This window comes from Paenibacillus sp. V4I9 (assembly GCF_030817295.1).
Classification (GTDB): domain Bacteria; phylum Bacillota; class Bacilli; order Paenibacillales; family NBRC-103111; genus Paenibacillus_E.
This window is the reverse complement of sequence record NZ_JAUSZE010000001.1, coordinates 1,151,658-1,267,000: the sequence shown is the minus strand read 5'-3', so window position 1 is coordinate 1,267,000 and position 115,343 is coordinate 1,151,658. Positions and strand designations below refer to the sequence as shown.

At 45.2% G+C, this 115,343-nt stretch carries 95 protein-coding genes, 3 tRNA genes and 2 rRNA genes (2 of these 100 cut by a window edge); 41 read left to right on the top strand and 59 right to left on the bottom strand.

Features of this window, described 5'->3' with window-relative positions:
- From QFZ81_RS06150 to QFZ81_RS06105, 10 genes are all read left to right on the top strand, one after another.
- On the top strand, window positions 1-2,907 hold the 3' portion of the coding sequence (locus tag QFZ81_RS06150; RefSeq protein WP_307601944.1) for a DEAD/DEAH box helicase. It extends 1,467 nt beyond the left edge of the window; the window shows 2,907 of its 4,374 coding nt (coding positions 1,468-4,374); the start codon falls outside the window, past its left edge; it ends in the stop codon at window positions 2,905-2,907.
- Between the two features lie 163 nt (window positions 2,908-3,070).
- Entirely contained in the window at window positions 3,071-5,368 is a 2,298-nt protein-coding gene (locus QFZ81_RS06145) for a helix-turn-helix domain-containing protein (protein WP_307601941.1), read from the top strand.
- A 187-nt stretch (window positions 5,369-5,555) separates the two neighbouring features.
- Window positions 5,556-8,201: an exo-rhamnogalacturonan lyase family protein gene (locus tag QFZ81_RS06140; protein ID WP_307601940.1), complete on the top strand. Its 2,646-nt coding sequence runs from the start codon at window positions 5,556-5,558 to the stop codon at window positions 8,199-8,201.
- A 60-nt stretch (window positions 8,202-8,261) separates the two neighbouring features.
- A complete protein-coding gene (locus QFZ81_RS06135) occupies window positions 8,262-9,308 on the top strand; it encodes a glycoside hydrolase family 88/105 protein (RefSeq protein WP_307606836.1) in 1,047 nt (348 codons plus the stop codon).
- 215 nt (window positions 9,309-9,523) lie between these two features.
- Window positions 9,524-10,489, top strand: coding sequence for an ABC transporter permease (locus tag QFZ81_RS06130; RefSeq protein WP_307446815.1), 966 nt, complete (start codon window positions 9,524-9,526; stop codon window positions 10,487-10,489).
- A 19-nt stretch (window positions 10,490-10,508) separates the two neighbouring features.
- Window positions 10,509-11,390, top strand: coding sequence for a carbohydrate ABC transporter permease (locus tag QFZ81_RS06125; RefSeq protein WP_307446818.1), 882 nt, complete (start codon window positions 10,509-10,511; stop codon window positions 11,388-11,390).
- A gap of 131 nt (window positions 11,391-11,521) precedes the next feature.
- Window positions 11,522-13,078: an extracellular solute-binding protein gene (locus tag QFZ81_RS06120; RefSeq protein WP_307446821.1), complete on the top strand. Its 1,557-nt coding sequence runs from the start codon at window positions 11,522-11,524 to the stop codon at window positions 13,076-13,078.
- Between the two features lie 114 nt (window positions 13,079-13,192).
- Entirely contained in the window at window positions 13,193-14,392 is a 1,200-nt protein-coding gene (locus tag QFZ81_RS06115) for an oligogalacturonate lyase family protein (RefSeq protein WP_307601938.1), read from the top strand.
- A complete protein-coding gene (locus tag QFZ81_RS06110; protein WP_307601937.1) occupies window positions 14,389-15,975 on the top strand; it encodes a sulfatase family protein in 1,587 nt (528 codons plus the stop codon). Before QFZ81_RS06115 ends, QFZ81_RS06110 begins: the two co-directional genes overlap by 4 nt.
- 33 nt (window positions 15,976-16,008) lie before the next feature.
- Window positions 16,009-16,710 (top strand): DUF1961 family protein, encoded by a 702-nt coding sequence (locus QFZ81_RS06105; protein ID WP_307601935.1) that lies wholly within the window; start codon window positions 16,009-16,011, stop codon window positions 16,708-16,710.
- A gap of 78 nt (window positions 16,711-16,788) precedes the next feature.
- Here QFZ81_RS06105 and QFZ81_RS06100 read toward each other — a convergent pair whose 3' ends face one another.
- From QFZ81_RS06100 to QFZ81_RS06085, 4 genes are all read right to left on the bottom strand, one after another.
- The gene (locus QFZ81_RS06100; RefSeq protein WP_307446832.1) at window positions 16,789-18,897 is read right to left on the bottom strand and encodes a molybdopterin oxidoreductase family protein; all 2,109 of its coding nucleotides are present in this window, start codon (window positions 18,895-18,897) and stop codon (window positions 16,789-16,791) included.
- Between the two features lie 77 nt (window positions 18,898-18,974).
- The gene (nirD, locus tag QFZ81_RS06095) at window positions 18,975-19,325 is read right to left on the bottom strand and encodes a nitrite reductase small subunit NirD (protein WP_307446835.1); all 351 of its coding nucleotides are present in this window, start codon (window positions 19,323-19,325) and stop codon (window positions 18,975-18,977) included.
- Between the two features lie 32 nt (window positions 19,326-19,357).
- Window positions 19,358-21,775, bottom strand: coding sequence for a nitrite reductase large subunit NirB (gene nirB / locus QFZ81_RS06090; protein WP_307446838.1), 2,418 nt, complete (start codon window positions 21,773-21,775; stop codon window positions 19,358-19,360).
- Window positions 21,776-22,040: 265 nt separating this feature from the next.
- Window positions 22,041-23,282 (bottom strand): nitrate/nitrite transporter, encoded by a 1,242-nt coding sequence (locus QFZ81_RS06085; protein WP_307446841.1) that lies wholly within the window; start codon window positions 23,280-23,282, stop codon window positions 22,041-22,043.
- Window positions 23,283-23,737: 455 nt separating this feature from the next.
- Between QFZ81_RS06085 and QFZ81_RS06080 the strand changes: the two genes are divergently transcribed.
- Both QFZ81_RS06080 and QFZ81_RS06075 read left to right on the top strand, forming a co-directional pair.
- Window positions 23,738-24,388: an ANTAR domain-containing response regulator gene (locus QFZ81_RS06080; protein WP_307446844.1), complete on the top strand. Its 651-nt coding sequence runs from the start codon at window positions 23,738-23,740 to the stop codon at window positions 24,386-24,388.
- On the top strand, window positions 24,385-25,416 hold the full coding sequence (locus QFZ81_RS06075; protein WP_307601933.1) for an anthranilate phosphoribosyltransferase: 1,032 nt from the start codon (window positions 24,385-24,387) through the stop codon (window positions 25,414-25,416). The genes QFZ81_RS06080 and QFZ81_RS06075 overlap by 4 nt, the downstream gene beginning before the upstream one ends.
- A 37-nt stretch (window positions 25,417-25,453) precedes the next feature.
- Here the strand turns inward: QFZ81_RS06075 and QFZ81_RS06070 are convergent, their stop codons facing one another.
- The 4 genes from QFZ81_RS06070 to QFZ81_RS06055 all read right to left on the bottom strand — a co-directional run bounded on the left by QFZ81_RS06070 (window position 25,454) and on the right by QFZ81_RS06055 (window position 28,787).
- Complete coding sequence (locus tag QFZ81_RS06070) at window positions 25,454-25,708, bottom strand: nitroreductase family protein (protein WP_307601931.1); 255 nt, start codon at window positions 25,706-25,708, stop codon at window positions 25,454-25,456.
- 634 nt (window positions 25,709-26,342) lie between these two features.
- Window positions 26,343-27,281, bottom strand: a complete 939-nt coding sequence (locus tag QFZ81_RS06065) for a glycosyltransferase family protein (RefSeq protein WP_307446850.1) — start codon at window positions 27,279-27,281, stop codon at window positions 26,343-26,345.
- 213 nt (window positions 27,282-27,494) lie between these two features.
- Window positions 27,495-28,328, bottom strand: a complete 834-nt coding sequence (locus QFZ81_RS06060; RefSeq protein ID WP_373463644.1) for a peptidoglycan-binding protein — start codon at window positions 28,326-28,328, stop codon at window positions 27,495-27,497.
- A gap of 279 nt (window positions 28,329-28,607) precedes the next feature.
- On the bottom strand, window positions 28,608-28,787 hold the full coding sequence (locus tag QFZ81_RS06055; RefSeq protein ID WP_307601929.1) for a hypothetical protein: 180 nt from the start codon (window positions 28,785-28,787) through the stop codon (window positions 28,608-28,610).
- Window positions 28,788-28,915: 128 nt separating this feature from the next.
- On the opposite strand from QFZ81_RS06055, the gene QFZ81_RS06050 reads away from it, so the two are divergent.
- Both QFZ81_RS06050 and QFZ81_RS06045 read left to right on the top strand, forming a co-directional pair.
- Window positions 28,916-29,551 (top strand): IclR family transcriptional regulator, encoded by a 636-nt coding sequence (locus tag QFZ81_RS06050; RefSeq protein ID WP_307601928.1) that lies wholly within the window; start codon window positions 28,916-28,918, stop codon window positions 29,549-29,551.
- A 150-nt stretch (window positions 29,552-29,701) separates the two neighbouring features.
- Window positions 29,702-30,691, top strand: a complete 990-nt coding sequence (locus QFZ81_RS06045) for a ketoacyl-ACP synthase III (RefSeq protein WP_307601926.1) — start codon at window positions 29,702-29,704, stop codon at window positions 30,689-30,691.
- On the opposite strand, the gene QFZ81_RS06040 is transcribed toward QFZ81_RS06045, so the two are convergent.
- The 6 genes from QFZ81_RS06040 to QFZ81_RS06015 all read right to left on the bottom strand — a co-directional run bounded on the left by QFZ81_RS06040 (window position 30,671) and on the right by QFZ81_RS06015 (window position 34,321).
- Entirely contained in the window at window positions 30,671-30,955 is a 285-nt protein-coding gene (locus QFZ81_RS06040) for a hypothetical protein (RefSeq protein WP_307601924.1), read from the bottom strand. The genes QFZ81_RS06045 and QFZ81_RS06040 overlap by 21 nt on opposite strands.
- Window positions 30,955-31,302, bottom strand: a complete 348-nt coding sequence (locus QFZ81_RS06035) for an alpha-helical endospore appendage domain-containing protein (protein WP_307446866.1) — start codon at window positions 31,300-31,302, stop codon at window positions 30,955-30,957. The genes QFZ81_RS06040 and QFZ81_RS06035 overlap by 1 nt, the downstream gene beginning before the upstream one ends.
- A gap of 11 nt (window positions 31,303-31,313) precedes the next feature.
- Window positions 31,314-31,604 (bottom strand): nucleoside-diphosphate sugar epimerase, encoded by a 291-nt coding sequence (locus QFZ81_RS06030; protein WP_307601922.1) that lies wholly within the window; start codon window positions 31,602-31,604, stop codon window positions 31,314-31,316.
- Window positions 31,605-31,689: 85 nt separating this feature from the next.
- Window positions 31,690-32,418: a glycosyltransferase family 2 protein gene (locus QFZ81_RS06025; protein ID WP_307601920.1), complete on the bottom strand. Its 729-nt coding sequence runs from the start codon at window positions 32,416-32,418 to the stop codon at window positions 31,690-31,692.
- A gap of 6 nt (window positions 32,419-32,424) precedes the next feature.
- Window positions 32,425-33,522 carry a glycosyltransferase family 2 protein gene (locus tag QFZ81_RS06020; protein ID WP_307446877.1) on the bottom strand — a complete coding sequence of 366 codons (1,098 nt, stop codon included), beginning with the start codon at window positions 33,520-33,522 and terminating at the stop codon, window positions 32,425-32,427.
- Window positions 33,523-33,526: 4 nt separating this feature from the next.
- Window positions 33,527-34,321: a glycosyltransferase family 2 protein gene (locus QFZ81_RS06015; protein WP_307446880.1), complete on the bottom strand. Its 795-nt coding sequence runs from the start codon at window positions 34,319-34,321 to the stop codon at window positions 33,527-33,529.
- 848 nt (window positions 34,322-35,169) lie between these two features.
- Between QFZ81_RS06015 and QFZ81_RS06010 the strand changes: the two genes are divergently transcribed.
- The 9 genes from QFZ81_RS06010 to cysC all read left to right on the top strand — a co-directional run bounded on the left by QFZ81_RS06010 (window position 35,170) and on the right by cysC (window position 42,883).
- Window positions 35,170-36,156, top strand: coding sequence for a polysaccharide biosynthesis protein (locus QFZ81_RS06010; protein WP_307446883.1), 987 nt, complete (start codon window positions 35,170-35,172; stop codon window positions 36,154-36,156).
- Complete coding sequence (locus QFZ81_RS06005) at window positions 36,153-37,019, top strand: dTDP-4-dehydrorhamnose reductase family protein (protein ID WP_307601918.1); 867 nt, start codon at window positions 36,153-36,155, stop codon at window positions 37,017-37,019. Before QFZ81_RS06010 ends, QFZ81_RS06005 begins: the two co-directional genes overlap by 4 nt.
- 128 nt (window positions 37,020-37,147) lie before the next feature.
- Window positions 37,148-38,011, top strand: a complete 864-nt coding sequence (locus QFZ81_RS06000) for an NAD-dependent epimerase/dehydratase family protein (protein WP_373463643.1) — start codon at window positions 37,148-37,150, stop codon at window positions 38,009-38,011.
- A 24-nt stretch (window positions 38,012-38,035) separates the two neighbouring features.
- Window positions 38,036-38,761, top strand: a complete 726-nt coding sequence (locus tag QFZ81_RS05995; RefSeq protein WP_307601916.1) for a glycosyltransferase — start codon at window positions 38,036-38,038, stop codon at window positions 38,759-38,761.
- Window positions 38,762-38,787: 26 nt separating this feature from the next.
- Window positions 38,788-39,366 (top strand): hypothetical protein, encoded by a 579-nt coding sequence (locus tag QFZ81_RS05990; protein ID WP_307446894.1) that lies wholly within the window; start codon window positions 38,788-38,790, stop codon window positions 39,364-39,366.
- A gap of 411 nt (window positions 39,367-39,777) precedes the next feature.
- On the top strand, window positions 39,778-40,503 hold the full coding sequence (locus tag QFZ81_RS05985) for a glycosyltransferase (RefSeq protein ID WP_307446896.1): 726 nt from the start codon (window positions 39,778-39,780) through the stop codon (window positions 40,501-40,503).
- 2 nt (window positions 40,504-40,505) lie between these two features.
- Window positions 40,506-41,537 carry a glycosyltransferase family 4 protein gene (locus tag QFZ81_RS05980; RefSeq protein WP_307601914.1) on the top strand — a complete coding sequence of 344 codons (1,032 nt, stop codon included), beginning with the start codon at window positions 40,506-40,508 and terminating at the stop codon, window positions 41,535-41,537.
- Between the two features lie 317 nt (window positions 41,538-41,854).
- Window positions 41,855-42,262 (top strand): hypothetical protein, encoded by a 408-nt coding sequence (locus QFZ81_RS05975; RefSeq protein WP_307446903.1) that lies wholly within the window; start codon window positions 41,855-41,857, stop codon window positions 42,260-42,262.
- 87 nt (window positions 42,263-42,349) lie between these two features.
- Window positions 42,350-42,883, top strand: coding sequence for an adenylyl-sulfate kinase (cysC, locus tag QFZ81_RS05970; RefSeq protein WP_307446906.1), 534 nt, complete (start codon window positions 42,350-42,352; stop codon window positions 42,881-42,883).
- A gap of 63 nt (window positions 42,884-42,946) precedes the next feature.
- Here the strand turns inward: cysC and QFZ81_RS05965 are convergent, their stop codons facing one another.
- Entirely contained in the window at window positions 42,947-44,017 is a 1,071-nt protein-coding gene (locus tag QFZ81_RS05965; RefSeq protein WP_307446909.1) for a glycosyltransferase family 4 protein, read from the bottom strand.
- Window positions 44,018-44,206: 189 nt separating this feature from the next.
- Here QFZ81_RS05965 and QFZ81_RS05960 point away from each other — a divergent pair, with 189 nt between their 5' ends.
- Together QFZ81_RS05960 and QFZ81_RS05955 are read left to right on the top strand one after the other, a co-directional pair.
- Window positions 44,207-44,329 (top strand): hypothetical protein, encoded by a 123-nt coding sequence (locus tag QFZ81_RS05960; protein WP_307446912.1) that lies wholly within the window; start codon window positions 44,207-44,209, stop codon window positions 44,327-44,329.
- A gap of 405 nt (window positions 44,330-44,734) precedes the next feature.
- Window positions 44,735-45,430: a sulfotransferase family 2 domain-containing protein gene (locus QFZ81_RS05955; RefSeq protein ID WP_307446915.1), complete on the top strand. Its 696-nt coding sequence runs from the start codon at window positions 44,735-44,737 to the stop codon at window positions 45,428-45,430.
- Between the two features lie 258 nt (window positions 45,431-45,688).
- On the opposite strand, the gene QFZ81_RS05950 is transcribed toward QFZ81_RS05955, so the two are convergent.
- From QFZ81_RS05950 to QFZ81_RS05905, 10 genes are all read right to left on the bottom strand, one after another.
- Window positions 45,689-46,711 carry an SDR family NAD(P)-dependent oxidoreductase gene (locus tag QFZ81_RS05950; protein WP_307446917.1) on the bottom strand — a complete coding sequence of 341 codons (1,023 nt, stop codon included), beginning with the start codon at window positions 46,709-46,711 and terminating at the stop codon, window positions 45,689-45,691.
- On the bottom strand, window positions 46,701-47,795 hold the full coding sequence (wecB, locus tag QFZ81_RS05945; RefSeq protein ID WP_307446920.1) for a non-hydrolyzing UDP-N-acetylglucosamine 2-epimerase: 1,095 nt from the start codon (window positions 47,793-47,795) through the stop codon (window positions 46,701-46,703). The genes QFZ81_RS05950 and wecB overlap by 11 nt, the downstream gene beginning before the upstream one ends.
- Window positions 47,792-49,684, bottom strand: coding sequence for a glycosyltransferase family 4 protein (locus QFZ81_RS05940; protein ID WP_307601912.1), 1,893 nt, complete (start codon window positions 49,682-49,684; stop codon window positions 47,792-47,794). The genes wecB and QFZ81_RS05940 overlap by 4 nt, the downstream gene beginning before the upstream one ends.
- A 75-nt stretch (window positions 49,685-49,759) precedes the next feature.
- Window positions 49,760-50,062 carry a hypothetical protein gene (locus tag QFZ81_RS05935; protein ID WP_307601910.1) on the bottom strand — a complete coding sequence of 101 codons (303 nt, stop codon included), beginning with the start codon at window positions 50,060-50,062 and terminating at the stop codon, window positions 49,760-49,762.
- Window positions 50,025-51,245, bottom strand: a complete 1,221-nt coding sequence (locus QFZ81_RS05930; protein WP_307446927.1) for a CgeB family protein — start codon at window positions 51,243-51,245, stop codon at window positions 50,025-50,027. The genes QFZ81_RS05935 and QFZ81_RS05930 overlap by 38 nt, the downstream gene beginning before the upstream one ends.
- Before the next feature lie 15 nt (window positions 51,246-51,260).
- Window positions 51,261-52,355, bottom strand: a complete 1,095-nt coding sequence (locus QFZ81_RS05925; RefSeq protein ID WP_307601908.1) for a CgeB family protein — start codon at window positions 52,353-52,355, stop codon at window positions 51,261-51,263.
- Between the two features lie 7 nt (window positions 52,356-52,362).
- Window positions 52,363-53,229: a dTDP-4-dehydrorhamnose reductase gene (gene rfbD / locus QFZ81_RS05920; RefSeq protein WP_307446932.1), complete on the bottom strand. Its 867-nt coding sequence runs from the start codon at window positions 53,227-53,229 to the stop codon at window positions 52,363-52,365.
- Window positions 53,226-54,230 (bottom strand): dTDP-glucose 4,6-dehydratase, encoded by a 1,005-nt coding sequence (rfbB, locus tag QFZ81_RS05915; protein WP_307446935.1) that lies wholly within the window; start codon window positions 54,228-54,230, stop codon window positions 53,226-53,228. The genes rfbD and rfbB overlap by 4 nt, the downstream gene beginning before the upstream one ends.
- Window positions 54,230-54,949 carry a sugar phosphate nucleotidyltransferase gene (locus QFZ81_RS05910; protein WP_307446939.1) on the bottom strand — a complete coding sequence of 240 codons (720 nt, stop codon included), beginning with the start codon at window positions 54,947-54,949 and terminating at the stop codon, window positions 54,230-54,232. Before QFZ81_RS05910 ends, rfbB begins: the two co-directional genes overlap by 1 nt.
- 214 nt (window positions 54,950-55,163) lie before the next feature.
- The gene (locus QFZ81_RS05905; protein WP_307446943.1) at window positions 55,164-59,834 is read right to left on the bottom strand and encodes a WIAG-tail domain; all 4,671 of its coding nucleotides are present in this window, start codon (window positions 59,832-59,834) and stop codon (window positions 55,164-55,166) included.
- A 285-nt stretch (window positions 59,835-60,119) separates the two neighbouring features.
- On the opposite strand from QFZ81_RS05905, the gene QFZ81_RS05900 reads away from it, so the two are divergent.
- The gene (locus QFZ81_RS05900) at window positions 60,120-61,220 is read left to right on the top strand and encodes a YheC/YheD family endospore coat-associated protein (RefSeq protein WP_307446946.1); all 1,101 of its coding nucleotides are present in this window, start codon (window positions 60,120-60,122) and stop codon (window positions 61,218-61,220) included.
- 48 nt (window positions 61,221-61,268) lie between these two features.
- On the opposite strand, the gene nagZ is transcribed toward QFZ81_RS05900, so the two are convergent.
- Window positions 61,269-62,528 carry a beta-N-acetylhexosaminidase gene (gene nagZ / locus QFZ81_RS05895; RefSeq protein ID WP_307446948.1) on the bottom strand — a complete coding sequence of 420 codons (1,260 nt, stop codon included), beginning with the start codon at window positions 62,526-62,528 and terminating at the stop codon, window positions 61,269-61,271.
- A gap of 69 nt (window positions 62,529-62,597) precedes the next feature.
- Entirely contained in the window at window positions 62,598-62,894 is a 297-nt protein-coding gene (locus QFZ81_RS05890) for a transposase (protein WP_307446951.1), read from the bottom strand.
- Between the two features lie 588 nt (window positions 62,895-63,482).
- Here QFZ81_RS05890 and asd point away from each other — a divergent pair.
- Complete coding sequence (gene asd / locus QFZ81_RS05885) at window positions 63,483-64,271, top strand: archaetidylserine decarboxylase (protein WP_171647720.1); 789 nt, start codon at window positions 63,483-63,485, stop codon at window positions 64,269-64,271.
- 30 nt (window positions 64,272-64,301) lie between these two features.
- Window positions 64,302-65,561, top strand: a complete 1,260-nt coding sequence (locus QFZ81_RS05880; protein WP_307446956.1) for an MFS transporter — start codon at window positions 64,302-64,304, stop codon at window positions 65,559-65,561.
- 369 nt (window positions 65,562-65,930) lie between these two features.
- On the opposite strand, the gene QFZ81_RS05875 is transcribed toward QFZ81_RS05880, so the two are convergent.
- The 6 genes from QFZ81_RS05875 to QFZ81_RS05850 form a co-directional block, all read right to left on the bottom strand.
- Window positions 65,931-67,370, bottom strand: coding sequence for an NAD-dependent malic enzyme (locus QFZ81_RS05875; RefSeq protein WP_307446960.1), 1,440 nt, complete (start codon window positions 67,368-67,370; stop codon window positions 65,931-65,933).
- Between the two features lie 730 nt (window positions 67,371-68,100).
- Window positions 68,101-68,844, bottom strand: a complete 744-nt coding sequence (locus QFZ81_RS05870) for a glycosyltransferase family 2 protein (protein WP_307601906.1) — start codon at window positions 68,842-68,844, stop codon at window positions 68,101-68,103.
- A gap of 4 nt (window positions 68,845-68,848) precedes the next feature.
- Window positions 68,849-69,895 carry a glycosyltransferase family 2 protein gene (locus tag QFZ81_RS05865; RefSeq protein ID WP_307446967.1) on the bottom strand — a complete coding sequence of 349 codons (1,047 nt, stop codon included), beginning with the start codon at window positions 69,893-69,895 and terminating at the stop codon, window positions 68,849-68,851.
- 11 nt (window positions 69,896-69,906) lie between these two features.
- The gene (locus QFZ81_RS05860; protein ID WP_307446970.1) at window positions 69,907-70,704 is read right to left on the bottom strand and encodes a glycosyltransferase family 2 protein; all 798 of its coding nucleotides are present in this window, start codon (window positions 70,702-70,704) and stop codon (window positions 69,907-69,909) included.
- A gap of 149 nt (window positions 70,705-70,853) precedes the next feature.
- Window positions 70,854-71,759, bottom strand: coding sequence for an aminoglycoside phosphotransferase family protein (locus tag QFZ81_RS05855; protein WP_307446973.1), 906 nt, complete (start codon window positions 71,757-71,759; stop codon window positions 70,854-70,856).
- A gap of 15 nt (window positions 71,760-71,774) precedes the next feature.
- Entirely contained in the window at window positions 71,775-72,755 is a 981-nt protein-coding gene (locus QFZ81_RS05850) for a phosphotransferase (protein ID WP_307446975.1), read from the bottom strand.
- A gap of 227 nt (window positions 72,756-72,982) precedes the next feature.
- Between QFZ81_RS05850 and QFZ81_RS05845 the strand changes: the two genes are divergently transcribed.
- Together QFZ81_RS05845 and QFZ81_RS05840 are read left to right on the top strand one after the other, a co-directional pair.
- Window positions 72,983-73,573 carry a GNAT family N-acetyltransferase gene (locus QFZ81_RS05845; RefSeq protein ID WP_307601904.1) on the top strand — a complete coding sequence of 197 codons (591 nt, stop codon included), beginning with the start codon at window positions 72,983-72,985 and terminating at the stop codon, window positions 73,571-73,573.
- A gap of 115 nt (window positions 73,574-73,688) precedes the next feature.
- On the top strand, window positions 73,689-75,002 hold the full coding sequence (locus QFZ81_RS05840) for an aminotransferase class I/II-fold pyridoxal phosphate-dependent enzyme (RefSeq protein ID WP_307601903.1): 1,314 nt from the start codon (window positions 73,689-73,691) through the stop codon (window positions 75,000-75,002).
- A gap of 62 nt (window positions 75,003-75,064) precedes the next feature.
- Here QFZ81_RS05840 and QFZ81_RS05835 read toward each other — a convergent pair whose 3' ends face one another.
- Window positions 75,065-77,731, bottom strand: a complete 2,667-nt coding sequence (locus tag QFZ81_RS05835) for a hybrid sensor histidine kinase/response regulator (RefSeq protein ID WP_307601901.1) — start codon at window positions 77,729-77,731, stop codon at window positions 75,065-75,067.
- A 195-nt stretch (window positions 77,732-77,926) separates the two neighbouring features.
- Here QFZ81_RS05835 and speD point away from each other — a divergent pair, with 195 nt between their 5' ends.
- Entirely contained in the window at window positions 77,927-78,298 is a 372-nt protein-coding gene (gene speD, locus QFZ81_RS05830; RefSeq protein ID WP_307446989.1) for an adenosylmethionine decarboxylase, read from the top strand.
- A gap of 65 nt (window positions 78,299-78,363) precedes the next feature.
- Here speD and metK read toward each other — a convergent pair whose 3' ends face one another.
- The 9 genes from metK to QFZ81_RS05785 form a co-directional block, all read right to left on the bottom strand.
- Window positions 78,364-79,581, bottom strand: a complete 1,218-nt coding sequence (gene metK, locus QFZ81_RS05825) for a methionine adenosyltransferase (protein ID WP_307601899.1) — start codon at window positions 79,579-79,581, stop codon at window positions 78,364-78,366.
- 31 nt (window positions 79,582-79,612) lie between these two features.
- The gene (mtnK, locus tag QFZ81_RS05820; protein ID WP_307601897.1) at window positions 79,613-80,830 is read right to left on the bottom strand and encodes an S-methyl-5-thioribose kinase; all 1,218 of its coding nucleotides are present in this window, start codon (window positions 80,828-80,830) and stop codon (window positions 79,613-79,615) included.
- Between the two features lie 236 nt (window positions 80,831-81,066).
- Window positions 81,067-81,148 (bottom strand) — tRNA-Leu (locus QFZ81_RS05815).
- A gap of 16 nt (window positions 81,149-81,164) precedes the next feature.
- Window positions 81,165-81,236: transfer RNA gene (locus QFZ81_RS05810), tRNA-Gln, on the bottom strand.
- Between the two features lie 16 nt (window positions 81,237-81,252).
- Window positions 81,253-81,325 (bottom strand) — tRNA-His (locus tag QFZ81_RS05805).
- Between the two features lie 247 nt (window positions 81,326-81,572).
- A 23S ribosomal RNA gene (locus tag QFZ81_RS05800) occupies window positions 81,573-84,497 on the bottom strand.
- Window positions 84,498-84,737: 240 nt separating this feature from the next.
- Window positions 84,738-86,280, bottom strand: a 16S ribosomal RNA gene (locus QFZ81_RS05795).
- The 16S and 23S rRNA genes sit together here with 3 tRNA genes alongside, the layout of an rRNA operon.
- Window positions 86,281-86,570: 290 nt before the next feature.
- Window positions 86,571-86,849 carry a hypothetical protein gene (locus QFZ81_RS05790; RefSeq protein WP_307601895.1) on the bottom strand — a complete coding sequence of 93 codons (279 nt, stop codon included), beginning with the start codon at window positions 86,847-86,849 and terminating at the stop codon, window positions 86,571-86,573.
- A gap of 194 nt (window positions 86,850-87,043) precedes the next feature.
- Window positions 87,044-88,249, bottom strand: coding sequence for an S-layer homology domain-containing protein (locus QFZ81_RS05785; protein WP_307447003.1), 1,206 nt, complete (start codon window positions 88,247-88,249; stop codon window positions 87,044-87,046).
- A 215-nt stretch (window positions 88,250-88,464) separates the two neighbouring features.
- On the opposite strand from QFZ81_RS05785, the gene QFZ81_RS05780 reads away from it, so the two are divergent.
- From QFZ81_RS05780 to QFZ81_RS05765, 4 genes are all read left to right on the top strand, one after another.
- The gene (locus QFZ81_RS05780; protein WP_307601893.1) at window positions 88,465-90,120 is read left to right on the top strand and encodes an FAD-dependent oxidoreductase; all 1,656 of its coding nucleotides are present in this window, start codon (window positions 88,465-88,467) and stop codon (window positions 90,118-90,120) included.
- 159 nt (window positions 90,121-90,279) lie between these two features.
- Window positions 90,280-91,056, top strand: coding sequence for a DeoR/GlpR family DNA-binding transcription regulator (locus QFZ81_RS05775; protein ID WP_307447009.1), 777 nt, complete (start codon window positions 90,280-90,282; stop codon window positions 91,054-91,056).
- The gene (locus QFZ81_RS05770) at window positions 91,049-91,873 is read left to right on the top strand and encodes an HAD family hydrolase (protein WP_307601891.1); all 825 of its coding nucleotides are present in this window, start codon (window positions 91,049-91,051) and stop codon (window positions 91,871-91,873) included. The genes QFZ81_RS05775 and QFZ81_RS05770 overlap by 8 nt, the downstream gene beginning before the upstream one ends.
- Window positions 91,870-93,048 carry an MFS transporter gene (locus QFZ81_RS05765; protein ID WP_307447015.1) on the top strand — a complete coding sequence of 393 codons (1,179 nt, stop codon included), beginning with the start codon at window positions 91,870-91,872 and terminating at the stop codon, window positions 93,046-93,048. Before QFZ81_RS05770 ends, QFZ81_RS05765 begins: the two co-directional genes overlap by 4 nt.
- A gap of 45 nt (window positions 93,049-93,093) precedes the next feature.
- Here the strand turns inward: QFZ81_RS05765 and QFZ81_RS05760 are convergent, their stop codons facing one another.
- The 4 genes from QFZ81_RS05760 to QFZ81_RS05745 all read right to left on the bottom strand — a co-directional run bounded on the left by QFZ81_RS05760 (window position 93,094) and on the right by QFZ81_RS05745 (window position 96,738).
- On the bottom strand, window positions 93,094-93,639 hold the full coding sequence (locus QFZ81_RS05760) for a hypothetical protein (RefSeq protein WP_307601889.1): 546 nt from the start codon (window positions 93,637-93,639) through the stop codon (window positions 93,094-93,096).
- Window positions 93,640-93,685: 46 nt separating this feature from the next.
- Window positions 93,686-95,122, bottom strand: a complete 1,437-nt coding sequence (locus tag QFZ81_RS05755; protein ID WP_307601887.1) for a DEAD/DEAH box helicase — start codon at window positions 95,120-95,122, stop codon at window positions 93,686-93,688.
- A 110-nt stretch (window positions 95,123-95,232) separates the two neighbouring features.
- Window positions 95,233-95,754 (bottom strand): RNA polymerase sigma factor, encoded by a 522-nt coding sequence (locus QFZ81_RS05750; protein ID WP_307447024.1) that lies wholly within the window; start codon window positions 95,752-95,754, stop codon window positions 95,233-95,235.
- 150 nt (window positions 95,755-95,904) lie between these two features.
- Window positions 95,905-96,738 (bottom strand): alpha/beta hydrolase family protein, encoded by an 834-nt coding sequence (locus tag QFZ81_RS05745; protein ID WP_307447027.1) that lies wholly within the window; start codon window positions 96,736-96,738, stop codon window positions 95,905-95,907.
- 83 nt (window positions 96,739-96,821) lie between these two features.
- On the opposite strand from QFZ81_RS05745, the gene QFZ81_RS05740 reads away from it, so the two are divergent.
- Complete coding sequence (locus QFZ81_RS05740; RefSeq protein ID WP_029197400.1) at window positions 96,822-97,082, top strand: DUF2573 family protein; 261 nt, start codon at window positions 96,822-96,824, stop codon at window positions 97,080-97,082.
- Between the two features lie 60 nt (window positions 97,083-97,142).
- Here QFZ81_RS05740 and QFZ81_RS05735 read toward each other — a convergent pair whose 3' ends face one another.
- Both QFZ81_RS05735 and QFZ81_RS05730 read right to left on the bottom strand, forming a co-directional pair.
- Complete coding sequence (locus QFZ81_RS05735; protein ID WP_307601885.1) at window positions 97,143-97,919, bottom strand: SDR family NAD(P)-dependent oxidoreductase; 777 nt, start codon at window positions 97,917-97,919, stop codon at window positions 97,143-97,145.
- A 100-nt stretch (window positions 97,920-98,019) separates the two neighbouring features.
- Window positions 98,020-98,478 carry a chemotaxis protein CheX gene (locus QFZ81_RS05730; protein ID WP_307447034.1) on the bottom strand — a complete coding sequence of 153 codons (459 nt, stop codon included), beginning with the start codon at window positions 98,476-98,478 and terminating at the stop codon, window positions 98,020-98,022.
- 284 nt (window positions 98,479-98,762) lie between these two features.
- On the opposite strand from QFZ81_RS05730, the gene QFZ81_RS05725 reads away from it, so the two are divergent.
- Together QFZ81_RS05725 and QFZ81_RS05720 are read left to right on the top strand one after the other, a co-directional pair.
- Window positions 98,763-100,427 carry a PAS domain-containing sensor histidine kinase gene (locus QFZ81_RS05725; RefSeq protein WP_307447038.1) on the top strand — a complete coding sequence of 555 codons (1,665 nt, stop codon included), beginning with the start codon at window positions 98,763-98,765 and terminating at the stop codon, window positions 100,425-100,427.
- A 25-nt stretch (window positions 100,428-100,452) separates the two neighbouring features.
- Window positions 100,453-101,244: a TIGR01457 family HAD-type hydrolase gene (locus tag QFZ81_RS05720; protein ID WP_307601883.1), complete on the top strand. Its 792-nt coding sequence runs from the start codon at window positions 100,453-100,455 to the stop codon at window positions 101,242-101,244.
- Between the two features lie 240 nt (window positions 101,245-101,484).
- Here QFZ81_RS05720 and QFZ81_RS05715 read toward each other — a convergent pair whose 3' ends face one another.
- The 3 genes from QFZ81_RS05715 to QFZ81_RS05710 are packed head-to-tail and all read right to left on the bottom strand — an operon-like array spanning window position 101,485 to window position 103,257.
- Window positions 101,485-102,063: a PadR family transcriptional regulator gene (locus QFZ81_RS05715; protein WP_307601882.1), complete on the bottom strand. Its 579-nt coding sequence runs from the start codon at window positions 102,061-102,063 to the stop codon at window positions 101,485-101,487.
- Between the two features lie 13 nt (window positions 102,064-102,076).
- Window positions 102,077-102,424, bottom strand: coding sequence for an MFS transporter (locus QFZ81_RS37245; RefSeq protein WP_373463642.1), 348 nt, complete (start codon window positions 102,422-102,424; stop codon window positions 102,077-102,079).
- Complete coding sequence (locus QFZ81_RS05710; protein WP_373463641.1) at window positions 102,421-103,257, bottom strand: MFS transporter; 837 nt, start codon at window positions 103,255-103,257, stop codon at window positions 102,421-102,423. Before QFZ81_RS05710 ends, QFZ81_RS37245 begins: the two co-directional genes overlap by 4 nt.
- 253 nt (window positions 103,258-103,510) lie before the next feature.
- On the opposite strand from QFZ81_RS05710, the gene QFZ81_RS05705 reads away from it, so the two are divergent.
- Window positions 103,511-104,413, top strand: a complete 903-nt coding sequence (locus tag QFZ81_RS05705; protein ID WP_307447052.1) for a LysR family transcriptional regulator — start codon at window positions 103,511-103,513, stop codon at window positions 104,411-104,413.
- A 101-nt stretch (window positions 104,414-104,514) separates the two neighbouring features.
- Window positions 104,515-105,321, top strand: a complete 807-nt coding sequence (locus QFZ81_RS05700) for a histidinol-phosphatase (protein WP_307447055.1) — start codon at window positions 104,515-104,517, stop codon at window positions 105,319-105,321.
- A 52-nt stretch (window positions 105,322-105,373) separates the two neighbouring features.
- On the opposite strand, the gene QFZ81_RS05695 is transcribed toward QFZ81_RS05700, so the two are convergent.
- The 3 genes from QFZ81_RS05695 to QFZ81_RS05685 all read right to left on the bottom strand — a co-directional run bounded on the left by QFZ81_RS05695 (window position 105,374) and on the right by QFZ81_RS05685 (window position 109,358).
- A complete protein-coding gene (locus QFZ81_RS05695) occupies window positions 105,374-107,686 on the bottom strand; it encodes a bifunctional diguanylate cyclase/phosphodiesterase (protein WP_307447058.1) in 2,313 nt (770 codons plus the stop codon).
- Between the two features lie 185 nt (window positions 107,687-107,871).
- Window positions 107,872-109,137, bottom strand: coding sequence for an MFS transporter (locus QFZ81_RS05690; protein WP_307447062.1), 1,266 nt, complete (start codon window positions 109,135-109,137; stop codon window positions 107,872-107,874).
- 5 nt (window positions 109,138-109,142) lie between these two features.
- Window positions 109,143-109,358, bottom strand: a complete 216-nt coding sequence (locus QFZ81_RS05685) for a GNAT family N-acetyltransferase (RefSeq protein WP_307447064.1) — start codon at window positions 109,356-109,358, stop codon at window positions 109,143-109,145.
- Window positions 109,359-109,456: 98 nt separating this feature from the next.
- Here QFZ81_RS05685 and QFZ81_RS05680 point away from each other — a divergent pair, with 98 nt between their 5' ends.
- Window positions 109,457-110,497 (top strand): ParB/RepB/Spo0J family partition protein, encoded by a 1,041-nt coding sequence (locus tag QFZ81_RS05680; RefSeq protein WP_307447067.1) that lies wholly within the window; start codon window positions 109,457-109,459, stop codon window positions 110,495-110,497.
- A gap of 4 nt (window positions 110,498-110,501) precedes the next feature.
- Here QFZ81_RS05680 and QFZ81_RS05675 read toward each other — a convergent pair whose 3' ends face one another.
- The 4 genes from QFZ81_RS05675 to QFZ81_RS05660 form a co-directional block, all read right to left on the bottom strand.
- Window positions 110,502-111,023 carry a GNAT family N-acetyltransferase gene (locus tag QFZ81_RS05675; protein ID WP_307601880.1) on the bottom strand — a complete coding sequence of 174 codons (522 nt, stop codon included), beginning with the start codon at window positions 111,021-111,023 and terminating at the stop codon, window positions 110,502-110,504.
- Window positions 111,024-111,058: 35 nt separating this feature from the next.
- The gene (locus tag QFZ81_RS05670; protein WP_307601878.1) at window positions 111,059-111,889 is read right to left on the bottom strand and encodes a phosphotransferase enzyme family protein; all 831 of its coding nucleotides are present in this window, start codon (window positions 111,887-111,889) and stop codon (window positions 111,059-111,061) included.
- Between the two features lie 156 nt (window positions 111,890-112,045).
- On the bottom strand, window positions 112,046-113,551 hold the full coding sequence (locus tag QFZ81_RS05665; RefSeq protein WP_307601876.1) for an amidase family protein: 1,506 nt from the start codon (window positions 113,549-113,551) through the stop codon (window positions 112,046-112,048).
- Between the two features lie 365 nt (window positions 113,552-113,916).
- A protein-coding gene (locus QFZ81_RS05660) for a response regulator (protein ID WP_307601874.1) crosses the window boundary here: on the bottom strand, window positions 113,917-115,343 show its 3' end. It continues 1,822 nt past the right edge of the window; the window shows 1,427 of its 3,249 coding nt (coding positions 1,823-3,249); its start codon lies off the right edge, out of view; its stop codon occupies window positions 113,917-113,919.

Below are 115,343 nucleotides of genomic sequence, written 5' to 3'. Positions count from 1 at the left end.
GGCCGCTTAGAACGGTTGGCGGCCACACAGATGGCCGCGCTCACTGGCGCGGGCACAATCCCTCAGAGCACGGCATATCCCGTGCATCATAACGAAACCGGACTTCACCTTGGTGAGCTGGATGAAGAGTTCATCCACGAATCGTCCGTCGGCGACGTGTTTCAATTGGGCACGGCTTCTTGGCGCATCGTCCGCAAGCGTCCAGAGCGCATTTATGTCCAGGAAGCCGACAACCGTTACAGCGAAGTCCCCTTCTGGCGTGGGGAAACCGGCGGAAAGTCGTTTGAGCTCGGCGTTCAAACGGGTCAATTATGGCGAGAGCTGCGCGATCGTTTGCAGCCATTTCCTCACACTCAAGCTGATCTTGACGTCCAAGACTGGCTCATGGATCATTTTCACTTTGATTCGGAGGCTAGCCAAGCTCTCATCGGTATCGTTCGCAATCAAATCGCTGTAAATACAGTCCCAACAGATACAACGGTTGTCATAGAAACCTTTGCCGATGAAAACAATCAAACACACTATATTTTGCACAGCCTATTCGGTCGCAAACTGAACCGTACTTGGTTAATGGCCATTGATCGGCACCTTAAACAAAAAGGGCTAACCGCTATCTATACCAATGCGAAAGACAATGGCATCGAGCTCATTTTCCCCAGCTTCCAGGAATCGATTTTGCATGCCATCATGTCCATCTCTTCTATAGAAGCAGAACAGTTCATCATTGAAGCTGTAGCCGAATCCGGTATGTTTGGTGCTGCTTTCCAACGTCTGGCAGAAACATCCTTGCTTCTTTCCCGCAGCTTCACACGTATCCCCGCTTGGATTAAGCGACTGCGTGGACAAGAACTCATGAAGGAAGCTCTTCCATTTAAAGAACGCTTTCCTTTGTTTCAGGAAGCTATGCGAGAATGCCTGGAGGAGCATGTCGATATCCAGCATCTTCAGCGCATTTTAGAAGCTATTCATACAGGAAATATCCAATTTGCCGTTCATCGCAACCATTTCCCATCGCCGCTCGCTGCGCAATTCAAGTTCGACTACGTGTCGCAGAAATTATATGAATCCGATGCGTTAACGCAGGATTTACAGGTTGAATTACTTGGCTTTAGCCGTCAAATGGCAGCCGATATTTTCGGATCTGAGGCAATCCGCAGCGCCGTTAGTCCTCAAGTCATCGAGGCAGAGAAACATAAACTCGCCCTGACGGATGAACCGCTAGCCTCTGCACAAGAGTTGTTTCGTTATTTGAAAGAACGTGGTGATTCCTCTTTGGCTGAACTCGTCAAGGCTAGTTCAGCCTCCCCTACAATCGTTACAGCATGGATCAATGATCTCCTTGGGCAAGGCAAGACAGCAACAGCCTTCTTTACGAAAGAGACCCGATATATCTGCAGTGATGAATTAGAGTTCTATTCTTCACTCTCGGATTCTATGGTTGCCAAATCGTTTGTATTTCAAAGATTTGCTGACGGGAAGCTCTCTTTCACAACAGAAGAGTTGGCAGCCCGCTTTGAGGTGGAACCTGCAATTGCAACCGTTTGGGTTCAAAGCGCTGTTCAATCCAATACGTTAACTATCGCACCTTTTGCCGATCCAGAAATCGAAGAGCTGTGGACGAGCAGTAAGGTAGCTTCCCGATTAATTCGTCTGTCCCTTCAGTCCTATCGACGTAGTGGCGAGGCCGTATCCCCTTTCACTTATATGACGCATATGCCGCTTAGGCGCAAACTCGCAGATAGAACTGACGATCCTGGAATGGAACATCTTCGCGAAATTATTGAAGATTTGCAAGGCTTCTTCCTGCCCGTCTCACTTTGGGAGTCTGTCTTATTTCCGACGCGTCAGCTATCGTACCGCAAACAGGACCTAGACACCCTATGCTCCTCAGGTCAAATCGTCTGGATAGGCCGCAAAGAGCCCGACGAAAAAGAAGGCCGCATTGCCTTCTTTCTGGCAGAAAGCAGTTCGCTATATGAGCCCTGCCTCGCTGTAGCCAACCAAAGACCAGCCTCACACCCTGAGCTCCTTAGCCTTTTGCAGGAAAAAGGGGCCATCTTTCTGAGCAAGCTGGGTATTGAAACAGGGCGAGCTCCATCTTCCTTGTTAGAGGAGCTGCTGCATTTAGTGTGGGATGGACAGGCCGCCAACGACCAATTCGCTCCGCTTCGACTACATGCCGCAGGAGCTTCTAAGAAACCGGATAAGTTCCAGTCAGGCCTTGGTCGTTGGTATCCTCTCGATTCGCTGCTTAGCCCTGCCTTCGATAGGCAATCGTCCGCCATGCAGTGGACGCATCATCTGCTCGAGCGTTTTGGCATCATCACCAAAGATCTCGTCTCTGCTCTGTGTCCGTTTCCATGGGAAGCCATTCAGACAGCGCTCCGTCAGTTGGAAGAGTGGGGTCTTGTTGTCCGCGGGCTATTCATTACCGATTTACATGCTCTGCAGTTCGCATCCAAAGAATTCATCACTCTCTTGTACCAACAAACAGGTAACGCTTCTGCGAGTCAACATAAATTCACGCTATTAAGTGCTGTTGATCCGGCGAATCCCTTTGGACTGATTGTCCCATGGCCAGAGGTTTCAAACATTTCATTTTCACGCAAAAGCGGCAATTACTTAGCCCTCAAAGGCAGTGAATGGTTGTATTGGATCGAGAATAATGGCAAGCGGATTTATCATATTGCACCAACAACGAACCAAAACGACGATCAGATGACCATCGTCCACGAGTTAAAAAGTATGTTTCGCCAGTTCCTTAAACAACATCAACTACGTAAAATCGTCATCGAAACCTGGAACGGTGTACGCATCTCAGAAGCGCCCGAACAGGAATATTTAAAACTTCTAGGCGCAGAAAAAGACCGCACCAGCTTAGTTCTTTGGCCAAGCCAACTAAGCTGAGTGCGGCCTACTCTTACCTTCTGCTTTAACTGCGGTTGAAGAATTCTCGATTGACCATTCACATGGTATATTATAAGAAGAAACCTTATATCGATGAAGGGTTACAGCTGCAAATTATCCATTTCCATACAGGTTTAAAAGAAGAAATCAGGGGGAATTAAACGTGTTCAGAAGTAAGCGCTTCCGAGACAATTGGATTTTAATTCTGATCATCTCCAGTATTCCCGGACTTATCTTCGGCGGCGTGATTTATTGGCTTGCCGGCGAGCGTCTTGAGAACGAGCTGCTTCAGATGCACAATAAGCAGATTCAACTAAGAGCAGCCAATATTGACGAGCAGTTCTCTTACTTGGAGACGTCGGTTATGCATTGGGCATTCGATGCAAATTTCGGTTACTCATTGTCGAACATAAGCTTATCGCGCGATTTCGAGATTGCTCGCAACATCACACAAACGTTAAGCATTATGCAGGGTTCCAATCCACTGGCTAAGAAAGTTGAGCTGTTCTTGGAAGGGCCAGCCCCTGTGAGGTTCCATCCACAATACGAGGCATTAACGAATGCTGTGCAGATCGACGGATACAGGCAATTGCTCGCGCATGATAAGAAAGTGTTTTGGTCGCAGCATACGTCTGAGTCCGATTCTCCCAGTGATAATTCATTATCTTTAATGATAAAAATACCTGAAGCCGATGAGAACCCTTTTGGCATCATTGCCGTTCGGATTGACACGACGAAGGTCGCCAAACTGCTGCAAACGTTGGCCCCTTACGGCGACGGGGGTACGTTCCTGTTGGAGGAAAATGGGGATCTACTGCTGTCTAGCTCAGGGAAAAAGCCAGCGTCGCAGCTTGATGAAGCTATTACGAGAGAGGTTCTTGCCAGCAAGACCAGATCAGGCTCATTCCTATTCGATTGGAACCAAACGACATACACCGTATCCTTCGGCACGATGTCTCGCATCGATACCGAATGGACATACGTCTCTGCATCGCCGATCAGCGCGATTACAAGGCCGGTCGTTTTTATTTCTCAATTGATCTTGACGTTAAGCATTGGGATGCTGCTGCTCGCGTTCGTGTTATCTTGGCTGGCTTCACGGCGTATCTATTCACCTATCGCCCAGTTAGTCAGCTTGCTGACGGGAAATACGGCTTTATCGGCATTGGGGAAAGAACAAAATGATGATTTTAAGATTATTGAGAAAGAATGGCTGCATCTGACTAGAGAAAGCATGACGCTTCAGAATAAGTTGGAGCAGCAGCTTCCTCACCTCAAGGAGGGCTTCTTGCTTCAACTTGTCCAAGGGTATCTCTATTCCTACTCTGAGCAAGCTCTTCTTGAGAGGATGCGCAATTTCGGCTGGTCGGTGGATAATCGGCAATACGCCGTGTTGTACATCCAATTAAGCGGATTTGAAAACTTGGAAGGACGCTTCTCGTCTGGCGATGAAGGACTCGTCACTTTCGTTGCTGCCAATATTACAATGGAGCTCGCATCGAGCCATTTCGAGCAATCAGAAGTGATGAATTTCCACGATTTGTCTGTCGGTCTCCTCATTATCGTTCCGGAAGAAACCGAACAGAAGGAAGCGATCAGAGCCTTTAGTCAAGAACTGACTCATGGGATTCATCACGTGCTCAACATGTACGTATCAGTCACGATAGGCAGTCTCGCTTTGTCCGTCGTTCATGTGCCCTCCCGCTTCGAAGAAGCGATGCAGGCGTCAAGCTTGCGCCGTTTCGAAAGCCGGAACCAAATTATCGATCTGGAATCTCTGGATGAGTATGATAAAGAGAACCACGAGATTCATTATCCATTTGCACTCGAAAGAGAGATCATTCAAGCGATTCGAACCGGGCAGATTGAAGAAGCAAAGCAGCTCATTCAGGCTTTCTTGGAAGAACTGCTTGAACGCGGAGCCAAGGTGATCGACATTCAGCAAGGAATGCTCCAATTGCTCGGCAGCATCCTGCATGCCATTCGGCTTACAGGTATGGATCCGAATCGCATTTTCAAATCGGCAAATTTGTACGAGCAATTGATGCAGTTCGGAGAGCCGCAGAAAATGATTGCTTGGTTCCACGACAAAGTAGTAGGCCCCTTCATGCAAGAACTGGAGTCACGTTCCGACGTGGAAGTGAAAAGGACTGTGGAAACTGCGATGATTTATCTGCAGAACAATTACATGAAAGAAATATCTCTGGACAGCTGCGCCGACTACGCAGGCACGAATACGGTTGCGTTAAGCAAATCGTTCAAGCAGGTCAGCGGTAAAAATTTTATTGACTATTTAACCGAGCTGCGCATTGAAAAGGCGAAGGAGCTTTTGCGTGATACGGATATGAAAATCAACGATATCGCCGAAAAGGCTGGATATCAGCCCAGCTATTTTAACCGGATCTTTAAGAAACAAGAAGGCATAACGCCAAGCCAATATCGGGAATTAAACCGGAATTAATAGCCCCATGCCCCAAACCGCCAGTAATGGCGGTTTGGTTTTTTTGCAGTTGCAAAAAAGTCCTATTCCCTGAAAAAAGTGAATTCTCCCCTCATAATATAGAATTTAAAAGTGTGGTTGAAGGAAATTCCCATAGATACTAATCTTGAACCAAGACCTAAACAATTCGGAGAGGGGTAAAGAAAACATGGGAGAGAAAAAGCAACTCCGCGTGCATTGGTTGGAGGAAGAACTTCCAAACTCTTGCGGTGTTACATGGGGAGTACCTTGGTACATAGGTGAATTGAATCGGTCGCAAGCTGGCACTTTCACCCTTATTGATCCGTCAGGAAACCCGCTCGCGCTTCAAAGCTGGCCAACCGCTTATTGGCCTGACGGCAGCGTGAAATGGACAGCGCACGCCACATCGTTCGATAAGCCTGAAAGTGAAGGCTATATACTACAAGCCGCCGATGAACAGTCTCTAGCGATCCACGCGAAATCCCCTATGAAGGTTACTCAATCGGCTGATGAAGTGACCGTCGATACCGGAGTCATCCGGTGTATCGTCGGAAAACAAGGAAAGTCATTCATCCGCGCTCTATATCACGGGGAGAAGCTGATCAGCTCGGATGGTTCACTCGTCTGTATTCGCGAAGAACGACGAACGACATCGAGAGGGCGTCTTTACCAGGAAGAATCGTTTTGTGGCGAGGTTACATCCGTAACGATCGAACAGGATGGCCCCTCACGGGTCGTACTCATGGTGGAGGGCGAGCATATCTCCAAGGAGGCCGATCGTTCTTGGCTCCCCTTCCGGCTGCGTCTGTATTTCTATGCAAGCCAAGCATCGATTCGGATTGTCCACACCTCATTGTTCAATGGAGATCCACAGGAGGACTTCGTGAAAGGGCTTGGCATCTCTTTTGCTTTGCCGCTGAAAGCCCCCCTTTATAACAGGTACGTTCGTTTTGCGGGCGATACTGGCTTTTTCAGTGAATCGCCCCGGCATTTGTCGACATGGCGGACGAAGGGCATCTACATGGACATGTTCTGGCGTCAGCAAGCTGGAGAAGCGATTACATTTGATCATGAGAAAGATGCGAAATTCAAAGCGCTGCTTGATGATTCCGCTGCCTGGGACAGCTTTAAGTTGACGCAGCTTTCCGCCGACTCCTATTCTGTCGTCAAGCAAACATATGAGGAATGCAGCCCCGTAAAGGCCGTCAGCGGTAACCGTGCGAAAGGGCTCGTATATGCCGGAGACACTCACGGCGGGCTTGCAGCAGGGCTGCGCAATTTTTGGCAGAAGCATCCATCGTCTTTGGAAGTAACCGGTATGACGAAAAATGAAGCCAAGCTCACACTCTGGTTCTGGTCGCCGGACGCGGCAGCTATGGATATGCGTCATTACGATACGACAACATACGTGGAATCCGCCTATGAGGGATCGGAAGAGCTGCGCAGTACACCATACGGAATCGGAAATACGAACGAGCTTATGCTGTGGTGCTGCGATGGGACACCCCCTGCTGCCGACCTTGCAAACATGGTTAGCCATGTTCAAACCCCGCCGCAGCTCTTATGTGAGCCTGCACGTTATCATGATACGAACGTATTCGGTATCTGGAGCTTGCCTGACCGCAGCACGCCTGCTAAAGTTTGGATCGAAGATCAACTCGACGCCTGTTTGAGCTTCTACAAGCAAGAGGTTGAGGAGCGGCGGTGGTACGGTTTCTGGGATTATGGAGATTTCATGCATACGTACGATGCCGTACGTCATGAATGGAGGTACGACGTAGGCGGGTTTGCCTGGCAGAACACCGAGCTTGTGCCGAACATCTGGCTTTGGCTCTCGTTCTTGCGGTCGGGGCGTGCAGATTTGTTCCGTATGGCGGAGGCCATGACGCGTCATACGAGTGAAGTGGATGTCTATCATTCCGGAGAATATGCCGGGCTCGGGTCTAGGCATAATGTTGTGCACTGGGGTTGCGGATGCAAGGAAGCTCGCATCGCAATGGCGGGTTTGCACCGTTACTATTACTTCTTGACTGCAGATGAACGTATTGGAGATATTTTGGCGGAAGTGGCCGATGCTGATTTCGCCACTGTCGGAATCGATCCGATGAGAGCCTATTTCCCTAAGGACGAGCATCCTACCCACGTGAGGAGCGGTCCGGACTGGGCAGCCTTCAGCTCGAATTGGATGTCGCAATGGGAACGCTTTGAGAATTCGAAATACCGAGATAAGATCCTGCAAGGGATTAAGAATTTGAAGGCTGCACCGTTCCGGCTCTTATCAGGCACGACATTCGGATACGATCCGAACACTGGGATTCTTACCCATATCGGCGACGGTAACTACGGATATCATATGGTCATTTCCTTCGGCGCGCCGCAAGTGTGGATAGAGCTTTCACAACTGCTTTCCGATCCTGAATGGGATGACATGCTCGTAGAGTTTGGGGAATTTTATTACCTAGAACCTGAGGAAAAGTTAACCCGAACGAATGGGGTCATCGATCATAATAAATTCAGCTGGCCGATGTTTGCGGCATCGATGGCGGCTTACGCAGCCAACCGACGCAGTAATGCTGCTCTGGCTGCGATAACATGGCGGATCATGCTGGAGAATCGTCTGCCGGGGGGCAGCGAGGACGCGACGCGAACCTATCGAGTGCCAGAGCACGCATATGTCCGACCTATTCAAGAGCTGCCGAGCATCACAACAAATGTAACGTCGCAATGGTCCTTGAATGCGATCATGTGCCTGGAGCTAATTGGGAACGAGCTGCCGACGGAGCTGAATGCTGAATATCTGAGCGCTTCCTATGCCGCGAATCAGAAAAAATAATCGATGCAGTCTAAGATTTCAAATTTCAATGTTCGAGGAGGAACTGTTTTGAAATACGTAATGATCAATGAAACGGATATTAAACAAGCCATCGACCAGCTAGTAACCAGAACGTTTCAGATGGATATGACATGGGATTGGCCTGCCGGAGTCGCTTTCTACGGCGTAGGCCAAGCTTATCTGGCTACTGGCGAATCAAAGTATTTGGATCAATTGCAAGCGTGGATCGATGAGCAGTTGGAGGACGGTATTCCTAGGCTAACCGTCAACGCTGTATCCATTGGTCATACATTACTTACACTGTACGATCAAACCAAATCGGAACGTTATCTGGATATAGCGGTCCAAATGGCGGAGTTCTTGAGAACGGATGCGATACGATTCGCGGATGGCGTGTTTCAGCACACCGTATCGCAAAATTATGATTTCCCACAGCAGGCTTGGGTCGATACGATGTTTATGGCCGGATATTTTCTGATCCGTATTGGCACTTTACTTGAAAGAAACGATTGGCTGGAGGATGGCTTACTGCAGTACCATGCACATGAGCGCTTCTTGCAGGATCGTGAAACAAATCTATATGTTCACGGTTGGGATCATATCGCCCAGAACAACATGTCCGCTGTCTATTGGGCGCGTGGCAATTCATGGGCAGCTTATACGATGTCGGAAGCGTTACATATCGTAGAAGTCACACATCCGTCATATATGAAAATGTACGATTCGCTGCGTGATCAACTTAGCAGCATCGTCCGACTCCAATCTGATCATGGGCTCTGGCACACCGTGTTAAACGATCCGACCTCTTATGAGGAAACATCGGGCTCTGCGGGTCTTGCCGCCGGATTGATTCGATATAACGAAGCCATCGGCGCCCCTATGTACAATAAGTATATTCAGAAGGCCGTGCCTGCCGTATTATCGAAAATTTCGAATAACGGTACAGTTCGGGACGTTTCGGCTGGAACGGCTGTAATGAAAGACGCTAATGGCTACAAAGGGGTCGCCAATGAACGGATTCAAGGCTGGGGACAGGGGCTGGCATTAGTATTCCTCTCTTCGCTTCTAAAGTACAAATGGTTGAAAGACATTTCACAAACCCCGTAAAGGAATGTTCAAACAATTCATACTGCAATAGAACCGGCTGCCGTGGCATCCGGTTTTCTATTTACCTACGGTGATAGCACTTTTTTTCTAAGTTCATACTTTTTTAAGAAAGCGGTTTCAAAATAGTGTTATTGTCAGAAATATTTGAATCTTATAGTGTTTAACTTACAAAGCCATAAGCTAAAATTTCAATTCAATTGCTAAGGAGTGAAAACATGATCAAAACATCAGGTACTGAACAGCACATAGCACCTGTCGCCGTAAGAACTTCCAAGCGCAATACGCTAATAGGCAAAGTTCTAAGAGATAAATATTTATTGCTGCTGCTTCTGCCAGGATTGGCCTACTTTATTATTTTTAAATATGTTCCGATGTGGGGGGTCCTCCTTGCCTTCAAAAACTATCAGCCTTACGTCGGTTTTTTTAAAAGCGAGTGGGTCGGACTAGATAATTTTAAGCAATTTTTTCAAGATCCCGTATTTTTCAGATTGATACGCAATACGCTTTTGCTTGGTTTGTACGATATGGTGTTTTTCTTCCCGGCCCCAATTATACTGGCCATATTGTTAAACGAAGTCCGCAAATCTTTTTACAAACGCTTTATCCAATCACTGATTTATATCCCGCATTTTATTTCGATGGTTATTGTTGCAAGTATTTCCTATCTTCTTTTGACGACAGAAGGTGGAGTCATCAATGAAATGATGCTTAAGTTATTCGGGTATAAAATCGACTTTCTGACAAATGAAAACTGGTTTCGTCCCATGATTATCACTCAGAGTATTTGGAAAGAGATGGGTTGGGGAACGATCATCTTCCTTGCAGCGCTTGCGGGGGTGGATCAAGAGCAGTATGAAGCGGCCATCGTCGATGGAGCAAACCGGTTTCGCCAGCTTTGGCACATTACGCTGCCAGCTATTCAGGGAACGATCATTGTCGTGCTGATTTTGCGAATGGGTCACTTTATGGACCGTGGATTTGAACAAGTTTTATTAATGATTAACCCGCTAAATAGGCCGGTTGCTGAGGTGTTTGACACTTATGTTTACACAGCGGGGATCATTCAGGGCGCTTTCAGCTACAGTGCGGCAGTTGGGCTGTTTAAAGCCATCATCGGTGTCATTCTCGTTTTTACAACCAATTATATAGCAAAAAGGGCTGGGCATTCCGGCATATTCTGATTGAAAGGAGGAGAGCACGATGAACACGCGTCATTCATCTGTAGGCGAAAAATTGTTTGATATCGCCAATTATCTGTTTCTTGCTGCCGTTGCACTTACCATGATCCTTCCGGTTATGTATATCGTGGCGGGATCGTTCGCAAGCGATCTGGAGATAGGAAGCAGATCCTTTTTCCTTATTCCCAAAGACATCACATTTGATGCCTATAAATTTGTTTTTAAAGATAATACGTTACCGCGAAGTTTGTTAGTATCCGTATTTATAACCGTTGGGGGTACTCTTGTAAATCTATTCTTTACCTTTACGATGGCCTATGCTTTATCGCGGCGGCATATGATTGGTCGAAATGTCGTCTTGAACATTATTATCTTCACGATGGTATTTAGCGGCGGGATTATTCCTACTTACCTGGTTGTTAAAGGCTTAGGACTATTGAACTCCTACTGGGCGGTCATGCTGCCAGTCGCTATCAACTCCTTTAACTTGATTGTCGTGAAATCATTTTTTCAAGAAATTCCTAACGAACTGATTGAATCGGCCCGAATTGATGGGAGTAACGATATTGGCATACTGTGGCGAATTGTTCTTCCACTCTCTAAACCGGTTATCGCAACATTTGCTCTTTTCTACGCCGTTGCCCATTGGAACGATTTTTTTAATGCTTTGATCTATTTATCTGACGCCAAAAAGTGGCCGATGCAGGTTCTTTTGCGGCAAATTGTACTTCTGGCAACGGGTGCGCTTGAAATGGGAACTTATGACCCCACTTATGTAAAACCACCTGATCAATCGATTAAAATGGCGATTATCGTGGTAGGTACATTACCGATTTTGATGGTTTACCCGTTTATTCAAAAGTATTTTGCCAAAGGGGTTTTAATTGGTGCGGTAAAAGGGTGATCGATTTCAAAGTGTCAGAGGAATATTTTCGGATTGTCGCAGCATCGGTTCAAGACCGGTAAGGGGACGACAGGTGCATGCTTCATCATAAACAAGTACATTTTTGATAAGACAAAGGGAGGAAAAAGAATATGAATTGGGAAAAAAAGAAAAAACCATTGCTTGCCACTACTAGCATCATAGTAGCTGTTACAGTTATAGCGGGGTGCAGTTCGGGAACTGACGGTTCTAAAGCGACAGACACACCTAAGGCGAGCGCAGGAGCGACGACGGCTGCAAAAGAGAAGCCATTACCTATCAGTATCATGTTGAAGAGCTACTACAATGATACGGCTACCCCGGAAAGTAAAGTATGGAAAAAAGTAGAAGAATATACGAACACGAAGTTGGACTTCCAATTTGTTCCTGATGCAAGCTATAACGATAAACTGAACATAACGCTTGCTTCCGGCTCTATTCCCTCTCTTCTATTTGTTAATAATGCGAAATTGCCCGCTGTTGCCAACGCCATCAAAGGAGGCGCATTCTGGGAAATAGGCCCGTATCTCAAAGATTATCCGAATCTTAAACAAGCGAACCCAACTGTTCTTAACAATACGTCGGTGAATGGTAAATTCTACGGCCTCTATGTATCCCGCCCGATCGGACGGATGGGGATAAGCTACCGTAAGGACTGGCTTGATAATTTAGGCATGAAGGAACCGAAGACGATTGATGAATTTTACAATATGTTAAAGGCATTCGCCAAAAACGATCCAGATAAGAATGGCAAAGACGACACTTACGGCATGGTCGTAACGAAATACGCGGGACCCTTTGATATTATGCAAACTTGGTTCGGGGCTCCGAATAAGTGGACTGAGAAAGACGGCAAGTTGATACCCGCCCATTTGACTACGGAATACATGGAGGCACTCAAATTTTTCAAAAAACTGTATGACGAGAAGTTAATCAATCAAGATTTTGCGGTATATGATTCAGCGAAATGGAATGATCCGATTATTAACGGACAGGCGGGTGTAGCGGTCGACGTTACGGAACGCTCCTATCAAATTGAAGAGAAAATGAAACAAGTCAATCCGAAGGGCAGTATAGATTTAATAGGAGCTGTAAGCGGCCCTACCGGCCTTCATAATCAACCGACAGCTGGACACAACGGCATGTTCCTCATCTCTAAATCTAGCGTTAAAACAGAAGCCGACCTGAAGAAAGTGCTTACTTTCTTAGATAAGACCAACGATAAAGATATGCAAGCGTTACTCAACTTTGGTATTGAAGGTGTTCATTATAAAGTGGAAGACGGTAAACAGGTTATTCTTATCGTTCCAACTGACCCCATGGCTCCTGACATTAATAACAAGAATATGAACCAGATCTTATCTTCGATTCCGTACATTATAAATGACATGTTCAAACCATCTACACCGCTTCGCACGAAGTCTATCGAAGTTCAAAAGGCAAATGAGAAAATCATTGTTACAAATCCTGGAGAACCATTTACAACTGCGACCTATACGCAAAAAGGCGCGCAGTTGGATCAGATGGTGGAAGACGCACGAATTAAATTTATTGTCGGCAAAATTGATGAAGCCGGCTTTAAAGCCGACATGGATTTGTGGAAAAAGAGCGGTGGCGATGACTATACAAAAGAAATAAGTGAAGCCTACGCTGCAAGCAAGGCTAAGTAAGTTAAGAAGAATAGAACTTTTGAAGATAAGGTCCAGTCGCTCAGTAGGACTGGACTTTATCTCTAAAAAGTTACGGTTGGAATTTATAACGGTATAACGAAAGGAGCGATTGCGATGACAATGGCAAGATCAAGAGGCAGTAAAGGAAAGGTTTGGCCTTCGGAACGGCGCAGTTATTCAGATTTGATAACAGGCGTAACCGTAACTCAGTTAACGAATCACTGCTCGCACAGTCACCATATTTATTTTACGAATAACGGCTTCTATGGGAATGGGAAATTAATCTTCGGATCGGATCGCGAGAATGTTACCAATCTGTACAGCATGGATCTTCACGATGGAATCATTACCCAATTAACGGATTTGGAACGCGGCCGTGAATCTCGGATTCAAGGGACCTTTCTTCACCCTGACGGACATGAGGCCTATTTCTACTATGACAATTCGATTATGGCAATCGACCTGGGAACGATGGAAGAACGGATTCTCTATACGATTCCAGAATCATATAAATTCGGCAGCTTGAGCTGCTCCGCGGACGGGCAATGGTTATGCTTCGGCCTGAACAAGGATTTAACTCAAAGCATCGCGATGGACACTAAGAATGGTTACTTGGGTTTTGAGGAGTATTTCCGAGCGAAGCCGCACAGTATGATTATGGCGGTTTCCCCGTCAAACGGAAAAGTGAAAAAGCTTCATGAAGACCAGCTGTGGATCGGCCACGTCAATACGTCACCAACGCAAGCTCATCTGTTAACATTTTGCCATGAAGGGCCTTGGGAACAGATTGATCATCGGATTTGGGTGCTGGATATCGCCACCGGACATTCTTGGAAGGTTAAGGATAAGAAGCCCAATGAATATGTCGGTCACGAATATTGGCTGTCAGACGGTATTCATATCGGTTACCACGGTTTTACCAACTCTCTTGAAGATCATACTGGGAAAATTATCGGAGCCGTCCTTTTTGATAATAGTCATGTGGAACAATACGAGTTTCCTTTTCAAAATATGCATGTTCATTCCAATGATCTATCGCTTGTCATCGGTGACGGCCAGCAAACGAGTGCTTATCATGGGCAGCAATTTCAAGATACGCTGCAGGTATGGCGGAATGATGGATCCGGGTTTAAAGGTCCACGTATACTATGTAAGCATCGAGGAAGTTTCCATTCGCAAATTCTGCACGTTCATCCGAGGCTAAGCCCGGACGGTAAGCATGTGCTATTTACGAGTGATATGTCGGGATATGGTAACTTGTACATGGTCGACATGCCGGAATTCGAGTCCTTGCCGGAGATGCCAGTTACATGAAGACACAACCGAATCTACTTCTCATCTTTACGGACCAGCAGCGATGGGATACGTTGGGGGTTTACGGAAATAAAACGATTCAAACGCCGCATTTGGATCGATTGGCGCAGGAAGGGGCCGTATTCGAAAATGCGATTACCCCTTACCCTCTCTGTGCTCCTGCCAGAGCCTGCACGATGACGGGGTTTGCCGCGGGAAAGACGAATGTGTTCAACAACGAATCAGCCCCTGCTATTGCCGCCGATGAATCAATTGCGGCTTATTTGTCCAAAGCAGGATATCACAATCAGGCGATCGGAAAGATGCATTTTACACCGGATGAGCAAACGTATGGCATGGATCATCTCATTTTATCGGAAGAAATGAGGGGCGTACGTACGGCTGAACGGATACAGGATATCCGTTTTGATGATTATGACCGATACCTGATGGCCCATGATGCCTGGGGGTGGGAGAAACCTCCGGAGATCGGTTATAACGAACTAAAGCCGCTTGTGAACGGACTGCCCAAAGAGCTTCATATCACACAATGGTGCGGGGACCGAACGGTTGAGTGGCTTAAAACGGAAAGACCCTCTAACAAACCTTTTTTCTTATGGACGTCGTTCGTCAAGCCTCATGCTCCTTTCGATTGTCCTTCACACTTGACGGATTTATATACGCCGGAAGAAATGCCGAGGCCTTGGGTGTCCGATAAGGATGGAACGTCGAAAAATCCTTATTTGAAATCACATCGTCAAGCAATGGAAGCCGATCTGTACTCGGAACACGCTAATCTCACAAACAGGGCTTATTATTATGCCAATATTACGTTTATCGATGAACAAATAGGTCGGATTATGCAAACGCTGGAGGAAGAGGGACTTGCGGACAATACACTCGTTATTTTCACATCGGATCACGGAGAACTGCTTGGCGACCACCGATTATGGTTTAAAAACTTAGGGCACGAGGGCAGTTTGCACATCCCGATGTTAGCATGGTGGCCCGGCGTTATTCATCCGGGTACCCGCTGTGATGAATTGACTACCCTGCTTGATATTTTCCCTACTCTCGTTAATCGGTCCAGTGAAAATTTCAATTACGACGGAAGGCCCGGTTTGGATCTATTGGAACTGCTCACGGAACCATCCTTGGTACGCCGAGATGTAGTCTGTTCTGAATTCTATGTGGCCCCCAACTATATGCTCCATGTCCGCAGCAAAGAGTGGAAATACCTCTTTTATCAGAATGGCGGTTACGAAGAGCTGTATAATCTCCTGAGCGATCCACACGAGCTTGTTGACTTGGCAGATGATCCAGATTTTCAGCATGTTAAAAAAGAGCATCAGACGGCAGCCGTTGGTTGGGTCAAAAACTATGGAAATCCTAAAATTGCCCTCGATGAAACAGGCTGCAAGTTGAAAGTAATTCCTTTTCAGCCTCAGGAAGCCAAAACTAACCCTAGGCCGTTCTCGCGAATGCCTTGGGATTCCAGAGTTCCGCCTTCGATGCTTCCTGAACAGCAGCGCTCCTGGTTTTGGAAGGCGTTGGGTGGAGATTGGAGCAGCCTTATAACCTTGTTTGGATCAAAAGATAAGTAATCCACCAATTGATGAGTGAGGGTGACGTACAACATGGATTGGAATAAAATATTCATGCTAGATGAGCTTTTATATCAAAATCCTTTAGCCGTCGAAAGCGATGTGCTTGATTTCAAAATGGAAGGGCAGGCTGTTGCCAGTTTTCCACTGAATCGAATGCGGATGGAAAATAAGCTTGACCCAAAGCTTGGGCAAAAATCGAATTTCGTTTATTGGTGTCCGGTTGAATTTCCAGACAACATCGCGATCACTTGGGATTTTTGGCCGATTCATGAGCCGGGGCTTTGCATCTTGTTTTTTGCCGCAAAAGGGAGCCGCGGTGAAGATTTGTTTGACAGCCGGCTTTCCGTAAGATCAGGTGCTTACGACCAATATCACCATGGAGATATCGATGCTTTCCATGTATCCTACTTCAGACGCAAAGAAGAAGAGGAGCGGAGTTTTCATACGTGCAATCTGCGTAAAAGCTATGGCTTTCACCTGGTTTCGCAGGGCGGAGATCCGATCCCGTCCGTTACTGATGCCAAAGGTCCATACCGGATGAAATTGTTTAAATGGGGAAGTGAAATTTTATTCGCCATCAACGATCTAACTGTCTTGCATTGGACCGATGACGGAAAAACATTTGGAGAGCCCCTAACTGGCGGAAAAATGGGCTTTCGCCAGATGGCCCCTCTTATCGCCGAATACGCCAATCTTACTGTATATTCGATTTCAAAAAAGCATGCTTTGTAAACTCATCCCTCTCTATTACCCACAAAAAAAGACCGCACCAGCTTAGTCTTTGGCCAAGCCAACTAAGCTGAGTGCGGTCTACTCGACACGTTCTACTTTTACTGCGCAAATTTTAAACTCCGGCATCCGACTCGTGGGATCCAGCGCATCATTCGTTAATTGATTAATCGAATGCTCATCGCCCCAATGAAAGGGCACAAAAACCGTGCGAGGCTGAATGCCTTCCGTCACTTTGACATCGAAAACCAAGGATCCACGGCGGCTTGTAATGCGGACCTTGTTATCCATACTCAGTCCAATTCTCTTAGCGAGCCATGGATGAATCTCGGCAACGGGAACGGGAGCCTTCTTATTCAACGCTTCCGTTCGGCGTGTTTGTGCGCCGCTTAAATAATGATTCGCCAGCCTCCCCGTTGTCAGCACGAAGGGATAATCCGAATCGATTGGTTCTGCCGGCATTTTGGGCTTAATACCGAATAATCTGGCTTTGCCATCGGAATGATTAAAATGATTCTCAAATAATAGCGGTGTACCCGGATGATCAGGAGCAGGACACGGCCAGAATATGCCTTTCTCCTCCTGAAGCCGCCCATACGTAATACCGCTGTAATCCGCTTTCCCTCCAGCCGTAGCAGCTGCTAACTCGCGAAACACATCTTCAATACCCGCATATTGAAAATAGGCGCCCCTACCCAATGCTTCCGCTAGCTGACAAATAATGTGGAAATCAAGTCTGCTGTTTCCCGGAAGCTCCATCGCTTTCTGGCGGTGAAACACGCGTCCTTCCAGATTGGTCATCGTTCCTTCTGCTTCCGCAAAGGATGACCCTGGCAACAAATAATGGGCATAACGAGCCGTTTCGGTTTCGAACATGTCAACGACAACAAGCAACTCCAGCTTCTGCAGTGCCCGCTCCACCATTCGGTTATTAGGGCTGGATACGAGCGGATTCGATCCGAGGACGATCAAGGCTTTGATTTCACCTTCATCTATCTTTTGCAGCAGCTCATAGGCAGAAACCCCTTTACCCGGCAGTTCACTCGGATCGATTCCCCATACCTTGGCAACATGCTCACGCGCAGCTGGGTCTTCGATCAAGCGATAGCCCGGCAGTTGGTCCGCCTTTTGCCCATGCTCGCGTCCGCCTTGCCCGTTTGCTTGGCCAGTTACGGCGCCATAACCGCAGCCTTTGCGCCCTATTTTGCCAGTGATCAAGGCTAAATTAATGTAATTCAGCGTGTTCTCTACACCGTTCACTTGCTGTTCCAAGCCGCGTGCTGTAAGCACAATCCCCGTCTCCGCCTTCGCGAATCCACGAGCAATCGTACGAATTACGGCTTCTAGAACGCCGGTTAGCTCCTCCACTCTCGCTGGGGTGAAAGACTTAACAGCCTCCTTCAATTGCTCAAACCCAACCGTACGATCTTCAATGAATCGGTTATGGACGAGTTTCTCTTCCACCATGACATGTAGGAGTCCGTTTATAAATACAGAGTCAAATCCCGGTTGTAGACGAACATGGATATCCGCTACCTTCGAAGTCATGGTATTACGCGGATCAATCGTAACGATCACTGCGCCTTTTTTCTTCGCTTCAAGTAAATAAGGCATCATCGTCGGCTGGCATTCCGCAATATTCGTTCCTGCGAGAATGATATATTTCGCATTTGGAATTTCGGTTAGGGGCATTGTCATCCCGCGATCGATCCCGAAAGCCTGATTACTGGCTGCGGCCGCTGAGGACATACAGTATCTACCATTATAATCAATGTATTTAGACTTGAGTGCTACTCGGGTAAACTTGCCAAGTAAGTAACTAACTTCATTGGTAAGTGAGCCCCCACCATACACGCCAATGGCATCGGGTCCATACGTCGCTTGCAGTCTTTGGATCCGCTCAGCAATATCTGCAAACGCATGGTCCCAAGTCACGTTTTGCCACCGCCTTGGCTCCCCACTCGCCCTAACCAATGGCTCAAGAATCCGATCGGGATGAAGCACATGATCCAGTGCATTCAATCCTTTCTGACAGAGACGGCTAGTCGCCACAGGAAAGTTTGGACTTGGTTTAATCGTGAGACCTGACGTCTTCTCACTCGGCATAATCTCCAATCCGCATTGCATGCTGCAGAAGCAACAATGGGAGGAGGGTTGTTCATTAGGTAATGTCAGTAGTGCAGATTTCAACGCACTCCACCCCCGATGATAAAGCTCTCTCTAAAATTTCAATGTATCTTATCATGCCTTTGTGGCCAACAGAAGCGTTAGCAGGCTAATTCTTTGTTTATTGGAAACCCAATAAACACCGTTCCTTCATGTATTTTCGTTGAATACGTTTGTACACATCCTGTATCCGGTGCTTGAACCAAACCGGAAGGAAGATGAATCTTGCGATCATGCATCGGACAGAAGACGTGGTCATCACAAACAATTCCTTCTGCCAGAACGCCCTCTTTATGCGGACAGCGGTTCTGAATCGCATGAAGCTTGCCGCTTTTCAGCTTGAACAGTGCAACCTCTTCCCCTTGATAACGAATCGTTTTCCCTGTGTTTACAGCTAAATCCTCATAAGATACGGCCTGCACCCATACCATTTGCTCTTCTTGTGTTTTCATTGGTTTGCTCCTCCCGGGCTTATCTTCTTTGTCTAATTAAGCTCTACGACTTCATACAGATCACGCTGAATTTTTTTGCTATCAATCGCTTGTTTCCAAGGGTCTTTCGTCACTGAAAGTGCTTGATCCATCCGAGCACACAATTGTTTGCGCTCTTCTTCATTTTCTACGACTTCGCGAATATGCTCGATACCAAGTCGGTGTACCCACTCACTTGTGCGCTCACCATATTTACCGGATTCACGATAGTATTGCAGATAAGCTTCCGTATATTCGATAATTTCTTGTTCCGTTTTGACAGTGGTCAAGAGATCACCAACACGTACCTTGACACCGCCGTTTCCTCCGGCGTAAAGCTCCCAACCGCCATCCACTGAAACCACTCCTAAGTCTTTAATCCCTGACTCGGCACAATTTCGCGGACATCCGGATACGGCCAGCTTCACCTTGGCAGGCGTGTTCAAGCGTTCAAAACGTTTCTCCAGCTCGATACCTACGCCCATCGCATCCCCCGTACCGAATCGGCAGAAGGTTTCTCCCACACATGTTTTTACCGTACGTAAGGCTTTTCCGTAAGCATAACCTGAAGGCATATCCAGGGCTTCCCACATCGCGGTAAGATCTTCTTTCTTCACACCTAGTAAATCTAGACGTTGTCCGCCTGTAAACTTCACAGTAGGGACATTAAATTTCTCAGCTACTTCTGCAATGCGTTTCAATTCAGTAGGATTCGTTACACCGCCATAAATCCGTGGAACAACCGAATACGTACCATCCTTCTGAATGTTGGCGTGCATACGCTCATTAACAAAGCGTGAGGTACTATCGTCCTTATAAGTCTCAGGGCTTACCATGCCTAAGTAATAATTGAGCGCAGGGCGGCATTTCGAGCAGCCTTCTTCATTTTTCCAACCAAGCACGTTCATCACTTCACGCACATGGGATAACCCTTTTTCACGAATCGCTGCAACGACTTCATCCCGCGTATGGTCTGTACAAGCACAAATCGTCTCTTTCGCAGCGTTTTTATCATAAGAAGCTCCTAGTGTAAATGCCAACAAATCACTAACGAGTGGTTTACAACCACCGCAAGAACGAGAAGCTGTCGTACAATTTTTCACTTCATCAACGGTCGTTAATCCTTGATCCTTGATCGCTGAACAAATCGTTCCTTTTGTAACGCCGTTACAACCGCATATGATGGCATCGTCTTTCATGTCGGCAACACCAGATGCCGCTCCGCCTCCTGATGAATCCGTCAAAATGGCTGTTTTTTCCAAGCCGCTAACATCAGTTTCTTCCCGAATCATTTGCATAAGTCTCGTACCATCCGCCGTATCTCCGAAGAGAACCGCACCGATGATTTTATTGTCTTTAATCACAACTTTCTTATAAACACCAGTGAACTCATCATGAATACGGATGGCTTTCGATCCTTCCTCATCGCCGAACTGTCCGCCTGAGAATACATCAACACCAGATACTTTAAGCTTCGTATAAAGGATAGATCCTTCATAAGGACTCGTTTCCACGCCTGCCAAATGTTTAGCAAGTACAGCCCCTTGCTCGTAGAGCGGCGCTACCAATCCGTAAGCAATCCCTCGATGCATGGCGCATTCCCCTACTGCATAGACATTTGGAACACTCGTTTGCAAATAATCATTCACGATGATACCGGGATTACACTCAACTCCGGACTTCTTCGCAAGCTCTACATTGGGACGAATACCTACAGCCATAACGATAAGATCTGCCTCTGCAACGGTACCATCTTTGAATTTCAAGCCGGTTACCCGCTTGTCGCCCACGATCTCAGCGGATTGCTTCTCGAGCAGGAAGTTGATGCCTTGTTCTTCAAGTGCCGCTTGCAGCATTTTGGAAGCCGTACGATCGAGTTGACGCTCCATAATTGTATCTAAGATATGAACAACATCGACTTTCATCCCTAAGTTGAGGAAGCCCCTAGCTGCCTCTAATCCAAGCAAACCGCCACCGATCACGATCGCTTTTTTATACTTCTTAGCGGACTCGATCATAATTTCACAATCACGAATGGTCCGGTACGCCATAACCCCTTCTTTATCAGCTCCAGGCAAAGGAATCATGAAAGGATTGGACCCTGTAGCCAAAATTAATTTATCGTAGGAAACCGTTAGCCCTTTATCGCTCGTTACCGTTTGGGCGACCGTATCGATGTCAGTAACCGTTTGGTTTGTGTGCAAGGTAATGTGGTTATTCGCATACCACTCATAAGGATGAATGACGATATCCTCTACTTTGGAATCTCCGGCAAGTACATAGGACAACAAGATTCTGTTATAGTTCGGATGCGGTTCACTTCCAAAAATTGTAACCTCATATTTGTCAGGTGTAAGTTTAAGCAAATGTTCAACAGCGTTAACACCCGCCATTCCATTTCCTACTAATACCAATTTTTCTTTTTGAGTCATTGCCATCTTCCTCTCTAATATATCTATCTCTATATCCCATTTTTCTTATCCACATCCGATTAAAAAGGGCCATTCGGGAGCTACGATTAAAACATGCGCCCCCAAATGACAAAATTGGGATATGGAGCTTGAGTAGTCCAATCTGAACTACCAAAGACGGTAAGTCGTAAACGTCTTTGCGCATGCAGCCTGACAATCAAGCTGCATGCGCAAAAGCATTTAATTATATGCCGCTGGCCATAAGACCAGCGGCTTGAACTTTTACTTAAGCATGGATACTATCCATTGAAGCTGGAGCTACCTTCACTTTGCCGCCTTCGCCGATCCAAGTGCGCTTCCATTGACCTTGTACTATGGCGATCAACAAGAGACATGTAATCGCAATAGCACTTAGAATTAGGAACCCTGGTGTGAATGAGCCTGTCGATAGTTTCAAATTACCGAGAATTTTGGGTAAGAAGTAACCGCCCAAACCACCTGCGGCTCCTACGATTCCAGTTATAACACCAAGTTCCGTCTTGAAACGCTGCGGAACGAGTTGGAAAACGGATCCGTTCCCCATACCGAAAGCCATCATAGCAATGAATAGCATGACTGTTGTCAAAGAAAGTGATGGAAGTGTGGAAATACCAGCCATCATCAAAGCCACCACGCCGTATAAACCCATTAACATCCGAATGCCGCCTACTTTGTCTGCAAGCCATCCGCCTACCGGACGGAAGAAGCTTCCGCCAATCACGCATATTGTTGTAAAGTCCGCGGCTTTAACTGGAGCTAAGCCGTATTGTGTATTAAAGAAGATGGTCAAGTACGATGCCATTCCAACGAAACCACCAAAGGTTACACTGTACAAAATACAGAACAACCAGGAATCTTTCTGTTTCAATACCTTGCCGTACTCCTTAATCGTTTTCGGTGCTGGTTTATTCGGGCTATCCTTTGCCAGTACACTAAAGACGATTAATGTTAATGCAATCGGAATCATCGCAATGCCGAAAACAACATGCCAATCTCCATAATGCTGCGCTATTCGGTTTGCAAATAAGGTAGCAAAGATCGTTCCGCTGTTACCTGCCCCTGCAATCCCCATCGCTAAACCTTGATACTGTGGCGGGTACCAACTGCTGGCAAGTGGTAATGCTGCCGCAAAACTTGCCCCTGCAATACCAAGCATCAGAGCAACGAAGTACATATCACCCATTGTGTCTGCAAACTGCCATCCCCAGAATAATGGTACTAAAGTTAACGTTAGTCCGATTTGTCCTGTAAGCTTAGGACCTATCTTATCTGTCAAAACACCCAACACCAGTCGAAGCACCGCTCCCCCTAAGGTAGGTAAAGCAACGAGATTCGCCTTTTCAGCAGCATCCAGATGAAAATCATTCGCGAGAATAACCGCCAGCGGCCCAAGAAGTACCCAAACCATGAAGCTCATGTCGAAATACAAGAATGAACTGAACAATGACCCTTTGTGCCCCACTTGCATGAAACTTTTCCGATCAACCATGATTTCCCTCTCCTTTTGTGAGGCTTTTCGCCTTCTTTTTTCCTACCCAGATGTGTTGCTCTTTGACAGAAAAGGCCGATAAACATACCCCAACATGTGTGGGATGCTTATCGGCCTCTTTGCCACTGCTGTCACATCATCGTGAACAGCATGTTAGATGATTTTCAGTAAATAGAACATAAATAGCCTATCCGATTACGTATTTGTAAGGGGATAGGCGCCATTGCCTTCGTTAGTGGCACATCATTGTGCCGATTTCTAACTTGATTATAGTACCACAATTGATAGATGTCAATAAACATAACACAAAAAAATTTCATGTGAGATTTCTATAATATATCGACAAATTTTAGATACATATGCTATAGTAATGCCGTATAATAAATCATTTTACCAAGAAAACCTTACATGAAGTTGCCATTGGAAAAAAGCTACCCACGATAGGAGGTATTCAAATGTTACAATCATTTATACTGATCGACGAGTTTAAACAAACTCGCTCAGCTACCTCCTCCTCGTCGTCGACTACCGCACTGAATGTTACGGATAATGAAAAGGAATCCTTGCCTGAAGAGATACTGAAGGATTTGGGATTTCGTATATATGTAGCATCTAATGTAAAAGAAATTTCATTTATGATTCCCAAAGTCGATGCGGTATTATTATCAGTAGGCCCTGATCAAGTAGAGCCATGGCGCTCGCGTGTGCTTGCTCATCGCAGCCTTCCACTATTCTGGTGGTGTGATGCTCGCACTTTTCCTTCTAATGAATGTAAAATGGACGCGGGTATTGATGGTTTAATCGGTTCTGCGATGAGTCCTCTAGAAATTCACTGTGCGCTGCTCCTTGGTGTGAATCATTATTTCCAACGAACCGAATGGCAGCAAGAGCGCGAACAGCTTCACTCTAAACTTGAAGAGCGCAAATGGGTCGATCAGGCTAAGCGGATCTTATGTGAAATCAAGGGTATCTCTGAAGCAGAGGCTTACGATTTCTTGCGTAAACAAGCCATGAATGAACGTAAACGTATGGTAGACGTCGCTACCTCCATCGTCAAGGTGTATCAAATACTAAAGGATCAGAACCAAGGAGGCCGCAAACGATGATATCCTTATTAAAAGAAGTAGGCCGCGGAAAGCGCGGAGCCAGAGATCTTACTTATGAAGAGGCTTCCCAAGCAGCGGAGCTCATACTAACCGGAGCGGCTACACAAGCTCAAATGGGTGCTTTTCTCGTTGCAGAACGCATTAAAATGGAATCCCCCGAAGAGATAAAGGCCTTCATCGATGCCTTGCGCCAGCGTATCCATACCTATCCAATACCCGGCAGCATGGATTGCGCCGGACCTTATGATGGACGCACCCGCTCGTTCATCGCGACTTTACCGACCGCTTTCGTTCTCGCGGCCTGCGGACTTCCCACTACGCTGCACGGCAGTCCGAGCATGCCGCCCAAATGGGGCATCACGCTGTCTGATGTGCTAGCGGCACTTGATGTACCCGCGCTTGACGCGTCACGTGAAGCGCTCGTATCAGCTGCAGCGCGAACAGGCTTCCTGTTCGCACCAACGGAGAGCTGGTGTGCACCGCTCGGCGAGCTGCGCGAACTTCGCAAGGAACTAGGTCTGCGGACCGTGTTCAACACAGCAGAGAAACTGCTGCGCTTTACGGAAGCACCCTTCATGGCTGTCGGTGTGTTTCACGGTACTGTGTTCGAGAAAATCACCAATTTATTAATGGAATTGGGCGTCTCTCGCGGCATTGTTGTGCAGGGCATGGAAGGCTCCGAAGACCTTTCCGTAAACAAGCGCACACGGACATACCTAATTAAAGAAGGCGCCAGTGAATTATTCATTGTTGATCCTGAGATTTACGAATTAATGGTCGAGGTGCCGGAGATTGAATGGACCGCTCAGCTGCAAGGAGAAACTGCATTAGCCGTTCTTCGCGGAGAAGCCGAACTTCCTTACTTGAATATGGTACTACTCAACAGTGCCGTACGATTGTGGGTTTCTCAGAAAGCTGGGTCCATAGAGGAAGGTATTTATTTAGCCCGGCACGCCATTGAACGAGGCGCTGCTCTGCAGAAATATACGGAGTGGACAGAAGCGATTAAGCCGGTATCTGCCACCTAATATAAAAGAGCCCTTGGGGGCTCTTTTTTTTATGTACTCATTTTATAACCGTCAAACGTTCGCTGGCCGGTATGCGTTTTTGTCCAGGCGGAATTTTGCCAGGGTAGCCGACATGCAAACTGCCAATAATTTTCTCCCCAGGCTTTACGCCGAAAGCTTCGCGGAACGCTTCCATATGCAGCAGTGGATAGGTCTCCCACACCATGCCAATCCCATGCTCCCAGGCAAGCAGGCAAGCAGGCTGAAATTGTGAATCAGACAGCTCGTCGATGCATAGTCTGATAGTCCTCATATTCGATAATGATTATCATTGTCAATTATGATAGGGGCGTTTTCTAGTAATTATTCGTTTAACCCACGTTTCATCCTTCTCATTATTAATGAATGACAAAAACGTTCGTGTACTTAAAATACCTAACCAAGTAAAGAATAAGCCGAAAACAAGTGTAGCTGTGATGTAACCGAAAAGACTTAAATAATGATGTTTCAATATAAATTCAAAATTGTTTAAACCCCTTAACCAACTCGCTAAGGGGTTTCGTCATTAACCATTGTAATTCGTCAGTCGAAATTTTCTTAATATCCTAGTTGTCTCTAGGTACCTTGCTTATTTAAGTTTCATCAAAAAAATGACTCAAGTACAGAAGCCCTTGAATCAAACTGATTTCGTCCAGGTTTCTAGTTCCATTTTCGATTTTCTATCTAAAGTCTTTAAGCGATTTTCGAAATTTTCTTTTGCCCATTCATATAGTTGTGTATCTAGATCATTCGCTTTTACTATTTGTTTAATGGTTTCCTTCGATATAGTTTCTTTTTTTGATTTTTTGGTATTTACATTTTCTTTTGTGTAATGAATGTTTTCAAATACTCTTTCGTTAATATCAGTCTTGATGGGGACGATACAATGATTCCAAGTATCATACTCGTTAACCAATACGCCCTAGAAATGCATTAATGTAAGAGACAAGTTGTTGTGCTCTTATCGCAGTAGTATGATTGCTTCTTATAAAATGATAACCGTTTGTTGCTATTCGATTACGCTCTATTTCATTGTTTACATAGTATATAAACTTCTCATAAAAATTGTGTTCGTTAATCTCGACGAAGTGCTCACCGGGATTAAAACCTAGTTCCGTTAAATCTGAGCATGTGTCTGCTAGAAGTAAAGTTCGACTACCTAATGTTTCAAAATATTTTAAAAGTGGATATTTGAGCAAGGAGCAACAATTAAAAAATATTTTTGATTGATTAATTAATCTGGAGTATTCTTCACCTTCTATCCATGAAACTTTGGAAGAATTTTGGTCATATGGATGAACAAAGTAGACGAAGCCAGGATGACCATTCATTTTTTGTAATATTTTTTTGCGTAAAGAATAATAAGGCTGATTAACACGACCAATTAATAACGCATCTGTATCTTTAACCAAATTATAATCCTTAAATATTTCTGTATTTACATGGTGTGGGAGCCAGCGTAGTTTATCCGTAAATTCAGGATAGAGTCTTAGAAAACTATTTTTATATAATGGGAATATCAAGCTTATTTTGTTTTGATGCAAGTATTTCCTCCTAATATCTACATACGAATCTACATCGTGTGGCAAATAGCCAATAGGAATATTTACTTTTTCTAGACCTTTCATGCTCCATTGATGATGATCATTAACGAACTCGTTTATTATAATAAAATCCGGCTTGAATGGACACATATCTACTATATCATCTAGCTTTATGGTCGGATTATACTGTGTAGGAGTTAAGAGCACACAATTGGTTAGTTTTTTTAATTCATTCCATAGATATACCGAATTCTTATAATAGGAGTGTGAGAAATCATAGTCTAAAACTAATATATTTAACATCAATATGCCTCCTTATAGGCTGTAATGGAGAGGTAATTAATACAGCATAAATCTACTATACTGTATTCAAAATAAAACAATAAGTGCTACGCATTTTCTCTATCTTTCCACCAATAACAGCCTGAGAAATAACCAATCCATATGGGACTCTGGATGTACATGAAAAAAGCCTCTCACCCTTCGTTCAGGCAGAGGCTTGTATTGATTCTCTTCTTATTTCCCGATAAACTGCTGAGTAAACATTTTACCGCAAGGACCGCCGTTCACGATGCCAATCCCAATATGGGTGTAATCTTTGCTTAATATATTCGCTTTGTGGCCCGGAGAATTCATCAGTGCCTCATGAGCGGCTTGCACGCTTTGATTGCAGGCAATATTCTCCCCCGCCGCATTATACGTAATGCCGAATTTCTCCATCATATCGAATGGTGAGCCATACGTCGGTGAATCATGGGAGAAGTAGTTGTTATCGACCATATCTTGGCTTTTTAGTCGAGCCGTTTTGGTAAGCTGTAGGTCAACAGCCAGTGGGGAAAGTCCTACTGCAGCACGCTCCTTATTAACCAACTCCAGCATTTGCTGCTCCTCCACCGTTAATTCCGTAGTCGGTGGGACTTGCGGTTTAGGTGTAGGCTTAGGTGTAGTTGGTGTTGGTATTGGTGTCTGCTTCTTGGCAATTTTTAAATTACCGTAAGCCCACAGGATGGATTGCAGCGTTTGATCATCTACATTCCCGGTCACAGGAAGACCATATCTGCTTTGAAACGCTTTAACACCAGATTGTGTTTGATTACCATAGTAGCCTGTAATAGGTCCGCTATAGTAGCCAAGTGACTTCAGCATCCCTTGCACCGCATAGACATCAGGTCCCTTAGCCCCTTTACCATAGGCAAAAGCGGTGGTTGTGGATGAGCAGAACAATGCGATACAGATTAGAATAATCCAGACATGCTTTTTTTTACCCTGTAACATGCGTTTACGTTCACTCCCCGTCATCAGCATCATTCGTCGCACAGTGGACGATAGCATTAGAATGACCAAATTCACGACTATTATCCATAATAATGAAATATGCTTTGGCTGCCGTTTCAAGGTAATGGGAGAACCAACTCAAAGCCCGGCAAACCCGCGTGGTTATGCCTTTCGCGCATTAAAAAGGGGTAACCTCTCGGTCACCCCAAAACTTATAAATGCATATATGTCAAAATAAACGGCTTAGGCATCACTCCAAAATTCAATTTTAGAGTCATTCAGCTTTCGTGAGGTAGATGGGCTAAGCGAGAAATCCGGAACCTGAAAAGAGCCTATATGACGATGGATTCCGATTTAAGAAGGCGTATAAATTCGCAGCGGAATCGGGCCGTTCGTTCCCTCAATGTTCTTGTAAGCGTTCGCAATTTCAGTCTGAGTGATTTCCTCGTTCTTCCATCCCATCATGGCCCTCATCGTTTTAACGAAATTCGGTATATCGGAAGGATCGAGATTCGGCCTCTTAGCCGATGCCATAGCCCCCGCCTGTTGCTGCTGACACGGTACACTCGCGGGTCTAATTGGCCCGCGGCATCCGAATCGGGAATCGGTTTGATGGAACAGTAATTTGAAAACAATAATCGGAGAGGGGCTTACATCAACTCGTGCCGAATACAAATCCGCAAATACGAGGGTTTGTCTTCCAAGATCCAATCACTCATAAATACAGGCTCGGTCAGCGAATCGTTTCGCTTTACCACGTTACGGTCACATCCTATTGGGACTTATCGGAAGCGGCAAGCCCTATTATACAACGTCTCGCCCGCGAAACTTCTGAAGCACTCCGTGTAGCCGTTTTAGAAGAAAACGAAATCGCATACATCCATCAAGTAGAGGGTACAAAAAAGGAAGATGTCGGCTCCTACGTAGGAGGAAGAAATCCCGTCCATTGTACGAGTTCCGGTAAAATGCTGTTGGCCTTTCAAAATGAGCTTGAACAGAACAAAATAGTGAACAGCCCCCTTATCAAATATACACCCAGGACCATTACCGACCCGACCGAGTTGAAAGAGCAGCTTAAACATATACGTAAACAAGATTATTGCATCTGTATCGGGGAATTCATCGAAAATATGGTCTCCATCTCATCTCCCATTCGGGACTCGGCCGGTCAGGTCATATCCGCACTTACTTTAATTGCTCCGACGCATCGTATAGATGAGAACCAAATCGTCTCGTATACCAATAAAGTCGTAAAGACAGCGAAAGAGATATCGCGTCAGTTCGGTTTTCTGAAATGATCTGGTAAATGTCCTATATTATGAAGAGTTATCTCCTGCTGCGGTTTTTTGATCCCGCTCATCATTGACTTTACCCTGAGTATCCGATAAAGTATACTTATATTTAGTACCTAGTACTAACATCAGATACTAATAAGGAGTGAATCATTGATGTCAACCGCTTCCCCTTTGCAAGCTAGAGTCACAGCAATCGGCAGCTACGTGCCGGATCGCATACTAAGCAACGCGGATCTCCAAGGTATGGTAGATACGAATGATGAATGGATCGTTCAACGCACAGGGATTCGGGAACGTAGAATTGCAGCCGCGAATGAGTTCACAAGTCATTTATGTATAGCAGCCGTACAAAATATGCTCACTAGATATCAGACATCACTGAGCGATGTTGATTTAATCATTGTCGCTACCCATACACCGGATCTGCCTTCCACTCCAGTCGCTTGCCAGATTCAAGCCCATTTCGACATCCCTGAAACTGGCGCCTATGACCTCAATGCCACCTGCTCCGGGTTCGCTTATGCCCTGCATACAGCAAGCAGCCTTGTCGCTGCGGGGGTACACCGTAAGGTTCTCGTCGTCGGCGGGGATTCCGTATCCAAAATCACAGACTACACGGACCGTTCCACCTGCATTCTTTTTGGTGATGGTGCCGGAGCCGTGATGGTTGAAAGAGAGGAAGAAAATCCTGCTTTCCTTGCTCACCATCTTGGATCGGACGGTACAGGCGGCAAGCACGTATACCGAACCGGACTTGCCTCTGAATTGAACGGAACGCCATTAACGGGTGAAGGCAAGCTCGTCCAGAACGGCCGCGAGGTGTACAAATATGCCGTAACGACTGTTCCGCAAGGAATCGATAAGCTGCTCACAAAAAGCCGTTTACCACATACGGCAATTGATTGGTTCATTCCTCATAGCGCTAACCTTCGGATTATTGAGTCTATCTGTGAAAAGAGCGGTATCCCATTCGAAAAAGCGCTGTACAGCCTGGAATACTACGGCAATACATCCGCGGCTTCCATTCCTCTTGCTCTGGATTTGGGCATAAAAGCGGGTAAGGTAAAGGTCGGTGATACGCTGCTGCTTTTTGGTTTTGGCGGGGGTCTTACTCACGCGGGTTTAATCATGCGTTGGGGATGATCCGCGAGCGACATTCTTGCTGATCCACGGCTTGCCGGGTGTTCCTAACCGGCGTTGACGTGGACTTTGTCTCGTTATTTTCTGAATCATCGAACGCTGGTATTCACTTATCGTCTTGAGATTCTCAGCCATATGGACAGCAAGCTGCTCGGAGACCGCTACTTGATCCGCGATCGTCTCTATGATTCGGCATAAGGCTCGCTGGCTTCTAGCCAGCGAGGTTAACATATGCAATTCAATTCTCTCACGATTCGATGCTCTCATTATTTCTCATCCTCACCAAACGAAAATAAGTTACCCATTCCGTTCGAACCGTCTCCCCCCGCTCCTGCTCCCGATTCATTTTGTCTAAGAAGAGCCTGCATATGTCGGTTTAAGGAGTTCTCCATCTTCGTCAAGCCATCGATGAGCTCAATCACATACTCATGAATCTCTCCGGATTGTTTCATCTGATGTTCATGCCCCTCTAAATTCGTTGAGTTAATATGATGGCAAATCCAGTTGCGCGATTTCTCTGCTTCTACAACTCTAGCTTCCAACATCAAAGCTATTTCTTGCTGCAGCTTTGCTGTAGCATCCAACATTTTCAAATACAGATCATTTCTATTCAAGGCGTATCCCTCTATTCTTCATCTTCAGGGTCTTTCATTTCTTTCATGACAATTTCCGTTTGCTGCGCGATTGCCTCTTCCAAATTAGCTAAGCTATTTAAATAAGCCGTTATATTCTTAGTTAGTTGTAATGCTTGCTCCTGCAGCATGCCTATGCCATCGAAATTAGGATGCGAGTCAGGTATATCGTTGGCAATGGTGGCCATTTGTGTCGAAACACTTCGATGCGTCTCCAAGATTCTAGACATCTCACTATGCGATGCTGCAATGTGAGAAATAATCTTTGTCACTCGCTGTTCCAATCTCTTTCGCCTCCAACTCCACTTTTTCACTCTAAGTTATGCAGCAATGCAGAGAACGGTGACTCCAGAAGCTTCACGCCCGGCCTTATATGAAGCTGTGCGGGTCAACGCCCCATTTATCAATAAACTTCTGGCGATTTTGCTGCAGCAGCCCTTGCACAGCCTCTTGACCCTTTTTGCTAAAGCTTGAACTGCCATGATGGAAGATGAAGCAATCCCCTGTTATAAGCAATCGATATCCTGCAAGCCGAGCCCGATAGCATAAATCATCGTCTTCGAAGTGCCCCGGGGAGAATCTTTCGTCCATAAAGCCGACTTTATCTAACAATTCCCTTTTGAAAAGTAAGCAAATCCCGACCAAGCGTTCTGTTTCCTGCCATAAAGAAGTATCCACATTGTTATATTTCGCTGCCATGTCGGCTATGTTCGTAAATGGTTCCTGAATCTGCTGTTTACCGCTCGCATAATTCGTCACAGGACCTACCATACCTATGTCCTCACTGCTGTATAAACAGCGCAGCAGGTTATCCAACCAATTCGGAGTCACGATGGTATCGTTATTGAGCAGCATCAAGGTATTTCCAGTCGCAATTTGAAGGCCATAATTACAAGCAGCGGGGAAGCCGCGATTCGTTGGAATTGAAACCAGCTTCAATCGCTCTCTATAGCAGTACTCCAGGGTTCCATCCTGTGATCCATTATCAACTACGATAATTTCAAATGGAACAGAAGTATGGCTGCGAATTGATGCTACACACTCTTTTAGCAAGGTAAGGCCATTGAAAGTTGGAATCACGATACTGGTTACCTGCATGCCCCTTCACCTCTCCAGAAATCCCCTTTTTCTAATGATATCAGGAAACACGATTCGCTCACCTTTCAACTTCATCGCAAGCTGCAGCGCCTCTACATGATCGCCAATAATCAAACGGGCAACCGGGTTGTTTTCCCCTTTATTGTGACTTCGGATTTTGTTCATAGATATGACGTTAACACTTGTTGGCGCAGTAATTCGTAATCCAATCAGAATCGCGTTTACCTGTGCTTTGGGTGGAACCATTAACTCGGAACATCCGATCTGCTTCAGCGCATTCCTTGATAGAGCATGAGGAACTGCCGTGAGCGAGTTCGCATTCAATTCTGGTCTATTCAACGTTATGTTAAGAAACCGCTTCATCACGGTTACGGAATCCCAGAGTGAAAATGTAGGTAAATATGGTGTTATGTTGTTTAGAGCAAGATCTGAGCCACGTTCAACATCATAGATAAAAGGAATAAGTTTCTCGGCCTGCACGACAAAATCTCCATCCAAAAAGAGCAAAATATCCGAATGCGACAGTTTGGCACCTATCGATCTCCCGACATCATGGCCCAATGGATCGGGGAAGTGAACGATGAGAGCATGCGAGTGCGCTCTTACTTTCTCTAAGGTGCGATCACTCGAGCCATTCACAATAATAATGATCTCATCTAATGGTAATCGATTCAGCTGCTCTATCACCTTCACGATGGTGTGCTCTTCATTCATCACACTCACAATAACGCCAACGGAACGGGCTGTTGGCATGAGTACCCAATTGGGTACATGCAATTTAGCAGCTTTACAGTAGCCATGCACATACCCTTTTGACGCTGCTTCATAGCTTAGTTCGTTGGTAGCGAGCAATTGAGAATTAGCCCTGTGCACCCAAAGGTTATTGAGTGCTTTCTTTTGGTAAGCCTCCTTCGTAATATCGTGTTCGCGTGCATCTTGTTTACCCGCCCGCGATCCCCAATTTCTCCAGTATAATTGGGTTCTTGTTAGGGAAGGAGTGTGTTTAGCGGGGGAACGGAGCACGGATTTCTTAAGCTGGGTTCGTTCTTTTTTCACTACCAGTGACAAGGGTTGAGGGTTTGGTTTCTTGATGCTTAGCTTCATGTGATCACCTCATCATTTCTCTAATACGCAATTGGTCATGCATACTCGCTCTTTCATCAGAGGCTTGGATCAGCCACCCAATGGCTTCCAAATGATCGCCGATAATTAGATCACCTACAGGATCTACATCTTTAACCCTACTTCGGATGCGATTTCTGAGCCCGACTTGGATAAGCTGCGCTGCCTTTATATGAAGTCCGCGTTGTACAGCTATTGCCTGAGCCAGAGGTGGAACAGCTAAATTCTCAGCTCCAATGATGTCGAGCGCTTTGCGACTAATTGCGTGTGGGATCGTCGTCATGGAGGCGCCTTGTAAGTCTGGTCGGCCTAGTATCGCGTTAAGTGCGTGTTTGGCTAGAACGACCCTATGAACATTCGCTTTTGTTACGATTCCGTTATATTTATTTAATGCTACATCCACGCCTTGCTGCACAGCTCGGATCAGTGGGATCGTTTCCTTGGCAGATACAACAAAATCGGCATCAAGAAATAATAGAATATCCCCTTTAGCTTCCATCGCACCAATGCTTCTCCCAACATCATGTCCTAGCCGTTGACTAAACGAGATAACCCTTGCCCCTAATTGCGTCGCTACACGCTTACTACCATCCGTTGAACCATTATCAACCACTATAACTTCTGTTTGTGGATGCACGCGGAAAGCTTCCCGAATGACTTTGGCCAAGGTACGAGCTTCGTTGCAAACCGGAATGATGACCGATACTTTTGGCTGATGCTGATGCAAGGTGACGGAGGAGATTAGCTGCTTCCGTTTCCGCTGAATACGCTGGTTACTCAATTCGTCCTCAACTCCTGTCCATGGCGGAATGCCTGCTTTATATATTCTATGATTGCAACAGAAAGGGGACAGGGCAGAAGCCGTACTAGTAGAAAACAGGCATTTGTACAGCCTATCCCTGACTAGTCCCAAGTAGAATAAATAGAAGATGAAGTAAGCCCATTTGTTCAACCTTGAATCCAGTTTATAATTTGTACGAATGAACAGGGGTAAATGTCGTGCCGATACGATTGCCCCACTAATATATTATAGTGACCTATGACATTGAATTAAAACGGAGGTTAGCACCCCTCCCTGTCCGTTAGCAGGCGGGCAAGCGATGTGTCATCCGAAGAGCATGCTATTTTCCCTGTATATAGTAAACAAAAAATAACAAGTGTGTAGAAATATTTTCCCACATCCTCAATACCTCATGGAAATATGAAATGGACTTGATTATGGTAGCGGGGTATCTCAACCGCCGCATCATCTACAGCATTCATCCCCGTATGAAATCCCGTACCGCCCAAATGAAAGCTTCGGCATAGTATCATCATTGGAATTCCATGAACCTTTCGGCTCTTTCGACTTTGTTCAGTTGGAGAAGCACGCTTTGCGCGCTCAACCGACAACGGAACTGGAAAGGAGAAATGCTGTATTTTTCACGTTTCTACTATACTCCGAAACAGCACGAAAAGACCGAAGTCGATCGATTGCAGCAACGTTGTTATCGGTCAGAGGCGCAGCCCTTGCCGATGCTTGAAGTTTCATGTTGCATATGCCGAGCCTTACTCGGCAATACCCTCAAGGGATTTGGGTAAGGATATGTCGATCAAAGTCATTAAATATGTACTGGGAGGTAAATGACTATGTATAAAAATAGCACGATTTTAGTGACGGGAGGCACGGGGTCTTGGGGGCATGAGTTGGTCACGCAGCTTCTGAAGCATGACCCGAAGAAAATCATCATATATTCACGGAACGAGTCTGCACAAGTCGCTATGAAACGGGCTTTCGAGGATCAGCGGCTCAGCTTTTGCATTGGAGAAGTGCGTGATAAGGAAGCGTTAAGCCGGGCTTGCCGAGGCGTCGATTATTTGTTCCATCTGGCGGCGCTTAAGCACGTTCCAGTCTGTGAGGACCAGCCTTACGAGGCGCTGAAAACCAACGTGCTAGGTACGCAAAATGTCATTGAAGCCGCCATTGAAAATGGCGTTAAAAAAGTCATCAACATTTCTACAGACAAAGCAGCCAATCCTTCAAACTTCTACGGGATGACCAAATCGATCGGCGAGAAGCTGATCATTTATGCGAATTTGCTTAAGACTCCGACCAGATTCGTGTGCGTACGCGGGGGGAATGTTCTAGGTACGAACGGTAGTGTAATCCACTTGTTCAAGCAGCAAATTCGGGAAAAAGGCCAAATCGGTCTAACGCATAAAGATATGACTCGATTTTTCCTTACGCTTCAAGAAGCGATCGCCATGCTGCTGAGAGCGACAGCCGAGGGAAGCGGCGGAGAAACGTTCGTGATGAAAATGCCAACCTGCCGTATCCTAGATTTGGCTGAGGTTCTGATGGAATCCATGGGTAAAACCGAGGTAGAGGTGGTAGAGCTGGGGGTACGGCCTGGAGAGAAAATTCATGAGATTCTCTACTCAGAGTACGAAGCTCAAAACACGGTTGTTTTCAATGAAGAGTACTTAATTATCCTGCCGACGCTGGATATTCCTGGACTGAAGGAGAAGTATGCTGGATTCCCGCGGGTGGCCGCAGATGAATACACATCCGCCGAGGATTTGATGAACAAACAGCAAATTCGGGATCTTTTGGAAAAAGGCGGTTTTTTGACATGAGAATACTCGTTATCGGTGGAAACGGAATGGCCGGGCATATGCTTCTGCAGTATTTAACCAAACGTACAGATTATGAGGTATTCTATACGGTTCGTTCGACATCGGCCTCGGTATGTGAAGTTGTAAAGGCAGACCGTGCTACACAGCTTTATTTGGATACGTTGGACGTTCCTGCGGTGAAAGAGACAATTCGACTTGTAAAACCTGATGTAATCGTGAACTGCGTGGGCATTCTTAATGATTTTGCCAGAGAGCATGCATTAGAAGCCTACCAGATCAACGGTAAGCTTCCGCATGAACTTGCCAAGACCGTCGAAGCGTACGGAGGCCGGCTTGTGCATATCAGTTCGGACTGCGTCTATTCCGGGAATCGGGGAAACTACGAGGAACACCACATACCGGATGGGACTTCCGTATATGCCAAGACAAAGGCGCTCGGGGAAGTGAAGGCATATCCGCACATCACGGTGCGGACCTCTATTATAGGGCCGGAAATCCGCAAGGATGGCATTGGTCTTATGCATTGGTTTTTCCGTCAGCAAGGAGCGGTCAAAGGCTTTACTAAGGTACCATGGAACGGTGTAACGACCTTGGAACTTGTTAAATTTATTCATCATGCAATAGAACGGGGCCCGGAACTGCACGGTCTTGTGCATTTGACAGCCGCTGAGACGGTGAGCAAGTGCGAGCTGCTGCAGCTGTTTCAGCAAGTTTTCGGGAAGAAAGATGTCGTGATTGAGCCTGACGATGCAATTGTGTTAGACCGTACGCTGATATGCACGCGCAACGATCTCGGTTACCAAGCGCCGGGTTACGAGGCTATGCTCGGAGAGCTGCGCGATTGGATGTGTGCAGTACCATGACAAAGGGTCGGATCTTAATAACCGGTGCGAGCGGATTTACCGGCCGCCACGCATGCACGCACTTCGCTCGCCTTGGCTACGAGGTAGTTGCAGTGGTACGGCGGCCCGGCTCTCTCGAGCAGGACTTGGTGCGCGAGGTTGTCTGTAATCTCGCGCAACAAGCTGAAGTGCAACGGCTTCTTATGACGGAACGTCCACAGCTACTGCTGCACCTGGCCGGCCTTAACGCGGTGGCAGACTCGTGGGCGGAGCCGCTCGCGTACATGAGCGGCAATGTCATGTCGACCCTGTACCTCATCGACAGCTTGCGTGAACTCAGCCTGCATAGCTGCCGAGTGCTGGTGGCAGGCTCGATGCTGGGCCCCCGCTTCCAAGAGGATGATCAGCCACAGCCCTTGCATCCCTACAGCCTGAGCAAAACCGTACAGACGCTGGTCGCCCGTGCTTGGGGTCATCTTTTCCGACTACCTGTCATGATTGCCCAGCCTTCTAACTTGATCGGCCCAGGGCGGTCGAACGGCCTCTGCGGTCTCATCGGCGCGCACTTAGCTCATTTGGAGGTATCCGCAGCCGACGCGGGAACCGATTCTCTGGAACTAGCTCCCGCACCGTTTCGGCTCTCTTCCCTTACCGAAGCGCGCGATTTCATAGATGTGCGCGATGCGGTGCACGCCTACGAGCATATCCTTCACCTCGGAGAGCCAGGCCATGTCTACCCGATCGGCTCCGGACGGCTGCGCTCGCTAGGTGAGACGGCCGCCTGCTTCGAGTCGCGGGTAGCGGCTCCTGTCCGCTGGCTTATCGGTGCTGACGTACAAAATCCGGTGTCCTTGGTCCAGGAAATGGATGACGGGCTGATCATCGATCCACCGCCACCAGAAAAGCAGTCATCCGTCAATACGGCACCAATGCAGACGCTAGGCTGGTATCCATCCATCCCGTTCGAACAATCGGTCGAGGACATCTTGAATTACTTTCGGCGTAATAGTTGAATTTAAATAGAGGAGTGGGACCCTATGATGCCTAAAGTCTCGATCGTCATTCCGTTTTATAACGACTCCTATGTCGATCAAGCCATTACCAGCGCACTAGCACAAACTTATCCGAATGTGGAGATCATTGTGGTCGACGATGGCTCGACCCAATACGCAGAGAAGATAACCCCTTTCACAGGTCATGGTCGAAATGTCCATTACTTGGGCAAAGCCAATGGCGGGACAGCCAGCGCACTGAACCACGGCATTCGCATGGCATCAGGGGAATATATCGCATGGCTAAGCTCGGATGATTTGTTCTATCCGCATAAATTGATGATGCAAATGCAATACATGCTGGCAGCCAAAGCGAAAATAAGCTTTACGGCCTTTGATATGATTGATGAACATAACCGGATTACACAATCCGGCATAGCCGGACGGTTTCCGACGGTTCAGGCATTTTACAGAGCGATGCTTACTACGAATCCTATCAACGGATGTACGGTTATAGCGAGCCGTAATTTGTATCTGCAGATGGGACTATTTAACGAAGGTCTGACATACACGCACGATTACGACTTGTGGTTACGGATTATTTTGGCCAGGCACGATGTCGTCTTCCTGGATCAAGCGCTCATTAAATACCGCTGGCATTCCCAGATGGGAACGGTTAAGTATCGACCTGCGATCGATAACGAAATCCGTATGGTACAAAATGCACATACGCCGGCCATGCTGTCTTACTTATCTGAGCTTGGTGTTTAAGCTATGAAAGGCGGAGAATAAATCGAATGATACAAGAATCTGACCGTAAAGATGTTATGAATATCCTGTATCAGCTCGTCAACGGGCAGGCTTACAGCCTGCTTGATGTGGGCTGTGGGTTATTTTCCCACGTCGAAGGCTTCGAATGCCCGGTTATTGTCGGTGTTGATGCTCATAGACCTTATCTAGCCAACCGGGTCAACCGCTCACCGCACTTGATTCCGATTTGGGCGGACGCAACGCAATTGAACGCTTTTCTGATGCCCAAATCATTCTCGATGGCGCTGTTCAATGATTCGCTTGAGCATTTCTCCAAGCAGAACGGTTTGAAGCTCTTAGCCATGGCTGAGGAAATTGCCGTAAAACGGGTCATTGTCTTTACACCCCGAGGTTACTTTAAGCAGGCCGGGTACGATTACTACAACATGCAAGGGGAAACCCACCAGGAACATCGCAGCGGGTGGGAAGCGGAAGAGCTGGAGGAGCTCGGCTATCAAGTGCTTATTTTGAAGGGGCTGCACGATCGGACCAATCTATCTTTCGTTAAATCTTACGGGGTGGATCATCCGCCCATCGATGCCTTGATTGCTTGGAAAGATCTATGAATTATTATGCCTTTGAGTGACTTCAAAGTCCTTTGCCTGCAAGAAGGAGAGGTCCAACGGATGCTGGCGAAGCCGATAGGCTGCTAACATCCGGCTGGATCCATTCTTTTTCCCAGAAAGATCTGATCGATAACCGTACTTGGACGAGGTTGTAGTTCGGTTTCCATTTTTCTCATCGATACATAAAACGGAAGGAAATACAAAAATACTACCGAGAGCTGCAGCCAAAAAGGAGGTTCCGTATAGTTGGCATATCCCTTGCTATCAGCCCAGACGAACTGGAATGCTCCCGGCTCTAAATCATATAAACCCTAGAATTAGACGAATAGTCGGGGTACATCTACCGAGTCCAACAGGGTACCCACGCATAGAATAATATAAGTTAAATCTATTAAGGAGGTGTATGCACTTGTGCTTGCAAAAGTGACCATCGTAATTCCCTTTTACAATTGTAATTATGTTGGGCAAGCCGTACGCAGCGCTCTTAAGCAATCATATCCGAACAAAGAGGTTCTTGTTGTGGATGACGGCTCTGACAACAGGTATTTCAAAGAGCTTCGGCCTTTTTTAGGGGAAATCACATATATTCAAAAAAAAAACGGGGGTACAGCCAGCGCGTTAAACTTAGGTATTAAAAAGGCTTCCGGAAATTATATCACTTGGCTCAGTTCTGATGATTTATATGCCCCGGAGAAAGTCGAAAAACAAGTTTCATTTATGCAAAAGCATGGCGCGTTGTTCAGTTTTAGTAACTATTGTCTCATCAATGAGACTAATGAAGTCATAGCACGCGTTGTAGGACCCCGCTATCGTACAGTAATCGAGTTTTACCGTGACTTTTTAAAGGGAAATACCATCAACGGATGCACAGTCATGATGCATAAGCAAATTTTCAACGATGTGGGACTTTTTGACGAAGCTCTTCCTTTTACGCATGATTATGATCTGTGGCTTCGCATCATGCTTGCAAGACACGATTTGTATTATTTAGACGAATCATTAACGATGTACCGCTATCACTCCGAAATGGGTACACGTAAATATGGTGACAAGATTGCTAAAGAAATTGAAATCACCCGAGGCAAATATCAGCTTCGTTTGTCCAAGCTTATCGATCAAATCATCGGGGGTGAATAAGGATGAAATTTACAATTCCCGTATTAACGTTATGTCACGGCGGGGCCCAGCGGATGCTGGTCGAACTGGCGAACGGATTAACCCGCAGGGGCCATCAAGTTTGTCTGTTGATGCCATCCGGCAGTATCGTGGAGTACGAGATAGAGGCTCAGGTTCTGCATACCAACCAAACCGTTTTACGTGAAAGTGACTATCCCTACTCGGATGTTATTGTATCCAATTATTATTTAACTGTACCCTCGGCTCAAGCGGCCAGCAAGCTGGGGAAAGGCAAGCACATCCGGCTAAGCCTCTGTTACGAACCGGCCTTTCTTCCAGATAATCATATTTCTTTCCCTACCTATCATTTAACGGATTGTCTGATCGTTCTATCCTCGTGGCAGCACCGCTTAATTCAATTGCTGCATGGCATACAAAGTACCATTGTCCCTGTAGGTGTCGATCCTTTCTTCACAAATCTGCATATCCGTGAAAATAACCACAAACTCCGAATCGCAGCAATTCTTCGAGAGCCGGAGGGCTTCGCCTTTCACCGCAATCAAGAGCATCTAATTTCCCAGCTTCAAGAGATTACCAAGCGTTACCCAAACGTGGAAGTTTCTCTTATCTCCCCCCCTGGTGAAATGGCTCGATCCCCAGAGCTGAACCGATTAAGGGCAGTGACGGGGTTCATATTCTACACCCCCGCTAATGATTACGAGCTTAGATATCATTTCAATCAAGCGGATATATTCGTAACCTCCTCCTTATACGAAGCAGCTAATTTACCTGGTCTGGAGGCTATGAAGTGCGGCGCTGCTCTTGTCGCGGTCAATTCAGGCGGTAATGAGGATTATTGCAATCATCTAAGCAATTGTTTAATCTCCTATCACTATCAAGATCTGATGGGGGAACACCTTAGCCGATTAATCGAAAATCCGGGATTACGCCATCGCTTGGCAAAGGAAGGCGAGCTGGAAGCAGCAAAGTGGACCTGGACACGATGCCTGAATCTGTTTGAACAAGCCGTTTACACTTTCACCAGAAAAAATTGAAGGAAGATTCTCTTGACCAATAAATGGCCGGAGCATCCCCTCAGCCTGCCTTTTCGAACTCGTTATTTTATGTTTAAAGACCGAGCCCGGTTTTTTTCTCATTCGAGCAATTAATCGCTTCAGATGAAACACGCCGTATGAGCGTGCCGGGCAATTAATACGAGATACGAAATATGTGTAACCGGTATCCCTGATAGCATAAGCCTTTATTGCTTTCTGCAGTATATTGGTCCAAACCAAATCTATCATTCTCTCATAAGATATTAATATGGGAAATGAAAAAATCCCGTTATTTTAATAGAAGGAGGAATTTTCAAATGGCTATCATCATTATGGACATTGGTTCAAGCATTCCCTCAAGCGGAAGCGAAACACTAAACCGCGAAATTACGACGGGTGGTATCACTCTAGCCTTGTTTGGGCTGGCCACAACCGCTTCAAATCGGGTCATATTAAACGCGACGGTCTCTTTCGCCTCCCTGTTGGGTGCACCAGAGATTTTGTTTACTATGATGCGGGACACGGCAGTGATCTTCACTGCCCGAGGGGGTACTCTGGCTGTGAACGAGAACCGGACTACTACGCTTCATATGATTGACACGAATGTGCCGACAGGGTACCACGCCTATAGACTTCTGGCCCAAGAAGTATCCGGCAGCCCCCTCAATCAAGCACAGGTTACCGGACCGGTTACGTACTCAGGTGTCAGTTACGAAATCTCGTAAACGAGATAAGGAGCACCAGTGAGGGCAAGTTTAAAAGCCAGATTTCTACGACTGCAACCTTCGGTACACGAGGAGGGGATAAACATTTTGCAAAAAGGTGTTACACTATGGTTTACCGGTTTATCCGGATCCGGAAAATCGACGGTTAGCCGGGCCGTAGAAGCCAATCTAAGACAATGCAATATAAAGGTAGAAGTACTTGACGGGGATATTCTTAGGGAAGAAGTGTTTCAAGGGCTTGGTTTCTCTAAAGAGGACCGCTCTATGAATGTGAGAGCTGCGACTTATTTAGCCCATGTGCTGACGCGAAATGATATTATTGTACTGGCGACCTTTATATCCCCTTATCGCGGGATGCGGGAAGAAAGCCGTAAAAAGATTGGTTCCTTCCTCGAGGTTTATGTTCATTGCTCCCTCGAAGAATGCATCAGAAGGGATGTTAAGGGGTTGTATCGCAAGGCGCTGAACGGTGAAATCAAACAGTTTACCGGCATCACGGATCCTTATGAAACTCCGGAATATCCAGATCTGATTCTGGAAACGGACCAGGAAACCGTCGAGCAATGTACAGAGCAGGTGGTCGAATATTTAATCCGACACAGATATATCACTTTATTATAATAAAGCCCGCTCCATTCAAGGAGCGGGCTCTTTTCGTACACTCTGCATCGAATAGATCTAGGGCTAATTGCCTACCAATTCCCTGATCATCTTGTTTAAATTCCATCCATATGCATCGAGTGTAAATATGGACTTGACATGCTGTTCCGCCTGCAGAATCAAATCAGCGCGTAAGGCATTGTTATAAAGCACCTCTTTTGCTTCAGACACGGCCTGATTGAGTTCATACTGGTCGATGAGCTTACCTGTTACATTATGAATTACCATACTACGGATCCCGTCCGAATCTGTTACAACTACAGGGCAACGGCAGCACATCGCCTCAGCAACAGCGTATCCAAACCCTTCACAGATAGAGGTCGAACATAAAAAGCCTCCTGAATCCCCAATCATAGAATAATAGTGGTCCATCTCATGATACGGCACGTTGGCGTGCCACGTCACCCTTGATTGAAACGGAGAATTGACCATCAGCTGGTTGAAAACTTGTCTATCCTTTTCAGATCCTAAATTCTGTTCTCCGATCATCCAAATGTTGATTAGCGGATTTTCCTCCAGCAAATGCCTTGCAATCTGAAGAAAATATTGCCAATTTTTATTTGGCTCGATGCGGCCAACCCAGCCGATCAGCGGATTCATTTTTCGGGGCAATGTACGGTATTTAAACTGCTCCGTATCCAACCCATTATGAAAGCAATACCTCTTCAACCCCGGGAATATGGAATTAAATAATGCGACCAAGTGTGATGTTACCGGATAAAGCGCAGCATTACAATGAGCATGTATGAAGGGTATCGCTTGATGTAATATCTCCCTAGCTTCATCCCAAGTACCTAATCCTTGGACTTCATAAACTACCGGCCCTGCAAACCCAAACTCCCTTATGAGCCTCAGCATATAAAAGTTGGAGCAAACAATCACGAGGTCAAAATTTTCTCTCCTCAACAAATTCTGAATATATTCATAATCTTCAGATACATGTACCGGAATATCATACGCATTCGATATTCCGCCGCCTGTCCATTGGTAAAGGAAATGGCAATCGATGCCGTATTTCTGTAAAGCTTTATATTTCATTCGGTTTAATGTTTCAACACCACCACTGGCAATATAATAAGTGACGAGGATTTTCATATCAATTCCCCTCTCTTCGGATCGATCCGCCTGCTTATTATTATATGAAAAGCAAAAATAAGAGTTTGGACTAGAATATATAAAATCGCCTTTTTTTATAACATAAAATAAATTTGTCCAAGCATTTATTTGGCGGCAGCATATAAAAAATTATACGTTCATATCGAAGCGAAGGAGGTTGGATGAGAAATGAGATTAGATTATAAACATCATTTGTTGGTCACCTGTTGTAATCAACTCGGCGGTCTATTTCGGCTTAACCTTATACCGGGGAATACGTTAAGCTGTTGGATGAAGATTGCCGAGGTCTGACTGCATATAGATCAGGTATAATCGTGGCCACAAATAGCTCTGGTATTATGATTCTCGATCATCAGGGAAGCGTACTCCAATGCAATAAGCTGCTTGGGAAGGATTAACACGGGATTGCACCGATCATTTAGGATAAAGGGCCAAAAGTAACACAATCTTTAACTGTGAACCGAATCGATGTTGTAATTTTTAAATGCTGCCATATCCGCTGTTGCTGTTTTGCCAAGGAATTCGGCCCATCCTTCTTGTTGTTCTTGCTCGGATGCAAAATGATAAAGTATCAATTCTTCGCCGTGACGATCATTTTAGCCTATACCGATCTATTTTTGCTGCATACATTGATAGAAAAAACGATTGTTTTCTTGTTTTGGTATTGGAAATTTCTAAAAAGAGGTGGTCTTCTGAATGAGTGGTGATTCAACTCAAACCAAAAAACTATTGATATTTATGCATATCCCCAAAACTGCCGGCAGTACATTGGGAGAACTGATTAATCAACAATACACTAAGAATATAAGCTGTTATAGAGGGGATGAATCGGAAAACGAAAAGGACGTAATACGCTTAAAGGATGAAATTGAAAAATCCGATTCCTTAAAAGGTCACTTTTACTTTGGCGTACATCATTATCTTTCGAAACCGTCCATCTATATAACGATGTTTCGAAATCCGATAGAGCGCATAATTTCGTTATATTACTATATTCTTAGAGAAAAAAATAATAGATTGTATGAGAAAGTAAAAAACATGAGTCTTGACGAATTTGTAAAAAGTGAAGAGCTGGCAATTGAAAACGTCAATCAGCAAACTCGTTACCTCTGTGGAGGACGGACTCCTGACTTGGAGACGGCTAAAAAAAATCTTTCCGCACACTTTTCTTTCGGCATTATGGAATTATTTGACGATTCCATCAGACTAATGAGCAAAGAGTTAGGTTGGAAAAATATTCATTACATCAAGAGAAATGTTAACGGCAACAGCCCACCGATTACTTCTATAGCAGAAAAAACCATCCATAAAATAATAGAAAATAACACACTGGATATTGAATTATATCATTATGCGCGACAATTGCTCATAAATAAAAAAAAAACGAAATGAAATTGTAACATCCGCCTGCACGCCAATATCCCCGTGGTCTGGCCTTTAAGGACAGTTGGCTCTATGTTGGCAACAGCACCAGAGTCCCAGATCAACATAACCCGTGTGCCGGAGTGTACGCCCTTTCGTTGAAGGACAAAACTTCAAGTTTTTTTCCACTCCCCGCGTTAGAAGTCTATGGCATTATTTGCTGTTAACAATAAAAGGCTGTCCCCCAAACAGATCTCTGCTTGGGGATTCAGCCTCTTTTTTTATTCTCTAACCCTTCAATCCGGCGCTACTATGTAGCTCCGCATCTCCCAGAAAACCTCCTTTAACGAGCATTTTTTTAATTTCCGCTTTTGTCATCAGCGGTCCTTCCGAGCTGAAGCTCTCGTACGGCACTTTCAGGTAATGTGCATATGTCTCTTTAAGTCCGGGGATGTCAATGGTAGGCAGAATGACCAAATGCTCATCGTCAAAAGTAACAGTAAATTGGCTTTCAAACTCAGAAAGTAAAATTTCATGGATTTTTTCCCCCGGTCGCACACCGAGCTCAACTACTTCCACATCCTGTTTCCCGAGCTCTTGTATAAGAACTTCAGCTAAATCAATAATTTTACATGTAGGCATGGTAATGACGAATATTTCCCCCCCACGCCCTACTTCCGCTCCCCGAAGCATTAGCTTGATCGCTTCCTGCTTGGTCATAAAAAAACGAGTCATATTTTTATCTGTGATCCCAACCTGATTCTTTTCCTGAATTTGCTTTATAAACAAGTGAATGACACTCCCGTTCGTTCCTAGCACATTGCCTCCGCGAACGTTCACGAATTTCGTATGCGGGCTCAGCAGGTTGCCATACACAATCAATTTCTCCCCGATCGCTTTCGTAATTCCGTAGAAGTTGGATGGGTTCGCAGCCTTATCGGTCGAAATGTTAATCACTTTCTTCACTTTGTTCTCAATAGCTGCCTCGATGACGTTTTGTGTGCCAATCACATTCGTTTTCAATGCTTCGAATGGCTGATCCTCACATACGGGAACATGTTTGAGTGCCGCCAAATGAAACAAGTAATCGACTTGTTCGCAGGCTTTCATCAGAGCCTCTTTATCTCTTACATCCCCGATACAGAAGCTTAGCCTAGGGTCATTGAATGCTCTTTTCATCGCTACCTGTGTCGATTCATTACGGGAGAATACAATAATCTTCTTGGGATTTTCCCGAAGCAGCTGTTCTATGAGTTCATAACCCCAGGACCCCGTCCCACCGGTTACTAAGATTGTCGCTTTAGCAAACATTCTCTTTACCTCCTAATAAATATTGAACGACTTTCTGCGATACATTTGTATCCAAATAGCCATCCGGGCAATGCCATCCTGTTGGGAATCTCACCATAACTTTAACCGCGTTCAATATTTGCTCAGCTCGGAGACCAGAAACTACATTGCTTCCGCAATCTACGGTTTCTGGCCGTTCTGTCGTCGTTCGAATGGTCACCGTTGGCACATGGAAAATACAGCATTCCTCTTGAACGGTGCCGCTGTCTGTTAAAACACAGAGAGCATGCTTCTCCAGGTGCACAAAGTCGAAAAATCCAAATGGCTCATGAAATTGCACGAGTGGATGCATTGTGACCTTGCCATCCTTCTCGAGTCGCGATTTGGTTCGGGGATGAATGCTGCAAATGACTTTATGTCCAAAGGTTTCAGCTACCAGATTAAGTCCTTTGAGAATTTGCTGGAGTCGTTCAGGATGATCCACATTTTCAGCACGATGCGTTGTAACCAGAAAATAAGGTTCACCTTTCAGATCTAGCTTTTCCAGAATGTCGCTTTGCTCAATGCGTATTTCATAATGAGTCAGCACTTCATAAATGGGATTCCCTGTGACGATAATGCGATGACTTGGTACGCCCTCCCTAAGCAGATTGTCTCGGCTGTAACGGGTGTAAGGCATATTAATGCTAGAAATCGCATCGATCACTTTTCGGTTCTTCTCTTCAGGTACAGCGAGATCGAAACAGCGGTTACCCGCTTCCATGTGGATCACGGGAATACCCATTCGCTCAGCAAGTATGCTGCTGAGTGCACTGTTCGTGTCACCCAGAACAAGTACTTTATCCGGGCGTTCAAGTGTAAATATGCGTTCTAGCTCTGCGAAAAGGACCGAGAGCTGTCCTCCTAACGTACGCTGCTGATTCTGCAGCATATAATCGGGTTGGCGCAGCCCCAGCTCCTCGAAAAACACATCGCTAAGCGTAGAGGTGAAATTCTGTCCTGTGTGAATGAGCACATGTTGTTCCGCCAGCTCATCCAGCTTCTGAATAATGAGACTCAGCCTGATAATTTCGGGGCGAGTCCCCAAAACAGTCGCGATTTTCATCTTTTTCCTCCTACTTTTACGATGCCTTTATGCCCCAGTTGCCGTTTTGCAGTTGCCCTTTTCGCACGAAGGCTCTTTCGCCTGCGCACCCTCGTCGGCTTTTTCTTCGCGGTCGCTTTCCGAGCAGCTGCTTTTCGTTTGCGCACGTTAATTCCGCCCTTGGCAAACCTTTTTGCACCTTTTCTAAGCTTTGTTCCTTGTTTTAGCTTTTTTCGACTTCTCAACTTTTTCCTTATGATCAGCTTAGTTTTACGCTTGCTTCTTAGCCCCTTCTCCTCCCCGCCAACAATAGGCAGACCGAGCGTATAAGTCGCTATAACGCTCTCTGGCAGTAAGGCAACTTGTGATGGGTTGTACCCATGGCCCCGAAGGGCTCCTTCTGAGACAAAGGGATACCTCACACCATGCTGCATGAGGTACACCGTTGGCCCCTGACCTTTCGCTACATAGATCGCAGGGGCATACTTCAGAAAAGGCTCTTCAGCACGAATCGGAATACCTGTCGGAAGCATCGCAAGCTGTTGATCGCCTACAATCCCAACTCGGTGCCAATCATATTTATAGAAATGGAAGTCCTCACCCGTAGAAATCGGGCGCTTCATACCTTGCTCAATGACGAATACAGTATGTGAGGATTCGCCTTTTAACAGCAAATAATCGGGAAATTTAAGCGCACGCTGTTTCTCTAACGATCTTGCTTCCAAGTGAGGCGAAAGAAGAGAAAGAAATTGTCCCAATCGGGAACGGTAAGCATCAATTCCAAATAATTGATGAATCGTTTGACAATTCCGACTGCCAATTTCCTGACGTATTCGGTGATCCGATAGTAGATACTGAACCTTGTTTGTAAGATCCTGAACATCTCCTTTTTGTGCCAGAAAGAGTTCATTTCCCGTAGCAGTTAATATTTCGACCAATCCGCCAGAGCGATAAGCAACAACGGGTTTACCGAAGATATGACCTTCAAGTGCAGTTAATCCAAAACCCTCGTTTAATAGACTTGGGACAACAACGACATCCATTGCAGGGTAAACCGATTGAATATCAGGCTCAAAAGAGAGGAGGGAGAATTGAGATGAATAGCCGGAAAGCAAGATCATTTGTACGCAGGAATCCGTATAAACGGGATCAGTAGGTTTACCTGTAATCATAAAATGGGCCTTAGGATTCGTTTCGCAAATGCATATCCCCATCTGAATGAAATGGTCCAGCCCTTTATTCGCATAGATGTCCGAAGAAATGTAACCTATGACAGGACGTTCATCATGGATGCCGATTTCTGCACGTTTGCTTTGTCTTTTAATCGGCCATTGGCCAGGGTCATAATGCTCCGTATGCCATGAAGGAGGAAGTACGAACATTTTATGATCATGCACAAGTCCTTGAAGCGGCTGCAGTGTTGTATCGGATATGCCCACGATCCAGTCCGCATATTGATCCATGAGCCTTGCACTGAGAGGCGTGAATTCATTCATTTGAATCGTCTCCGCAACAATCCATGTGACAGGAATCCCTAATTTCTTAGCAGCTGCTGCCGGTAGAAGGTTGACGCAAGTATTCGTGATAACAAGGTCCGGTTCGTGGATGAGAAGAAGGTCGAGTAAACCGGGCATTTCTGAATGGACAAGCAGGTCCTGAAACAGTTGTGGTATTGCGGCTGTTGGATGATACATGTCAAATAAAAGAGGGAACGATTGAACGACAGTTTCAATGCCATGGCGTCTAGCCTCTGCGGCTAAAAGTCCTTCTTTCGGTACCACCAATGTACAGGCATAATGACGTCCCAGTTCCAAAGTCACAAAGAGCAGCATTTTTTCCGCCCCGGTAATATGATCTGGATTACAGAAATGGGAAAATAATAGGACTCTTGGTTTTTGTGGAGTCGACATGTGTAACATACCCGTTACGACAACCAGGTATGGAATTCACCTCCTTTTTTGAATACACTGGCGATAGCTCATGGACTAAACCACCGGCTGCTCTTGCTCCAAAGCATATCCTTGCGCAAAGCCTAATTTGTAGCCCTTATTGTAGGCTTTATCGAAGGCCTTATTGTATGCACGGACCTCATGCGATTTCCTTCGTTTCTTGATCAATTGACGTCTTCGTTTAAGTCTGGCCGATTTCGCTAGACGACTGGGGCGAGGCTTTTTTTTGACAATCAGCTTCTTCTTTAAGCGAGATTTGGTCTGCGTAGCGGGTTTCTTTTTTCGAATATTTATCTTAGACCTAAGCTTTCGAACTTTTATCTTTTTGATCAATGCCATACACCTCAGCTTCCTTCACCGTAGGACTAGCGTTCTCATCCTTATGTCCAAAAATAATCGCGAGCATGCTAGATAGCCTATTCGCATAGGTGTGATCTCGCATCGTACGATATAATCCTCGCATAGCTATTTGTTTACGTTCCTCTTCATGCGTCAAGTAATAGTTCATTTTCTCCATCAGTTCTTCTGGCGAAGCATAGGTCACAATATCGTAATCCGGTGTATAGAAGTTAACCAGGTCATCGCGTATATCTGTTATTTGAAGCGTGCCGCAGCCAGAAATCTCAAAGGTTCGCGGATTGGGTGAAGCCCCTATTATGCCTCGGCTATTATTGTTATAAGCCTGATCATCGTAGGCTCTATGCATATTAATGACCAGTTTGGCTCTGTTATAGGCATTCGCTGTATGCTCCGGATGCATCCAAGTATTAAGTTGAATTTGTGACGCCAGCAGCTTAAATTGCTTCAGACGCTCCCACCAATTGCCAGAGATGAAGATCCGTTTGGTTGCTAAATAGGGAGCAAGCTTATCGAACATCGCCACCCTGTTCCAATAGGCTGATCCAATAAAACAAATATCTTGCTGTTTTCTTATAGGAGCAGGCTTTGGCCGAAACATTTCCGGATTAAATCCGAGGGGTAAGTAGTGAACCTGAGCACAACCCATTTCCTGATATAAAGAAACGCAATTCACTTCCAACGTGAACATGAAATCGTAGTGGGGCGCATAAGAGGCAGTATAGTCCGTGTAATAGGGGTCATCAGTAAGCCATACGGCTGTGCGGATACCCATACTACGAATGCGATCTACCACATCTAGAGATAAATTCATTCCATCTAGAATGATCATTAGATTAGGTTGATAGACAGCAGCAAGCGTTTCAAGGTTTGCCTCTGGGCTCCCGATGCGGAACTGATCATCATCGCAGTTTCCTATAATCAATTCGCGAACCAAAGGACGCAAGCTGCCAATTATCGCATGATCCAAGGGCACATAAGGATAGCCTTTTCCCGACGTAACGTACAACACGCGCACATCCCATACGGGATTTGGTGCCCGATCCCGAATCGCTTTTTGAATAACTGCTTCACATTGACCCAACCGGACTCCGTTGTTATAGCCAGCTTCATAACCCTTCTTACATCCCCGTTTCCTGGCACGGCGCTTATCGACTGAGGCCATCTATTCGACTCCTTTCTAGGCAAATACAATTTCCATCAGCTTCACTAACCGATCTGCAAACGTATGTTCGTTTATCGTTCTTCGCAAGCCTCTTATCGCAATTCGCAGCCTATCCTCTTCATGACTCAAGTAATGCTTCATCTTCTGGATAAGCTCAGCCGAATTAAGAAAGGTCTCGATATCTTGACCTGGTGTGTAATAAAGATCCAAATCGTGACGGTAGTCCGTTATTTGCAGCGTGCCGCATGCAGCAATCTCATACGTTCTAGGATTAATCGAATGACCAGGAATGTTTCTACTATTTTTGCTGTACGTTTCGTGATAGGTTAGGCGATGTACGTTAATGACAATTTTAGCGCCGCTATAATATTTCACAGACTCCTCGATAGGAATCCAATGCAGCTTAATCCCTTGCTTTAAGAGCTCATACTGACTTAACTGGTCCCATAAAACACCGGCCAGCAGCACCTTTTTATTTACTAAGAAGGGCGTTAACTGGTTGAATAGGTCGATCCGGTTGGGAAAGCCGTTTCCAATGAAGCAAATATCACTGTGATACGCAGGATCAACCTGTAAGGGTTTAAATACCGTTGTATTGACCGCCAAGGGTAAGTAATGGACCTGCCTACAACCAACTTCCCGATAAAACGCTACACAGCTCATTTCATGGGTAAACACGTAATCATAGTGAGGAGCAAGTGAGGCCGTAAGATCGGTAAAATAGGGATCATCAGCAAACCAAATCGCTGTGCGTATGCCCATCTGTCTCACTTGATCGACATGGTCCGTATGATCAGCCGGAAAGACATGGAGACCATTCATGACTAGAACGAGGTTCGGTTGAAGCTCCCCCGCCAAACGAAGCATATCCGCAGCAGATCCGACAAACACTTCTCGAACCGTCTCATTTAGCCCTTGAATAATCCCTTGATCTATTGCATCGAATCCTTGAACAATAAATAACACTCTTGCTTCTCTGAGCGGTATAAGGGCAGGTATTACCCTATCAAGAACAGACTGGCACCTCCCCATCCGGAGTCCATGCTCATGACCTGCTCGGAATCCTCGTTCTCTCCCCATTGCCGAACTGTCAGCGTTCCTCCTACTCATATCACACCTACTTATCTATTGCGGCTGGATAATAATGGTCAACTTGCAGAAAAAAGTTCAACGCCGATTTCCAATCTCTCATGGGGGTAAACCCATTGTTTGAAATCGCTTTATGATGAAAGGCCGAATACATCGGTCTTACAGCGGGCATCGGAAATAGATCCGAATGAATAGGAATTAATGGAACATGCGCCATTTGCGCTACTTTCAAAATGTGTATGGCGAATTCATATCTAGAACAAACCCCTTGATTCGAAGCGTGATAGATCCCGTACCTGTCCGTTTCAACGAGTTCTCGAAGAAAGATCGCCAGATCCAAGCAATAAGTAGGCGAACCGAATTGATCATCCACGATAGAAAGCGGCCCTCCTGATCTTGCCTTTTCTAATACCTTGGTAACAAAGTTAGCTCCCTTGGTTCCGTATAACCAGGAAGTTCGCACGACAAAATGCTTCGAGCAGGTCATTCTGACGAATTTCTCTCCAAGAAGCTTGGAATGGCCATACACATTGTTTGGATTGGTGATATCCTTTTCATCGTAAGGTGTTCCCTTCGTTCCATCGAACACATAGTCGGTGCTGACATATATAAGCTTGGCACCGATTTGTTCGCAAGCCTTTGCTATATGCAGGGCTCCCATCGCATTCACTTCATAGGCTAGCTCCGTCTCCATTTCCGCCTTATCTACGTTCGTGTAAGCAGCCGCATGAATCACAACGTCAGGGTGTTCCTGAAGAAGAATATCCATGACTCTCTTCTCATCACTGACGTCTAATTGGTCTCTTCGCCAAGCTGTTACATCATGAACAGGTCGGAAAACGCGGATGAGATCATACCCTAGCTGTCCTCCGGCACCGGTAATTAATATTTTCATGTGAGATCAGCTTCTTTGACTTGACGATAAGATCTGTCTGCAATACGTGAGAACCACTCGTGTTCCTGCACGTACCAATCAATCGTTTTTTTGAGTCCCGTTTCAAATGAATAGGACGGTTCCCAACCTAGCTGACAACGAATTTTAGTACTATCAATCGCATATCGCCGATCATGTCCAAGTCGATCCGCTACGAATTGGATCAAATCCTCTGATTTGTTTAGCTCTTTCAAAATGCTCTTTACGACATTCACATTGGAGCGTTCGTTTTGTCCGCCGATATTGTAAACCTCCCCAGGAACACCATTCATGATCACCCGCTCAATCGCGGAGCAATGATCATCCACATACAACCAGTCTCGTATATTCATGCCATCACCGTAGATCGGAATAGACTCATTGCGAAGGGCACGGGTAATAATCATCGGAATGAGCTTTTCAGGAAACTGCCTTGGACCATAGTTATTAGAACAGCGAGTAATCACAGCCGGAAAACCATAGGTTTCATAATAGGCTCTAACTAGCAGATCCGAACCAGCCTTACTTGCGGAATAAGGAGAATTAGGGGCTAGCGGTGTCGTTTCAGTGAAAGCACCTTCCTCACCTAGTGATCCGTAAACTTCATCCGTCGAAATATGAATGAACTTCTTGACCTGATGCTGTCTAGCTGCCTCCAATAAGCATTGTGTCCCTGCTACATTCGTAAGCACAAAGCTGCGCGGGTTATGAATGCTTCGATCCACATGGGATTCGGCGGCAAAATGTACAACCACATCGACCCCTTGCTTCATTAGCTCGTTCATGAAGGCTTCATTTCCAATATCGCCGTATACAAACTGATAACCTGCTTGCCCATCTAAAGAAGCAACGTTGTCCTTATTTCCCGCATAAGTAAGCAAATCTACATTTATCAAATGATCTTGCGGATGCTGCCTTTTCCAGTAATGAATAAAATTACTTCCAATAAACCCCATACCACCCGTAATAAGAATCACCGACATTATCTGTCCTCCTTCCTCACAAAAAGAGTGGCCTGAAAGAGAGATTCATGTGTCCCGGCATCAATCCACCATCCTGTAAAGTACCCATGAGTAAGCGTGCCAGCAGCTGCGTACACATTGTTCACATCGGTGATTTCCAGCTCGCCTCGTTTGGAAGGTCTTTGGTTTTTAATAATGTCAAACACCGTAGAATCAAATAAATAAATACCCGTAACCGCATAAGATGAGCTCGGATGCTCCGGCTTTTCTTCAATCCGTTCAATGATGTCACCCTTCATTTTTGCAACACCATATCTTCTAGGATCAGCCACTTTCTTTAGAATGACCATCGCTCCCTCTTCCTGCTTCTCGAAGGTGTCAATCATCGGAATTAATGAATCTTCAAACAAGTTATCACCAAGAAGAACGACGAATTTCTCACCAGTCAGCACGAATTCCTTCGCAAGCGCCAGTGCCTGAGCGATCCCTCCTGCTTTCTCTTGGAGCTTATAGGTAAGACGGACACCAAACGTTTCTCCACTGCCCAAGTACTCCAAATACAACCCTGCAGACTGTTTCCCCGTGATTAATAAAATATCTTGAACGCCAGCTTTTCTTAATTTCTCAATGGCATATTGAATCATGGGCAAATCACCGACTGGAAGCAAATGTTTATTGATGATGTTCGTCAGAGGACGCAAGCGGCTTCCCGTTCCTCCCGCCAGTACAACACCCTTCACAAGACATCCCCCTCTCCAAGCATTATAATGGTGCGTAGCCACATCCACTTCTTTAATCATATGCTTTCGTGATATATGGAAATTGGACGAATACCCCTGATTCAAAAATTGGTCATTCAACCACACGAAAACAACGCCGCTAAACAACAAAAAACGGCTAGCTCGCAGTATCTGCGACACAAGCCGTTTTATTAATCAACTGAACCCTCTTCATTTACAACTTCTTGCCGATCGCAATCCAATTCACGATACCTTGTTGATCCGGTGAAAACTTGGCACGTATAACCGATATTACCGCGTTTTCCATCGATTTTTGTTTCACAGATACATAACAAGCCTGGTGATTGGTCATCGCCGTCAACACATAATTTTCATCCGCAAACTTCTCATCGAAGTATACTTCCACGTCGATCATTTCATCCTGAATTTTCATTTCGAAAGGAACGAGTCCAAACTGCTGCGTAATATTTTTTTGTGTACTTGGCGTTTGCACAACATTTTCCTTTAACTTCGTTACGGAAAGCGTTCCATCTGCAATGTGCTCACTGCTTACAGCACTTGGTTTCAGCTTTGATCCGTCAATGCTGCCACTCGCAATATGAAAGTTGCTAATAGCCGCATAGGCCAGTTTGCTGCCATCAATACTGCCAACCGTCAGCTTCGATCCTTCCAACGCACCGTCTGCCAGATGGCTGCTATTCACTGCGCCGGCAACCAACTTGCTGCCATCTATGCTGCCTGCAGCCAGCTTCGATCCGTCTACGGAACCGGGTGCCAAATGACTGCTGTCCACTGCTCCAAACGCCAACTTACTGCTATCTACACTTCCTACTGCAAGCTTCGCTGCATCCACAGCGCCGTCCATCAGGTGCTCATTCCTTACCGCGCTCTCTACCAATTTACTGCTATCCACACTGCCTGCCGTCAGCTTGTTACCATCTACCGCGGCTTCAGCCAGATGCTCCTTAGTTACTGCGCCAACTGTAATCTTACTGCCATCTACACTGCCTGGGGCCAACTTCGAACCTGAAACAGCATGATCGACAAGATGTTCACCACTCACCGAGCCATTGGCCAATTTACTACCATTCACACTGCCAGCAGCCAGTTTCGCCTCATCCACTGCACCGTCCGCCAGATGTCCATTCGTAACCGAACCCGCGATGAGCTTACTTCCATCCACGCTGCCAATGCTCAAATGATAGTTGCTGATAATGCCAGAGGCCAACTTGCTGCCATCAATACTTCCTGCTGCTAGCTTCGCGCCATACAATGCGCCATCAGCAAGATGATCGCCGCTTACAGCACCTGCCGTTAACTTACTGCCATCTACACTGCCTGCGGCCAGCTTAGCCCCATCTACAGCTCCGTCGATAAGGTGAGCATTGTTGACGGATGCAGCTGTCAACTTGCTGCCATCTACACTGCCTGCGGCTAGCTTCGTATTATCCACAGCACCTTCTGAGAGATGAAAACCACTAACTGCGCCAGACACCAGCTTGCTGCCATCCACACTGAATGGCGCCAGCTTGCTGCTTGTGATGATTCCGTCTCCCAAATGCTCATTCGTAACCGCACCTGCCATTAACTTGCTGCTGTCCACACTGTTTGCGGCTAGCTTCGTAGCATTGATGGATCCAATAGCGATGTGATCACTGTTCACGGCACCAGTGACTAACTTACTGCTGTCAACAGTACCTGCAGCCAGCTTCGCACTCGTAACAGAGCCATCAATGAGGTGACCGCTGCCAACTGTTCCTTGAGCTAATTTACTACTTCCTACACTGCTGTCTGCGAGCTTAGACCCATCCACTATGCCATTCGCTAAGTGCTCATTATTTACAGCGCCTGCCGCCAGCTTCGATCCATCTACAACGCTATCAATGAGATGTTCCCGATGAACCGAACCAACCATTAACTTAGTCCCATCCACACTGCCTGCTGCCAACTTCACACCATCTACAACACCGTCTGACAGATGCTCATTCCTTATCAGGCCCGTTGTCAACTTACTGCCGTCTACGCTGCCTGTCGCCAGCTTCGCTCCATATACCGCATTATCCGCTAGGTGATAATTACTAACAGCGCCAAGTATCAATTTGCTCCCATCTACCGAATTCGCAGCAAGCTTATCATTATCAACCGCACCGTTAGCCAGGTGTTCCGTATCAACAACCCCAAGACCTAGCTTTGCACCATCCACAGCGCCATCAGACAGATGTTTGCTCGCAACTGATCCTAGAGACAGCTTCGTACTGTCTACGCTGCCCAATGCCAACTTCGAACTACTTACAGCACCATCCACTAAGTGCTCACTATTTACAGCAAGCGTTGAAATTTTGGAACTCGTGACAGCACCGTCTGCCAAATGTCTTCCACTTAGCGCGCCGCTCACTAGCTTGCTGCCATGAATACTTTCATTAGCCAGCTTAGCCGCTGTAATCGCCCCGTCAGCGATATGCTCACTATTGATAGCTTTCACTGTAATTTTGCGACTAGTCACACTCGCATCTGCTAGATTGGCTTCCATCACCGCTTGGTCTTCCAGTTTCCTCGTTGTAACTGCTCGATCCTGGAGTACACGGGACGATACGGATTCAGCTTGCAGATGCTGGGTTCCAACCGCTCCCTTTGCTAGCTTCTCTTCTGTAACGGCTCCTTGAGCAAGTGTTTCAGAAGTAATCGATTGTTCGACAAGTTTGCTTCCTTCCAGACTTCGGTCAGCGAAGATTCCAATATTGATTGAGCCTTGGGCTAAATGTTCGGACGTTATTGCACCTGGTTTAATGTGCAGTCCATTAATAGTTTTTTCTTGTAAATGGCGAGTTTCTACAGACATTGAGGCCATTTTGCTGCTTGTTACAGCCTCTTCCGCGATTTTACTCGTTGTAATTGTTTCATCTTGCATATGAAGGGTTGTAATGGCTTCCTCAGCTATGTGTTCGCGCCGAACCGCTAACCAAGCAATTTGTTTCTCACCAATTGCTTGATCTACGACGTGCTCCGAACGAATCACATTTAGCCCTAACTTATCCCCGGTAACAATCCCATTCTGAAGATGCTCTTTACCAATTGCCTGATGGGTAATGTGCTGACCTAGTACGGCTACATCCTTCAAATGGATACTGCTAATAATGCCTTCTTGCAAATGTCCTGTTTTGATCGAACTCGGAGAGATTTTATCTGAAGTAACACTGTCTTCCTTCAACTTCGAAGTATCTACGCTGCCCTCCGCTAATTTCTCACTCGTCACAGAACCCGCTTCGAGCTTAGCCGTAGAAATGATATGATCTGCCAAATGTGCATTCTGTATGGATTGTGCGTTAATATGTCTTCCCTCAACCGAGCCTTCGGCTAATTTAGAAGATGTGATGGTTCCATCTTGAAGCTTTGAAGGTGTTATTTCACCATCAATCAAATGCCTATTACCAATCGTTTGACTGCGAATATGCTTTCCTTCAACAAGATCCTCTACCAATTTAGCTGATGTAATAGACCCATCTTGCAGTTTCGAGTTCGCAATGATAGCGTCCGCAAGATGCTGGCTTTGAATAGCGTTAGGATGAATATGTTTATCCGTAATGAGCTTTTCTGCCAACTTATCCGATGTTATGCTTCCATCCGAAAGCAAACTTGCATATATAGCGCCATTCGCAATATGCTCCGCATGAATCGAGCTTGCAGCGATATGACGACTGGTAATTGCTTCATCGGTAATATGTTCACCATAAATAGAGGATTCCTGCAAATGTTTCGTCTCAATCGCTAGTGGAGCAATCTTCCCGCTCGATACAGCCATATCCGCAAGCTGATCCTGATTGACGGATTCCCACGCCAGCTTCTCTGTTGTGATCGACTCATTTTGCAAATGAAAGCTCTCAATAGCAAAATCAGCAATATGCGTTGCTTCAATTTGACGCGGAGCAATGTTCTGGCTCTGAACACTGCCATTAGCCAAGTGTTCTCCATAAATACTTTGTGGTTGAAAATGAACAGAGGTAATGCTCGCATTGGCGATTTTCTCTTCGGTCACAGCCTGATCTCTTAACTTATCCGTTGTGACGGAAGCATCCGTCAGCTTGGCGGTATCAATAATATAATTGGACAAGTGCTTTGCTTGCACGGCGCCACTATGAATTTTCTCACCAGTGATAGCTTGATTATCAATGAGTTCGCTCGTAATGATCAACTCAGACAAATGTTGTGGAAGAATGGAACCGTGAGCAATTTTTAAAGAATCAATGGTTTGATCGGCCAGTTTATCGGCTGTGATACTATTGTCCAGCAGTTTACTGCCCGGAATGGATTCATCCTGAATTTTATCACCCAAGATACTATGCGGAGCAATATGTTCATCGTTGATCGCTTGATTAGCGATCTTATCTCTTGTTACACTTCCCGGAGCAAGCTTCGAATTCTCGATCGCAAAATCCTTCAGCGCCTTAGTGCCGATACTGAGTGGTTTGATCTTACTCTCATCGACAGAACGATTAGCAATTTTCTCCCATGTTATCGCTTCTTCGACAATATCATCTGTATAAACGACAGGGTTTACAAATTTCCCCGTTTTCCTTTCAGAGAGCATTAACAGCGGCGGTGGGGGAGCGGTGGAAGTAGTGGAAACCTTCATTTGATTGGATTGCTTGCTAATTTTGCTCGTTTCTACTGGGGATTTTACATTCCCTTTGACAGGCGGATGTGGATCACTCGTTACCGTTTTATGAACGGGTTCCACTTTCTCGACTTTCTCGACTTTCTCGGCTTTCTCTTGCTTGACTGGAGCTGATGCTGGTTCAATTTCATCTATCCAATCAAGTTCGTTCACCCTGCTGGAGTTCACTTTTTGCACATAAGGTCTTACTCTGCTGCTCTTACGCTTACTCATAGACTCCTCTCCATTCTCCAAGAATTAGTCACTTGTAACATATTCAGTCTCCGCCCGATAGGTACGCTAGCCCGAGAAAATGTGCGCTAACCTAGATAAATGGTCGAATCCACCAACTACTCTCTATACATATGCGGATTAAAAGGCAAAGCGTGGGCATTTGCTCCATTACTGCTTGGAAGGTATCAGCATCCGTACAAACAAGCAACCCTGCTTTTCCATAAACTGAGGAGGAGTCACAAATTCAGCAAACCCAAGCCCTCTGAAGGAGAAGGAGTGAAGGAGATGGCGAATCCCTATGTGGGTATTTTAGTCAACGATTCCTTATACGCAGGCATTCCCCTAGGGAATACAAAGTATGAAGCTATTCAATATTACGAGGAAGCTGGCAAACAATACGGTGTAACTCCTTGTTATTTCCGCCTTCAGGATGTCCAAATCAATAAGATGAAGGTACACGCCTATATACAAGAAGGTCTCTGCTATGAGCTAAAATGGTTGGATCTCCCCAAGGTTATCCATAATCGAGCGATTTATTTGGACCATACTTCTTATCAGAAACTGGAAGAATGGACAAAACGAGGCGTAATCTTGTTTAATAGATGGAACCGCTACAGCAAGCTGCGCATTCACGATCTTTTGCTGAAAAATGATAGCATTCGCCCCCATCTGCCAGGGACTTATCCAGCTACCATGAAAAATATGAAAATCATGATGTCAGCCTACGATTCTCTCATTATTAAACCAACCAATTCTAGCATTGGGCGTGGTGTGATGAAGATGGATCGCCATGTCAGAAGATGGAAGCTCATTTACCCGGCAAGCATGAAGATCAGTAACCGAATCTGGCGGACAGTAAGCTTCCGTCATTACCTTCCTTTGACCTTACGACGCAAAATCCAAAGCCATACCTACATGATTCAGCAGCGCCTGCCTCTGGCTACTTTTGATGGCCGACCATTCGACCTTCGCATATCTGCTCAACGCGGGGCATCTGGCGAATGGGGGATAACAGGTATAGTTGCGAAAGTCGCATCACGTAAGCTCTTTCTCACCAATGTAGCGCAGGGTGGAGAAGTGCGAACTTTACCCGATATTCTTTCCACCGAATACCCTCACCTTAATCAAGAGGAAGTCTTACACCAAATTGCCGACTTCTCTCTGCGTGTCGCCCGGCATCTTAGTACAGAACTGCCCTACTTAGCTGATATCGGGCTCGATGTAGGGATCACAAGCGATGGATTTCCATTATTTATTGAATGCAACGGGAAAGATCAACGCTACAGCTTCCTTGAAGCCAACATGCAGGAGATATGGAAAGCTACTTTTTTTAATCCTATCGCCTATGCAAAATTCTTGTTAGATGGCGGCATCCCCCCACTTTAATCGCGCAAAAAAAAACACCGTGCTGCGAATGTACCCGCAGAAACGGTGTTATTTGTTTGCTTTTGTCCCTAGTACACTTTGCACCTCAGCGTTCAGTTTCTTCGTATCAGGAACTTTAATCGGACGATCATGTAGTTGGTATTTCTGTTTCACCTTCGTGACTTGACGAACACTTTGGTTGATTGTTTCCATCGGTATTCGCCCCGATTGAACGGCTTTTCGCAGTGCGTCTATGACCGTGACGACCTTCTCATACTCATGACCGACCATAACGATATTTGCCCCCGCAAGAACAGATTTTACGGCGGCCTCACCCAGATCATAGTTTTTGATGATGGCCCCCATTGTCATATCATCTGTCATGATGAGTCCCTCAAACCCCATTTCCTTACGCAAAAGATCTGTCATAATCTTTTTCGACATCGAAGCAGGATTCTGAGCATCCACTTTAGGCAGCAGAATATGAGCGACCATGACCGCATCAGCCTGATGCTTGAAAGCTTCTGCGAACGGAACCAGCTCAAGCTTACGCAAGCGTGCGAGGTCATTTTGGACGATCGGCAGTCCCACATGCGAATCTACCGAAGTATCACCATGCCCTGGAAAATGCTTTACAACAGGGACAACCTGTTGTTTCTGCAGTCCATTCATCATTTGAACACCAAAGCTGCTCACGATAGAAGCGTTAGATCCGAATGAACGATCACCAATGACCGGATTATTAGGGTTACTATTGATATCCAGATCGGGTGCGAAATCCATATTTAAGCCATAGGCATTTAGTTCTTTCCCAAGTAGTTGGCCGATATTATATGCGAGCACAGGACGACCCGTTTTACCGATGTCTTTGCTGGACGGTGTTTTCGTAATCTCATCCGGTAACCGTGTCACTCTGCCGCCTTCTTCATCTACACCCAGCCAAAGCGGAAGCTTATTCACAGCATTCGTCTGTTTCAATTCATTAACTAGACCTACCAGCTGAGTCGTATTTTTGACATTAGGCTTGTATAATATAATGCCGCCAACATGATAAGTTTCAATCAGTTCGCGTGCATGTTCATTCATACCGTACTCATCGATTCCCGCTATAATCATCTGTCCTAGCTTTTCTTCTAGCGTCATCGTCACAACACCGCTTGTTGCGACTGGTGTTGGTGTCGGCGTAGCTTCCACTCTCGGCGGTGTCGCGGCGGGTGCTGAGGAAGATGGACTGTCTCCAGGGTGAGACGACGAACAGCCAGTTAAGAGCAGTGAAAACGCAGCTGCGAACACAGCGCCCCTGATCAACAAAGGTAAATCTCGTTTCATCTACATCTACCTTTCCTTTTGGATCTTTCCTTCTTAACGTTCTTCTACCTAAAATTGTTGCATGATAGATTATTCGCTTCTAAGCTCCTTCAGCGTCCATCTCAGTAACGTGTAAATCCCATAACATCCCAAGTAAGCTCCGCTTAACAGGAATAGCCCATTTTGAAAAACGCCGTGAATATTTGTCATAAATACCGTCTCATCTCTTAAAATCTCATATATAGCGAGCACGCTAATGATACCAAACACATAGGCACACCCCACTGCCAGCACATGATATACAGTTCGGCACATTGTGAACAGCCAAGCACTTATTAGCATGCTGATCGGAATCAGAATACTAAGTACCACGATTATAATAGACATGTTGTTATTTCACCTCATCAACAGCATTGACGGTTTCCTTTCCTAAAATACCAAAGGCATATTGATCCATTTTATGATATGATTAATATTGAAAGTAAAGCGTTTACATTAAGGCTTCTCCTGCTAAGATCCGGCTCGCATCCATTCAAGGAAAAGAGGTCTTTTCAATGAAGAAGAATATCGTCTTACAGTATTCGCTGCCTTTAGATGCTTCCTTTGAGCTAATCGCAAGCTGCAAGTCCTGTACGAGTATTTCTGATCATTCATCTCGAACCCCTGTCCAATGTATCAAGTTCGCCGGCTCCTCTGTTCCCATCTCCGTTAACCTCGCTACCTGCTATACGTGCGGGGATTATAAGCAAAGCTAGCATATTCCACCTCAAACAGCCATTAGGCTGTTTTTTTCTTGCGCTTACCTTGCATTCCTTCCTCATTCGACAATTGATTCTTTTACCTTTCTGTGGCAAGATTAGCGAAGAACAATTTATAGGAATCTTTGATCTTGATCAAAGTCTCTCCGCATGAAGGGAGCAGTGATCAGTGATCAAAGTCTCTCCTAAACACGAATGAACAGGAGTTTTTTAATCTATGTCTAAACCATTTTTTCGATTGCTAACGGAGCTGTCTTCACGCAAATGGGTGTCCCAAGTGACAGGTGCTTTTGCCAGATCCAAAGCAAGCCGGATCTTCATTCCTCGCTTTGCCCAAACCTACGGAATACGCATCGAAGATGCTGAGAAGCATTTACAGGATTATAAATCTTTGAATGATTTTTTCACACGCAGATTAAAGCCAGGGTTACGCCCTATTCACGAAGACCTATCTCGTGTTGTAAGTCCTGTTGATGCCAGCATTACAGGTATCGGCGACATTAAGGAAGGCTTGATTGTGAATGTCAAAGGTCAAGACTACACCATCGAAGAGCTGCTTAATCGTTCCCCTCGTACGGTCAACTATAAGAATGGCTTTTATTTTGTTTTGTACCTTAGTCCTACAGACTACCACCGCATTCATTCGCCGATTTCAGGTGATGTGCTTGAGAGCGAGCATGTGCTTGGGAAAGTATATCCTGTGAATGAGTTTGGCCTTCGTCATATGAAGAGAGTACTTAGTCGTAACGAACGGTTAATCACCTTTATCCAGCACAATGCCGGTGAAGTTGCAGTGGTGAAGGTTGGAGCACTTAACGTAAGTTCTATTCAATACGTGAAGCCTCTTCCCAAAACGCTCGAGCGAGGTCAAGAATTAGCTTACTTCGAGTTTGGTTCAACAGTTGTTCTCCTTTTTGAAGATGATATGTTTGAGCCTCGCCCGGATCTACAGCTTGGTTCTAAAGTTAAAATGGGAGAAGACCTCGGCCGTTTCCTAGAAAAATAAAAGGGATCTGTCACTGGAGAGGAGAGAACCATGGCGTCCATTACAGCATCATCTCCCGAACAAAGCTCCAAGAGCTTAAATAGTACCGGAGACGTCAAACCTACCGTATATCGTATTTTATTCGCAATTGGTCTTGTCCATCTACTCAACGATTCGATTCAATCTGTCATTCCTGCTATCTTTCCCATACTAAAAAGCGAGATGGGACTAAGCTATGCACAGATTGGTTGGGTGCAGTTCGCCATTAACTTCACGGCTTCCATTATGCAGCCGGTTGTTGGCTTATACACAGATCGCAAGCCTTCACCCTATATGCTGCCGATTGGCATGGCCTCCACCCTTACGGGTATGCTGCTGCTCGCATTCGCACATTCATATTGGGTCGTGTTATTGTCTGTTTGCTTTGTAGGTCTTGGCTCAGCCGCCTTCCACCCGGAGGGATCTCGTGTCTCTCACATGGCCGCGGGAGGTCGCAAAGGTCTTGCTCAATCCATTTTCCAAGTTGGCGGTAACGCCGGCCAATCTTTGGCCCCAATGATGACCAAATGGATTTTCATTCCGCTTGGATTATTCGGTTCCATATGGTTCACAGGCGTAGCAGCTGTAGCTATCGCCGTGCAATTATATATTGCTCGCTGGTATAAATCCGTGCTCCTAGCCACACCGGTTAAAGCTAAGACAATCGTTCAACGCACTGTCAACCCACAGCGTCGCAAACAAGTCATGTTTGCGATTTGCCTACTTATTTTTCTTGTGTTCGTCCGTTCTTGGTATGGAGCAGCAATGAGCGGCTATTTCGCCTTTTTCTTGCAGGATACATACGGCATGTCAATCGACCGCGCACAGGACTTTATCTTCTTGTTCCTAGCGGCAGGAGCGGTTGGAACATTTTTTGGCGGTCCGCTCGCAGACCGCTTCGGTAAGCGTAATCTCATTTTCTTTTCCATGCTTGGTTCAGCACCGTTTGCTTTGCTGTTACCCCATGTGTCGATAACTTGGGCTTACATTTTACTTGTGATTATCGGTATCATACTATTATCCAGCTTTTCTGTTACCGTAGTGTATGCCCAAATGCTGTTTCCTGGGAAGGTCGGGACTGTATCTGGCTTAATTACAGGCTTAGCCTTTGGAATGGGCGGCATCGGGAGTGTCGTCCTTGGCAATCTCTGCGACACCATTGGCACGACGCGTGTTATGGAAATGTGTGCTTTTCTACCACTCCTTGGCATCCTGACTTTCCTTCTCCCTTCGGATCGCAAGCTAAGACAATGGACAGAAGAAACTAACTAGCAAAAAGACCTTGTTAGGCAGCTGAATGCATCAGCTGCTGAAACAAGGTTTTTTCGTATACATATATTTACATGTAGGGTGATTTCGTACATTCCCTTGTTGCTAACCCATTACCTTGCTACCTTATAACCCATTCTTGGGTTGTGGCATACCAACACTTCCTCCAGCCGTAGCCCCCTCCTTCCTCCGCCAGACTTTTAAGGAACTGTTCAAACAACATTTGCTGCAAAACTGGATCTAGTGTGGTTTTGAGCATCACGCAGCTATCTACCATCTACCGACTGTACCCCAAATATCATTTCTTGGAAGAACGAAAAAACAGTTCGGATCACCTCATCGAGGTGTACCGAACTGCTAATTCATAACGACTTATTCGTGGTGTGCATCATGTGTCTCACGCTGGTTGCGGCGGCGGGCCACACCGGATTCATAGGCGGCTTCCATGACCGCTTCTCTTACCTTTTCAACAACAGCCGTGTTGAATACACTTGGAATAATGTAATATTCGTTCAACTCATCTTCATTCACTACCGATGCAATGGCTTTGGCTGCGGCCAGCTTCATTTCTTGCGTGATGCGTGAAGCACGGCAATCCAGCACGCCGCGGAAAATCCCAGGGAAGCAAAGAACATTATTAATTTGATTCGGGTAATCCGACCGGCCGGTTGCCATCACACGAACATAAGGTTCAGCTTCTTCCGGAGTAATTTCCGGAGTTGGGTTTGCCATCGCGAACACGATCGGATCCGTGCCCATTCTCTTCACATCATCAGCCTTAAGTACACCTGGCCCCGATAACCCAATGAAAATATCAGCACCTGATATAACATCAGACAGTAGTCCTCTTTGTAAAAAAGGATTCGTATTGGCTGCATACCATTCCCAAGCCGAATTCGTATAGCTCTCTCCGCGTACGATTGCGCCTTGTCGATCTACACCGATAACATTGGTAACCCCGGCAGCTAACAGCATCTTCGTACAGGCAATCCCTGCAGCTCCAATGCCTGTGATAACTACTTTACAATCTTCCAAATTCTTGCCCACGAGCTTAACAGCATTGAGCAGCCCTGCAAGAATAACTACCGCGGTTCCATGTTGATCGTCGTGGAACACAGGAATATCGAGTTCATTGATTAATCTTTCCTCAATCTCAAAGCAACGAGGCGATGAAATATCTTCTAAATTAATACCTCCGAATGCTGGTGCAATCGCTTTTACCGTACGAATAATTTCTTCGGTATCTTGCGTGTCCAAACAAATCGGGAACGCATCTACCCCCGCCATCTGCTTGAACAGCATGGCCTTCCCTTCCATCACCGGCATCGCCGCTTCCGGACCGATATTTCCTAAACCTAGGACCGCTGTACCATCCGACACAACTGCAACCGTATTCCGTTTTATCGTTAATGAGTGTGCTTTAGCAGGGTCTTCATGAATAGCCATACAAACGCGAGCAACCCCCGGTGTATATACACGGGATAGGTCGTCCCGATTTTTAATGGGCATCTTCGGAGTTACTTCGATTTTGCCGCCCAAATGCATGAGAAACGTTTGATCTGAAACGTTAATTAAGCGGACGCCAGGAATATCCTTCAACACTTTAGTTATGGATTCCGTATGTTCAGGGTCGCTAACTTTTACCGTAATATCGCGCGTTGTTGTTGTTTTACTAGCTCGTGTTACGTCAATCGCGACGATATCGCCGCCTGCTTCACCTATAGCTGTTGCAATTTTCCCGAACGTGACCAATTCTTTATGTATTTCCAAACGCACAATAACGCTTGTGCCTCCACCATTTAACCCCGCCATAATAAGGATCACTCCTAAGAAGATAATTAATTGACCATCATGTTAGATCATAGCATACAATGTCAGCCTTGCCAAAAATCATATTGGTCATTTTGTGACAATTTCATAAACATATCGCAGGAGCGAAAGCGCCGCGGCGAATTTCATCGGTGAAGTGCGAAAAACCCATGCGGCTGCTTAGGGGGTGTAGCTGCGGGGATCCCCCCGCCACCAACCGAACAAATGTAGCCCCGCGTCACTTCCACCCTCTCGAAGAGGGTGGAAAGCTGCTCCGAAGGGCCTGCCTTCATTTTCTGTTCAGCATTGCTTTGGCTTTCTTACGCATACATTCGTGGCACAATCATATGTGTAGCCAAATCAGGGCGTGTGATACACTTGCAGACCAAACGATCTAGATCGTATGTCTTTATTCAGGCGGTATAGACGTTTGCCCAGTCTACCAATGCACCGACTGCATATGTTATGACAAGTGAAGTGCAAGAAGTCATCGATAGCATGACTAAGATGGAACAGGCGATCGTCAAAAACATGGGTTATATGGTTTCATGAACGCCTATGGCGGGTTTATTAAGGCGATTTCCAGGGAAATCGCCGATTCTTGTCGGCTTGTCATTCGTACTGAAAAAGCCCCTTGGTAATCTGGTGAGTTCTAAGAGGCGTCTTTATGGCAGCAAGGATAGAACTTTACCGCACTGAGAAAGTGACCTTAATAAGTGGAACATGAAGCTTCTTATAAAAACTGCAGCGGATCCACTTTCCATTTTTCGAGAAACCTTTTGTGGTTTTTGTGAACCAATTTGGACAGCTTTTCCTTATCCATCTTGTTGAAACTTCTGCTGCCGTGATGGTGAACGATGACATCCCCTGCCAGCATAAGCTCAAATCCAGCTAACCTGGCGCGATAACAATAATCGTCGTCCTCGAAATGGCCGGGTGTAAATTGTTCATCTAATAAGCCAATCTTGTTCATCACTTCCCTTTTAAAAAGGAAGCATAAGCCTACCAATCGGTTGAGCGGCATCCGTAGCTCCGGGTTCTGCATATTGACTGTGGCGGCAATTTCGTGAAACTGGGATAAATCCGTATAGCCGGAATCCTTCAGCTGCCGGCCGCTCACGTAATTTGTATAGGGACCAACAATACCGATGCGTTCGCTGCTGTAAAGGCAGTTTAGCATATTGGATAACCAGTTGTGGGTAACAACAATATCGTTGTTCAGCAAGAGAAGTGCGTCTCCAGTCGCTATCTTAAGACCCAGATTACACGCTGCAGGAAACCCTTTGTTTTTAGGAAGGGAGATCAAGCGGATTTTTTCCTTTAAGCAGTATTGGGGAGTCCCGTCTTCGGAGCCGTTGTCCACTACGATAATTTCATAATCTTCGTGTGTATAGCTACGGATGGCCTCTACACATTCTCTTAACAGCTCCAGTCCGTTATAGCTAGGAATGATGATGCTTGTTTTAATATTGTTCATTTACCTAGCCTCCCGCCAAATGCCTTTTTCGCATGTTATCTTTGAAACTAAGCCTCTTGCCACGGCGCGACATGACTTTATGCAAGGCTTCCAGGTGGTCGCCGATAATCAATTGGGTCAAGGGATTATGCTGCCCGTGGTTGATACTTGATCTTCGATTGATATTTAGAACGTTTATGCTGGCCGGAGCCTTCACTTTTAACTTCTTTTTCATGGCAATCACTTGAGCGAGAGGCGGTACGGACAGATTCTCCAAACCTATGGTCTCCACAGCTGACCTGGAGAGGGCGTGAGGTATAGCTGTCATGGAGTTCGCCATTAAGTCGGCCCTTCCCATTGCCCGATTGACGAATTCTTTAACAACCGATACCGCGTCACGGCGAAGTAATTTATAGATATAAGGGCTTATGTCGTTGAGCGCAACATCCGTTCCCTTATCAACCGACTGTATAAAAGGGATAAGCTTTTTATAGGAAATCCGGATATCCCCATCAAGAAACAAAAGAATGTCCGACTGAGAGACTTTGGCTCCTATCGATCTCCCGACATCATGTCCAAGCGCTTCTTCATAGTGGAGCACGATCGGTGCGGCAGGGTGTTCCTTAATGCGCTCGAAGCTTTTATCATTCGATCCGTTAACCACTACGATTACCTCGTGAAAAGGAAGGTACTCAAGCTCGTCAAGCACCTTGGAAATCGTGTCATCCTCGTTCTTAACGCTTAGAATGGCAGCGACATTCTTATCTGTGGGAAGCGGGACCAATCGTGTGTATTTCTCACCGATTTCCGAATAAAATCCTTTGAAAAACTTACGCGCTGCGGAGTGATAAAGTGTTGTGCTTAATGCCCGGGGAAGACGGGATGCCCATTTGTTCCAATCATGATTCATCGCTGATTTCGCTTGCTCAAAGCCTCCGGTTTCTTTCTCGAAGCGGGAGCCATAATGTGATCCCGCCTCATAGGCCTTTCTTTTCCATCTGTTGATCTCTTTTGTATTCATTTGAGGTCGGGTGGATTGGGAGGTCCGTTTTGATTTTAATTTTGACTTCACAGCCCTTATCATTATTTCACCATCTTTCTATTCCGGTCTAGATCGGTCATTCCTCCACGGCGATCGGTTTTGTCCAATAGATGTTGAATAGCTTCAAGGTGATCCCCAATAATTAAGTTTTTCAACGGATCATTTGGACCTCGGCGTTTTCGTGGATTCGTTTTGCCTACTTCAAAATAGTGGACACCTTTAATCACCAAACCTTTATTAGCTGCGATGGCCTGCGCTTTGGGGGGAACCGTCAAATTCTCCGCTCCGATTTTCTCCAGTGCTTTGCGGCTTAGGGCATGGGGAATAGTCGTTAAAGAAGCACCTTTCAGGTGAGGTAAGGACAACATGTTGTTTAACGCGTACTTGGAAAGAACGACACTGTGGACATTTTTTCTTTCCAACGTGCCGTTATATTTGTTTAAGGCGACATCCACGCCGTTTTTTACCGCATGAACCAGTCGCTTCAATGAATTGGTCGATAAGATGATGTCTCCATCCAGAAACAAAAGAACATTTCCTTTGGCTGCTTTCGCCCCTATGCTTCTTCCTACATCATGGCCCAGAGCCTTCTTATAGGTAATCATTTTGGCCCCCATTTGTTTAGCCAATTGGCCGGAGCCGTCCCGTGATCCGTTCGCCACTACGATAACCTCTGTCTTAGGATGAACCTTTCGAGCATTAGCGATGACCCTGGCGATCGTCCGTCTTTCATTCATAAGCGGTATAATGACAGAAACTTCTGGGTTTTTGGAATTATGGATACGCTGCGGGGTAGAGGTATTCTTCTCTACGACACTGACTCTTTTGGGTAACGTCAAACAATACACCTCCAAGATTAGCATTCTTCTTGTCTTACCCCATTGTATGTCCCTGAATGATATATGTAACGGCATTAGTACAGGTCTAGGTACAGATGCATAAAAACAGGAAAAACGCCAGCTTTATGCGGACGTTTTTCAGTAAATACTTATAATATCTTACGCAAAGTTTTCTTATAACTCGAAAGTCTGCTGGATGATGGAAGCTCAATATGACGATGGTAGTGATTTCCAAATTGTTTCATGGCACGGACAAGGGGATAGGGGAGCAGGAGCAGCATATACAACAAATGCCGATCTCCAGCCGAAAGGGGACGTTTCCGGTCATACTCCTCGATTCCCTTCAGGACGCCTCTGCCGTTCCAAGGATAGTTCCGGTATAAAATATGGGCTAAATCTATCATTCTTACGTTCATAGACGCATTCTCCAGATCAATCAGATGAAGATGATTGGAACGGTCCAATACTAAATTAGGATAATTGTAATCGCCGTGGGAAAAAGCCCCTGCTTTCCGTTCCATCTTTATAGCACTAGCAATAGCCGGCTTTTGGCTGAACGCTTCAGCCTTATGGCAGCAATCGATAAAACGGTCGAGACGACCACCATAACGTCTAATCTCCGAACGGTATTTACCTGGCCGCCGGTACAATTCGTCATAGCGGATTCTGCCTTTTGGTATCCCTTCTGTAGTAACTCCTTCCGCCAGGCGATGAAATTTTGCAAGGGTTCGGAACCCCTTCATGAGCTCCGATTCTCGGGTGAAATTCGGTGACCGCCCCCTCACCCAATTGGTCAGCAGCCAATATTTGCCCCGGTGAAAGGCCCAACGCTTCTGGCCGGGGCCTTCAACAGGTTTAGGGGCATACCGATAACCTTTATTGTCAAGATGTACAAAAAGTTTTCTTATAAAGGCAACCTCGTCTTTCCCGGTTTTATAAGGTTTATAACAAAGAGTACGTCCCGTTGTAGTGAAGACTTGGTAGACGTCTCGAATTTTCTTTTTCCTCTTTACCTGTAAGCCGAAATCCTTATTGAAATCAGTCCATAACGGCATGTTAACCCTCCCTCACTACTGCCTAGACCAGGTGTCAATCCACTTGATGGCTGTTAGCCTATTATTCCAGGTTTTATTTAAAACATTTAAAAGGGTACCATATTTACGTCCGTTCATAGCATATTGGCAGACATACCAGGCCTCTCTGGGGATGCGGTATAGGGCGCTGATCAGCTTTTTCTCTCTACGGCGAAGCGGGCGCACCTCTTCATACCCCTTTAGGAAAGCTGCCATTTTTGAAGGTTCAAATCCCGCCGTATTGGTAAGTGCTACGACCAAATCGTAATAACTAGAGCCGCGTTTCATTAAATCCCAGTCGATCAAATAAATACGGGTTTTCGATTTCAGGGTATTTGCTGCGGTAACATCCCCATGTACGAGGGAGGGATGCCGGCATTCCTCCCTCAACATGGAGCGAATTTTTGATGCTCCAAGCGAATGTATAGCATCTCGGCTTAATTCCATGCAGAGATCCCCATGATGCCTAAACCAAGTTCCCGCTTTGGTAGGCTTTCTCCGAAGCATCTTCACTCGCCTCAGGAATGCGTAATATTTTTTCCTATTGCGCAGCGTAACCGAATCGGGTTGGCGAGGAAGCTTCAAGCTGCGCGAAACGGAATGCAGTCTGGCTAACATTCTCCCCAACTTGACAAGATCTTTCTTGCTTCTGCTCATTTTACTGCCCTCGATCCAATCGGTTAAGTAAAAAAGCTTCCCCCCCTCCTGCACCCAATATTTCCCCGAACGGGTTTTTAGCCATTTGGGCATGCCGTGAAAGCCTCTTTTGTGCAATTTAACCGCATAGGATGATAGCTGGATTAGACGGCTTTTCGATCCTATAAAAGGTTTAATCATATAAGATCCTTTGTTCGTCGTTACCCTGAATGCGGCAGTTTTTTTATACTGTGAGGAGTAGGAGCGGGTCTTTATGATAGAAAATCCATAGGAACGAGCGATGTTTTTGAAAATTAATCGATAGCCATGCGTTCTAGCCATGAAACGTCTCCTTCCTAAAAGCCCTATAAAGCATTGCCTCTTTACAATTTATTAATGTTGATACGGATTGGTGTCCATACCCTTGGTGGAAAATCCAAATATTTGATCAATACCCCAAAGGGATCACCACCTTCGTATCCTAAATTGGATCTTTCTATTACTCCACTTTTCAATTATGCTAACTAAAAACTCATTTAAACTACCCAATGACAAGGAGAACATTCCCAATGAATCTACAACCTCTTATTTTAGAAGGAGAGCGTGTCGCCCTACTGCCTATGCAAAAATCCCATATAACCGGCCTACTAGAAGCAGCTGCTGACCCAAACATATGGGCATATATGACGCCGCTTCTTAGTTCCGCAGATGTGGAGAAGTTTGTTCACCAAGCACTAGAAGAACAAAAGGCAGGACTGGGCATCCCTTACAGCGTCTACGACAAGCATATCGATGCTTTCGTCGGCAGCACACGTCTCTTCGATATCTCAGCCCTACATCGGAATGTGGAGATCGGTCATACCTGGTACAATTCCCAAGTGTGGCGTACACGCGTCAATACCGAATGTAAATATTTACTCCTGAACCACTCTTTCGAAACATTAAACCTTCTCCGCGTCCAACTAAAAACGGACCTACGGAATGAACGCTCTCAAACGGCCATTGCTCGATTAGGCGCCCAAAAAGAGGGTATTCTTCGTCAACATCGTATCCTTCACGATGGTTATATACGTGACACTGTCATGTTTAGCATCCTCGATACCGAATGGCCTGAAGTTAAACAGCGGTTAGAAGGTTTTTTAAATAAAGTAAGTGATTAATTCCGTATCCAAAAGCAATCCGAAAATATTTGTTTTGCGCAGTGACGTACACTTGTTAAAGTGGTATAATAACTGCAAAAAATGAATAGCTCATTGGAAGGAATGACCCACTCTTATGAATCCTCTGGCACGACAGTTAAACGAGACCCTGGAACGTGAAAATTCTCACGTGCATGACATGCTTTCTGCATTAGGTAGATCGATTTACTTCCCGAAAGAAGGCATTCTCAGCCAATCTGCTGAAGCAAAGGCCAAAGCCAAGAAATACAATGCTACCATCGGTATTGCTATCGAAAATGGTCAACCTATGCATCTGAAGGTCATTCAAGACACACTCTCCACCTACGCACCAAAAGATATATATGAATACGCTCCACCTGCCGGTAAACCTGAACTTCGTACAGCATGGCGCAAAAAAATGCTCGAGGAAAATCCCGAGATTGGCAGTAAATTGATTGGGAACCCGATTGTTACGAATGCCTTGACCCATGGTCTTAGCATTGCCGCTGACCTTTTCGCAGATGTTGGCGACGCAGTGATTATTCCGGATAAAAACTGGGAAAATTACGAGCTCACCTTCGAAATCCGCCGCGGTGCCCACATCGTGAATTACCCGTTATACAACGAGCAGCAAAAATTTAATGCTGCTGGACTTCGTGAAGCTCTTTTTGCTCAAAAGTCCAAAGGTAAAGCAATCGTTGTCTTGAACTTCCCGAACAACCCGACAGGCTATACACCTGGGGCTGAAGAGGGGAAAGAAATTACGGCTGCCATCAAAGATGCTGCTGAAGCAGGCATCAACGTCATCGTACTTACGGACGACGCATACTTCGGTCTTTTCTTCGAAGGTTCCCTGCACGAGTCCTTGTTCGGTCAATTGGCTGACATCCACCCGCGTGTGCTCGCTGTCAAAATCGACGGAGCCACCAAAGAAGAATACGTCTGGGGCTTCCGCGTAGGCTTCATTACGTATGCAGGCCAAAGCGAAGCACTTCTCAGCGCCTTGGAGCAGAAAACAATGGGGATTATCCGTGCGACCATTTCCAGCGGTCCTCATCCGTCTCAAACATTCGTGCTTCATGCGCTTAACTCTCCAGAGTTTGGTCAACAGAAACAGGAGAAATACGAGATCATGAAAGGCCGCGCTAACCGCACCAAGTCCATACTGGACAGCGGAAAGTTCGATGATGCATGGGGTTACTACCCCTTCAACTCCGGTTACTTCATGTGCTTGAAGCTTAGAACCGTTGATGCTGAAGCCTTACGTGTACACTTGCTGAATCAGCATGGTGTAGGGACGATCGCCCTGGGAACTACCGACCTTCGCGTTGCTTTCTCCTGTATTGAAGAAGGCAGCCTCGAAGAGCTATTCAACCTCATTTATCAAAGCGTTAAAGAAATAGAAACCGTCTCCGCAAGCAAATCATAAGAACAAAAAGAGCACTTCCTAACATCAAGTTAGAGAGTGCTCTTCTTTGTTCTACTCATATTTCATTCCTGTGTATCATCGATAGCAATAGAGGCAGCGACTTGCTGCGCTCCCGTCAGTTTCGAAGCCTGAATGACCCGCTGCAGCACGCTGAATAACTCAAACGCTTCAAACGGTTTTGAAATATAGGCATTCATTCCAGTCCCAAGTACTTGCTCCTTTACGCCTTTCATAGCGTCTGCAGTCATAGCAATAATCGGTGTATCCACATCCCGTTCTCTTATTCGCCTAGCTGCTTCGTAGCCGTCCATGATTGGCATTTGCAAGTCCATCAGTATGGCATCATACCTCTTATTAGCTGCGTACTGGACCGCTTTAGTTCCATCTTCAGCAACATCAACTTGCAAGCCCAACTCATCCAAGATCGCCTTGGCCACAAGTTGATTAATCTCATTATCTTCGACGAGTAGAATGTTCGTATCGCGAAGTGTAGCAAACTTTTCATCGTAATGTTGATCTTCCTTACTAGTCATGTTTTGTTCATTGTCGATCTCATTATGAAATAATCCAGCCATCTCATTATATAATTGCGACTGACTGATTGGATAATAGAGTAATTTTTTTATTGCAGTCGAATTCACAGCATTTTGCAGCTCGGATTCATGAAACGCACTAATTAGAATGATAACTTTCTTCGGGGTGCCATACTCCATCTTGGTTTTTTCTACGAATCGAATGACGTCAGCATTCGGGAGCTTCCAATCTATGATCACCATATCATAGCGGCCGTTTTGATAGATCTGTTCGATAGAATCAGCAGTTGAGTCCGCCACTGTGACATTGAACTCAAATTGCTCCAATTGATTTTTCAATACCAAGCTCATTTCTGTATTGTCACTAATCAGTAAAACGCGGAGAAACTTCCATTTGGAATCTTGAGATAAACTTACGCCTGTAAACGATAAGTAGTCCAATTGCACGGTGAAAGAGAAGCAACTTCCTAACTCTGGCACGCTTTCAATGAAAAATTGTCCGCCCATCAATTCAACAAAGTTTTTACTAATGACAAGCCCTAAACCTGTCCCCCCGTACTTCCTCGTTGTTGACATATCCGCTTGTGTAAACTCTTTAAATAACTGTTCGCACTGCTCCGCGGTCATGCCGATTCCCGTGTCGCGAATGTCAAAACGCAAACAGACGCTTCGCTCATTCTTTGTCACAACGCCCACCGAAATGGTCACTTCTCCGTTTTCTGTAAACTTTACGGCATTACTTGCAAGATTGAGCAAGATTTGATTTAAGCGATAAGGATCTCCTTGGAACATTTGCGGCACTTCATGATGGATGGAAATTTGCAATTTTAACCCTTTGTCAACCACTTTAAAAGCGATCATATTCGAGATATTGTTCAGCACTTCATACAAATCGAATTCGATATGCTCCAGAGCAACTTTCTTCGCCTCTATCTTGGAGAAATCAAGAATATCGCTTATTATCGTTAGCAAGTTTTTTGCCGAAACAATCGTATTCCTAACATAATCCTTCTGTTGGCCCGTAAGTTGAGTTTGTTGGAGTAAATAATTAAACCCGATAATCGCGTTCATCGGCGTTCGTATTTCATGACTCATATTGGCCAAAAAAACACTTTTGGCTTGATTAGCCGCTTCGGCCACATCCTTGGCTTCTGTCAGGGGATTCGTGAGCAATCTGGCGATATAAAACCCGAAAAGAATGGCAAGAACAACAATGAACATACCAACGAGGGTCATTCTCCATTTTAAAGAATCCGTGTAACTCAATAGTTCACTTTTACTAAGAACCGCAGCCATTTTCCACCCGGTAGATTGGGATTGATAGAGAATAACATAGGAGGGCTTACCTTCAATAGTCATTTCGAAAAAACCATGGATTTGCTTTAATAAGGAGGAATAATCGGAAATATTGAACGATACGGGCTGTTTCGTTTGGGTCGATAGAGCCGTTCCGTTGTTTAATTGCTCCAATGTAGAAAAAGTAACTTCGCTATTTGGATGAGCGATAACCGTCCCTTTTTCATCAAACATAAACACATAACCACTTAAACCAATTTGGATATTTTTCACAATATCCGATAACTTGGCGAGACTGCGATCTAAACCGATGACTCCAATGATATGGCCCTGAGCGTCTTTTACCGTAGTCGTTTTACTCACTATTGTCTGAAGTCCATCTGGAGCATTATAGCTGTAGGGAGCGGATCGTTTAATACCATTAGGATCTAGGATAGATTGCTTGTACCAGGGACGTTCACGTGGATCATAGCCGCCTTTCATCGCATCGTTGGGCCACTGAATGTAACCGCCGTCTTTCGTTCCCAAATAAATGTATGTGGTATCTGGATGATATTTCGCATAACGTTCGAACTCACGATAGATATCTCCTTCAATATCAACTCTTTGCGTTGACTTAGGCTGAATACGATCATCCTCTTTGTCAAAATAGGTAGAAACCGTTTCGTCTGCTTGAGTAACAACCGGCATATTTGATAAATTCAACAAATCCTCATCTATGCTTTTATACATCATGCCAAAAGTATTATCTACTTGGTGAAGTTCCTTTTGAACTGATTTGGAAAGCTGATCTTTCATTAATCCACTTGAATATTGATAACTCATAAATCCTAGTAAAAATAAAGGAACTAAAGCGATAAAAGTAAGAAGGCCTATTAGCTTCGTTTTCAATGATTTCAAATGGAACACCCCTTCAAACCGATACAGCTCATAATACATAAATTATTCTACACAATAGGAAAAGAATCCTTTTAATTCGACATTCTCGAGAAGCCCTTTCGTGGCTTTTCACTAGAATTAGTCACTTTACCAGATCACTCATCATTTGTTGTTCATAGAATAGTAGTAAGTTGGACATTTGAAGGGGTGATAGATTTGCAATACTCAACATATGGCAGGCATACGGTTGTTGACGTTTGGGGGGTAGAATCCAGTTTTCTAGATAATGTTGATTTTTTACGACTAATTATGGTGAATGCAGCAGAGAAAAGTGGTGCTACCGTGCTGTCAGTAATCCATAAAAAATTCGACCCAAGTGGCTGTTCAATACTTGTTCTTCTATCTGAAAGTCATCTTTCCATTCACACATATCCGGAGGAAAATTTTGCGGCAATAGATGGTTACACCTGCGGAAAGAGAGTAGACCCTAAAGTTGCAGTCGATTATTTAATAGATATATTAAAACCCAAGAAAATGTATACAAAAACATTAATTCGAGGTTCTAATGAAATAGATGTCTTAGATTAATATAAAAAGCCTCTTTCGGATGAAGAGGCTTTTTTGTGTTGAGTCAAATGCGTAATGGTTGTTGATCATTCCCTTACTGCCCCTATTGCTGCATCTCTTAACAATTCCGCTTTATCTGTCTGTTCCCAAGGAAATTCAACATCCATACGGCCAAAATGTCCATACGCTGCCGTGTTCTGATAAATAGGTCTACGCAGATTTAGCATCTTAATAATGCCTGCCGGACGAAGATCAAAGTGATTACGAACTAATTGAATAAGATTATCATCGTCGATGATTCCCGTACCAAATGTATCGATAGCTATACTAACGGGATGTGCCACTCCAATCGCATAAGCAATCTGAATTTCACACTTTTGAGCGAGACCTGCCGCAACAATGTTTTTTGCTACATAACGCGCGGCATAAGCAGCCGAACGGTCAACCTTGGTGGGATCTTTACCCGAAAATGCACCTCCACCATGACGAGCATAGCCGCCATAAGTATCGGCAATAATTTTACGACCTGTTAATCCTGCATCTCCCTCTGGACCACCGATCACAAAACGGCCCGTTGGATTAATAAAATATTTTGTTTTTTCATCTATCAAATCAGTTGGAATGACAGGCAAAATCACAAATTCATACATATCTTTTTTAATTTGCTCTAGGGACACTTCAGGATCATGTTGAGCTGAGATTACGATCGTATCGATACGGATGGGGTGATCGCCTTCATATTCTACGCTGACCTGAACTTTCCCATCGGGACGCAAATAAGGTAATGTACCATTCTTGCGCATTTGAGCCAATTGATACGCCAATTTATGAGATAAAGCTATTGGCATTGGCATTAGTTCCTTGGTTTCACTACAAGCAAACCCGAAAATCAATCCTTGATCACCGGCACCAGTTATTCCTTCAATCTCTCCTCCATTCAACTTGCCTTCGCGAATTTCTAAAGCTTCGTTGACCCCCATTGCAATATCAGGAGATTGTTCATTAATGGCGATTAAGACTGCACATGAATTAGCATCGAAACCGAGCTCAGCTCGTGTATATCCAATGTTACTAATTGTCTTTCGAACAACTTTTTGATAATCAATAACCGCATTCGCCGTAATCTCGCCAGTTACAAGAACAAAGCCCCGACCTACACAGCATTCACAACCAACGCGTGCATACGGATCTATCTCATATATAGCATCTAATATCCCATCAGAAATTTGGTCACATAGTTTATCAGGATGGCCTTCAGTCACCGATTCAGAAGTAAAGAGATGGTTTCTTTTTTTAATAGTCATATACATGACCTCCCAAATTATAATCCTCTTTTTATAACTCTCCCCACCCTGCTGTCTTTCTAACACGGGATGTAACGTCTTTGATTCTTTGCACTTGCCGTCTTTCTAGTACCAACTCTTGTCCGATCGAAAGCGCTAGCTTTTCAGCTTTTGCCCGCAAACTTGGATCATTTATGCTTTCCAAATCCCATACATGTGCTAGACCTATGATTCTACGAATCATTTTACAACCCGCATAGCCTGCAGTATCTTCAAGTATTTGGAGTAAGAAATGATCTACGTATCCCGGGATTGCCGTCATTCTTTCTTTAGATTCTTTGTCCCATAAATGTCTAAATTCTTTTTCAAAGTAAGTCCATATTTGTTCGATCATCGTAAGAAGATACGTTTGATAATCTATTCGTTCCTGCGAGTCCTTCGTGTGTCCTTCGTGGGAGGCAAAGCTAAGTAGAAGGTTTCCTATCACAGCGCCGATATCAAATCCAATAGGTCCATAAAAAGCGAATTCCGGATCAATCACTTTTGTATCCACATTCGTTACCATGATGCTGCCGGTATGAAGGTCCCCATGGATGAGTGCCTGGGCATGGGTGAGGAAACCTTCCTTTAATTTTGCGACCTCAAGTTTCAGTTGGGTATTCTCCCATATTTCAACCACCTTATCTGCTATCAATGGATTAAATTGATTGGTTTCTGAAGCGAAATAGGGATCCGTAAAAATGAGATTTTCGGATATCTTGCACATTTCCGGATTTGAGAATTGAACCACTTTTTCCTTTTTCACTTGAGAGGGCAATGCAAAATCAGACGACATATACAAAGTTCGCGCTAGAAAAGTGCCAATTTGACATGCAAAATGAGGATAGCGTTCTTGAGCCACCAATCCTTTACGCATATTCAGGTGGTTCGATAAATCTTCCATCACAGTCAAGGCCATCGTACTATCATAATGATAGACAATAGGCACTAAACCTGGGCAAATAGAATGTTGTTCAATCAATGCCTGACTCTCAATTCGTGCCCGTTCAAGAGTCAATGGCCAAGATTCCCCAACCACCCGCGCATAGGGAAGAGCTTGCTTCATTATGATGCTTTTTCCTGAACTTTTGTCTGTAATACGAAAGACCAGATTCAAATTCCCATCGCCAATCTCTTCGCAAACCAGTTGTGCATTTGTCATAAACATGTTTCTTAACTTTCGGGCGTAATTCATAGCACTATATTCATTAAGGGCTTGGTACTGAAGCATACTATCATTCCCCCTTCCTCCTCTTTTAGAAAAGTAATACTATTCTATTAATAATCCAAGAAAGTGATTTTGGTGTATGCAAAAAACCAAAATAGTAAAACAGACTACATATTTAGGCCACTCTAAGAGAATCTATCGATGGAACCAAAATGTTTGGCATGATTGTATGTTACACATCATCCGTTATAACACAAAAAAACCCTTAACTAGTAAGGGTTTCTTGCTTAAAATAGGGATGCGGTCGGAGGGATTTGAACCCTCACGCCTTGTGAGCGCCACCCCCTCAAGATGGTGTGTCTGCCGTTCCACCACGACCGCAAATGAAATTAGAAAACTGGGGATCTAGGATTTGAACCTAGGCATGACGGAGTCAAAGTCCGTTGCCTTACCGCTTGGCTAATCCCCATTATTGAAGGGAAAAGGGCGACCGATGGGACTTGAACCCACGAATGCTGGATCCACAAACCAGTGCGTTAACCCCTTCGCCACGATCGCCACAGTAGGGATTTATTCCCTGAAGACTAGATACGAAACATTCGTAAAGTAATTAAGTGCATGGCTACGTTAGACGTAGGTGCTAGCTGCTTAGTCAGCTGAGTAGAGAGATTTTAACTTTCGTCAAAGATCCCTAAGCGGAGAGACTTTAATCTACGATTAAAGATCCCTAAGCGGAGAGACTTTAATCTACGATTAAAGATCCCTAAGCGGAGAGACTTTTGACTTCGTCAAAAGATCCCTATATTAGGTTAAGCCCTCGACCGATTAGTATTCGTCAGCTGCATGCATTGCTGCACTTCCACCTCGAACCTATCAACCTCGTCGTCTACAAGGGGTCTTACATACTGGGAAATCTCATCTTGAGGGGGGCTTCGCGCTTAGATGCTTTCAGCGCTTATCCCCTCCGTACATAGCTACCCAGCGATGCCTCTGGCGAGACAACTGGTACACCAGCGGTACGTCCATCCCGGTCCTCTCGTACTAAGGACAGCTCCCCTCAAATTTCCTACGCCCGCGACAGATAGGGACCGAACTGTCTCACGACGTTCTGAACCCAGCTCGCGTACCGCTTTAATGGGCGAACAGCCCAACCCTTGGGACCTACTTCAGCCCCAGGATGCGATGAGCCGACATCGAGGTGCCAAACCTCCCCGTCGATGTGGACTCTTGGGGGAGATAAGCCTGTTATCCCCAGGGTAGCTTTTATCCGTTGAGCGATGGCCCTTCCATTCGGTACCACCGGATCACTAAGTCCGACTTTCGTCCCTGCTCGACTTGTAGGTCTCGCAGTCAAGCTCCCTTATGCCTTTGCACTCTGCGAATGATTTCCAACCATTCTGAGGGAACCTTTAAACGCCTCCGTTACATTTTAGGAGGCGACCGCCCCAGTCAAACTGCCCACCTGACACTGTCCCCATACCGGATCACGGTACTAGGTTAGAACTCCGATACGATCAGGGTGGTATCCCAACGATGCCTCCACCCAAGCTGGCGCTCAGGCTTCAAAGGCTCCCACCTATCCTGTACAGATCGTACCAAAGTCCAATATCAAGCTGCAGTAAAGCTCCATGGGGTCTTTCCGTCTTGTCGCGGGTAACCTGCATCTTCACAGGTATTAAAATTTCACCGGATCTCTCGTTGAGACAGCGCCCAAGTCGTTACGCCATTCGTGCGGGTCAGAATTTACCTGACAAGGAATTTCGCTACCTTAGGACCGTTATAGTTACGGCCGCCGTTTACTGGGGCTTCAATTCATAGCTTCGGAACCGAGGTCCCTAACCACTCCTCTTAACCTTCCAGCACCGGGCAGGCGTCAGCCCGTATACTTCGCCTTGCGGCTTCGCACAGACCTGTGTTTTTGCTAAACAGTCGCTTGGGCCTTTTCACTGCGGCCCCCTCGGGCTATTCACCCTACCGAGGCACCCCTTCTCCCGAAGTTACGGGGTCATTTTGCCGAGTTCCTTAACGAGAGTTCTTCCGCGCGCCTTAGAATTCTCTTCTCACCCACCTGTGTCGGTTTGCGGTACGGGCACCTTCGCCTGGCTAGAAGCTTTTCTTGGCAGTGTGAACTCATGACCTTCGGTACTTAAATTTCCCTCCCCATCACAGCCCAGCCTTATCGATGTGCGGATTTGCCTACACATCAGCCTCACTGCTTGGACGAGCATCCATCAGCTCGCGTCACTATCCTTCTGCGTCACTCCATTGCTCATAACGGCTACGGTGGTACAGGAATTTCCACCTGTTGTCCATCGACTACGCCTTTCGGCCTCGCCTTAGGTCCCGACTTACCCTGAGCGGACGAGCCTTCCTCAGGAACCCTTAGGTTTTCGGCGGATCAGATTCTCACTGATCTTTTCGTTACTTATACCGGCATTCTCACTTGTATGCGCTCCACCTGTCCTTACGGTCAGAATTCTACGTACATACAACGCTCCCCTACCCATGCACAAATTCATGTGCAAGCCATAGCTTCGGTGGCGTGTTTAGCCCCGTTACATTTTCGGCGCAGAGTCACTCGACCAGTGAGCTATTACGCACTCTTTCAATGGTGGCTGCTTCTAAGCCAACATCCTGGTTGTCTGTGCAACTCCACATCCTTTCCCACTTAACACACACTTGGGGACCTTAGCTGATGGTCTGGGCTGTTTCCCTTTTGACAATGGATCTTAGCACTCACTGTCTGACTCCCGGATTTAAGTTTGTGGCATTCAGAGTTTGACTGGACTTGGTAACCCTTGGCGGGCCCCGCACCCAATCAGTGCTTTACCTCCACAACTCAACATCCGAGGCTAGCCCTAAAGCTATTTCGGGGAGAACCAGCTATCTCCGAGTTCGATTGGAATTTCTCCGCTACCCCCACCTCATCCCCGCATTTTTCAACATGCGTGGGTTCGGGCCTCCAGTGAGTGTTACCTCACCTTCACCCTGGACAGGGGTAGATCACACGGTTTCGGGTCTACGTCCACGTACTAAAGCGCCCTATTCAGACTCGCTTTCGCTGCGGCTCCGCCTTTTCTGGCTTAACCTCGCACGGGAACGTAACTCGCCGGTTCATTCTACAAAAGGCACGCCATCACCCATATAGAGGGCTCTGACTTTTTGTAAGCACACGGTTTCAGGTTCTTTTTCACTCCGCTTCCGCGGTGCTTTTCACCTTTCCCTCACGGTACTGCTTCACTATCGGTCACTAGGGAGTATTTAGCCTTGGCAGATGGTCCTGCCGGATTCCGACGGGGTTTCACGTGACCCGCCGTACTCAGGATACCTCTAGGGGTTTCGTTCGATTTTGGCTACAGGGCTTTTACCTTCTATGCCGGACCTTTCCAGATCGCTTCGCCTACCGAACTAACCCCACAACGAGGTCCTACAACCCCAAGGAGCAAGCTCCTTGGTTTGGGCTATTCCGCTTTCGCTCGCCGCTACTGACGGAATCACTTTTGTTTTCTTTTCCTCCAGGTACTTAGATGTTTCAGTTCCCTGGGTATGCCTCTACTATTGCTATGTATTCACAATAGAGTAACTGCGCATTACCACAGCTGGGTTCCCCCATTCGGACATCCCCGGATCAAAGCCTGCTTACGGCTCCCCGAGGCATTTCGTCGTTCGCCACGTCCTTCTTCGGCTCCTAGTGCCTAGGCATCCTCCGTGTGCTCTTTCTAGCTTAACCTAGAAAAAACTTTAAAGATTTTTGTATGATCCAAAAGAATCACACAACCTAAGTTCTTACTTTACGTTTTGTTTCGTTATCTAGTTTTCAAGGAACAATGTTGCAACCATTACATTCGCAAAGCGATGTTGGTTGTCAACTTGCGTTTGAAAGATTGCTCTTTCAAAACTGAACACGAGTGAGTAAACGTTTTGTATCCGAAGATACTTGACTGGATCTATCAGATCCGAGTCTCCATAGAAAGGAGGTGATCCAGCCGCACCTTCCGATACGGCTACCTTGTTACGACTTCACCCCAATCATCTACCCCACCTTCGGCGGCTGGCTCCCTTGCGGGTTACCCCACCGACTTCGGGTGTTGTAAACTCTCGTGGTGTGACGGGCGGTGTGTACAAGACCCGGGAACGTATTCACCGCGGCATGCTGATCCGCGATTACTAGCAATTCCGACTTCATGCAGGCGAGTTGCAGCCTGCAATCCGAACTGAGATCGGCTTATAAGGATTGGCTCCACCTCGCGGCTTCGCTTCCCGTTGTACCGACCATTGTAGTACGTGTGTAGCCCAGGTCATAAGGGGCATGATGATTTGACGTCATCCCCACCTTCCTCCGGTTTGTCACCGGCAGTCATCTTAGAGTGCCCACCCAAAGTGCTGGCAACTAAGATCAAGGGTTGCGCTCGTTGCGGGACTTAACCCAACATCTCACGACACGAGCTGACGACAACCATGCACCACCTGTCTCCTCTGTCCCGAAGGCCTACGATATCTCTACCGTATTCAGAGGGATGTCAAGACCTGGTAAGGTTCTTCGCGTTGCTTCGAATTAAACCACATACTCCACTGCTTGTGCGGGTCCCCGTCAATTCCTTTGAGTTTCACTCTTGCGAGCGTACTCCCCAGGCGGCATACTTACTGTGTTAACTTCGGCACCGAGGAATCGAATCCCCAACACCTAGTATGCATCGTTTACGGCGTGGACTACCAGGGTATCTAATCCTGTTTGCTCCCCCACGCTTTCGCGCCTCAGCGTCAGTTATAGGCCAGAAAGTCGCCTTCGCCACTGGTGTTCCTCCACATCTCTACGCATTTCACCGCTACACGTGGAATTCCACTTTCCTCTCCTACACTCAAGTCAACCAGTTTTGGATGCGAACCGGGGTTGAGCCCCGGGCTTAAACACCCAACTTAATTAACCGCCTGCGCGCGCTTTACGCCCAATAATTCCGGACAACGCTTGCCCCCTACGTATTACCGCGGCTGCTGGCACGTAGTTAGCCGGGGCTTTCTTCTCCTATACCGTCACACAAAAGGCAGTTACTCCTCTTGCTGTTCGTCTAGGGCAACAGAGCTTTACGATCCGAAAACCTTCATCACTCACGCGGCGTTGCTCCGTCAGACTTGCGTCCATTGCGGAAGATTCCCTACTGCTGCCTCCCGTAGGAGTCTGGGCCGTGTCTCAGTCCCAGTGTGGCCGTTCACCCTCTCAGGTCGGCTACGCATCGTCGCCTTGGTGAGCCGTTACCTCACCAACTAGCTAATGCGCCGCAGGCCCATCTATAAGCCACAGATTGCTCCGTGTTTCATAATTCTCTCATGCGAGAAAACCAATTATCCGGTCTTAGCTATCGTTTCCGATAGTTATCCCAGTCTTATAGGCAGGTTACCTACGTGTTACTCACCCGTCCGCCGCTAACTTATCCCGAAGGATAAATCCGCTCGACTTGCATGTATTAGGCACGCCGCCAGCGTTCGTCCTGAGCCAGGATCAAACTCTCCATAATAGTAAAACTATCTGAAAGCTTAATTGCTCATTTGCGTTGCTAGCGAGATTTTGCAATCTCTTTTTGAACGATTTCTCGTTCGTGCTTACTCACTCGTTGTTCAGTTTTCAAAGATCAATTTCTTTCGTTTTCCGTCCTACTCTCTCGGCCGGATTTATAATATAGCATAATCGCCTAATCAAATGCAAGCTTTATTTTTACTTTTTTCGATAAAAAATTCAGCTCGTTTTAGCCGGATTAATAATATATCATGGTAACTTGAATAATTCAACACCTATTCGACATATTTTTTACGAAGGCGCTCGATTAAGCACTTGCTCTACAAGTTCCTGCTCGAAACGCTCCTTTAATGAATCATTGCTAGGCCCTACAACCAAACCAATCTCTTTGAATTCGCGGATCAAGGTTTGAATACCAGCAAGGTTTCCCTCTTGAGCGAATTGGTCGGTTTGCTCTATTACATGATAAGCAATGGCTTGGTGAGCATCTGAAAAGCTTTGATCAACATTTGCAGCGCCTCGGTAATCGGCATAATACCTTTTAAATGTAGCCATGAGTGTTTCGTCCATAAATAGTCCAACTCCTAATATAGGGATCTTTAAACGTAGCTCAAAGTCTCTTCGCAATGCAAGACAAAGATCAGTTTCCCTCAATTAAAGCAAGATTATACAGCTAAAAAGCACAGTTGGCTCCCTGCTATAAATAAGCAAGGAGCCAACTGTATGTATCTAACCTTTTCTATATCTTTCGAATGGTGCTTTTATTATTTCACATCAATAGAAGTAACTACTTGGTTCTGTCCTTTAAGCTGGATCAGATGACCTTGTGTGAAAGCGCCTAAGTTACCTGTCAAAGCAACATCAGCAGACACGTTATAAATCGTTGTTTGGTTGTTGCCGTTAATATTTTGAGTAATGGAAATGGTAGTAATCTTACCTTGAGCATTAAGCGTAGTCGCATTCAACGTACCCAAAACATCGAAGGATTGATTAACTTCAGCCAACTTCGTTACTTCGACAAATACAACTGTATTATTGAATGTACGAACCTTCACTTCATCGCCAACTTGAATAGCGGCAGGAGCTACTTTCACACCATTACGCAAAATGAATGCATCTGGATGAAGAACGTACTGAGTAGAAACTCCGGCTTTAGTAACTGAAAGCACGTTGTTGTAAACTGCTGCGTTCACAGTGCCTGTAATAGAACTTTGATCTTCTGGCAATTGGTTACCAGTGCGATCCAATAAAGCGGCCAGTTGAGCACGTGTTACAGGTTGATTTGGTTTGAAAGTATTATCTTCAAAACCGTCAACTAGTCCTTTTTCGATAGCTACTGCAACATAACCAACAGAACCTGCTGGGATTTGCTTAGCATCTTTAAATGTAAGTGCTGTGTTCATTTTCGCCTTAGCTTCTGCATTTAATTTCAGAGCTTTCACCAAAAGAGTAGTCGCCCACAAGCGATCAGCTTCTTTTTGCGGTTGAACAGCGTCATCACTTTCTGTGAACAGATCATTCTCAAGTGCTACGGCTACGTAACCTACAGCCCAAGCAGGGATCTTGTCTGCATCTTTGAAATTCAATTTTGTAGACATTTCAGCAGCGGATTCAGCTTGTTCACGCAAGCCCATCAATCTCACAGCTGCCGTGATGGCTTCAATACGAGAAACGGACTTATCAGGTTTGAAAGTACCATCTTCATAACCTTCGAATACTTGCTTAGATGCTAGACTTGCTATGTAACGCATTGCCCATTGAGCACTTTTGAGATCATCAAAATTAATGCGGATTTGAATATTGCCTTTTACATTATATTTATTAGTATCGTATCCTTTGCTTTCAGTGCGTTTACCACGATCGTTATCCTCATGGTCATTATTTTTGGCAAACGCTGCTGTAGCGCCCCCCATTACCATTGTTAGTACAAGTCCAGTTGCTACAAATTTCTTCATTAGATTCTTTTTCATTCAAGTTCCCTCTCCCTTATTCATATAGTTTCATAAATAATGTGGAGCCTTCGCGAAGGGTTCCTGTGTTATGCTACAAGAATTCGCCCAACCGGTTATCTTTTTGGGGGTGGACATCAAAATCTTTTATATCAAGCTATTTTCTCAGTCTATTAAATCAACTTTGAAACTGCTAAACTTAAACCATATCAGACTATCGCTAAAGGAGTTTACACATGCGTTTACGGAATCCCCGAGTTCAACTTATTACCGCTTTAGCCGTTCTGCTTATTGTTTTGTCCGCAATTTCGTATAGCAAGGTTTGGCATAAGCAAGGGAACATGGAACCAGAAGCTGTTTCTGCGCCAGCAATCACGCATCCAGACACTCCAATCGTTAGCGAAGCACCCACAGCGCCTGTTGACCCAACAAATAATGAGAGCGTTAATACTTATCCTACTGAGCACATCGATGTAGTAGTCATCGGCAGTGAGCTTGAAGGTCTTTACCTAGCCAGAGCTGCAGCAGATGAAGGCTTGAAGGTTAAAGTACTGGATCCTCATAAAGCGTTTGGAGGTCAGATTCTCCAAAGTCAAATGCTATTTCTCGATGAAACCCGCGACGATCAAGGTCATTTACTCGTACAAGGCCGTGTCAAAGAATTATTCGACGGTTTCCGAAACGCCAAAATACGTAAGCTACCAGAATTCACTACATATATGAATAAATTAATCAAAGATATTCCTTTGGAATCTGGTATTGCCATTAATGAAATTGAACAAACGAATACACCGGATCATATGCACAAAATCGCTTCTATCGTTTACACTACGGAACAGAATGAAAAGAAGAAAATTACAGCATCCTATTGGGTTGATAACAGTGATTATGCGGCGTTAATCAGTCGATTAGATGCCAAGCGATTGCCAGGTCTTGAGAAGTTCTATGGTCAAAAAGAGATTGAATATATGAGTGCTGGCATGATGATGAAGTTCAAAAATGTCGACTGGAAAAAGTTTAATACCGCATTTAATCTATTAAAACCAGAAGAGAAATCGAAGCAATTCGGTGGAGGTTATGTAAGTGATAGCTTCGCTATTGGACTAAGCGGAATGACTAAGGCCTATCATCCTTCCAATGATCGAGTTTTTCTAAGAGGTTTGAACGCGGTGCATCAACGAGATGGGGAAGTTCTAATTAACGCCCTTCTTGTTTATACCGTTGATCCTTCAAAACCTGAATCCATCCAAGAGGCTGTTAGCCTAGGTAATAAAGAAACACCTTTGATTCTCAATCACTTTCGTAAAACGTTACCGGGTTGGGCACATGCTGAATTAGGTGAATTTCCTACGTATCCCTATGTCCGAGAATATAATCACTATGAAATGGACTATGTTTTAAAACCATCTGATCTCCTTTCGGGCACGATGTTCTGGGATAATGTCAGTATTGGTGGGTATCCGCTTGATTTACAAGGCACAAGTGCTAACAAGTGGGGTATTGAAATGGGACGTCCGGATAAATACGGCATGCCGCTGCGCAGCTTTTTGTTGAAAAATTATGAAAATGTCATTGCGGCCGGAAAAAATGTAGGCTCATCAGCTATCGCCTATGGAAGCACAAGAATTCAACCGAACACAAGTCTTGCTGCAGAGTCTATCGGAGTTATATTAGGTCAATTGCATGGCAAGCAAAAGCTCAGGGAAATAAAACCTGATGAAATGGCCAAACTCCAGCAGTACCTAGCTCACCACTATCAAATCAAGCTTACGGGTGTAGTAGGTACGAATAAAATTACCGGTTGGAACGAAGAAGAAATTAGAAAGCTTGACTCCGGAGAAATTACGTATCCTAGCTATATTAAAACCAGAAAAAAACCTGCTATCAAATAATCATCTAAATAATCAGATAAATGGATCAGAAAACCGTGCATTCGTTCCTTGAGCGAATACACGGTCTTTTTTTAGTTGAAAGAATGCATAATCAGCATTATAATAAGTCATATACTTATTATCACTTACAATCACTTAAGCGAAAGGAGTGAATTCCCCTTGTTTCAAGAAGAAAGACTTATTTCAATCGTCGAATACTTAAAATCAAATAAACGAATTACCGTTGACCTTATTTGTGAGCTATACGATGTTTCAAGGGACACAGCTAGACGTGACATGGTAAAACTCGAAGAGCAAGGTACTATCGTTCGAACGCGCGGCGGTGCCATCCTCCCCACCCTTTCCAAAGAAGTTGGAGATTATGATCAAAGGCTGCAAGCAGAGTCTTCTTCGAAGCTAACGATTGGCAAGACAGCTGCGGCACTCGTTCAAGATGGCGATTATATCATGATGGACGCCTCAACCACAGTCCTACATGCTGCCACTGCACTAAGGTCCAAACAGAATATTGTCGTGACAAGTTCAATTGAAATTGCTGCTATTCTCACTCGTAAAGATGAAACGACCATCCATATTCTTGGCGGTGTACTAGATAACAAGCACCATAGTGTATACGGAGCGAAAGCGATCGAGATGTTAAATGACTATCATGTCGATAAACTGCTCATCGGGACTTGTGGAATTACAGAAGAAGGGCTGTCTGCTCCGAACGAAGAGGATTGTTATCTGGTGAGAGCCATGATGCAGCACGCGGACCAAGTTATTGTACTAGCTGATCATTCCAAATTCGGAAAGCGATTGTTTCATCGCGTCGTGGGATTCGAAAGTATTGATATCCTCGTAACCGATCAAGCATTAAGCACTGAAATGAAAGAGAAATTACTTGCATGTGATGTTGAAATCGTATTAGCAGGAGGAGAAGACCAACATGATTAAACTTATCGTAAGTGATTTGGACGGCACATTACTCGATCACAATAAGAAAGTCAGTTCTAGAGAATTAGCTGCACTAATGAAAGTCAAAGAAGCCGGTATTGGACTTTGTTTGGCATCAGGAAGAATGAACATTGAAATGCAGCAAGTATTAGCGGAAATTGGTCATCGCGCCTATTCCGTCTCACAAAATGGCGCATTCATCCACTTAGAGGATGGTACGTTCATGAAATCTCAGCTTTTTCAACCTGATTTGGCTTATCAAGTGTACCAGCTTCTTAAGGATTTTGATCTCGTCAAGCTCGTTTGCTCGGGCGAAGCCAATTATATCACGAATTTGACTCCTGCTTCTGATGATGTGCAATCTCGAACATTCCAACCTTTTATTGTAAAAGATGATGTGGAGCAGTCTTTGAAAGGGGACTTTGCTGTTTGTAAGTTCTCGATGTTTGGAAAAATAGAAACGCTCTTAGAGCTTAAGGCTCTAATGCAGGAAAAGCTTGGGGATCAGCTAGAAATGTTCATTTCCGACAAAGATTGTCTTGATATTATGCCTCTCGCTGTTTCAAAGGGCAGCTCTCTGCTTGTACTTATTGAAAAATTGGGCTTGCAGCCAGAAGAGATCGCCTGCTTCGGGGATTCTTTCAACGATGTATCGATGTTCGGCATCACACCTCATAGTTTTGCTATGAAAGGCGCTCATCCGGAGGTCAAACAAAAGGCATTGCACCATGTGGATTCTGTTGCAGAAGCCATTGGTCATGTATTTGCTTATAACGAGAAATATGCTGCCGATCAAAAAGGAAGCACTGTCTTATGAAGAGACTCTTAATTATGGCCTGCTTGTCTTACTTATTGACGGGCTGTACTCACGTTATTTTTGGAGCTGTATTACCCGAATTACTCACCCATTACGGAAGAAGTTACAGTGATGGCGGTCTACTTGTATTCATGGAATTCGGTGGCTTCCTTCTGGGTGTACTTTGTATGCCATCTCTCATACGTCGGATCAGTCGCAGAAGTACCATTACAACGGCTTTTGGTCTTCTCTTCTTGGCTATGATCACTATCGTTCTGCTACCTCCTTGGCCCATTGCGGTTTGTCTGTCATTCATAGCCGGGGTAGCTTTCGGACTCGTTGAATCCAGCATCAGCACCTTCGTATTAATTGCAGCAAAAGATCAACAAGCGGTTGCTTTCAGCAAGCTCGAGGTTTTCTTCGGACTTGGAGCATTATTTATGCCCATAGTATCAAGTATCCTGATCGCTAATGGTTTATGGAAATACGGATTTATGCTATTGGGATTAAGCGCACTCACTGCGTGTATTGTCTGGTCGAAGCTTTCCTTAGGCGAGCATGATGAGTTGTTAGCTCACAAAGCGGATCGCTCGAAGCGGACAGAGAAACTCCCTGTACTTACTAAGAGCTCCTTGACGTTTCTTTGTTTACTCATGATAGTTTTCTTCTTATATGTAGGAATGGAAAACACCATCGTTAATTTCTTGCCCTCGATCTTTACCGATCAATTACATGCTTCCAGCTCCGTTTCATCGCTTGCTGTAACAGCCTATTGGCTGGCCATGGTTGTAGGCCGATTATTTGCAGGTGTTGTTGCCGAGAAAATGACTTATTTCCGTTACTTGGCGGTCTCATTTGCAGGCAGCTTGCTCACCGTACTTATCTGGGTGTTTAGCACGAATCTATGGAGCAGCTTCGCCGTTGTACTATTACTTGGATTATTCATGTCCGGTATGTTCGCAGTAGCTCTCATTTATGCGAATCAACTGCTTCCAGGGCGTACGGAGCAAACAACGAGTACGCTTATCGCCGCAGGTGGATTAGGAGGTTCTATTCTTCCCTTAGGTGTCGGTTGGGGGATGGACCGATTTCATGTAGGCGTGTCAATTTGGTTTGTACTTATTGGCATGTGTGTCGTGTTAGGTATCATTTTATATTCTCGGAGATGGAACGTTCAAACCTCAAAGTCTGTATAAAGTTAAAAAAAGCTGAAATCCTTAGTGGATTCAGCTTTTTCTATGTTATCGCAACGGCTTTAATTGAACGATGATGGCTTTTTCCTCGAACATTACATTCTTCACACCAATAAGTTTTGGCAAGTGATCTTCAATAGGGAGTTCGATAGGAGCAAGTTGAACCCATTCACTTGGTACTTGCATGCCTTTAATACTCGTATTTCGATGTTGAACGACTAAATTCGGCGGGTTCCAAGCAAGGGTGAACATCATCTGGGCACCGATGGGTATCTTCTCCCGCCACCTCACATTCACGTCAGCCACAAGGTTTGAACCTTGAAGTGTAAGCTTCGCCCCTTCAATTCGAAAATCATTAGGCAGAACTTGATGACCAGCTAGCTGCTTCTTTACCACATCATTAAGTTCTTGTTCGGTTAGCTGTACCTCAAAATTCCGGTTCTTGACGATGTCTGCGATCTTGCTGCTGATTGTGACTTCTTTATAATCTAAGTTTAAAGCTTCGGTTGGTTTAACATGCCGAACGGCGATCACCAGTGCAGCCGAAAGGATAATGACCACAGCTATGGCGAAAATGACTATTTTTTTCAGCACGTTTCACACCCCGCAGATCAATTTGTTGTTGCCCTAGTAGGTAGGGCTACTCTTTGTTCTGCTGCTTTTCTTTGAGCCAACGAGGAGCGCCCTTGCTCTTGCGATCTCGCTCGCGCTCCGCTTTACTCACGGTCTTGCCAACGGCGGCCTTGTTCGTGTTCGCCTGCGCCGCCGGCTTCGCCGGGGCAGCGCTGCTCTGGCGAAGCGCGTCAGGCGCCGCGGCACTAGTACGCACCGCGCCCGCTGGCGCGGCAGCGTCCCGCGCGCCGGCGGAGCTGCGCGTAGGTGCTGCGCCGCTCGGGCGCGCAGCTTCGCGTCGGCTGCGCATCGTCGCCGCACTGCGGTCCTGGGCCGGGTCGACGAGCCGGCCCTCGAACATCGCCTTCGGCGCAATCGTGATGCCGAGCTGCTTCTCGAATTTGTCGAGAATGAACTGCTCCTTCGGCGTCACGATAGAGATGGTCGTGCCCTCGCGGCCCATCCGACCGGTCCTGCCTACGCGGTGGAGATAATACTCCGCGTTGGTCGCAGGATCCAAGTGGAAGACATGAGTCACGCCTTCAATATCAAGTCCTCTTGCGGCAACGTCCGTTGCCAGCAGCAATTGAAATTTCCCATCCCGGAAATTCCCCATCACTCGGGCCCGATCTTGTTTGCTAGCTTCTCCATACAAGGCTTCAACAGATAAACCTACGTATTGGAGTTTGCCCACCACTTGGGCAATATCGTCCGTGACGTTGATAAACACGATAGCTGATGTAGGCTTAATCAGACGTACAAGCCTTCTGAGCGTATCAATCTTCTCACGTTCCTGACACACCACATACATGTGTTCCAATGTTTCGGCTGTGCGTTGATTCGGATTGATTTTGATAATCACAGGATCTTTGAGCCATCTCCCCGCAGCTTGCTCCGTGCTTTGCGGGATCGTCGCGGAAACAAACACCATCTGACTGGACTTAAGCATCCCTTTAAGGACTGCTTCAACATCCTGCATGGAACCTAGCTCGAACACTTGGTCCACTTCATCAACAATACCCATTTTCACATGGTGCAAAGTTAGCTTCTTTATTTTCATAAGTTCAAGCAAGCGACCCGGCGTACCAACAACAATGTGAGGGTGTAATCGAAGCTTTTCTACTTGTCTAACAATGGCCGCTCCACCGATAAGAGATTGAGATCGAATCGGTCCTCCTTCAGTGAACTTCTCAATTTCCTGCATGATTTGCATACCTAGCTCCCTGGTGGGAACGACAACAAGCACCTGCAGTTGTTTTTGCGTAGGATCGATTCGTTCCAATGCTGGAAGCAAATAGGCTAATGTTTTACCCGTACCCGTTTGGGACTGAATGATGGCATCTTTCCCTTGCTTTAAAACAGGAATCCCTTCGGCTTGAATCGGTGTTGGCTCACCAATCCCTAATTCTTGCAATTTATCTAAATAGGACTGCGCGATCTGCAGTTGTTCAAAGCTTGTACTCAATTTACGAAAACCCCTTTTCTCATCCAATCTAATGTCCTTATTATATGCCACGCCGTAAAACGATACAAATCGACAACCACTGAAGCAGAAATAAGAGTCCTAAAGGACTCTTATCCGCCAGATCCCCACTCTTCAAGCAGTCTCTGCTTAATCACATCACGTGCCCGGAACAAGCGTTGTCGAACGACTCCCTCCGTTACACCAAGCTCATTAGCCATATCTTTGTAAGATAAATTATGGATCCATTTCATCGCAATAATTTGTCTGTAAGAGGGGCTAAGTTGATTAATGTAGGTGATAATAGCCTCGCGCATTAGCTTCAGCTCGACTTCTTGATCCAGTGGAACCAGATATTCAGATGTTGGTGCCGCTTCCTTGATACAGAGCATGAGTTCAACTTCCAGCTCATCCCGGTTGCGCTTGTGCTTACGAAGATGATTGAGTGTAACATTCCGAGTTAACTTCTTAACCCAGCTTTCATATTTATCAATTTCAGTCAATAAAGGCGCTTTACGAACAGCCCTAAGAAATGACTCCTGAATAATGTCTTCCACCGCCGCATGATCCCTTAATATGAAGTAAATCATGGGATATACGAGGAGATAGAACTCCTGGTATATCTGCTCTTGCACGCTCTTATCTAATGTATAAAAATCACTGCTGAATATCAGTCTCAGAGACTTCGAATTAAACGCCCCCTAGCCTACCAGGTAGAACTAACGTATTGTGTTCCTACCTTATTTTAGGTCATAAAGGGGGAGTAAACAATAATAATAATTAATTTAATTGGAAAAGACTTCCTGCTTACTTCGTTCAAGCTTTTCATTGAGCCATGTAAATACGTCATCCAGAGCCTTTTCATCTTCTTTTCGAGGGAACCGATGATCTAGTCCTGTATATAGAGCCATCGTGTAATCTTTGCCAGCTTGATCCAGAGAGTCAGCCAGTTTTCTTGCATGTCCGATGTCCACTTGTGAATCATTCGTTCCATGGATAATATAGATGGGCGAGTTGATTTCATTTACCCAACATGCCGGGGAGCGATCGATGTAAGCTTCGACTTGCTTCTTCGGATGTCCGACAACCCGTTTGAGCATCCGCCGCAAATCTACACGCTGTTCATAGGTATCCAACATGTCACTTACACCTCCCCAAACGACAACAGGGCCAACCCCGCTGCACTCTCGGGCTGCACGCATGGCCATAACAGCACCTCTGGAAAATCCAATCAATGGTATAGGACCTGGCAACACTTCCTCTAAAGATTGCACCATTGGAATGGCATGAAACAAATCGAACCTGTCTTCTCCGCCAAAATCCTCACGCCCTTCACCACCTTCATTCCCCCGATAATAGGGAGCAAAGACGACGTAGCCGCGTTTAGCCATCGATATAATTCTTCGTTTACGAACCATCCCAACACGTTTAATGCCGCCGCGGCAGTAAATGACAGCAGGTCGTGGACTTGTTCCATCTGGAACGGCTAAAAGGCCTTTCACTTTTAGGCCTTGACTAACATAAGTAAGGATATACAGCGATATATGCTTCACGAAGCAGCGAATTTGCTCTTTTCCTAATAGTTGACCATCTCGGATATCATCTAGTGCAATGGGCATGGGTTCCCCCTATTTTGACAGCTCTCTTATCATCATATAAACTAAATGTACTCCACCTATTTTCCATCCGAAGGGATGAAACTATGAATACAGATTTTGAGAATGAATTTAATTCCTTAGTGTTCAAAACAGCTGAACTCATCACGGGCGATACTTCACCTGAAATGCTTGAGAAAATTAAGATTTGGGCATTTTTTAATCATGTTCATAAGTCGCTGCCGGCATTAACCTCCCACTGGAATCAAACGCATCCAGAAGGCAAAGCCGAAGTACGTCGCATTTTCGAAGAAATTCGAGAATTGAACCAGGCCTTACAAGCGGCGAAAAAGCCAGAACAGACTTAGAATCATCCATCAATGAAAGAAAAAAAGCGGGCGGAATCCCAATCTATGACTGGGAGCCGCTTATTTTTTATTTAAAATGCCTGATGCCAAGCGATCGAACATTCGCGGGAATAGATGAAATAATTTGATTCCCATTCCAGCCACAAAAGGAAGATCTTTCTCAGGAATATTTCTTTCTATCGCATGTATGAGTTCTTTGACGACTTTCTCCGGTTTAAGCATAAACCAAGCCACATTTTTGACATAGTTACCGCTCGGGTCTGCTTTATCAAAGAAAGGAGTTGAAATGGGTCCCGGGTTAATCGCTGTTATGGAGATCCCAGTTCTTATAAGCTCCTGCCGCAAACTGTTCGTGAAGCCTAGTACTGCGTGCTTAGTCGCGGAATAACCTGTGGATTTGGCCGAACCGATCTTACCCGCCATAGAAGCCACGTTCACGATATGACCGCTCCCGGCCTTTAACATATGAGGCAATACAGCTTGGGTACAGCGGACTAGGCCCATGTAATTTACATTCATCATTTCTTCAAAATGAGCAAGCGGCGCCTCCCTAAACGACTCAAATATCCCGTACCCCGCGTTATTAATCAAAATATCAATACGACCAAATTTGGCTATAATTTGTCCCACAACATCATGAACCTGCTCTGTATTCGTTACGTCCATCTCGTAAACGGCATGCTGCCCTTGCAAGCCCGAAGCAATTTCTTCAAGTTTATTTGTACTGCGTGCAGTTAATATAGGAATGGCTCCTTTAGCTGCAAATTGCTGTGCCATCACGGCCCCAATGCCGCTCGAAGCTCCTGTAATCAAGACGATTTTGTTCGAAATGTTCAAGCTTACCTTCTCCTTATGGCACAGTTTATGTAAAAAAAATGGAGATACCGCTTCAGCAGCACTCCAGTTCATTTTAGCATATGTATCTATAATAGGTCTCTTACGTGATTAATACTTGAATATCCAGCTCGCCAATGTTATCCATGATCAAAGGTATGGTCAATGCTTTCTTCGGCACAAATCCAGCAGCCGTTGCAGATTGAACAATCTTCGGTGGTGTAATATCCACCCTTACCCCTTGATTGAAAAGCATCGTGCTTGCATTCCCACTAATCATATTACCAAGCTCAGAGATGGCGCTCTTACCCATTTCGTCCATTTCTGTAATAATAAATCCACCCATCATGGCAGAAACCATTTTCAAAGCAACATCCTCAGCTAAGCCGAAAACAATATCGCCTTCCATCTGCCCGGTCATCCCGATTTGTATCCAGATATACTTCTCCACAAATTTGACGTCTTTGACGCCGAGCTGCCCCGTTGTTGGGCGAATGTTAGCAACTTGCTCGATGACAATTCTAGCCGACTCCAAAAAGGGATTAATGTACTCAGCCTTCATAGCTCCGCTCCGATCTCATTTGTGAATAAGTTCCACAGAAAAACGACCTTTTTCAACATTATACCTAAAAAATTAGGACAAGTATACTGTCTTTTTCGATAAAATAGTTCCTACTACTCAGATACACAAACTCATCCTACCTTCATACTTATATTGTCGAACAACGATGCAATTGTTCATGAACAAAGGAAATTGCAGCATGAATATGGAAGAATATATATATTCGTGTCGAATCCTGATAAGCTTATGGGAGAAAATTCCTTAAAGGGGCGTTGAAAGTCTATATGAATAAACAGCATATTACTGCTCGAAATTGGAATTTATATCAACTTGCGCTTGTTTATCATATTATTTCCGTATTTTTGATTGGGACAAATTTCTACTTTATACATCCTCTTGCTTATGTGCAAGATAACCCATTGATAGGTCTATTTATCGATGTTATTCTATTTAGCTCCATACTCGGATTAGCTTTATTTGGCATTAAAGTAATTAAAAAAAGAGAATCCTCCATTAACGAAACCGCGAAGCGATATAAATCACTTTATGATAATCATCCTGATTCTATTATCTCGTTTAGCTTGGACGGCGAGGTATTGTCCGCTAATCATGGTTTGGAAAGTCTTCTAGGACTAGCTCATGAGACCTCGATGTTAACTTCCTTCATTCCTATGATCAATCCGCCCGATCTGCTCAAAGCATTGCATCATTTCCAAGTGGCTTCGGCCGGGATGCCGCAAAATTTCGAGGCTGCATTTATACATCAGAAAGGATACCCTATCCAATCCAATGTAACGTTCGTCCCGACGATGGTAGATGGCAGTATTGTTGGGGTCTTCGCCATTCTTAAAGATTTGACTGAAGTCAAGGAACAGAAAAAGGTCATCGATAAGCTGTATAAGCAAAATCAACTCATTCTCAATTCCGTTTCGGAAGGTATTTACGGGATTGATATGAGTGGTCGCACAATTTTCTGGAATAAGGCCGCTGAGGCTATAACCGGATGGAAAGTAGATGAAATGCTGGGCCGGCAAATTCATAATCTCATTCGACCCGTTAAGAGCGATGGTACTCTTTATCCACCTGAGGAAAGTCCTATTTTGGATACGATTTTGAATCATGAATTTTCTGATATGCAAGAGGATATGTTCTGGAGAAAAGATGAAACCACCTTCCCCGTCATGTACATGTCCAGTCCTATGCTTGAGGGCAAAGGTCAGCTTCTAGGTACGGTTATTACTTTCAAAGATATTACCGAGCTGAAAAAGACGCAAGAGCTGCTAATCAAATCAGACAAGCTATCAGCGGTTGGGCAATTGGCTGCTGGCGTTGCACATGAAATCCGAAATCCGCTAACGGCTTTGAAGGGATTCTTACAACTGCTTAAGACGAATAATGACAAAGAGAAATATTACATAGAGATCATGCAAAATGAACTAAAGCGTATCGAATTTATTGTGAATGAGTTCTTATTTGTATCTAAGCCGCAGGCGACACATTTCGCAACTCAAACCCTGGATTCCATTGTCACAAGCACAATTGAACTCCTTCAACCTCAAGCACTGCTTGGGAATATTCAGATTGAAGCAGAACTTATGCCCGATCTGCCACCTGTCTCCTGTGATGAACATCAGCTTAAGCAGGTTTTCATCAATATTATGAAAAATGCGTTGGAAGCTATGTCACAAGGTGGTACAATGCGTATTCAAGCTCTACTGGACAATAACAGAAACTACATAACTATACGTTTTATCGATCAGGGGTGCGGTATTGCACCAGAGCGGCTGCCCAAACTTGGAGAACCATTTTATAGTACGAAGGAAAAAGGAACAGGACTTGGCCTTATGGTCTGTTTTCGAATTATTGAAGCACATGGCGGCTTTATGGAAATTAGCAGTAAATTAGAAGAAGGAACGACGGTAGAGATCACACTTCCTTCCACGCAATAAACATATGAAAGGGAGTATTAGCAAGATGAAAGGTTTTCTCATTGATTTAGACGGCACACTGTACCGGGGGCATGAACCGATTCCCCATGCGGCTGCATTCATTCATTGGTTAAAGCAGCACCAACTGCCTTATTTGCTCGTGACGAACAACTCGTCTCGCACGCCAGAGCAGGTTGCCGAGCATCTGCTAGAGCTCGGCATAGAGATTCCAGCGGCAGCCGTCTATACGTCAGCGCAGGCGGCTGCTCAGTACTTGACCGAGCAGCGCGGAGGTAACCGCGTGCATATGGTCGGCGAAGCCGGACTACGGATCGCCTTGGAGGCGTCCGGCTTCGCATTGGGTGGGACGACGCCGGATTACGTCGTCCAAGGCATTGACCGCAGCTTCTCCTACGAGAAGCTGACCGAAGCGGTCCGCCATCTGAAGCATGGCGCGACCTATGTTCTAACCAACCCCGACCGCATGCTGCCGTCGGATGGTGGGCTTATGCCAGGAGCTGGCTCCCTGGCAGCTGCGATCACCTCCGCCTCGGGTGTGGAGCCCGTGGTGATCGGCAAGCCTTCGCCGATCATCATGGCTTACGCCATCGAGCGGCTCGGGCTGCCTGCCGCCGATGTCTGGGTCATCGGCGATAACGTACATACCGACATCCGCGGAGGCAGGTTGGCGGGATGCCGCACGGCGCTCGTGTTGACCGGTGTCGCCACGGCGGATAACGTGCAAGAGCAGCTGGCGTCGGCGGGCTTGACGCCGGACTTGATCTGCGATGATTTGCAGCATTTCATCGAGCAGTTAAACGGAATGGGCAGCTTATAGTGCCTACTTCAAAATGCATGCTGGGTATACAAGAGTATCTGATTGATCACAGACTGATATTACTTAAAGTAGCTGTTTTACACCAGTTGCGTGAGGCTGGGTTGAAGTAAGGATGTTTTTCATCGCTAAAGTGGGATTAGCGAGAGAAAAAGCTACTTTAAGGATGTTTTATATCGTTACCTCGCCACTTTCAAATAAAAAGCCGCAACTCCACTCAACACGAGCAGTTGCGGCTTTCTTCTATTCAATACGGTCCCAGTCAACTTCCAGCGGGGAGTTCTTCTCTTGCAAGCGGCCCTCTCTGGCATCCTTCTGCAGCTGCTCCAGCCATTTTAACTCGCTAAATGCCCGCTTATAGGTTCCTATTAACATCTGAAGGACAACTCTTGGAACAATGGAGATGTGTTCTTCATACAAGCTTTTCATCTTGTTCATAATCATTTTTTGGGCCAAAATCTTATTCTCAAGAATGTCGGCAATCTTCGCCTGATCTCCATGCACGGAGAAAGGCAGAGCGACATAAAGCGGATGGTAGTGCTTGATCTCTTCATGCAATTGGTCCACTAACAATTCTTGAAATTTCAATTTTCCGGCTGCGGTAATTTGATAGATCGTTTTCTCCGGACGATTCGTATCCCGTACAACCTCATGTGCTTCTACGAGTCCATCCTTGTGAAGCTGATCCATCGCATAATACAGCGAGCCGTCTTGCAGCTTCATGTAGTTGTTCATGCCTCTTTCTTTCATCGTCTGCCGAATTTCATAGGTATGCCGATTGGCTTCCATCAGCAGTCCGAGAATGACGAGCTTCATCGACATGGATGTTAACCTCCTAGTGTCCTACTGGTGCGCTTTCTTTGACTTGAGCGCTCAGCGCAGACATCGATGTAATTGGGAAGCAAGCGCCAAGCCCAAGACCAAGGAGAATCATATAGGTTGTAATTAGCCAGCGTTTGGAATCGATAGAGAGTCCGCCTAAAAGCGAAGTTGCCAGCAGCAGTAAGACTATGGAAAAAAGCATGACGTTGCGATAAGAGAACTTACCGATGAAGCGTCCGCCGAGTGCACTGCTGACCACGACACCAAGCATCATTGGGGTTAAGGTAGAGCCTGTACTTGTAGCTGAGCCTTCAAATACACCTTGAATGAATAAAGGTATGTATGTACCGGCTGAGATCAAAACCCACCATAAGCGAAGCTGACACCCATGCTGGCGCTAAATAGCCGATTTTTGAACAAATCAAGTGGGATAATCGGTTCTGCTGCATATTTTTCAATCATAATAAATGTACCTAAGAGAACAGCAAAACCTGCAAACAACCCGATGATTTGTAAGGAATCCCAAGCATATTCTTTACCTCCAAGTTCTAATGCGAACATGAGGGAGATAATCGATGCTGTCAGAAAAATAGTACCGCCCCAATCTATTTTCGCCTTACTGTGTTCCACGGATTCGTGATAAGAGAAAATGATTAATAATAAGGATACAATGCCTAGGGGGAGATTAATAAAGAAAATCCATTCCCAAGTTACATGGTCGGTGAAGTAAGCGCCAATGATTGGCCCCAGTACGCTGGATAGTCCGAATACAGCCCCGAACAGCCCTTGCATTTTACCCCGTTTCTCTGGCGGGAAAATATCAAAAATGATCGCAAAAGTAATCGGCATAAGGGCTCCGCCCCCGATACCTTGAATGGCGCGGTAGATGATGAGCTCGGTCATCGATCCAGCCGTTCCACATAAGGCTGAGCCAATCATAAATACAATGATACCGATAATAAAAAATAGTTTTCGACCATACATATCGGAGAGTTTACCGAAAATGGGCATGGCAGCCACATTCGCAATTAAATACGCAGAAAAAACCCAGACGAATTGGCTGAAACCGCCTAGTTTGGACACGATCGTTGGCATCGCTGTTGAAACAATGGTTTGATCCAGCGAAGCCAGTAAAAGTCCCAACATCAACGCCACAACGGTCCACGTTGTATTTGATTTACGGGTTAACGACATAAAATGAATCTCCTTCATAGTTTATTTAATATATATAAAATATTATAATCAAATTTGAGTAATTAGCAACGAAAATCGGCTATATTTGTCCTAACTTCCACGCTTGATTGTGCTTGGTTGTCCATCTTTATTCTGAAATGTTGCCGATTCCGCTACTCCTATCATATAATGGGGTTACAAAAGGTTTTTATGTCCTTTACAATTCCGATAAATTTTATTTGTATCTTTACTATGAAAAGCAGGAGGTATGCTCATGAATATGAACCAGTTAGAAACATTGCTCACCATATCCAAAACAATGAGCTTTCGAAAAGCTGGCGAAATTCTTAACTTGACCCAACCTGCCGTTTCCGCGCAAATTAAGAGCCTTGAAGACGAATTCGGCACAATTCTCATTGATCGCAATCAGCCTGTTACTTTAACCGATAGTGGTAAGCTGTTCTTGGAACACGCAGAAAAAATGCTGCGGATTGCCAGTGATCTCAAGCAGCGATTGTCCGACTTACATCATACGCCGCAAGGTCATATCCACATTGGCACGACAACGTCGATTGCCATGCAGATTTTGCCGAGGGTGCTGTCCTATTTCCAAGACCAATTCCCACTGATCAAGACGACCATTCACTCGATGACCTCTTCCCAAATCATGAACTCAGTGGAGAATAGTCAAATTGATATTGGAATTACGTATTTGTTCGAAAAAAATCAAGCCTTAGAAACTTCCGTGCTTTATTATGATACTTTCGAGCTGATTGTTTCCACGGCGCATCCACTTAGCCGTTTTGCCCATTTATCCATTGAGAAGCTGCGCAACATTCCATTCATTATGCTTTCTCCAGAAACAGCTGGACGACGATTCGTCGATCAAATCTTCAAAGCCTATGAAGTCTCCCCACATATAGTGATGGAGCTATCCAGCAGCGAGGAAGTGAAGCGCATGGTGGAGTTAAATCTCGGGGTTGCAATCATCTCCAAGCTTTCTGTTGCAGATGAACTGCGACATGGAACTTTGAAAATGGTCAAAGTGAACGAATTGGATATTACGCATCCTGTAGGTGTAGTATATAAGTCAGGACGCTACTTAAATTCTGCGATGCAGCAGTTCCTTCGTGATCTAAAAGGAATGCCGGAAACCCAGTTTCTCGGCTCAGAATAAGATTTACAGCTTACGATGCCAGTTTTACTAAAGCAAAACTCTAAGGTTCATGCTTACGATGTCAGTTTTGCTAAAGCAAAACTCTAAGGAGGTTATTTTCGATGAAATTCGACCTACATACCCATCATGACCGATGTGGACACGCTCAGGATAAAATTCGCGACTATATTGAAGCCGCTATTGCCCGCGGATTGCAAGTCATCGGAATTTCTGACCATTCCCCCTATTTTGGAAGCCCAGATGACCATGCTCAACCTTTAATCGCCATGGCTAAGAGCGAATTCCCACGATATATCGAGGAAGTTCTGCAACTAAAAAAAGAATATGAAGGTAAAATTGATGTACTTCTCGGTGTTGAATCTGATTACTTCCCAGATCATGTCGAGATCTATCGTCAAGAATATGCGAAATACCCTTTTGATTACATTATTGGCTCTGTTCATCTATCAGGTGGTGTCAGCATCTTCAATCGCAACAGGTGGAAAAAACTAAATGAAGAGCAGAAGATCCAGCATAAAGAAGAGTACTATGACCTTATTGCGAAATCTGCACGTTCCGGCATGTTCCATATTCTTGGTCATATCGATGCAATGAAAGGCTTCTATCCAGCCTTCTCTGATATCTCCACACCTAAGGTTAACGAAACGTTGAAGATCATCGGAGAAGCAGGTGTAGCGATTGAGATCAATACTTCCGGCAAAACGAAGGACGTAGGAGGCTGGTACCCTTCCAATGAAATATTGGAGCAAGCGCTGCATTATGGTGTTGAAGTGACCTTCGGCTCTGATGCTCATCTGCCAAGCCGAGTTGCTGATGATTGGGAAGAAGTTAGCAAGACGTTAAAAGAGATCGGCTTCAAACATTGGGTCTATTTCAAAAATAAACAAAAACAAATCGTTCAACTCTAAAAGAGAAAAAATCTCCTTCGCTGCCTTCAGCGGGGGAGATTTTTGTTTATTTTTATTCAATATGGCCAGATGGGTTTGATTCAAGAAAGGCAAGCTTAGGCTGTAAACATTCCTGTAACACAGGCAGTGCTTGCTCGGCAGTCATAGGCCGGTAGAAGTAGTAGCCTTGAATTTGACTGCAGCCATTCGCGACTAAGAAGTCCGCCTGTTCTTTTGTTTCAACACCTTCCGCAATAATTTGCAGTTGAAACGAATTGGCTACGGAAATAATCGCTTTGATCATCGCTCGATCCTTGTCATCCGTTTGTACGCCGCGGACAAATGATTGGTCCAATTTGATTTTGGTGACTGGGAACCTTTTCAAATAACTTAGAGAGGAGTAATGTGTACCGAAATCGTCGACCGATATCGCAATGCCCAGTTGGCGAAGCTTGCTAAGTGCGTCCAGCTGCTCATCCTGCATTGCGAAATTTTCGGTAATTTCCATTTCCAAATACTTAGCTTCCAGGCCTGTCTCCTCTAAAATTTGTTTCACTTTATCAACAAAACGTTCATCATTCAGCTGTTTGACCGATAGATTGACGGAAATAGCTAAAGGTTCAATCGTCATGCTGTGCCAAACCTTCATCTGCTTGCAAGCACCTCTCAGCACCCAATCACCAATACTAGCAATCGTACCTATTTCTTCTGCTAGAGGAATGAAGTCAGCGGGAGAAATATAACCTTTGGTCGTATGATTCCAACGCAAGAGTGCTTCAACACCAATAATTTTGCCCAATAAACAATCTACCTGCGGTTGGTACACAATTTCGAGTTCATTCCGGTCAAGTGATTGACGCAGATGATTTCCCATCTCCAGCTTTGATAGGGAATTCATGGCCATCTGCTGATTAAAGAAGCTGTATGAGCTGCCGCTCTCTTTTTTGGCTATGTACATGGCAATATCCGCATTCTTGAGCAATGCTTCCCAAGTTACACCCCCATAAGGATACTGCACGATACCAATACTGGCACTAATGAAAAAAGAGCGATTCGATAACAAACAAGGCGGCTTTAAGATATCTATTAATTGTTCACAGAAGAGTTGAATCTCCTTCTCACTTGGACAATCTTCTAGCAGGATGGCAAACTCGTCCCCACCAAATCTGGCAAATGTATGAAAGGGAAGGTTAGATTGCCCTATACGATTAGCAACTTCCTGCAGCATAAGATCGCCCATATGATGACCATGCGAATCATTAACCATCTTGAAGTTATCCAGATCAAAGAAAAGCATAGCAAGGGATGTATGATTAATTTCGTTGTGTACAATTTGTTCTTTCAAGATCATTTGAAAATGGGCTCGATTATGTATCCCTGTCAGAACATCATGATAAGCCATATACGATAACATTTGTTCGGATTCCAGCAAGCGTTTGGTTGAATCATACAATTCCTGTTGTCCTGCCAAAAGCTCTTCATTCGCAGCAGTCAAATCCTCATTTGCAAACTGTAACTCTTGTGTGCGCTCATTTACCGCTCCGCTTAACTTATCCCGCTGTCTAACGATATACAGGATAAAGATGAGGCCGATAAGCAGAACAAGCATAAAAGAGCTGCGTATTAATATGATTTGCCGCTTAATATTCTGAACAGCACTTGCCTGCGGCAGCGCAGCAAGCTCCCATTTCGTCTCCGTATGCTCAATGGTGGCTATCATCGGGTTTTCTTGAAAAATAGAATCGTCACCATAGAACGCAGGCTCGCCAGGATTGCGGATGGAAATCTGTAGATCCCCTGTATCTCTATTCTTAATTCCTGCTTCGACAAGTAGTTGATCCAGATTTACACCCACAGATACGAAGCCCCAAAAAACACCATCTTGATAGATTGGCTTTCGAGCGACTAAACCATTAATACCTTGAAGTAATTTAAACGGGCCATTCATTGTCATTTTTTTAGTTTGCAAAGCTTTTGAAATTTGCTGTTGAATATTTGTACGGGGATCCTGCAGCAAATCCCAATTATATATACTTTCGTTACCCTGAATCGGATAAACGAACTTCATAACTCCTTTAGGTGCAATAATTAAATTAAACGTTGATCCCTGAGCGCCATGATAAAGAGATGCAATGAATTCCATGACTTCTTTATCGTCTTTGTTTTGCAAGTAACTCGCATCCACATAAGCTTCCAGGCTTACCATCATATTAAAATTACGGTCAATAACGGATTGTAATGCCAATGCTCTTGAGGATAATTGCGACTGTTCCGTAATTTCAAGCTCATGGAGTAAGGAGTCCTTATACTTATTAAGAACAAACTCTGACGATGAAACTAATATGACGAAAATTAGAGCTATTATCGTGTTTTGAATCATTTTCATGCTACTCTACTCCTAAGTCATATGAAAGTTTTATGTCACAATTCGACATCATTATCCTCTATTATTTCATCTATAAACCTTCCGATGCAATCTTTTTATTGAATTTGGTATTACTTTGCAAAAATGGATGAAAAACAACAAGAAGGACCTAGCCAAAATGGCTAGGCCCTTCTTGTTTTCCGATTTTACAACGCCCTGGCTGTCGTTCCTGTACGTTGAATACGTATAGCCATGATGGCAGCAATCATACATACGAAGCCCGCCATAAGAAAAGGTAGCGAATAGCTGCCGAGCAAATCTCTCAGCAGACCTGCTTCATAAGCAGCAAAGGATGCCCCTAGCTGGTGAGCGACTACAATCCAACCAAAGACCATGCCTGCCTTCTCCTTGCCGAAAATATCCGATGCGATCTTCACGGTTGGCGGAACGGTTGCAATCCAATCTAATCCGTAGAAAACGGCAAAAATAAGAAGCTCCGTATAGCCTAATCCGAGCGCTTGCGGCAGAAAAATAAGCGAAATTCCGCGAAGCCCATAGTACCAAAACAGCAGCCAACGGCCGTCAAATCGGTCGGTCAACCAACCGGACATTGTCGTCCCGACCAAGTCAAAGATGCCCATAAGCGCCAGCAATCCCGCTGCGGTTACTTCAGGAATGCCAAAATCCCCACAGGCGGGAATAAGATGCGTACCAATTAACCCATTCGTGGAGAACCCGCAGAAAAAGAACGTCCCCGCAAGCAGCCAGAATGCCTTGTTCTTACTGGCATCTCGAAGGGTAAGCAGAGGAGTCATAAACAGGTTGCCTTTGAATTCGGCAGGCTTGACGACTTGATCAGACCCATAGGGAGCAGCACCTATGTCATAGGGATGATTGCGCATCCAGATCGCTACAACAGGGATTAACACCGCGATCACAGCGATCGCTGTATAAATGGCATAGCGCCAACCGACGTCCACCGTTATTTTAGCCAGAAGAGGTAGAAATAGCAGCTGCCCTGTCGCCGCGCTGGCTGTCAGAATGCCAACCACTACGCCTTTATTCTGAGTGAACCATCGATTCGCGATCGTGACACCGAGCACGTTGGCAAGTGAACCCGTTCCAAGCCCCACAACGACCCCCCAAAGCAAATGAAACTGCCACAAAGCCGTGATCATAGGCGTCAGCGAAAGGCTGGCCGCGATGCAAATGAGGGAGATCAGCACCACCCGACGGGTACCAAAACGCTCCATCAATGCAGCGGAGAAAGGCCCCATCAGACCATACAAAAAAATATTAATGGAGACAACGGAGGATACATCCGCGCGGCCCCATCCGAACTCTTTTTCAAAGGGAAGCATGAAAATGCTAGGTACCGAGCGTATACCCGCCGATACAATCAAGGTAAAGAAGGTCACCAGGACAACAATCCAGCCGTAATGCAGTTTGGTGCGTTTTGCTAAAGTTCCCACTTTATTTACTCCCATTCTTCTGCCAAAATCCCATAAACCTCATGATCATGAAAGGTATTATAACTGAACTCGGCCTGTCTAATTGTTCCTTCATGCTTGAATTTCAACCTCACCGGAACTGAGCGGCTCTTGAAGTTATCCGTCCAATGGAATAAGGCATCTGCATGCCTGACTTCTAGTATTTTTATTTCGAGTTCATCACTTATTTTACATGAAAACATGATTGACCTCCTATCTAGCACCATGATTAGCATTTCCACGATTTTGTTCCTTGTTATATAATAATCCAAGGACAACCTGAACGAATGGAGAAATGAATATGGATATACATGAAATTCCCATGCATTTAATTGACGAGGATACGGATCAGCCCAGATATCAATTTGATGAAGAGGCGCTCCAAGAATTAATGAAAAGCATCGAGGAGATCGGCTTACTCTCTCCGATTAAAGTGAGAACAACGGCAGACAACCGGTACAAAATTATTTACGGGAACCGGAGATACAAAGCTAGCAAAATGCTGGGACGCCCAACCATGTCCTGTATCGTATCGACCGTAACGGATGAGTTGGAGATTTATTTAGAACAGATTGCGGAGAATCTGACAAGGGAAGGCTTTTCCCCCATTGAGGAAGCCGAGGCCTTCCACAAACTTATGAATGATTCCAAGTTCAGTTCCTCTATTAAATACCTTTCTAGCAAACTTGGCAAGCCGGAAACTTACATCAAAAACAAATGTGATTTGTTAAAGTTTGGAAATTCAGTTAAGAAACTGATAGTAAGCGGCACAGAAATTCGAAAAGACAAGTTGACCGAGGACCAGCTGCTGCCTATCAAAGATTTACCGATCGAGCACCGCGATCCGCTTGCTTTGATTATTGCCAGAGATGAAATGCCTGTTAGTGATGTCAAAAAGATTGCTCGCATGTTCAAAGATAAAGATATTTCAGAGAGCACCAAAGGGAAGCTTCTCTATAAATCAGGTCATGATCTGGTCGAAACTTGGTCCGTCTTTCAAAACAACCGAGCAGAACGCGCCAAGCCTGCAGCTACAAAAGCTCCGACAAAAGTGGAGAAAGCGGAGAAAGCCAAGGAAATAGTCTCGGACAATAAAACAGAAATGCCGGTACAAAGCGGGCTTCCTGCAGCTTCAACTAACCCAACAACTAGCCCAATTCAAGCCAAACTACTGCAAATGCTTAACGCATTTCCTGCACCTAGTGATTTTCAAGTTGCAGCCTTAGACGTCGATGCCCAAGATAAAGAACAATTTCTGAATGATCTCAATACCTTAGTCGGTAATTTGGAAAAGCATTTGGATGCGTGGAAAAAAGTTAGAGAACTTGCCGTTATCCACTAACATCCTAGTCTAGCAATTCAAGTACTTCAAGCTTCTTCGCATAGCAATGCCTTAGAAGACCGCCATACATCAGGCGGGTGAATTGAAGTATGAAGCCTGCTGCTTCTAAGTTTTGACGACTTATTCCATTGTCAGGATGCACGGTTGCGTAGAGGTATAACATACCTTGTTCCCGCGCTCGCTGTTCCCTCAAAGCATGAAAATGCCGCTGCAGACCTTGTCCCCTGACCGATTCATGGACAATAGTTCCTTCTAGAGAAGCAACTCTTGGTAGATCTGCTTCCGGCACTCCAAACTCTCGTCCGAGATTATTGGCACTTAAACCGGGAAATGCGATAACCGTATATGCAACAAGCTTTTCGCCTTGATAAGTGCCATACATCTCTCCCTTGTCTTGGACATATTCGTATAGTGCCTCCAAACGGTCCATCGAATAAAGCGCATCAGAAGGAAGACGTGACACCACGTCCATCATTAATGCTTGTACTTGCGGTATATCTGGTTGCCATAAACGCCTTATTTCCAAGTTGTGATCCTCCTCATGTACCGCTGATCAGTAGGTCACCATGGGTTGCCGAAACCAAGTCTCATTTCGTCCGTCATTGTCATGAGCTTTAATTTCAATCCTGCATACCATGGTGGCGTATTTGATAGATCACTATCCTCCAAAGCTGTTAAGATTCTTGAAAAGCTAAAGAGCTTAGAGAACCTTAGGAACTTTGGAAATTGTTCTATCATTTGCTTGTCTAATGGACATATCGCCTTATAGCCTCTCAGAAAGCTTTCAACCTGGCTGCTGGAATCCCTCTCTGTATTATCCAACACGTCGGCAAGAGCTGCAACAATATCCATCGCATACCAATGATACATAGCATCATCAAAATCAATAACATGAAATTGCGACGTACTTGCATGCCAGAAAATGTTATCCTGTTGAAAATCATAATGAATGAGACCATACTCATGTTTGGATTGTTTTAAAGAATAAAGCCAAATCCTCAGGTTATCCAGCTCCATCAAGGCTTCTTTTTCATGTGGATGATGATCTAATGCCACTGCAATATAATCCAGTCCATCCCGCCAATCCTGACGCTTTATTCCTTTAGCAGGTTCATATACCTGTGACCTTGCATGCAAGCTGCCAAGTGATTTCCCCCATGCCTCCATCTGCGAATCGTTCATTTGATCACAATATAAACTTTCCCCTTCCGCATCACTGAACACAACACCAATATATGCCCCTTCACTTGTCGTTACTCTTTCAACTAGCTTACCCTCGCTAGAACGTATAGGCACAATTGTAGGATAATGAGATAAGGCTAAGTAATTTATGAAATCAAGTTCAGCCTCTACATGCTCCAGAGTCTGTGCTCTTTCAAAAGAAAACCTCAAAAAAAATTCTTACCTTTATTTTCAAATCGATATACGAAGTTAGAGCTTGCTCGCCAAACTTTTAATGTTCCTTCCTCATGCTCCCATAACCGCATGAATGCCTTAGCCACATGATCGTTGGTTAATCCAACAACCATTGTTCTTAGATTCATCATTTTATTCTACCTCTACTTTCGCAGCAGTTGCTAACTCGGGTTGAATGCGATGTTTCGCCGCTTGCTCAAACCCATAAGCAATTTTAATCAAAGTGGGCTCGCTAAAAGCCGTTCCTACAAAAGTGATACCTTGTGGTCCCTTCGTTGTGTACCCGCCTGGTGCGATAATCCCCGTTGCAGCATACCCTCCCGGTACAGTAATGGACGGGTAACCGGCTCTTGCCGCAAGATCAGCCCCACCCACAAATCCTAGAAATAGCAGAGCGTCCAGATGATGTTTCTCTAAAACATGATCAATCCCCTGGTCGCGCGACATCTCTTTATCCCTCTTTTTGCTGTCTAAATAGGCTTGTTCCGTTAATGTCCCGCTCGTTTCCTCTGACCAGATTAAGGTTCCTTGTCCATATTTCAATGCTTGATCTGCATGTGCTTCATTGTAGGCAATGACATCTGCCAAAGAATGAACGGGAATCGAGCCGGGCAACTGGGCTAAATAATCATTCAAGTCTTTCTTAAATTCATACCTCATGACATTACCATCCCAGTCCATCTGTTCGCACGGAAGTTCTACCGGATCAACAATAGTCGCACCCTTTTGTTTCAAAACGGCGATAGCCGCCTCCACAATATCAAGCCGAGCTTTATCTAATTCTTGATAATAAAATCTCGGGATCCCTATTCTAGCTTGCTGCAAATAATTGGCGTCTAAGAATGGGGTATAGTCTAGGAAAGTACACCCCTTACTCGCTAACGTCTCAACATCGTGCTCATCCATGTTGGTTAAAGCGCCGAGCAAAATCGCTGCATCGCTGACCGTTCTTGCTATAGGCCCCGCTGTGTCCTGACTATGAGCAATTGGGATGATGCCCGTTCGGCTTACTAGTCCAATCGTTGGCTTAATGCCAACTAAGCTATTCTGGCTGGAAGGACTGATGATAGAGCCCGACGTTTCCGTTCCAATCGCCGCTGCTGCTAGATTCGCTGCCGTGGCCGCTGCTGAGCCTGAGCTTGAACCGCCTACGAATAATTCGCCAGGGCCGTAAGGATTTAAGGTGAGACCACCTCTTGAGCTATAGCCCGCCCAAATATCGCCTGACATGTAGCCTGCCCATTCGGTCATATTCGTTTTACCAAGCAGCACAGCCCCCGCCGCTCGAAGCTGATCTGCCACGGAGGAATCGGCTGCTGCGAAGGATTCTGCTAATGCGATAGAACCGGCGCTAGTATGCATACGATCGTGTGTATCGATATTATCCTTCAGCAGAATAGGGATACCATGCAGGGATCCACGACTGCCCTTCTCTTTACGTTCTTCATCTAAAGCTTTGGCTATGTCTAAAGCATCTGGATTTATTTCTAAAATGGCATTTAATATGGCGTCATACTTTTCTATGCGGGTTAGATATATATGAACCAATTGTTCCGAAGTAACCCTACCTGTGCTCATTGCTTGCTGCATACTTGCTATATCTGCCTCTATGATCCATTTCTCCAACTCATTTTCCATTCATCTATCTCCTTCTAGTTCATAGTCTTATTAACACTGTTCTCTTGTAGGGTATGAAGTTCCTGTATGTGTAAGTTGGCGAGTTTAATTATAGTTATTTTTGATTAAATTCATCGTTTCAGACAAGATGATCACGCCAACAGTCGTAGCTTACCCGGATACTTGCCTCGCATAACCAACGCTCCTATATATGTGTATGTATAAATAAAATAAGCTAACCTTTTCCAGCCTTGGCTGTAAAAAGAGTTAGCTTTCTTCATGTAATGACACACATAGAAACGTCGCCAACGGTCTTTGCTTCGATTCTTATTGGACGAATGGATGAGCAGCTCACTATCTGAAATTGATATATGAAGTTCCACTCACTAAGAAGCTTCATTTGGGATAAATGTGGTAATACGCTCTATTTCCTCCGCCACTTCGATGAGCTGATCATGGAAATCATCTTTTTGCAAAATGGCAAGTTCCAGGTAGCTTGCTGCTTCATGCAAACGATTTGCGGAAATACTTCCGGCAACTCCGATAAGTGTGTGTATAGCCCTTTTGACAGCCTTCCAATCCTCATCAAGGATACTTAGCGTTAGCTGCTCGACAAAAGTTGTATAATTTTTCTTAAACAACTGAAGCATGACGATTAGAATGCTTTCTTTTCCTTCTAGACGGGCAAGTGCAGCTTGCCAATCTATCGCTTCAATCTGCCTATAAAAATAGATTGTATTCGCCTGACTAGCCCCTATTGAAGTAAACGGTTCTATCCATTTACTAATCACACTAAAGAGACGCTTTATATCCAAAGGCTTACTAATGACGTCATTCATTCCATAACGGATATAATCTTCATGATCCTGTTTAACAACGTTGGCCGTCAGTCCAATGATGGGTATATTCATATAGTTGGGGATTTGACGAATGTACGCTGTCGCTTCAACGCCGTCCATGACTGGCATGTGAATATCCATCAAAATCAAGTCGTATTCGTCGACTTCCAGTTTTTCAATGGCTTCCCGGCCATTTTCCGCTATCGTGATCTCAAATCCATGCTCCTTCAGAAACTCCAAAGCAACCTGCTGATTAATTTCGTTATCCTCCACGAGAAGAATTCGCCCTGTCTTGCTAACTCTAGAGGACTTGGCCTGCAAAGACCTGCCGCTTCTTGGAGATGAGTTGTGCGGATTAAACAAGGATTCCAACGTTTGATAAAGCTCTAAACGGCAAATTGGTTTAACCATGATGGCATCAGGTCTTGCGCTTATCGGAAGTCTCAGCATTTCTTCTTTACCAAGCGGCGAAGTTAAGCATACAACAAGCGTTTGATCTCTTTGGATCGACTCGATAAAAGTATTCCATGTATCTATGCCATACATATCTTCAATTTCCATATCAAGCAGGATACAATCGTACTTGTCGTCATCGGTCCCCAACCCCTTCATCCGTTCAAACATATCTCTCCAGGATGACACCTCCGATACGATCAAGGCAAACGACTCCAAAGTGTCCCGTAAGGTGCTGCGCATCAGGGGATGATCTTCGACCAGCAAAACTTGATACGTCGTATGCTCTTTTGTTAAGTCCCATTCATCTGGATCAGCGAGCTCTATGACTTGAAAAGGCAGTGTAAATTTAAATCTGCTTCCTTTACCCTCTACACTCTCGGCTGTTAATGACCCGCCCATAAGCCCAATCAAATGCTGGCTGATCGTAAGTCCCAATCCTGTTCCCCCATATTCACGACTCGTAGATCCATCTGCCTGAGAAAAAGGATCAAAAATAAAGGCTAAACGATCTGGAGATA

What these genes read in the sequence shown, in the direction of transcription:
- QFZ81_RS06140 (WP_307601940.1), top strand. Translation starts at nt 5,556, where the DNA reads ATGGGAGAGAAAAAGCAACTCCGCGTGCATTGGTTGGAGGAAGAACTT.
- QFZ81_RS06135 (WP_307606836.1), top strand. Translation starts at nt 8,262, where the DNA reads ATGATCAATGAAACGGATATTAAACAAGCCATCGACCAGCTAGTAACC.
- QFZ81_RS06130 (WP_307446815.1), top strand. Translation starts at nt 9,524, where the DNA reads ATGATCAAAACATCAGGTACTGAACAGCACATAGCACCTGTCGCCGTA.
- QFZ81_RS06125 (WP_307446818.1), top strand. Translation starts at nt 10,509, where the DNA reads ATGAACACGCGTCATTCATCTGTAGGCGAAAAATTGTTTGATATCGCC.
- QFZ81_RS06120 (WP_307446821.1), top strand. Translation starts at nt 11,522, where the DNA reads ATGAATTGGGAAAAAAAGAAAAAACCATTGCTTGCCACTACTAGCATC.
- QFZ81_RS06115 (WP_307601938.1), top strand. Translation starts at nt 13,193, where the DNA reads ATGACAATGGCAAGATCAAGAGGCAGTAAAGGAAAGGTTTGGCCTTCG.
- QFZ81_RS06110 (WP_307601937.1), top strand. Translation starts at nt 14,389, where the DNA reads ATGAAGACACAACCGAATCTACTTCTCATCTTTACGGACCAGCAGCGA.
- QFZ81_RS06105 (WP_307601935.1), top strand. Translation starts at nt 16,009, where the DNA reads ATGGATTGGAATAAAATATTCATGCTAGATGAGCTTTTATATCAAAAT.
- nirD (WP_307446835.1), bottom strand. Translation starts at nt 19,325, where the DNA reads ATGAAAACACAAGAAGAGCAAATGGTATGGGTGCAGGCCGTATCTTAT.
- nirB (WP_307446838.1), bottom strand. Translation starts at nt 21,775, where the DNA reads ATGACTCAAAAAGAAAAATTGGTATTAGTAGGAAATGGAATGGCGGGT.
- QFZ81_RS06085 (WP_307446841.1), bottom strand. Translation starts at nt 23,282, where the DNA reads ATGGTTGATCGGAAAAGTTTCATGCAAGTGGGGCACAAAGGGTCATTG.
- QFZ81_RS06080 (WP_307446844.1), top strand. Translation starts at nt 23,738, where the DNA reads ATGTTACAATCATTTATACTGATCGACGAGTTTAAACAAACTCGCTCA.
- QFZ81_RS06075 (WP_307601933.1), top strand. Translation starts at nt 24,385, where the DNA reads ATGATATCCTTATTAAAAGAAGTAGGCCGCGGAAAGCGCGGAGCCAGA.
- QFZ81_RS06070 (WP_307601931.1), bottom strand. Translation starts at nt 25,708, where the DNA reads ATGAGGACTATCAGACTATGCATCGACGAGCTGTCTGATTCACAATTT.
- QFZ81_RS06065 (WP_307446850.1), bottom strand. Translation starts at nt 27,281, where the DNA reads ATGTTAAATATATTAGTTTTAGACTATGATTTCTCACACTCCTATTAT.
- QFZ81_RS06055 (WP_307601929.1), bottom strand. Translation starts at nt 28,787, where the DNA reads ATGGCATCGGCTAAGAGGCCGAATCTCGATCCTTCCGATATACCGAAT.
- QFZ81_RS06045 (WP_307601926.1), top strand. Translation starts at nt 29,702, where the DNA reads ATGTCAACCGCTTCCCCTTTGCAAGCTAGAGTCACAGCAATCGGCAGC.
- QFZ81_RS06040 (WP_307601924.1), bottom strand. Translation starts at nt 30,955, where the DNA reads ATGAGAGCATCGAATCGTGAGAGAATTGAATTGCATATGTTAACCTCG.
- QFZ81_RS06025 (WP_307601920.1), bottom strand. Translation starts at nt 32,418, where the DNA reads ATGCAGGTAACCAGTATCGTGATTCCAACTTTCAATGGCCTTACCTTG.
- QFZ81_RS06020 (WP_307446877.1), bottom strand. Translation starts at nt 33,522, where the DNA reads ATGAAGCTAAGCATCAAGAAACCAAACCCTCAACCCTTGTCACTGGTA.
- QFZ81_RS06010 (WP_307446883.1), top strand. Translation starts at nt 35,170, where the DNA reads ATGTATAAAAATAGCACGATTTTAGTGACGGGAGGCACGGGGTCTTGG.
- QFZ81_RS06005 (WP_307601918.1), top strand. Translation starts at nt 36,153, where the DNA reads ATGAGAATACTCGTTATCGGTGGAAACGGAATGGCCGGGCATATGCTT.
- QFZ81_RS05995 (WP_307601916.1), top strand. Translation starts at nt 38,036, where the DNA reads ATGATGCCTAAAGTCTCGATCGTCATTCCGTTTTATAACGACTCCTAT.
- QFZ81_RS05990 (WP_307446894.1), top strand. Translation starts at nt 38,788, where the DNA reads ATGATACAAGAATCTGACCGTAAAGATGTTATGAATATCCTGTATCAG.
- QFZ81_RS05980 (WP_307601914.1), top strand. Translation starts at nt 40,506, where the DNA reads ATGAAATTTACAATTCCCGTATTAACGTTATGTCACGGCGGGGCCCAG.
- QFZ81_RS05975 (WP_307446903.1), top strand. Translation starts at nt 41,855, where the DNA reads ATGGCTATCATCATTATGGACATTGGTTCAAGCATTCCCTCAAGCGGA.
- QFZ81_RS05965 (WP_307446909.1), bottom strand. Translation starts at nt 44,017, where the DNA reads ATGAAAATCCTCGTCACTTATTATATTGCCAGTGGTGGTGTTGAAACA.
- QFZ81_RS05960 (WP_307446912.1), top strand. Translation starts at nt 44,207, where the DNA reads ATGAGATTAGATTATAAACATCATTTGTTGGTCACCTGTTGTAATCAA.
- QFZ81_RS05955 (WP_307446915.1), top strand. Translation starts at nt 44,735, where the DNA reads ATGAGTGGTGATTCAACTCAAACCAAAAAACTATTGATATTTATGCAT.
- QFZ81_RS05950 (WP_307446917.1), bottom strand. Translation starts at nt 46,711, where the DNA reads ATGTTTGCTAAAGCGACAATCTTAGTAACCGGTGGGACGGGGTCCTGG.
- wecB (WP_307446920.1), bottom strand. Translation starts at nt 47,795, where the DNA reads ATGAAAATCGCGACTGTTTTGGGGACTCGCCCCGAAATTATCAGGCTG.
- QFZ81_RS05940 (WP_307601912.1), bottom strand. Translation starts at nt 49,684, where the DNA reads ATGTCGACTCCACAAAAACCAAGAGTCCTATTATTTTCCCATTTCTGT.
- QFZ81_RS05935 (WP_307601910.1), bottom strand. Translation starts at nt 50,062, where the DNA reads ATGGCATTGATCAAAAAGATAAAAGTTCGAAAGCTTAGGTCTAAGATA.
- QFZ81_RS05930 (WP_307446927.1), bottom strand. Translation starts at nt 51,245, where the DNA reads ATGGCCTCAGTCGATAAGCGCCGTGCCAGGAAACGGGGATGTAAGAAG.
- QFZ81_RS05925 (WP_307601908.1), bottom strand. Translation starts at nt 52,355, where the DNA reads ATGAGTAGGAGGAACGCTGACAGTTCGGCAATGGGGAGAGAACGAGGA.
- rfbD (WP_307446932.1), bottom strand. Translation starts at nt 53,229, where the DNA reads ATGAAAATATTAATTACCGGTGCCGGAGGACAGCTAGGGTATGATCTC.
- rfbB (WP_307446935.1), bottom strand. Translation starts at nt 54,230, where the DNA reads ATGTCGGTGATTCTTATTACGGGTGGTATGGGGTTTATTGGAAGTAAT.
- QFZ81_RS05905 (WP_307446943.1), bottom strand. Translation starts at nt 59,834, where the DNA reads ATGAGTAAGCGTAAGAGCAGCAGAGTAAGACCTTATGTGCAAAAAGTG.
- QFZ81_RS05900 (WP_307446946.1), top strand. Translation starts at nt 60,120, where the DNA reads ATGGCGAATCCCTATGTGGGTATTTTAGTCAACGATTCCTTATACGCA.
- nagZ (WP_307446948.1), bottom strand. Translation starts at nt 62,528, where the DNA reads ATGAAACGAGATTTACCTTTGTTGATCAGGGGCGCTGTGTTCGCAGCT.
- QFZ81_RS05890 (WP_307446951.1), bottom strand. Translation starts at nt 62,894, where the DNA reads ATGTCTATTATAATCGTGGTACTTAGTATTCTGATTCCGATCAGCATG.
- asd (WP_171647720.1), top strand. Translation starts at nt 63,483, where the DNA reads ATGTCTAAACCATTTTTTCGATTGCTAACGGAGCTGTCTTCACGCAAA.
- QFZ81_RS05880 (WP_307446956.1), top strand. Translation starts at nt 64,302, where the DNA reads ATGGCGTCCATTACAGCATCATCTCCCGAACAAAGCTCCAAGAGCTTA.
- QFZ81_RS05875 (WP_307446960.1), bottom strand. Translation starts at nt 67,370, where the DNA reads ATGGCGGGGTTAAATGGTGGAGGCACAAGCGTTATTGTGCGTTTGGAA.
- QFZ81_RS05870 (WP_307601906.1), bottom strand. Translation starts at nt 68,844, where the DNA reads ATGAACAATATTAAAACAAGCATCATCATTCCTAGCTATAACGGACTG.
- QFZ81_RS05855 (WP_307446973.1), bottom strand. Translation starts at nt 71,759, where the DNA reads ATGCCGTTATGGACTGATTTCAATAAGGATTTCGGCTTACAGGTAAAG.
- QFZ81_RS05850 (WP_307446975.1), bottom strand. Translation starts at nt 72,755, where the DNA reads ATGGCTAGAACGCATGGCTATCGATTAATTTTCAAAAACATCGCTCGT.
- QFZ81_RS05845 (WP_307601904.1), top strand. Translation starts at nt 72,983, where the DNA reads ATGAATCTACAACCTCTTATTTTAGAAGGAGAGCGTGTCGCCCTACTG.
- QFZ81_RS05840 (WP_307601903.1), top strand. Translation starts at nt 73,689, where the DNA reads ATGAATCCTCTGGCACGACAGTTAAACGAGACCCTGGAACGTGAAAAT.
- metK (WP_307601899.1), bottom strand. Translation starts at nt 79,581, where the DNA reads ATGACTATTAAAAAAAGAAACCATCTCTTTACTTCTGAATCGGTGACT.
- mtnK (WP_307601897.1), bottom strand. Translation starts at nt 80,830, where the DNA reads ATGCTTCAGTACCAAGCCCTTAATGAATATAGTGCTATGAATTACGCC.
- QFZ81_RS05790 (WP_307601895.1), bottom strand. Translation starts at nt 86,849, where the DNA reads ATGGACGAAACACTCATGGCTACATTTAAAAGGTATTATGCCGATTAC.
- QFZ81_RS05785 (WP_307447003.1), bottom strand. Translation starts at nt 88,249, where the DNA reads ATGAAAAAGAATCTAATGAAGAAATTTGTAGCAACTGGACTTGTACTA.
- QFZ81_RS05780 (WP_307601893.1), top strand. Translation starts at nt 88,465, where the DNA reads ATGCGTTTACGGAATCCCCGAGTTCAACTTATTACCGCTTTAGCCGTT.
- QFZ81_RS05770 (WP_307601891.1), top strand. Translation starts at nt 91,049, where the DNA reads ATGATTAAACTTATCGTAAGTGATTTGGACGGCACATTACTCGATCAC.
- QFZ81_RS05765 (WP_307447015.1), top strand. Translation starts at nt 91,870, where the DNA reads ATGAAGAGACTCTTAATTATGGCCTGCTTGTCTTACTTATTGACGGGC.
- QFZ81_RS05745 (WP_307447027.1), bottom strand. Translation starts at nt 96,738, where the DNA reads ATGCCCATTGCACTAGATGATATCCGAGATGGTCAACTATTAGGAAAA.
- QFZ81_RS05740 (WP_029197400.1), top strand. Translation starts at nt 96,822, where the DNA reads ATGAATACAGATTTTGAGAATGAATTTAATTCCTTAGTGTTCAAAACA.
- QFZ81_RS05730 (WP_307447034.1), bottom strand. Translation starts at nt 98,478, where the DNA reads ATGAAGGCTGAGTACATTAATCCCTTTTTGGAGTCGGCTAGAATTGTC.
- QFZ81_RS05725 (WP_307447038.1), top strand. Translation starts at nt 98,763, where the DNA reads ATGAATAAACAGCATATTACTGCTCGAAATTGGAATTTATATCAACTT.
- QFZ81_RS05720 (WP_307601883.1), top strand. Translation starts at nt 100,453, where the DNA reads ATGAAAGGTTTTCTCATTGATTTAGACGGCACACTGTACCGGGGGCAT.
- QFZ81_RS05715 (WP_307601882.1), bottom strand. Translation starts at nt 102,063, where the DNA reads ATGTCGATGAAGCTCGTCATTCTCGGACTGCTGATGGAAGCCAATCGG.
- QFZ81_RS05710 (WP_373463641.1), bottom strand. Translation starts at nt 103,257, where the DNA reads ATGTCGTTAACCCGTAAATCAAATACAACGTGGACCGTTGTGGCGTTG.
- QFZ81_RS05705 (WP_307447052.1), top strand. Translation starts at nt 103,511, where the DNA reads ATGAATATGAACCAGTTAGAAACATTGCTCACCATATCCAAAACAATG.
- QFZ81_RS05700 (WP_307447055.1), top strand. Translation starts at nt 104,515, where the DNA reads ATGAAATTCGACCTACATACCCATCATGACCGATGTGGACACGCTCAG.
- QFZ81_RS05695 (WP_307447058.1), bottom strand. Translation starts at nt 107,686, where the DNA reads ATGAAAATGATTCAAAACACGATAATAGCTCTAATTTTCGTCATATTA.
- QFZ81_RS05685 (WP_307447064.1), bottom strand. Translation starts at nt 109,358, where the DNA reads ATGTTTTCATGTAAAATAAGTGATGAACTCGAAATAAAAATACTAGAA.
- QFZ81_RS05680 (WP_307447067.1), top strand. Translation starts at nt 109,457, where the DNA reads ATGGATATACATGAAATTCCCATGCATTTAATTGACGAGGATACGGAT.
- QFZ81_RS05665 (WP_307601876.1), bottom strand. Translation starts at nt 113,551, where the DNA reads ATGGAAAATGAGTTGGAGAAATGGATCATAGAGGCAGATATAGCAAGT.